A 115343-nucleotide genomic window follows, 5' to 3' on the forward strand; every position below is an offset into this window, starting at 1 on the left:
CTGGTCGAGCCCTCCGGCAAGGCTCCAGTTGCGGCCCGAGTTATGGGCGAGGAGGTTGTGGTGAAAGCTGCCGACCATGCCGCCGATGCTGGCGGCGTAGCCGTGGCGCGAACCGGCAGGATAGTTCTTGTGCCCGGCCTGGTTCAGCGCCTCCGAAATCAGCGTGCGCTGCAGCGTGATGTTGCGCGCGCCGCGCGAGCTGAACGCCTCGTCGATCGTCCAGCTGATCGAGGCATGGTCGATGATGCAGTGATCACTGGTCGCCATGCCCATCCCGTCGAGCGTCGTGCCGGACAGGTTGCCCGGCCGCACGCGGAGGTGCCGGAGCACAACGTCGTGCGTGCCCATCAGGCCGAAGTTGTACTTCCGGAGCGTGATGCCTTTCCCCGGCGCCGTCTGGCCGGCGATGGTGAGATACGGATTTCGGATGACCAGCCGACGCTGCAGCGTAATCAGCCCGGAAACGGCAAACACCACGGTCCGCGGTCCATCCGCCTCCACGGCTGCGCGCAGGCTCCCGGGACCCGAGTCGTTGAGGTTTGTCACCTCAATCACCCGACCGCCTCGCCCGCCCCGGGCAAAGCGGCCGTAGCCCTCCGCCCCCGGAAACGCCGGCCGCCGCAGCCGAAAGTGCCACACCTCGCCCGGCGTCACGCGCCCCTGTGCATCGATTTCGTCGACGCGCCAGAAGTAGTCCGAATGAACGTCCAGCCCGGCGATGCTGCACTGCGCCGCGGGCGCAACGCCGTGGCACTCCGGGGCGTCGGGCGTCGCCGCTGCGACCGCCACTTCGCTCGTCCCGAGGTAAACCCGATGCGTGATCGCACCCGGCGCCGGTGTCCACGTGAGCCTCACCGTTCCCTGCTCGGCCGCCACGTGCTCGTCGCCGCGTTCGGGCTGCGGTTTCGCCGCCCGCCGCCGGGGATCGGCACCGTCGAGTTCAAAGCCGCAAAGCACCAGGCTGGCGGACGCCTCGGCGCCGGTCGCCACGCGGTACTCGACGCGCACATCCTCGCCGGCAACGACCTCGAACTCCAGGTACGCCACCGCGGCGTCATCGTCGGAAGCGGCCCGCAGGCTCGGCTTCACCCCCCGCGTGTACTCGACACCGTTCAGCCACACATCGAACGCGCCAACCTGCACGTTGCTTTCGGGCGAGGCGGAGACGTTGTGAAAGGTGGCGAGCGAATGGCGTCCCGCGGGCAGACCACGCAGGCGCAGCTCCAGCACGGCGTCGGCGGCGGCGCGGTTCACGCGCACCGCATCAACCACCATGCGCGCGCCCTCGACTGCGCCGCCTTTCCACCACGTCGTCGCCATCACGCCATGCGAAACCCCGAGTTGCACCTCGACGCCGCCGAAACGTCGCGCCGCCGACTTGCCCGTCACGTCGCACCACGCCGCGTAGCCGGGGGCCAGGGCATCGGCCCGGCCGCCGACGGAGAGATCGACCTTGATCGGCGCCGCGAACGCGGGGCCGGCAAGCGAGAGCAGGACCAGAGCAAATACTCGTTTCATGAAATAGACCCGCAGCAGCGCGGGGTGCGCATGCGAGAAGGACGAAACGCCAGGGCGCAGGTTGCGCGTTGCGCACCGCGATGACGTTTCCGATACGGTCCACCGATTCTCGCCTCGCGCCCGACATGCGCCGGCTTCTAGCGTCCGCGGCAACCCTCGGTATGACCGCCCCGCTTCGCTCCTGCCTGCGCCTCGCGTCTCTTCTCGTCCTCGCCAGCGGACTCCTGCCCTCCTTCGCCGTCGCAAGCGAAACCGCGGCCGGGCGCGGCGCGCCAAACATTCCGGGCGAGCTCACTCCGTTGCCGCCCCGCCGCGAGGTGCTCCTGAACGACGGCTGGCTCACCCTCGCGGTCGAAACCGGCGCACCCGAGCCCGCGGGCCTGCACTCACTCTCGGCCGATCTCTCGGGCTGGAAACGCGTCGACGTCCCGCACAACTGGGATGGCTACGAGGGCTCGCGCCAATTGCGTCATGGCAATCGTCACGGCACCGCGTGGTACCGCCGCACGTTCAGCGTCGCTCCGCTCGCCGACGACGCACGCCAGTTTCTCTTCTTTGAGGGCGTTGGCTCCTACGCGACGGTCTGGGTCAATGGCCGGCTTGTGGGCCGTCATGCCGGCGGCCTCACCACGTTCACCCTCGACGTGACCGCTGCGGTGCACGCTGGCGCGGACAATCTCCTCGTCGTTCGCGCGGATCATCCGGCCGGGATTCGCGATCTGCCCTGGGTCTGCGGCGGCTGCGAACGCGCCAGCGGTTTCTCCGAGGGACCGCAGCCTTTCGGCATCAACCGTCCGGTGCATCTGGTTTCCACGGCATCAGTCCGCATCGAGCCGTTTGGCGTGCACGTCTGGAACGACGAACATGCCAACGCGGACGCGGCGCGCCTGCATGTCCGCACCGAGTTGCGCAACTACGGCGCCATCGCCCAGCGGGTGACGCTGACCACCCGCGTGCTTGCCCCCGCCCATGGCACCGCCGCGCCGGTGGTGCTTTCGACCACCCGGAGTGACGTCACCCTGGCTCCGGGCCAGACGCAGATCGTCGCCCACGAACCGCCGGTCATCGCCCGGCCGCACCTCTGGTCTCCCGCCGCACCGGCGCTCCACACGATCGAATCCGAGGTTTCGCCCGCCGCCGCGCCAGCAGCGCCCTCGGCGGCGCAACCATCGCTTGGCGCCGTCGGCGTGCTCGACCGCACCGCGACGTCCTTCGGCATCCGCACGATTCGCTGGACGGCTCCTGATTCCCCCGACGCGCGCTTTTATCTCAACGGCGAGCCGTTCTTCCTGAACGGCGTCTGCGACTACGAGCATAACCTCGGCGACAATCACGCGTTCACGCCGGCGCAGATCCACGCGCGCGTGCGCCAGATCCAGTCCGCCGGCTTCAACGCTTTCCGCGACGCCCACCATCCGCACAACCTGCGCTTTCAGACGTACTGGGACGCCGAGGGTCTGCCGTGGTGGACGCAGTTTGGCGCGCACGTGTGGTTCGACAACGAGGCGTTCCGCACGAACTTTAAGGCCCTCCTCCGCGAGTGGGTCCGCGAACGCCGCAACTCGCCGTCGCTCATTCTCTGGGGCCTGCAGAACGAGAGCCTGCTGCCGACCGCGTTTGCCGAGGAATGCAGCGCCCTCATTCGCGAGCTCGACCCGACCGCTTCGTCGCAACGCAAGATCACGACCTGCAACGGCGGCACCGGCACCGATTGGGACGTTCCGCAGAACTGGAGCGGCACCTACAGCGGTGATCCCGCCGCCTACGCCGACGACCTTCGACGCCAGCATCTGGTGGGTGAATACGGCGCGTGGCGCAGCCTCGGCCTGCATACCGAGGGTGGCTTCCAGGAGAAGGCGCCCTACAGCGAAGACCGCATGGCCGCGCTGCTCGAGCTCAAGCTCCGGCTCGCCGAGACGGTGCGGGGCGAGGTCGGCGGACACTTTCTCTGGCCGTTCACCTCCCACGCGAATCCCGGGCGCAACGCCGGTGAGTTCGGCGAGCAGATGTCGGACGGCATCCGGCCGCTCGATCGCATCGGCCCCGCCAACAACAAGGGTTTGTTCACGATCTGGGGCGAGCCCACCGACGCCTACTATCTCTACCGCAGCAACTACGTCTCCGCGGCGACCGATCCCATGGTCTATATCGTCTCGCATACCTGGCCCGACCGCTGGACGGCGCCGGGCCGCAAGAGCGGGATCATCGTCTACTCCAACTGTGAGGAGGTGGAGCTGTTCAACGACCTCGGCGACCGCTCGCTCGGCCGCCGCCAGCGCGGCGTGCGCGGCACCCATTTCCAGTGGGACGACGTCGACGTGGCCACGAACGTCCTCTATGCCGAGGGCCGCGTCGCCGGTCAGGTCGTGGCCCGCGATCTCATCACGCTGCACCACCTCCCGCCGGCCCCGCGTTTCGCCGCCACGGCGCGCACCGAATCTGAGGTGACGACCGCCCGGCCGGGCGTCGAATACCTCTGCCGCGTCAACTGCGGCGGGCCCGATTACGTCGACGCCCGCGGCCACCGCTGGCTGGCGGATCGCGAGTACGTGCCGGGGGTATCCTGGGGCTCCGTCTCCTGGGCCGCACGCTACCCCAGCCTGCCCCCGCGTTTCGGCAGCCAGCGCAAAATCTACGACCCGGTCACCGGCACGCGCGAGGACGCTTTGTTCCAGACGTTCCGATACGGACGCCAGGAACTGCGTTACGTGTTCCAGGTGCCTGACGGCGAATACGAACTCGAGCTCTACTTCATCGAGCCCTGGTACGGAACCGGCAGCGGCGCCGACCTTGGCGGCATGGTCACACCACCTGTGCTCGCGGCTGGAGGCGCGCCGCACTCCGCGCCGACGACCACGCCCATCGGCTGGCGCCGCTTTGACATCGCGGTGAACGGGGCGCCTGTGCTCCACGACCTCGACCTCTGGCGGGAAGCAGGCCGCGCGCACGCGGTGCGCAAGATCGTGCCGGCCCGGGCGCGCAACGGTCGCATCGAGCTCTCGTTCCCGCGCATTGATGTCGGCCAAGCCGTCATCTCCGCCCTCGCCCTGGGCGCACGCCGCGACGCCAACCCCGCGGCCACCGCGGTGGTCCCGAGCTTTCTCTCGTCTTCCACCCTTATCACGCAGCTGACCGTTGCGGACGACGCCCACGCCGACGCCTATGCGGTTCGACAGGCGCTCGATACCGGTGATCAGACGTACGGCGACGCACCGGGCGGGTTCAGCCAACTCCCCCCGGAGCTGCTCGAAGCCGACTGGATCCAGACCGCACAGGGCTCGGCAAAGGCCTCGGTCCAGTCGCTGCTGCGGTTTACGCCGACCGCCGACGTCACGCTGTACGTGGCCCATGCCGCCGAAGACCGTGCCCTGCCCGAGTGGCTGCGGGGCTGGGAACTCATCGCGACCACCGTGCAGACGACGGCGGTGCCTGGGGCGACGTTCCGGGTCTATCGCGCGGACGCCGACGGCGGAAAACCCGTTGCACTCGGTGCCAATCTCAAGACGCGCGAGGCTACGGCGCTCCCGATGTACAGCGTGTTCGTGACGCGCCGGAGTCCAACGGTTCCTGCTCAGTTCGTACGCGACGTGGCTCCAGCGACGGTGCAGAGCAGCAGTCAAACGCGCCCGGGGCGGAAGCTCTACACCGACGCGAACGTGCGGCTCGTCACGATGCCGGGCTCGCTCACGGACTGCGACCTCGTGAGCCTGCCCGCCGCGGGCCTGCCGTCAGTGGCGTTCACCGTGACTGATCACGTGGACGTCAATCTGGCACTCGACGCCCGGATCACCGCGCGCCCCGCGTGGCTCGAGGACTGGGCCGCCAGCGGACAGACGGTAACTACGTCCGATCCAACCGCGCCTGCCTTCAACATCCTGCGGCGCCGATTCGGGCCCGACCAGCGCGTGGAGCTCGGCGCCAACGGTCAGCTTCCTTCCGGCGGAGCCGCCGCCGGCTATTTCGTCATCGTGCGCGCGGTGCGTCCCTCTGTGCTCCTGGAGGCAGAGGCGGCGGCACTAACGGGCACGAGACCGGCAAACCTGCCGGGTGCAACGGGCCACGGTGCGGTCCTCCTGCCGCCGGGGCCCGAGAACAAGATCGAATGGACGGGAGCCGTCGGCGTGGGCGATCGCTACGGCCTCACGATCCGCTACACCACGCGTTCGGCCAGCCCCGCAACTCCCGCCAAGCTCGAAATCATCGGCGCCGACGGCGTGGTTTTGTTGACGGAGCCGCTCGTATTTCCCGCGATGACGCAGCCCGGCCGGTGGGCTTTCCTGCACCAGCGCACCAGCGCGAGCATCAACGCCGGCACGTACAAGTTCCGCCTCTCCCACGAGAGCCCAACCGACCTCGTCATCGACTCGCTGGAGATCGAGTAGAAAAGGGAGGAGGGAATGAGGGAGTGAGGGAGTAAGGGATTGAGTGGCACGGACTGCCGAGGTGGAACGCGCAGGCCGCGCTTTCCCGCGCCCAGCATGATGCGACGCGATCGCGCCCGGCTTGGACTGCGCCTGCCGGCGGGCTCACGCATGCGAGAACCGATCGATCCGTCCCCTCATTCCCTCACTCCCTTACTCCCTCATTCCCTCTTCTTGCCTGAGTGACGTCGGATTGTCAGTGTCAGCGCACCCCGTCGCATTCCACACGGCGGCAACTGACAGGAGTCCTCCTCCATGCACGACTTCCGGTTCGCGTTTCGCTCCCTGGCCAAATCCCCCGGCTACACGCTCGCCGTCGTCCTGACGCTCGCCCTCGGCATCGGCGCCGCGACCGCGATCTTCAGCGTCGCGGATCGAATCCTCTTCCGGCCGCCGCCTTATCCCTTCCACGAGCGGCTGGTCGTGCTTGGCCAGCACACCAAGCGGCTCGGTTTTTTGAACATGGCGTACCCCGTTGAGATTGCCGCTTATCGGCGGAGTGTCCCCGCCATCGAGGCGTACGCTTCCATGGCGCCATCGTTCGCCAACCTGGTCGTCGATGGTGTCCCGATCGGCGTCCGCCAAGGGAGCGTGTCGCTCGACTACTTCACGACGCTGGGCGCGATCCCGGCTCTGGGACGCAGCTTCCTGCCGGACGAAGATCAGCCGGGAAATGATGCGGTTGTGATTCTCAGCGATCACCTGTGGCGCGAGCGCTTCACTGCCGACCCAGCCGTACTGGGCAAATCCGTAATCGTGAACGGGACGTCGTGCCGCGTCATCGGAGTCACGCCGAAACGATTCGAACCGCCCGCGCTTTCGGGTGGCTCGGACATCTACCGGCCGCAGACGAATGTCTTCGATCCGGCACGGCCCATCCAAGGTTATGCCATCGTTATCGCCCGGCTGCGCGCTGGCGCCACTTGCGCGCAAGCCAACGCGGAGATTGCCGCTGCCGAACTCCCGATCGCGCCCAAGTGGGTGAGGTCATTCAAAGACCAGCGGCGCGAGGTAAAACCCTATCTTGAACGGGTCACTCGGATGAAAAAGACCGGCCCCTATTGGGCACTTTTGGCCGCCGTGGCATGCCTCTACGGAATCGCCTGTGTGAATGCCGTGAATCTCATGCTGGCTCGCCTGCAGAGCCGCCGCCGGGAACTCGTGGTCCGGCTCGCGCTCGGCGGCAGCCACTGGCAAATCGCCCGACTTTTGGTCGCCGAGAACCTGCTCCTCACCGCGCTGGCAAGTGCCACCGGCGTCGTACTCGCGCAGTGGCTTTTTCCCATTCTCATCCGCATCGTCGGCGACGGATCGTCGGGAATCGGACGCGCCTCCGTCGACTGGCGGGTGCTCGGCTTCATGGGCGTTCTGTCCGTCGGCACCGCGCTCCTTGTCTCCGTCCTTCCGACCCTGCGACTCCGCCAGACGAATGTGACGGAGGGGCTCAGCGAGGGGAGCCACACGTTCGGCGAGAACCGGCGACTCCGCGCCGTTCGGTCGCTCCTCGTCGTCGTTGAAGCAGCCCTCGCGGTCGTCCTCCTCGTCGGCGCCGGGCTGATGGCTCGCACCGTACAGCGACTCGACCGGCTAGATCGTGGTTTCGACCTCACGAACAAAGCCGCCGTCTGGCTGCAGATTCCACGGGACGCCTACAAGAGCGCGGACGCCCGTCGGGTATTCTACGAGCAACTGGAATCGAGGGTCCGGGCGGTCCCGGGTGTCTCGGCGATCACTGTTTCAACCACAGTGCCGCTCGCAGGCACGTCGTCGGGGTATGTCAAACGCCCGGACGGGACCGAGATCCGGGTGGGCGGAACGGCGACGACGCCGAGTTTCAACCGCATGCTGGGCATGTCTCTGGTCAAGGGCCGCTGGTTCGATGACGCCGTGGTCGGAGGTGCGCCGGTGGTGGTGCTCAACGAAACGTTGGCGCGTGCATACTTCGGCGACGAGGAGCCGCTTGGCAGAACCTTCGAGTGCCCCTGGGCCTCTGGCCCGAAATCCTGGCAAGTGGTCGGGATCGTCCGCGATCTTCATGTTCACGCCCGCGGCAAACCTGAACCCGAGTTCTGGCATCCCTACTGGCAGGACTCCGATGACACGGTGTGCACCCTCCTTATCCGCACCAGCGGTCGGCCCGATGCCGCTCTCGCCGATGGCATCCGGCGGGCCGTGTTTAGCATCAACCCGTTGATCGCAACGATGCCACTTCGGTTGCTGAGCGAGTCAGCCGACCAGCAGATCGCCTCTGAGCGCTACACCAAGACCGTCCTCCAGGTTCTCTCCACGATCGCGCTGGGGCTGGCGGTCGCGGGGTTGTTCGCGATCATGGCGTACGGCGTCTCCGAGCGGATGGGCGAGTTCGGCGTGCGGATGGCCCTGGGCGCGATGCCCCAGCAACTTTTCCGGCTCGTGCTCTCCCGCGGTCTCATCCTCGCCGCGCTTGGCGTCGTGATCGGCGGCGCCGCCGCGTGGGGGCTCACCCGCTTTCTCCAGAGTCTCCTCTACGAAACCAGCGCCACCGATCCGCTCGTCTATGGCGGCGTCGCCGCCCTCCTGCTCGTCGCCGCCGCCCTCGGCTGCTGGCTCCCCGCCCGCCGCGCCATGCGCGCCGACGTCGTCAAACTCCTCCGCCGCGAGTAGCCCCCAAAAACGCTCTCCCTCATTTTCCGTCTTCCACCCCCACTTTTACTCTCACCTTTACTTCGATCCGACGCACCCTCACGGCAGATCGCTCTCGATCTTGATCGGCCCGACATCCGCGAACGGCACGCGCGCGTACTGCGCCTGCCCACCCGCGTCGTGGTTCGGCCAGAGCCGCCGGATGGACGCGCCCCGTCAATGCGGCGCGCCAAGATGCAGGACGGCGAGCGGCAGTTCGCGGAAGAGCTCCGCGAACGGCAACGGGCCACCGGACGCAAACTCGGCACCGGTGAGCACATCGCGCCAAGCGGGGGTCGGCGCGCAGCCCGCGGCAGCCGGCGGCCGGAAGCCGGCATCCGGAATGGTGACGCACGTATCCTCCCACACCAGGCCGAGCGGCGGGCAACCCAGGCGCGAGCTGAACCGCGGCACCGCGACCAGGAGAGTCTGGCCGCCGCAGCGGCGGACGAAGCACACGAGGTTCTCGGCGAACCGCCCCTGCGGCTCGACGGCCTCGTAGCTTCCCTCCTGGAACAAGGCGGCGTGAGCCCGGCGGAAACGGAGCAGGTCGCGCGTCAGCCGCAGTTTGATCCCGCCCTCGCGCCAGTCGCGCAGGAGCTCGCGCCAGGGGCGCCTCGCCGCCATGGCGGCGGCCTGGGTCCGCGGTCCCCAGGCGATGAGCTGGCGGTTGTCCGGGTCGACCAGCGTGAGATTCCAGGTTTCACAGCCCTGGTAGAAATCCGGCACGCCGGGCGTCGTGAGTTTGAGGACGAGTTGGGCGAGCGAGTTGACGAGCCCGAGGTGGGCCAGGAGCAGGGCGCGCGGAGCGAAGCTGTCGAGAAAGTCGCCGCCCGTCGCGCGGTCGAGCAGGCCGTCAATGAAGTGATCGCAGGCGGTGAGCCAGCGCTCGTTGGGGTGGAGCCACTGGGTGTTGCGCTTCGCCTCGTTGGTCGCCTTGCGCAGGTGCTCCTTGAGGCGGGATCGGAAGGCCTCGTCGGGCGTGAACGGCGGCATGGGCCAGCAGCCGAGGAGGGTCTGGTAGATTCGGTACTCCTCGTTGGCATCGGGCGCCAGGCAGCCGCCGACGGAGGTCTTGTGGCGAACGTTCATGGCGTGCCACTCGTACACCCAGTCGCGCCACTCGTCGGCGAGTTCGGAGAGGACGTAGAGGCGGGCGCGGACGTCTTCGCCGAACTTTGTGTCATGCGTGGACGTCGTGAGGAGGGTGTGCGGCATGGTCTCGCGGCGGCGCGCGGCGTCGGCGTGAAAGGCGGCAACGGTGCCGCCGAAGGCATCGGGATCACCGCCCACCTCGTTCAGGGCGATGAACCGGTTGTACGCGTAGAAGACAGTGTCTTCGACGGCCTTGGCCATGATCGCGCCGGTGTACTGCTGCCAGGTGAGGACCCACCACCAGAGCGACTCGCGGTACTCCTGGGTGGCGGACGGCGGCGGATAGCGGCCGACCAGGACGTCGCGCACGAACTGGAACGGCTGCGGGTCCTGACGGGGGTTGCGGCGGATCGCCTCCTTGCAGGCGTGCTCGATCTCGCGCGCGTCCTCCGGGCGGCACTCGGCATTCATGCGGCGGTAGATGCGGTAGACGCCGAGCGCGGCCATGATCTCGCGCACGGCGACGCTGAGTTCGAACCGCGTGAGGTCGCGCCAGCGGCGGTCGCTGGCGACGAGGTTGGAGAGGCGTTGCGAAAGCTGGACGACGGCATTGGCGAACATCTCGTCCAAGACGAGGCGCTTGTTCTGGTAGACGACGTCGCGAAATGAGTCCTGCTCACCGGTGAAGTCGCGATAGAGCGCGTCGAGTTTCGCGCCGGCGGCGCGGGCCACGAAGAGGCCGCTGAGCTGGCGGATGAACTCGTAGCCGGTGGTGCCATGGGCGGGCCAGGAGCGGTCAATCTCCTCGCCGGGCTCGAGGATCTTTTCGACCACGACGTAGACGGGCCGCGTGGCGGTTTCCCGCTCCTTGAGCGCGAGACCCTGGAGGCGCTCGAGGTATTCGAGCGGGTTGCGGAGCCCGTCGATGTGGTCGATGCGGACCCCTGCCACGATGCCGTCGCGGATAAAGCCCCCGAGGATGCGGTGGGTTTCCCGAAAGACCTCGGAGTTTTCCATCCGGAGGCCGATGAGCGTATCGATCGCGAAGAAGCGGCGGTAGTTCACCTCGTGGGCGCCGGTTTTCCAGTGGGCGAGGCGGTAGTGTTGTTGCGCGAGGAGTTCGTCGAGCCGGTCGCGGTCATGCGGCCCGCCCTCGGGGCCGTTGACCACGGCGAGATGCGCGGCGATCGCCTGGCCCACGCCGGGATCGGCCTCGGCGGCGGCAGCGAGCTGGGCCTTGAGCTCGTTGCGGGGCCGGCGACCAATGGGCTCGTCAGCCCCGCGAGACAGCGGGAGCGAGCGGAAGGCCTCCGCGATGGCGCGCAGCCGGTCACGGGCCGACTCGGTGCACTCCGGCTGCTCGGACGCACCCGCCAGGAGCATGGCGTAGGTGGCAGGGCTGACGGGAAAGCGCAGGTCGGCGTAGCGAACGGAGAACGCGCCATCCTCGTACCCGATCGCCAGGCGGCCGGCCTCGAGAACGACGCCGTACTGGTCGTCGAGGACTGGGACGAGGACCTGGGTGCGGCCGGGCTGGAAGGGATCGTTCCAGTCGACATCAAAGAAGTCGGCATGCGGCGAGCTGCGGCCGCACTCGAGCACGTCCTGCCACCAGCGGTTTGACGAGCCGTGGATGCCCATGTGGTTGGGCACAAAATCGAGAACGAGCCCCATGCGCCTCGCCCGCGCCGCCTTTGCGAACGCGTCGAACGCCTGGCGTCCGCCCAGCTCCGCGTCGATCCGATGGTAGTCGTTGACATCGTAGCCGTGCGTGCTCCCCGGCGCCGACATGAAGATCGGCGAGAGATAGCAATGCGTGATGCCCAGGTCGTCGAAGTACGGCAGCAGTCCGCGCGCGGCATCGAACGGGAAGTCCTTGCGCAGCTGCAGTCGATACGTCGACAGCGGAACACCTTCGGCATCTGTGAACGGCATGGCGGGCCATTGTTGCCGCCGGGCTCGTGATGTTCCCTATCCCGCCCCGTCAGAAGCGCCCGCGCCGAACCTGAAAACTGACAAAGTGACGTTGCTGAACCCGTCCGAATGGGGTCGGCGTCACTTTGTCATTTTCGGCCGGATGCCGGTGCGGGCATCGGTCGCGGTGCAGGTTTTCCGGCTGGCACGTACGCGTACACGCTCGGACTGGGACCAAGGTGCGGCGGGGCCTACGGGCGCCGTGCGGCGGAGGCCGTTAACGCGGGCCGGCGGCGACGGGGGCTTCGCAAACCCGGCGGTAGAGGGCTTCGTACTGCGGGACGATCACCGCCGGGGCAAAGTGCGCATGCGCCCGTTGCTCCGCTGCGCGACCGAGCTCGCCGCGCTTCGTCGGGTTGCCCAGCAGGCCTTCGATGGCCCGCGCCACGGCGTCGGCATCGCCCGGCGGCACCAGCACGCCGCTCACACCATTCTCCACCACCTCTGGGATTCCGCCCACGGCGGTCGTCACGCTCGGACGGCCAAAGCACATCATCTCGAGCAGGCTCAGGCAGAAGCTCTCGCTCTCGGAGGTGAACACCCCGCAATCGGCAGCCTGCAGGTAGTCCTCGATCTCATTGACGCGCTGGCGAACGATCACGCGGTCCGAGATGCCGAGCCGTCGCACATGATCGACGAACGGCGTAAAGTCCCCACCCGCCAGGATCACCAGCTTGAACCCTTCGCGCGGGCGGACGCGTGCGACGGCGTCGAGAAGCAGGTCGATGCGTTTCACGGCCCGCAGGTTCGACAGATGCAGCAGCATCGCCTCGCTGCCCAGGCCCAATTCACGCCGCACCTCCGCCGCGGTCCGGCGCGGCCGGCGCGGCGCGAAGAAATTGTGGATGACGTCGATCGGCCCCTCGAACGCCAGCAGCCGGCGCGTCTCCTCCCGCAGCCAGTCTGAAACCACCGTCACGGCATCGGAGCACGCCAGTGCATGCCGGATCGCCGGCCCGTATCCCGGATCCCGACCGAGCAAGGTCGTGTCGGTCCCGTGCAATGTCGTCACCACCCGCGGCTGCAGTTCCGGCGGCAACATCGATCGCGCCAGCACCGCGGCCGTCGCGTGCGGCACCGCATAGTGCACGTGCAGGACATCGAGCCGGACAGTGCGGCTCACCTCTGCCATCTTCACCGAAAGCGGCAGCGTGTAGTCCGGATACTTGAAGAGCGTGTAGTCGTTGATCTCGACCGGGTGGAAATGCAGCCGGGGCCCGTCACCCGAAAACCGGAAGGGGCGCTCGTAGCTGATGAAGTGAACATCGTGCCCGCGGGCCGCGAGTTCCTCGCCGAGCGACGACGCCAGGATCCCGCTGCCCCCCACCGAGGGGTAACAGGTGATGCCGATGCGAAGGGGCCGCGCGGTGGTCATGAAGCGGATGACGTTCTAGAAGCGGCGCGCGGCACGCCCGAGCGGCTCCAGCGAGTCGAACACCAGTTCGTCGTTCGGCCAGAGCGGGATCGCATACGCGACACCGGCGAGCAGGCCGTTGAGCCGCGCGCGCGTCAATTGCAGCTCGGCGTAATCGCGCGTCTGCCGCTGCGTCGCGTGCGCCTCCATCGCGGCTTTCCAGACGGCCATGACTTTCGGTTGGGACACGTCGATGAGAACCCGCGCGCCGTCGCGAGGTTCCGCCCCCGGCGTCACGGCATAAAAGAGGAGCTGGTCGATGGCGTGAGCGGCGTGCGCCTGCAATTCCTTCACGCCGCCGTACCGCGCAAGTCTCGCCGCATCCCGCACCATCCGGCCAAGCTTGGCGTGATCGGGGTGCTGGTTCTCCACGGTCGTCGGCGCCAGCACGAGCTTCGGCTTGGTCCGTCGAATCACCTCCGCCAGCCGGAGCACCTGGGCGACGTTGATCTCGAAATGGGCGTCTCCGCCGAGCTGCATGAACTCGAGCGTGGCGCCCAGCAGCGTCGCCGCATGCCGCGCCTCCTCCACGCGCCGCGCGGCCAGCCCGTGCGTGGCCGATTCCCCCTGCGAGCAAACCACGAACCGCACGCTGCGGCCGGCCTGGGTTTCCCGGGCGATCACGCCGCCACAGCCGAACTCGATGTCATCGGGATGCGCACCGAACGCGAGGATCGTGGTAGTTTCTGGGGTGGAGGCAGGTTTCATGGCTGAACCGGGCGCGGCGAGATCATGGGGTCGCCTGGCACGTAGGCTTCGTCGGAGCGATCGATGGGGTCGCGCTGGCGAAACGTGATCTCAGGCGCGTCCTCCGGGCGCAAGTACGCTTGTTCGCCCGCACCCGCGATGTAGTGCGTGCAACGAATGACCGATTGCATCCAGCGGAGCCGCGTGTCGCGGGTCGGCGTCACCTGCTCCGGACCGTAGGCAATCGGCGGCACCGTCAGGTAGCAGTCCCCGCCCTCATGCAGCTTCAGTTCGCCCCCGATCCGGCGGGCGCGCACAACCTCACCGGCGTACGGCACATCGACAAAGCAGTCGTCGACCGCGCAGGCCGCGCGCCGCACGGCGGGATCGCTCGAACGGACGACGCGCACGCCCTCCAGCAGTCCCATAGCGCGGTACATTTCGAGGCAGAAATCCGCCACGTTTGTCGCCCGCACCGCGCGAAAGCGCTCCACCCACTCGGCCGGCACGTACGCCCCCAGTTGCCGCGCGGTGTTGGCCTGCCAGCCATCGGCGATGCGCTTGAGGTAGAGCGGCGACCACTTGCGCTGCACCTTGTTGACGAACCCGAAATTCAACTGGGCGGGTTCGCCGGTCTTGCGATGCCGCAGGATGGTCTGCGTCTCGCGCGGATCATGGTCGGCATCGTGGAAGAAGAACACGATCTCGCCCCCGATCTCCGCCTGCAGCCGACGCGCGGACACAAACTTGGCGTAGAGAAACCGCCGGGGAAAGAAGCCGCACGGTTGTTGTCCGAAGCAAATGACGGGGCCGGTGCTCAAGGGGGAAGAGGTATGAGGAAGACGCGAACGGCGGGCGAGCGTTGCGAGGATCAGGCCGTCACGGGGCCCGCGGCGCCCGGCCGCGCGCGCCAGAGCGCCTGCAGGATCACGCTTGCCAGGACGCACGCCGCGCAGCCGATCGGGTTCAGCCACAGGAAGCTGATCTTCAGGGTGAAGAACAGGACGATGACAAGAGCCTGCGCCGCGAGGGCGCCGGCAAACACCGCGGTGCCGCCGACCCGCTTGAGGAAGAATGCGACGAGGAAGATGCCGAGCACGGGGCCGTAGAAGATCGAGCCGAGGATATTCACCGCCTGAATCAGGTTCTCCACGACGTTCGCAAACAGCGCGAAGCCGATTGCGACGACACCCCACATTGCCGTGAGCCACCGGGCAACGGAGACGTTGTGCGCGTCGGACTGCCCCGGCCGCACCACGTGGGCATAGAAATCGACGGCGGTGGTCTCGCCCAGTGCGGCCAGTTCGGACGACAGCGACGACACCGCCGCCGCGAAAATCAGCGCGATCAGCAGTCCGATGAGGCCGTGCGGCATTTGCTGCAGGACAAAGGTGATGAAGACATAGTCGGCATCGTTCGTCTTCACGGAGGGATCCGCGGCGGCGAGCGTCGCCTTGGCCTGCTGCCGGATGCCCTCGGCGTGCGTCGCCGCCTCGCGCAACGCGCCCTGCGCCGCGGCCTCCGCGCCGGCGTCGCCGCTCTCGCGCGCCTGGAGCCACGCCGTCACCCGCGCCCGCTTCTCCGCGTGCGCCGCCTGGTAGTCGCCCTCGAGCGCGCGCAGCTTCGCGCCGGTCTCGCCGGTCGCGTGCGCGGCCCACGCAGCCTGGTTGAAGAACACCGGTGGCCGCTCGAACTGGTAAAACACGAACACCAGCGCGCCGAGCAGCAGGATGAAGAACTGCATCGGGATCTTGAACAGCGCGTTGAACATCAGCCCCAGCCGGCTTTCGCGCACCGAGGTGCCCGAGAGATACCGCGCGACCTGCGACTGGTCGGTGCCGAAGTACGACAGGAAGAGAAAGACGCCGCCGAGGATGCCCGACCACACGGTGTAGCGGGTGTTGGGGTTGAAGGAGAAATCGACCGCCTCGAGCTTGCCGAACGTGCCGGCCACCGAGAGTGCGTCGCCCAAGCCGAGGTCCGACGGCAGCCGGTAGAGCACCATCCCGAACGCCGCGACCATGCCGGCGAAGATCACCGCCATCTGCCACTTCTGCGTCTGGCTCACCGCCTCATTGCCGCCGCTGACGGTGTACACGACCACGAAGACGCCCGTCGCGATGATCGTCAGATCCTGCCGCCAGCCGAGGACCGTCGAGAGGATGATCGCCGGAGCGTAGATGGTGATGCCCGACGCCAAGCCCCGCTGGAGGAGGAACAGCGCCGCGCCCAGGAGCCGGGTTTTGCCGTCAAACCGGATGCCGAGGTACTCGTAGGCCGTGAACACCTTCAGCCGGCGGTAAATCGGCACGAACACCGCCGCGACGATCACCAGCGCAATCGGCATGCCGAAATAGTTCTGCACGAACGCGAGTCCGCTCTCATAGGCTTGGCCAGGCGTGGAGAGGAACGTGATCGCGCTCGTCTGCGTCGCCATGACGGACAGCCCGATCGTCCCCCAGCCGACCGCGCGGTCCGTGCGCAGAAAGTCCGACAGGTTGTGCCGGCCGCGAGCCCGCCACACACCGTACCCGGCGATTGCCAGCATCGAGCCGAGCAGAACGACGTAATCCAGAAGGTTCATGGCGCGAACGCGTGCGTGAACCACGCCAGCAGGCCGACCATCACGGCGAAACACGCCAGGACGAAGCCATACACGCCCCGCCACGTGCGCAGACGCGGCACGCCCGGGTCATCGGCCGGGGCGGCCGCAGCGGTTGGCGGAGGCGGAACGAGGCTCATGGCTTGGTCGATTGCCCCAGCGAGACGAGGTTCGCGAACAACCGGTACGCCCCGGGCACGCCCGCGGGCAACTGTCGAAAGAACGCCAGACCGGTGTAAACGTAGTGGCCGCGGCCATACGACGCGACCAGCAGCGCGCCCTGCAGCGGTTCCTCGCCCGGATCGTGCATCGCCAGGACCGGCACGAACGCGGCATCCCAGGTGTCCGGGAAATACACGCCACGCTCCTGGACCCACCCGGCAAAATCAGCCGCCGTGATCCGGTTCGGCGTCGTGAGCACCGGGTGTTCGGGCGCCAGGAAAGTGACCGCGGCGTCCTCGTTGGTCACGCGCCGTCCCGAGAGGTGGAGGCGGAAGGGCGCGATCGTCTCCTGCTTCAAGTTTCGTTCCCAGTTGTACTGCGCCACCACGGTGCCGCCGGCTTCGACGTAGGCGTTGAGCGCCGGAACCAGCGTCGCGACATCGGCACGCGTGTTGAACGCGCGGACGCCAACCACCACCGCGTCGAAGGCCCGCAGCGTCTCGGCCGTGATCGTCGCGCCATTCAGCAGCGTGACCTCGTATCCAAGCTGGCGCAGCGCGTCAGGGACGTCGTCCCCTGCCCCCATGACGTAGCCAACCGAGCGCCCGCGGGTCTCGACCGGCACGCTGACAAGCCGCAGCCGCGCGGCGGGCTGCAGGAGTTGCCGGGGAATATGCGGGTACTGGATGGTGATCGAATCGGTGCGGCATGGCCGGCCGCCGCATTCCGCCACCGCTCCGAGGGAGCCGGTGTCCGCGGTGGACGGCGCCGCCACCTCAAAAGTGAGCCGGACCCGGTCGCCTTCGCGCTCCAGCGCGAACGGCTGGGGCGCCGACACCGTCCACCCCTCGGAAGGTTCGAGCGCCACGTGACCCGCCGCCTTGGCGCGGCTGGCAACCAACTCCAGCACGACCCTGGTCTTCGCGCCGGGACGGACAACCGCCGGGCCGCCGACAAACGAGAGCGTGACCCGCGGTACGATCGCCACTGGCGAGAGCTTCGTCGGCGCAGGCGACTCGGGCGTCACGGCGCCGACCGGTTCGGCGTATTGCAGCCGGTCGCGCAGGGTCAGGACCTGGCCGTCCACCTGGACGGTGTAGGTCACCGGAAGATCAGGTGGATTCTCGGGCCGGCCGATCAGGCGCGGTTCGTCGACGCCGTACATGCCAACCGTCGCGGAGCTTCGCAGCCAGTACGGCTGCGTGAGCGGGGCATCCGCAGGCACGGCGTAGTTCAACTCGCGCGCCAAGCGGCCCGTCGCGCTGACCGGTTCATTGATCGGCGTGCGGCTGGTGCCCAGCGTCACGTCGAGCCAGCGAACCGGCAGCGTCGTTTCCACGCGGAGCGCGGCGTGCACCGGCACCGTTTCGCCGGCAAGCACGCTCGACCGCGACGAGAGACTGGTCACCTCCAGGCCCAGGCAGTGCTGGATCACCTCGTCCAGTTGGGCACGCTTGTCCGCGAGCAGAGGATGCGGCGGCAGATCCGCCACACGGCGCCGCAACTCCAGGAGCACGGGCACGCTGGCGCCAGGGTGGTCCGGCTGGAACGTTGCGATGGCCTGCTTCGCGAGTTCTCCTATCGGCGCTCCACCCGGGATTCGTGCCCAGGACGTATCGACGCCGTCCATCAGATCGGACGTCGCGGGTTCGCCATCCCACAGCACCAGGTTCTCAACCTCACTTCGCGCCGGGCGGCCCGGCGCCGCGGGGCGGTTGGTAAAATCGCCGAAGGCCTGGGTCTTGTGCATGGCGCGACTGCGCGCCGCGATGGAGCTGATGGCCTCGCCGGTGACCGGATCCTGTCCCGCGGCGTCGAGTTTCAGCGTCGGGCCCGCGGACTCGCCCCCCCGCAGGAACACGTTCCAGAAAATGCGTTTCGCCTGCCAGGGCGCGAGCCCCTGCGCCATCTGTTCGGGATACGCGGCGGGGTCGGCGGCCGCCTTGAAGGCCTCGCGGGCGAGAATGCCCGCCGCCGTATGCTGGCCGTGGCCCCCGCTCAGCGGCGGCACGGGGAAACGCGAAATGATCACGTCGGGCCGGAACTGCCGGATCACCCGGACCACATCGCCGAGCACCTCGCGCCGGTCCCAGAGGGAGAGCGTCTCCGCCGGCGTCTTGGAGAACCCGAAGTCGATCGCGCGCGTGAAGAACTGCCGACCGCCGTCGAGTTGGCGCGCGACCAGCAGCTCCTGCGTGCGGGCCACGCCCAGCTTCTCGTCGAGTTGCGGGCCCAGCAGGTTCTGGCCGCCATCGCCCCGCGTGATGGAAAGGTACGCCACATCGTATCCGCGCACCCGCGACAGAAAGGCGATCAACTGCGTGTTTTCGTCGTCGGGGTGCGCCGCGACATAGAGGACGCGCCCCAGGGAGGCGAACGCCCGCAGGTCATGCAGCGCCGCCGCGGCGGCCGGCTCGATCGCCGGTCGCGCGGCCTCGGCCGGAGCGGCGCGCAGCCCGCTCAGGCCGAGCAGAAGTCCGGCCAGGGCCGGGAGGAGCCCAGGGAGGCCGCGGCGCCGGAGCCACGCCCATCCCGGCAGCGTCGTCGTCCGCACGATTCCCGGCCCGGACCGCCGCCTCATTGGCCGAGACTCTGGAGGAGCTTCTGGTTGAGCTGGGTGTACTCGGCCTTGGCCGAACCTTCCGCGAGCTCGATGGACTTGTTGGCCGCGGCCGTCGCGCCGGCCTTATCGCCGAGTTTCGCGAGGATGCGGGCCTTGTGATAGTACATGTAGAACGCCTTCGGATTCTGCTCGATGGCGGCATCCATCCACGCGCTGGCCTTCTTCAGGTCGAGATCGTGATCGAGGTAGAAGGTGGCAGCGGAGAAGAGCAGGCGCGCGTCGGCTTTTTCCGTGCCGGACGTCGCGGCCTCGATCTGCGGCACGAGTTGCGCGACGAGGTTGGTCTCGAGTTTCACCGGCACGCGCACGTTCTGCCACGCGAGCACAAGCGTCGCGGAGTCGTCGCGAATATCGTTCACGTCGATGGTGAACGTCTCGATCGCCTCTCCGAGCTTCGTCGGCGCAACCTTGACGCGGGTAACGTCATTGGTGGCGTCGTAACGATACGCGCCCCACTGCCCGCTCACTTTGTTGAGAATGACGGTCCACTCCTTCTGGTCGGGAATGGAGAACAGGGCGTACGTGCCGGCGGCGACATCCACCCCGCCGAACTTGATCGGGGTGCTGAACGTGATCTTGGTCGCGGCGTTGGCGCCGGTGCGCCAGACCTCGCCGTACGGCACGAGACCGCCGAAGATTTCGCGGCCCTTCGCGCCCGGGCGGGAGTAGATGATCTCGATGTCGGTCACCCCCACGCGTTGCTTGAGCGTGGCGGTCGGGCTTGGTTGCGGGAAGGCGACTTTCGAAGCCTGCGCCTGCAACGCCGATGGGGACATCATGGCAAACGCCATGGCCGATACACACACCAGTGGGAGGAGTGGATTCTTCATGGGGGAAAGGCCCGCATGCTGAACGGGTTCTCGCCCTGAATACCAGCCCAGAAGCGTGGGATCAGATGTCGGCTGTCAGACGTCAGATGTCAGCCCGATCCCAGACGTCGAACGGCGCGGATGCAGAGAAAGGCCGATCAGATTTGACCGATCGGACTGACGTGACGGAACGGCGCGGTCTGGCCTCCGATCTCTGACGCCCGATCTCTGACATCTGATTTCTGACGTCCGACATCTGACATTTGAGGGCGCCGCGCGCGGCGCTCAGCGCCAGAAGGCGCCGCCGGCGATTTCGCGCAGCGCGAGTTGGCCATCGATCAACTCCATCGTGGTTCGCACGGCGGGATTCGTTTCGTCCATCTCGAGCTCAATGCGCCGGCGGATTTCGCAAAGCCGCTGGGTGGAAAGATGCTTCAGTCCCGTGCTGACCGAATCACGCATCGCCTCCGCTTGCCGCTCGAATGGCATGCACGCGAGCGCAGCAAGGATGTCCGACGTCAATTTGTCGTCCGCATCCATAACGTTTGGCCCCGGGCCAGTAGATAGCCGTGTCACCAGCCTCCGTCAATGCGCCAGGGGCTGGGGCGATGCCTCAAACTGGCCCAGGAGGCTCGGTCCCGGGCGACGTGGGGCGGATCACCATCGGGATTGCGGCCGCCGGCGTCGGGCGGCACGCTCCCCGGGCATGTCCCCGATCGAAAGTCACCTGAAGCAGGCGTTGGAGGCCGACTTACGCCAAGTCGGCGTGGCCGGTGCCCGGGTCAGCGTGCTCTCGGCGGACGTTGAGGCCTGGAGCTATCGCGTAGAAACGGAGGGCCGGAGCTTCGAAGTCGGCTTCAACCACCGCGACCTCCTCTGGGCGCGCGAGACGACCGCGGGCCGGCAGAAGCACTTGGTGTCGAACGATCATGCGCCGGTGCACGCGTCGACTGCGGCACGAGCGCGCGCCGTGGTGCTGGTCGCCCGCGCCGTTGCCGACGCTCAGTTTCCGCCGCGCGACCCGCCCGTGATTTAGCCGCGAGCTACGCCAACTGCCCGGCGGGACCGCAGACGCGGGTTTGCCGACCTGGCTGGAAGCCTGATGAACGCGTCCAAAGCCGTGGGCGAGCAACCGAACGCCGCGGTTTTCTGTGAGCCGCGCGACTTCGAGGCCGCGGAGTATCCGGACATTATTCCGACGGAATCCGGACATTATCCTGAGTATCTGGACATTATCCCGTTAGTGACTCGTCCGTAGTTAATTATAATTGCAGGCATCGATCCCTCCTGATCCTGGCCGCGTACTCCTGGCGCGCACGCGAGATCATTGGGCCAGCATTGAATCGGAGGCGGTGGACCGGAAAACAAACCAGCCCGATCCGGAGATCGGGCTGGCAGGCGCGACGCAACGGGAGGCGCCGCAGAACGGGCAGTCGAGCGTCAGCCCACGACGAGGCTTTCGCCGGTCATTTCGGCGGGCTTGGGCAGGCCCATGAGCGCGAGGATGGTAGGCGCGAGGTCAGCGAGCCGACCGCCCGAGCGCATCTTGGTCTTGCCGGCGGCGAACTCGGAGCCGACGACGAACACCTCGACGAGGTTGAGGGTGTGCGCGGTGTGGGGGCCGTTCACGGACGGATCCCACATCTGTTCGACGTTGCCGTGGTCGGCGCAGATCAGGGCCTTGCCGCCCATCTTGGCGAGGGCCTCGAGCAGTTCGCCCACGCCGCGGTCGGTGGTCTCGACGGCCTTGATGGCAGCCGGAAGCGAGCCGGTGTGGCCGACCATGTCGGGGTTGGCGAAGTTGACGACGATCAGTCCGAACTTGCCGGAGAGGATGGCCTCCTTGGCCAGGCGGGTGACCTCGGCGGCGGACATCTCGGGGGCGAGATCGTACGTGGCGACCTTGGGGCTCGCCGGGCACGCGCGCTCTTCGCCGGGGAATGGATCCTTGCGGTAATTATTAAAGAAGAACGTGACGTGCGGATTCTTCTCGGTCTCGGCGCAGCGGAACTGCGCGATCCCGGCGTTGCTGACGACCTGGCCGAGGATGTTCTTCAGCTTTTCGGGCTTCGGCAGGATGACGTTCACCGGGAGGCCCGACTCGTACTCCGTCATCGTGGCGTAGTAGAGGTCGAGTTTCGCACCGCGGTCGAAGTCCTTGAATCCATCGATGACGAACGCCTTCGTGATCTCGCGCGGGCGATCGCCACGGTAGTTGTAGAACACCACGGAGTCACCATTGCCGATCGTCGCGACGGGCTTGCCGTCCGCGCCGACGACCCAGGTCGGGACGATGAACTCGTCGCCCTTCTGGGAATCGTTGGCGGGCTTGTCGTAATACTGCTGCACGGCGGCGACGGCGCTCGGGGCGGTGGCGAGCGCCTGCTTGCCGGTGAGCAGCCAATAGGCCTTGCTGACGCGGTCCCAGCGGTTGTCGCGGTCCATCGCGAAGAAGCGTCCGCAGACGCTGGCGATGCGGCCGATGCCGATCTTCTGGCACTGCGCCTCGACCTGCTTCACATAGCCCAGACCGCTGCTCGGCGGCGTGTCGCGGCCGTCGGTGAACGCGTGGATGAAGACCTGGTTGGCGTTGAGGCCGTCGGCCTTTGCCTGGCGGAGGATGCCGTAGAGATGCTCGAGCATGCCATGCACGCCAGCGTCGCTGACAATGCCCATGAGGTGGAGGCGCGCACCAGGCTTGCTCTTCACGCGCGCGATGGCGGCCTGCCACACGCTGTTGGTCGCGAGACGGCCCTCGGAGAAGAGCTTGTTCAAGCGCACGAGTTCCTGGTCCACGATGCGGCCGGCGCCGATGTTCTCATGGCCGACCTCGGAGTTGCCCATGACGCCATCCGGCAAGCCGACGTCGAGGCCCGAGGCCTTGACCAGAGCAAACGGATACTGGGCGTGGAGCCGGTCGTCGCACGGCTTCTTGGCGAGGTGCACCGCGTTGGTCTGGTTCTGGGCGGGGTCGGGGTTCTTACCCCAACCATCGCGGATCACGAGGAGGACTGGCGGACGAGGAGTGCTCATGGAAAGAAAAGGGAATCACGTTGGACGGGAACGCGGCGTATCGAAAGGCAAATTTCCCCGGCCGGATCGCGGAGCGCCGGGAAGCCCCGGGAGCCTGGCTCCAGTGGTGGATTCTGCGGTCGGTTATGGCACAGTCCTTGCATCTCACCCGCACGAACGATGGCCCTCATCATTCGAGATCAGCTGGTTACTCCTCCCACCTGGTTCGCCTCGTTCCGGGACCTGACGCTCTACTGCCACGTCTTCCTGCATGCGGAGGTCCTGATCGAGTCGGAGGATCCGGATCCCTACTGGCGCTGGATGCGGCCGCGCGGGGGTATGGACTTCGTCGAGGATTTCGTGCGGCCGGGCGCCGAGGACGGCGTGCGCCTCGACGTGGAGCCACACTACCCACGCTCGGTCATCACCGACCGGATCGCACCGGAGAACGTGCACCGCCTTATTGCCCAGATCCGCGGTTGTGGCGCCGCGTGACGCGCCGATGTGGCGGGGCGACGCCCGGCGACGCGACGGCCAGCCGCGTCGCACGGAGTGGCGACACGCCACCGCAGGCGCCTCAGATATCTGGATGCGCGCGGACCGGGTTTGGTCCGCACGCCGCGCGAACCGTGCGCCCGGGGCAGCGTAACGACGCCGCCCCGCCGGGCGGACGCGTCACTTCAGGCTGGCGCAGAACTTGGCGAGGCGCTCGACGCCCTTGGTGATGACGGCGTCGCTGGTCGCGTAGCTGAGGCGGAGGTAGCCCTCGGCGCCGAAGGCGCTGCCCGGGACGGCGGCGACCTTCTGCTCCTCGAGGAGGCGCGAGCAAAAATCCATGTCCTTCAGCCCGAAGCTGGCGATCTTGGGGAAGAGATAGAACGCGCCCTGGGCCAGGAGGCAGGAGACGCCCGGGATCTTGTTCAACTCGGAGTGCAGCAGCTTCCGGCGCCGGTCGAACGCGGTGAGCATGATCTGCAGGGCGGCGGCAGTCTTCTCCTTTTGCGTGAGCGCTGCGAGGGCGCCGAACTGGGCGAAAGTGGTGACGTTGGACGTCATCTGGCTCTGCAGTTCACCGATCGCCTTGGCAATCGGCAGCGGGGCAACCGTGGTGCCGATGCGCCAGCCGGTCATCGCGTACGTCTTGGAGAACCCGGCGACGGTGATCGTGCGCGCCTCGACCTCCTTGCCGAGCGTGGCGACGCAGGTCGGCTTCAGGCCGTCGTAGATGAGATGCTCGTACATCTCGTCGGAGAGGATGTAGAGATTGTGCTTCAGCGCGACGGCCACGATGGCCTCGAGTTCCTGGCGCGAGTACACCGCGCCGGTGGGATTCGAGGGCGAGTTGAGAATCAGCAGGCGCGTCTTCGGCGTGATCGCGGCCTCAACCATCTCGGGCGTCAGGCGGAACCCGGTGCGGTCATCAGCAAGCACATACTTCGGCACCGCGCCGGCGAGCTTCACCATCTCGGGGTAGCTCACCCAGTAGGGCGCCGGCACGATCACCTCGTCGCCGGGCGAGCACGTCGCCAGCACGCCGAGGTAGCAGTTGAACTTTCCGCCCGGCGAAACGACGACCTGGCCCACAGTAGCCTTGAGGCCGTACTCGGCGGCGTAGCGCTCCACGATCGCCTGGCGCAGCGGCTCGATGCCCGGTGTCGGCGCGTACTTGGTTTTCCCTGACTTCAGCGCCGCGATGCACGCGTCCTTGATGTGGTCGGGGGTATCGAAGTCAGGTTCGCCGGCGGCGAACCCACACACATCCTCGCCGGCGGCCATCATCGCCTTGGCTTTGGCGTCGACGGCCAGGGTTGGGGACGGCGAGACGTTGCGAGCCCAGCTGGACAAGGGGGCGGGAGTTATGCTCATGGAGAAAACGGGCCGACGAAACGGGGCGCAGATGGCAAAAGCAAGCCCGGGGCACGACAGAGTGTGTCACGTGCATCCAGCTGCCGCGGGATCACGCGACACCCTTCTCCAACCGCGGCTGGACTTGGATAAACGCCAGCGCGGAAGGCCCAGGCCCACCGAGTGACGACACCGACCGGGACGTGCCTAGCGCTTGCGCTTGGGGCGGTCCGGCATGGCCTCGAGGGCCAGGCGGAGCAGCTCTCCGACGCTCGCATTCTTCTTCTTCGAAAAACGCTTCAAGGTCGCGCGCTGGTCGTTGGTGATCCGCACGGAAATCTGGCGGTGGGGATCGCGGTCCAGTTCGCAGGTATCGAAGTCGAAGCCGGCGATCGCGGTACGCACTACTTCGCTCGCGGTGGCGTATCCATGACCTTTCCGACAAGTCTCAATCCGAGCAATGAGTGACTCGGGCAGATCGAACGTGAGGGGGGCAGAAGCCTTGCGGGATGTTTTGGCCATACGTGCGTCGCAGGCAACGAGCTACGACGCAGCATTACTGCCACTTTCCTGCGGTGGGCGGCAACAAAATACTGCTTTTATTATTGGTGCGCAACGACTCGCGCGGTCACGCGTCTGACTCCACACCGGTGATACGTCCGCTAAACCTGCACCGGCAAACCGGCGGCTTGAGCTACGGTCCGGTACGCTTCGGCGGGGTCGGCGACCACGCGCCACGCGCGTCCGGCGATCGCCGGCGCAATCCCGCGCGCATGCCGGATCAGGATTGTATCCACTCCGCACCCACTGCCGCCCAGCACGTCGACATCGGCATCGCCGACAAATAGCGTCTCCGCCGGTTGAATACTAAGTCGGCGCATGATTTCCCTCAGCCCAGCGGGATCCGGCTTGTGCGTCGCGAGGTCGTCGCCGCACACGACGGTGGCAAAATGCGGCTGCAGGCCGAGCGTCGGCAGCAGCAACTCGGTCGAGAGGCGGTCGCGACCGGTCCACACCGCCGTCTTGATCCCCGCCGCGGCCAGTTGCGCCAGCAGCGTCGTCGCCCCGGGGAACACCTCGAGGAGATGGTTGTTCGCCTGATGATACGCGTCCATGCGCGCCAGCGCCTCGGGCGCGTGCCGCGGGTCGGCCAGCAGCTCCGGCAGGAACCGCTCCGGGGGGCCGCCAAGCCGCGCGAAGATGTCCATCGTCGGCGCGCCGCCAAAGGGCGCCAGCGCGTGCGCGATCGAAGCTAGCACCAGCGGCAGGCTGTTCACGATCGTGCCGTCGAAATCGAACACGACGGCCCGCAAGGGGACCGGCCGTTTCATGGGGCCACCCGCACAAGCCGGTCCGTCGGCGGCTGCACCGCCTCCGTCAGGCTGGCCGGCTCGAAAACGAGCGGCGCAAATTCCAACCGCAGCGCGACCGCGGTGACGACGAAGCGCGTCTTGTCCCGTGTGACCTCGTTGCGGATATCGAACGAGCGCGGGATCCACTGCTCCCCCACCTTCTTCAGGTCCACGAGCGACACCGTCTTCACGACACGCTTGGCGTCGGTGAACTCGGTCTGCATCGGGGCGCTGTATTGCGCGTCGAAATACGCGCGCACCCGTTGCAGCCCGGAGTGCGCCCGCGCGAAGGTCGCCGGCGGGGTGAACAAAAACGTGTAGGCCGGGCGCCCGCGCATGCGGACCACGCTCTCCACCGCAAACTCGGGCCAGTAAAGGTACGGCATCTGCAGGTCGAACGCGCTCACCTCCACGCCGGGGATCAACGGGTCGAGGAGCGCCGCGCCCTGGACCACCTCCGGCCGGCCGAGCCGGACCCGCCAGACTGCAGCCTGTTCGCCATTCTGCAGGAGAAATCGCTGCACCACGCCCTGGGCGTCGGTGAGCTCGATCCTGGTCACCGCTCCCTGCCCGTTGAAGCCACCCCAGAGACGCCCTTGATAAACCCTCTCGTCGCCCTGCCGCGGAAGGGCGCGCAGTTCGAACTCCACGTAGCCGAGCCACCCCGAGCGCCGAAACTGCTCAAGGATGCGGCCAGCTTCCGCCGCCGTCGGCTTGCCGACTTGGGCCAGCGGAGCCTGCGTGCCCGCCGTCGGCGGGCCGGCGAACACCGCGCCGGCCGTCGCCAACGCCACAATAAAAAACGCCCGCCGAAGCCGGGCGGGCGTAAAGGTAAACATGGACGTCCCCAGCATGCGGCTACTTGGTCGCCGGAGCCGGCGCGGGCGCCGTGCTGGTCGTCGCGGTCGGGGCCGGCGCAGCGGTCGCGGGAGCGGGCGTCGTGGCCGGAGCCGGCATTGCCGGAGCCTCAACCGTCGGCAACGCGTTGTCGGCGGCCGCATTGGCATGCGAGCGCTCCCAGATGCGGCCGAGATACAGCACGAACGCCAGGACGAAAAATACGATGGCCGCGTAGATGGTCGACTTGCTCAGCACGTTGTTCGTCTCCGCGCCGAAGGCCGCTTCGGCAGCACCGCCGCCCAGCGCCGCACCCATGCCACCGTCCTTCGATTTCTGGGCGAGAACGACCAGGACGAGGAACAGCGAGACGAGGATGAGAATAAAGGTGAGGATTCCGAGGACGATGCTGGCCATAGAAAGGGGACAAAAGGAGCAGGGCCGCGCGGGGGTTGTCAACCCAGCTGTGAGCCGGCCCAAATCGTTGTCCCGTCGTGCCTGGCCGCCGGCCGGCCGCCGCTCCCCCTCTCGACAGGCCCCGGCCCCCGCCTCCGGCAACGGTCAGACACCCGCTTTGACGCCCCGCGCCCCGCCGCTACCGTTTCCACCACCACCCGTCTCGCTTGCCATGTCGCGCTGCTTCCCCACCCGCTCCGCACTCGCCGTTCTCGCTCTCCTCTGCGGCTCCGCCGCCCCGACGTTCGCCCAGTCGCCCCGGACCAATAAGCCCATCCTGCACGGTCGCCACTGGGTGGCGGTCACCGGCAAGCCGCTCGCGGCCTCCGCCGGCGCGCTCACCTTTGCCAAAGGCGGCAACGCGATCGATGCCGCCTGCGCCATGCTCGCCGCCACGTGCACCATGTGGGACACCCTCGGCTGGGGCGGCGAAACCCAGGCTCTTATCTACCATCCGAAGACCGGTCGCGTGATCGGCGTCAACGCGCTCGGCGTCGCCCCAACCGGCGCCACCGTCGAGTTCTACCGCCAGAAGGGCATGGATTTTCCGCCCGAGTACGGCCCGCTCGCCGCGGTCACCCCCGGCACGCCCGGCGGGCTCATGGTCATGCTCGCCGAGTTCGGCACGCTGTCGCTGGCCGAGGTCCTTGCGCCCGCGATCGAGATGGCGGACGGCTATCCCATCGAGGCGCAGGCGGCTGACACCATGGAACGTTTCCGCACGCAGATCTCCGCCTGGCCGGACTCGCGCCGTGTCTTCCTGCCGCATCTCGACCCCAAGGACGCCAGCCGGCGCGCCGCCCCACAACCCGGCGATATTTTCCGGCAACCGGAGCTCGCCGCCACCCTGCGCCGCCTCGTCGAGGCCGAACGCGCCGCTCTCGCCGCCGGTCGCGACCGCAAGTCCGCCATCATGGCCGCCTATGATCGCTTTTACCGCGGTGACATCGCCCAGGAGCTCGTCGCCAGCGTCCGGACGCAGGGCGGTTTGTTCACCTTGCGTGACCTCGACACCTGGCGCGTGCAGCTCGAGGAACCCGTTTCGACGACGTACAAGGGCGTCGAGGTCTACAAACTCACCACCTGGACCCAGGGTCCCGCGATGCTCCAGGCGCTCAATCTGCTCGAGCCTTTCGATCTCCGCGCGATGGGCTACAACAGCGCGCGCTACATCCATACCGTCTACCAGGCGATGAACCTGGCGTTCGCCGATCGCGATTTCTACTACGGCGATCCCGCTTTCCCGCCGGCCGAGCCCATCCGCGGCCTGCTGTCGAAGGACTACGCGAAAGCGCGTCTCCCGCTCCTCAACCTCGAGCGCAATGATCCCCGCGCCCGCCCGGGAGACCCTTATCCTTTCCAAGGCGAAACCAACCCCTACTCCGCGCTGCTGGAAAAGTGGACGCCCACTCCCGCCCGCTCCGCCCAACGCCCCGCGGGTTTTCAGGTCTCCGCTCTCACCCCTGACGAGGTCTTTCGCATCGGCACCACGTCCATCCAGGCCGCCGACGCCAGCGGCTGGGTGATCTCTGTCACCCCGAGCGGCGGCTGGATTCCCGCCGTCATCGCCGGGCGCACCGGCATCGGACTCTCGCAACGCATGCAGAGCTTCGTCTTCGAGCCGGCCATGAATCCCTTCAACGTCCTCGAACCGGGCAAGCGCCCGCGCGTCACGCTCACGCCTTCCCTCGCACTCAAGCAGGGCAAACCGTTCCTCGCCTTCTCCGTCCAGGGCGGCGATTCGCAGGACCAGAACCTGCTCCAGTTCTTCCTCAACGTCGTCGAGTTCGACATGGACGTCCAGCAGGCCGCCGAGGCCGCCAACTTCGCCAGCTACCAGATGCAGTCCTCCTTCGGCGACCATCGCTCCGAGCCGGGACGCCTCGAGGTGCGGCAGGACGTTCCGGAGTGGGTGCGCACGCAGCTCACCCGCATGGGCTACAAGGTGGAAACCCTCCCGCGCGTCTACGCCCCCACCACGGCGATCCGGATCGATTCCGCGCGCGGGACATTCCAGGGCGCCGCCTCCGACACCGGCGAGGATTACGGCATCGCCTGGTGACGCATCGGCGCCGCGTGGGCGTGATCGACGCCGCGCTTGGGTCGCATCCCGGGACCCTGGCTCGGAGAATTGCCGATGCCAAACCAAGAAAATTGCGTCGCGAATTGTCCTTCCGACCAGTCCTCGTTCGTTGACGCTCGAACCCACCCATACCCATGCCCACCCAACCCTACATGATCATCTTCCGCGACGCGTCGCCCGAGACGTATCGCGCGATGTCGGCTGACCAGCGACAGCAACTCCTGGAACAGTGGAATGCCTGGTACGACGGCCTCGCCGCCCAGGGAAAGGTCGAACACGGCCATCCCCTCGCCCCCACGGGCCGGGTGGTTTCGGGCCCACGCGGCGAACGCGTCACCGACGGCCCTTTCCCGGAATCGACCGAAGGCATCGGCGGCTACTTTCTCCTCCAGGTCAGCGGCCTCGATGAGGCCACCGCGATTGCCCAGCGCTGCCCGAGCCTGCCCCACGGCATGTCGGTCGAGGTGCGCCCCGTCGCCGATGCGTGCGCGACGCTCGGCGTCCGCGGCCGCCCGCGGGCCGTGCCCGAGCCGGTGAACGCCTGAAGTCCTGTCCGCGCGCCCCGTGCCGATTCGGCGGCAAGCTCCGCCGAACCGGTGCGCGCGTCGCCTTCGCTCCCCGGTGAATCCAACGCCCCCGTCTTCCGCCACCCCGGCCGGCCCGCCGGCCGCCGACGCCGCCTCGGCCGCGCGCGCGTCCGCCGTCGTCGAACATTTCTTCCGCCACGAGTCGGGCCGACTCCACGGGGCCCTGATGCGGCACTTTGGGCCCGCCAACTTTGCCCTCGTCGAGGACGTCGCCCAAGCCGCCCTGTTGCAGGCAATGCGGGTGTGGTCGATCGGAGGCCTGCCGCCCAATCCTTCGGCCTGGATCACGCGCGTGGCCATCAACCTCGCGCGCGACGCACTCCGCCACCAGCGCATGTCGAGCGGCAAGGAGGGGGCGCTCATCAGTTATCTCGAGCAATTGCAGCCCGACTCGCGCTTCGTCGGCGAGTCCGACCAACAGCTTCGTGAGGACGCGCTCCGGCTGATGTTCGTGTGCTGTCATCCGGCGCTGGCCTCCGACGCCCAGGTGATCCTCGCGTTGAAGACGCTGTGCGGCTTCAGCACGGGCGAGATCGCGCGGGCGTTCCTCAGCACCGAGGCGGCGATCGAGAAGCAGCTCACGCGCACCAAGCAACGGATCCGCGAGGCCCAGATCCGTTTCGAGATTCCCGAGTCGCGCGAGCTCGGCCCGCGCCTCGATGGCGTGCTCGCCACACTCTACCTGCTGTTCAACGAGGGCTACAAGGCCTCGAGTGGCGACCGGCTGCTCCGCGAGGAGCTCTGCGACGAGGCCGTGCGCCTGACCTCCATCCTCGTCGAGCATCCCGCGGGCCGCACGCCGCGCAGCCACGCCCTGCTTGCCCTCATGCTGCTGACGGCCGCGCGATTCCCCTCGCGCACGGCAGACGACGGCATGCTGCTCCGGTTGCACGACCAGGATCGGGGCAAATGGGACCAGGCGCTCATCTCGCGCGGCTTGGTCGAATTGCTCGCCGCCGCCCAAGGCGACGAGGTGTCCGAATACCATCTGCAAGCCGGCATCGCCGCGTGCCACTGCACCGCGCCGGACTACGCGTCCACCGACTGGCGGCGCATCCTGAGTCACTACGACGCCCTGAATCGGCTGAAGCCCTCGCCGGTCGTCGCGCTCAACCGCGCCGTCGCCCTCGCCAATGTCGAAGGCGCCCAGGCCGGCCTCGATGCGATCGCCGCCATCCCGCGCCGCGAGCTGCTGGAATCCCACTATCTCTACCACACCGTGGTCGGCGAACTGGAGGGACGCCTGCTCCACCACGCTGCCGCCGCCGACAGCTACCGACGAGCCCTGCAACTCGCAACCGTCGGCCCCGAGCAGGTTTATCTCAGCCGTCTCCTCGACCGCGCCGGTCTCTGACCCTGTTTGTGGTACTTGGGAGGGAGAATTGGCGTTTACGTCCGCCGTTTCCCCCGCCGATATCAGGGTCACGGATTCCAGCCCCGACATCACTGTTACCCGTCACGCTCCTGCCGGCCGTTCCCGCAGGCGAGGTTGGGTTGTCTTCGTTCTCCTCGCGCTGGTCTGGCTCCTTCCGTCGGCTCACGCCCAGGTGGAGGCGCCGCTCGACGCCTTCGTGCGGCTGGGCGAGGACGATCGGCTGGCCAACGCCGACGTCCGCACGATCGCGCAGGACCGCGACGGCTTCATGTGGTTCGGCACGCGGCTCAGCGGGCTGGTGCGCTATGACGGTTACGAACTGAAGGTCTTCGAGCACGACATCGCCAATCCGCGCAGCCTGAATCATCAGGTCATCTGGGCCCTCCTGGTCGACCGCGCCGGCGACCTCTGGGTTGGCACCGCGGGCGGTCTGGCCCGGTATGATCGCAAGACCGATTCCTTCATCCGCTTTCGGAACGAACCTTCGCGGCCCGACAGCCTGTCGAACGACGCCGTCATCTCGCTCTTCGAGGACGCCGCCGGCCGGCTCTGGGTTGGCACGCGTGGCGGGCTTTGCCGGATGGACGACCGCGAACGCGGTGTGTTCACCGTGTTTCGGCGGCCGGAGGTGCTCAAGGGCAGCACCACCAAGGACACTTTCCGGTCGATCACCGAGGATCCCACCACCGGCCTGCTCTGGCTCGGCGCCAGCGACGGCCTCGCGGCCTTCGATCCCCGCACCGGCGCCTTTGCCTCCTACCTGCACGACCCGCAGGACCCCGCGAGCATCGCCAACAACGCGGTGAACAAGGTCATTCGCGCGCCCGACGGCGTGTTCTGGGCGTTCACCGAGGACGGGACCAGCGCCTTCCGGCCCACCTTTGCCGCGATCGCGGCCCACTCCACGCAGACGCCCCGGATTGAGTTCCGGCGTTTCCGCCAGACGGCCAGCGCCGCCTTGCCGGGGATAAACAGCGTGCGCGACGGCCTGATCGACCGCCGGGGCCGGCTGTGGCTCGCGACCCGCGGCGGCCTGCAGCTGCTCGATCGCGACACCGGCAAGTTCACCCTGTACCAGCACCGGCCGAGCGACATCACCAGCCTGAGCGACAACCTCACGCACACCGTCTTCGAGGACCGCACCGGCAACCTGTGGGTGGGCACCTTTGCCGGTGGGGTATGCCGGCTGCGCCATGAGTCCAAACCCTTCCTCGTGCACCGCCACCTGCCCGACGACCCGCGCTCGCTCAGCGACAACGCCGTCGCCGGGCTCGCCTTCGACCAGCAGGGGCGCCTTTGGGCTGCGACCGCCAACGGACTGAACCGGCTCGACCCCGAGGGCTGGACGCGCTTCCTGCACGAGCCCGGCAACCGCGAGTCACTGCCCACCAACAACCTCGCCGCCCTGGCCGTCGCGCCCGATGGCGACATCTGGTTGGGCTCGTTCTACTCGGGCCCGATTCGCTTCGATGGCCGGCGCTTCCAGGAAATGCCCATCGGGGCCCGCAATGTGCCGGTCGACTCGGGCGAGTACCCCTTTACCAACGTTAACGTGAACTCGATCCTGCCCGACGCCCACGGCGGCATCTGGCTGGCGGCGCGGGCGAACGGACTCGACTACTACCGCGACGGCATTTTCCGGCACTACCGGCCCGACGGCCGCGACCGCGCGAACACGCCGACGATGAACGTGCTGCTCGGTGCGTTCGGCGAGAACGGCGAACTGTGGTACGCGACCGAGGCTGATGGCCTCGTGCGGCTCGAGACGTTCTCCGGCCGGTTCACTGTCTTCCGCCTGCCTCGCGATCCACGTACCGGCACCGGCGACCAGACGCTGCAATGCATCGCCCGCGATGACGACGGCATCATCTGGCTCGGCGCCACCGACGGTCTCATCAAGTTCGACCCGCGCCACCGTCGTTTCCTGCGCCGCTACACCATCGACGACGGCCTGCCGAGCAATGCCATCATGTCGATCGTGCCCGACTACCACGGGCATCTCTGGCTCGGCACCGCGAACGGCCTGGCCAACTTCGCGCCGCGCACCGGCCGGGTGCGCAGCTACCACAAGCCCGACGGCCTCCCGAGCAACGTGTTCGCGGCGCGCGCCGGCGCCGTCGGCCGCGACGGCCGCGTCTATCTCGGGACGCGCGCTGGCATCGTCTCCTTCCAGCCGGCACAGTTGCGCGACAACCCGACGCCACCCGCGGTCGCGATCACCGACGTGCGCTGGCTCGGCAACGACTACTCCAGCAACCCGCGCCAGGGCGTGCAGTGGCCCGCCGGCGACACGCTGTGGGTCGCCCCCGAGCAGCTCGGGTTCAGCATCAAGTTCACCGCGCTCGATTTCGCCGCCCCTGAGGCCAATCAGTTCCGCTACCGCCTCGATGGCTGGGACTCAGAGTGGACCCCCAGCAGCGCCCACGAACGCATCGCGACCTTCACCGCCCTGCCGCCCGGCCGCTACACGCTGCGCGTGCAGGCCAGCAACCCCGACGGCGTCTGGAACGAAAAGGGCGCCGCGCTCACGATCGTGATCGCGCCCCATTTCTGGGAGCAGCCGTGGTTCCATGCGATCGTGCTCGTCGCCGTCTCCGCCCTGGTCGGCTTCACCCTGAGCTGGCGCATGCGCTCGGTCCGCCGCCGCAACGCCATGCTCGAGGAACTCGTCGCCCAGCGCACCGCCGAGCTGCAGCGCGAGGTGACCATCCGCCGCCACGCCGAGGCCGCCGTCCGCCAGTCCCGCGACAACCTCGAGCGCCGCGTGCAGGAGCGCACCGCCGAACTTGCGACCGCCAACGCCACCCTCGAGGCCGAGATCGCCGGACGCCGGAAGGTCGAAGCCCAGTTGCGCCAGTCCCAGAAGATGGAAACCGTCGGCCAGCTCGCCGGCGGCATCGCCCACGATTTCAACAATCTCCTGACGGTCATCCTCGGCCAGGGCGAACTGCTCCAGCTCGACCGCCTCTCGCCCGAGGAACGCGATGCCTCGCTGCGCGACATCATGAACGCCGCCCGCCGCGGCTCGAAGCTCACGCGGCAACTGCTGGTCTTCAGCCGGCGCGAGCCCGTCCGTCTCTCGGCCCTCGATCTCAATGCCGTCGTCGCCGCCAGCAGCTCCATGCTCCAGCGTGTCCTCGGCGATGACATCGTCTTTGCCAGCCACCCGTCGCCCGACCCGCTGCCCGTCCTCGGCGACGCGGGCATGATCGAACAGCTCCTCCTCAACCTCGCGTTGAACGCCCGCGACGCCATGCCCCGCGGCGGCAGCCTCACCATCAGCACCACCGCGGTCACCCTCGAGCCCGGCCAGACCCACCGCAGCGCATTCGCCGCGCCGGGCCGCTATGGGCGAATCAGCGTCACCGACACCGGCAGCGGGATCCCGCCCGAGGTCCTGCCGCACGTCTTCGAACCGTTTTTCACCACCAAGCCCAAGAGCAGCGGCACCGGCCTGGGATTGTCCATCGCCCAGAGTGTCCTGCTGCAGCACCACGGCTGGATCGACGTCGATACCGCCATCGGTCAGGGCACCACGTTCCACGCGTGGATTCCGCTCCAGACCCAGTCCGACGCCCCCATCGCGCCTTCGTTCGCCGTCGACGACGACGCCGCCCGTGGCGCCACCGTCCTGCTGGTCGAAGACGAGCCGGAAGTGCGGGAGCTCGCCCGCCGCGTTCTCAGCGACGCGGGATGGAACGTGGTGCTCGCGGGTTCCGGCGGCGAAGCCCTTTCCCAATGGGCGCGATACCGGGGAATCATTACGCTCCTGCTCACCGACATCGTGATGCCCGGCGAGCCGAACGGCCATCAACTCGCCCGCCGGTTGGTGGAGGCGAAGCCGTCGCTTCGCGTTATCACCATGAGCGGCTACAATTCAGCTCTGTCGGGTGAGGTCGCTCCCGGCTCGCTGCACCTGCAAAAACCTTTCACCGTCGCCGATCTCCTCGCGATCGTGGCGCAAGCGACCCACGCGCAGTCGACTCAGTCCTAGGCCCCCCGCGGCGCTCGCTGCTCCGCGCGCCCGACCCAGCCCCGCGTCAGTCCACCTGGACCGCCCGGCCGCCTTCGCGTTTGTCGTAGCTGCGGAAGGCGAACATCGTCTCGCTGTCGACAATTCCCTCCGTGCGCAGGAGCTGGTCCGTCACCAGGGTCTCAATCTTGTCGACGCTGTCGCATTTGATCATCACCAGCAGGTCGTACCTTCCGGAGATCGAATACACCTCGGTCACATCCGGAATATCCAGCAGCTTCTCGGCCGTGCCGGTGACTTTGCGGTGATCGACTTTGAGCAGGATGATCGCGGTAGGCATGCCGCGTAGCTACCGGGGAAATCAGCCGCCCGCCAGTCGAAAGCCGCCCCGTCCGCGCCAGCCCCACGTCCCTCCCGCCATGTCCCATTTGCGGGATGGATGTCTCCCAAATTCGACCTGGCCGCAACGACTCCCGAAAACAGCTAATGTCATTAGCCTTTGATCTTCAGGTCCTTTTAACGCGTTAGGGCGCTTGGCCCGGCAGCTGCTATTTCCACGGTGTTCCACACGCCCATACGCCGCGCTCCTGGCGGCGCATCTTCCATCCGTCCCCGTCTCCTTCTTCAGCCGGCGCCACCGCGCCGGCTGCCGTGTCGAACATGCCCAATCTCCGCCTCGCCCTCCGGTCGCTCGCCAAAGCGCCCGGGTTCACGCTGACCGCCGTGCTGATGCTGGCGCTCGGTATCGGGTTCAGCACGTCCTCGTTCAGCGTCGCCAATGCCTTTCTCCTCCGGAACGTCCCCTATCCGGAAAGCGATCGTCTCGTCCGGATCTTCCGCACCACCGAGCAATCCGCCACCCAGGGGCACTCCCCCGCCAACCTCCTCGATCTTCGTCGCACGCTGACGTCCTACACCGGCATCGGCATCTACAGTGGCCAGAGCTACGCCCTCGGCGAACCCGGCCAGCCGGCCGAGCATATCTCCGGCGTCAGCGCCACCGCCGACTTCTTCACGATCCTCGGTGTTCAACCTCGGCTCGGCCGCGGTTTCGCCCCCGGTGACGACGCCCCAGGCAAGCCCCTCATCGCCATCGTTACGCACCGGCTATGGGTCCGCCACTTTGGTTCCGACCCCGCGGTCGTCGGCCGCCAGATCCGCCTCGACAGCGCCCCTGCCACCATCGTCGGCGTCCTCCCGCCCGAGTTCGACGCCCCGCTCGTCTGGGGGCCCGTCGACGTCATCGTTCCCCGCACGCTCGAACCCACGTTCGCCACGGAGCGCAGCAATCCCTGGATGCACTCGATCGCCCGCCTCAAGCCGGGCGTCACCCTCCGCCAGGCCCAGGCCGAGCTCGATACCTTCGCCGCGCGCCTCGCCCGCGAATACCCGAAGGAAAACGGCCGCGACGGCCTGCGCGTCGTCGCGCTCTACACCTCCAACATGGATGGCGTCAGCCGGAACCTCATGTGGCTCATGACGGCGCTCTCGCTCACGATGCTGATCATCGCGTGCGCCAATCTCGCGAGTCTCCAGGTCGCCCGCGCCCTCTCCCGCGCCCGCGAGTTTGCCGTCCGCGCCGCGCTCGGCGCCTCGCATCGGCAATTGATGCTGCCCCTCGCCGCCGAAAGCGTCGTGCTCGCCAGCATCGGCGGCGCCCTCGGGCTGCTCGTCGCCCTCTGGACCAACGACATCGTGGGCGCAAACCTCTCGATCAACCGCGAGCCCGGCTTCGCCATCCCGCTCGATGAACGCGTCCTGGTGTTCGCCGCCGTGGCCTCCGTCATCAGCGGCCTCGCCTTTGGTCTCGCCCCGGCCTGGCTCGCGGGCCGCGCCCCCGCGGGGGAGATCCTGAAGGACGGCTCCCGCGGCAACACCGGCACCGCCTCGCACCACCGCCTCAAGCGCGCGCTCATCGTCGTCGAACTCGCCCTCGCGCTGGCGCTGGTGGGGGTTGCCGCCTCGTTCGGCCTCGGCGCGCAGAAATTCTTCCGTCGTCCACTTGGCTGGAACATCGATGGCGTCCTCTCCGGCCAGATCGTCCTGCCCTACAACCGCTACGCCGATGATCACCAGTGCCGGGCCTTCACGCGCAGCCTGCTCGAACGGCTCGCCGCCACGCCCGGCGTCGAACGGGCCGCGCTCGGCAATGGCGCCCCATTGTATGAACTCGGCCGACTGCAGCGCGTCGTCGCCGAGGGCCGGCCCGCCGTCGAGCAGGGACGCGAACCCACCGCCGCCACGCTCTCCGTCACGCCCGACTGGTTCCACACGCTGGGGATTCCATTCCAGCGCGGCGCCGCGTTCTCGGCTTCCCTGCAGCCCGAGGATCCGCGTGTCGCCGTCATCAATGAATCGACCGCGCGGCAGCTCTGGCCCAACGAGGACCCCATCGGCCGGCGGCTCCGGTTCGCCGACCGTGACCAATGGATCACCGTCATAGGCGTCGTCGCCGACATCCGGCTCGCCGTCCGGCCGGAGTCCCCGGAAACCCGGCTCAACCTCTTCCTGCCCTACGTCCAGACCCCGAGCCATTTCCTCACCGTCGTCGCCCGCACCAGCGTCCCACCCGAAACCCTGGCCCCCACGCTGCGTCGCCTCGTCGCCGAGCTCGATGCCGACCTTCCCGTCGAGAACGCACACTCCCTGCGCACCGAGGCCGACCTCAGCCTCACCAACGTCAACCTCATCGTCGCAAACCTGGCCACGTCCGCCGTCATGGGCCTGGTCATCGCCGCCATCGGCCTCTTCGGCGTCATCTCCCAGCTCACCGTCCAGCGCACCCGCGACATCGGCGTGCGCATGGCCCTGGGCGCGCAGGCCGGCGACATTGCGCGGATGATCCTGGGCGAGGGTGCGCGTCTGCTGCTGGTGGGCGTGGTGGTCGGTGCTCCCCTCCTGCTCGCCCTCAACGAACTGCTCCGGCGCGTCACGTCCGAGATCGCGCTGCCCGGCGCCTGGGTCCTCGTCGGCAACGTCATCGTGCTCTCCGCCACGATGCTGCTCGCCTGCTGGCTCCCCGCTCGCCGCGCCATGCACATCAACCCCGTCGAGGCGCTCCGCGCCGACTGATTTTCACCACCATGTCCTCCCTCGCCCGTCTGTTCCCTTGTTTCCTGCTCGTGGCCGCCAACGCGGTGCTGCGTTTCTCCACCAGCACCGCGCGCGTCGAGGAAGAAGATCCGGCTCCCCGCGCCCGCTCCACGTGGACGCTCGGCGTCGGCGCCGCCTCGGTCCTGCACCGCGCGCCAAGTACGTCGCTTCAACTCACTCCCGGCGTCGAGATCGTCTCCGATCGGCGGACCGCCGAGACCGCCGACGAACCCACCCATCCCTGACGCACCCGCTGCCGCCGCACCCGCTCCGCCAACTTTTCGCCCGCCCCATGACCCAGGACATCCGGTACGCCCTCCGCCAGCTCGCCAAGACCCCGGGATTCACGTTCCTCGCCGTCCTCACGCTGGCGCTCGGCATCGGCGCCAACACCGCCATCTTCAGCGTCGTCAACGCCCTGCTCATCCGGCCCCTGCCCTACCCGGAGGCCGACCGGCTGGTGCAGGTCGCCGAGGTCACCAACACCGGCATCAACACCGGCTCCGACGGTGGCGTGTTTTCCGACTGGGAGCGGCAGACCACCCAGCTCGAGTCCATCGCCGCACTGCACACCGTCGACCGCAATCTGACCAGCGGCGGAGAACCCGTCCGCATCAGCGGCGCCGACGTTTCGTTTCGCTACCTCCATGTCCTGCGGGTGAAGCCGCTGCTCGGCCGCGATTTCACCGCCGCCGATGACGCGCCCGGCGGCAACCGCCACGTCGTCATCCTCAGTCACGAGTTGTGGCAGTCCCGCTTCCTGGGCGACCCGGGGATCATCGGACGCCAGGTGCAGCTCGACTCCTCCAGCTACACCGTGATCGGCGTCCTTCCGCCTCTCGCGCTGCTCAACCCCGGCATCTCGTTTCTCACTCCGGCCACCATCCGCGCCGACGCCTACAAGCTCGTCCGCAACTACAACTATGTCTGTGTCGTGATCGGCCGGCTCGAAGCGGGCGCCACGATGGAGCAGGCCACGGCCGAACTCGTCGCCGCGCGCCAGGCCATCAATCACGAATACCCCTCCTTCCGGCAGAACTGGAGCATCCGCGTGCGCTCCCTGCAGGAGGCCCTCTTCGGCAACACGCGGCCCTTCGTCCTCACGCTGCTCGCCGCGGTGGGCGCCGTTCTCCTGGTCGCCTGCGCCAACGTGGCCAACCTTCTCCTCGTCCGCGCCTCCGGCCGCGGCGGCGAGATCGCGATTCGCGTCGCGCTCGGCGCGTCGCGCGGCGCCATCATCCGGCAGTTCCTGACCGAGAGCATGCTGCTCGCCATTGGCGGTGGCATCGTCGGCCTCCTGCTCGGCGCGTGGATGGTGCGGCCCATCGTCACGTTCACCGGCCTCGCCACCACCATTCCAGGGCTGGAAGTCTCGATTGATCCCCGCGTGCTGGCTTTCACGGTGGCGGCCACCCTGTGCACCGGACTGCTCTTCGGCCTGATCCCGGCGCTGAGCGCCACGCGCGTTGACGTGAACAGCTCGCTCAAGGAGGGCGCGCGTGGTTCGACATCCGGCTCCCGCCGTCGGCTGCAATCGATCCTGGTCGTCGCCGAAACCGCGCTCACCGTCGTGCTGCTGGTCTGCGCCGGGCTGCTCCTCCGCAGTTTCCTGCGCGCCTTCAACGCCTCCGCCGGCTTCAACCGCGAACAGGCGCTCGTGTTCAGCATCACCCAGCCCGGCACCAAGGCCCCCACCGTCGATCATCGGCTGCGCTTTGTGCGCGACGTCGTCGAACGCATCCGCGCGCTGCCGGGTGTCGCCTACGTCGGCGTGGGTTCGTCGACGCCGATGAACGGCCGGATTGGCTTCGGCGACTTCGTCAGCCGCGAGGACCAGCCGCTCACGCGCAACGACCTCAACGCCGGCTTCGACTCCGCCTACGCCGACTTCTTCCCCGCCCTCGGCGTGCCGCTCCTGCGCGGCCGCTTCTTCACCGAAGCCGACAATGGCGAGAAGGCGCCGCTGGTCATGATCATCAACGAGGTTCTCGCCCGGCGCCTGTTCCCGGACCGCGACCCGCTCAGCCAATTGTTGAACTTCAAGAATCAAACCTGGCAGATCGTCGGCGTGGTCGGAAGCGTCCGCCAGTTCCAGCTCGATATCGACCCGACCCCGCATGTCTACCTGCCGGAGCGCCACTTCCCGTGGCACACGATGATCATCGTGCGCACGCACGTGCCGCCGCTCACCCTCGCCGGCGACCTGCGTCGGGCCGTGCAGTCCGTCGACCCCGAGCAGCCCATCGCCAACCTCTCCACCCTCGAAGTCGCCGTCGAAAACTCCCTGCAGGCCCGGCGCGTGATGCTGACCCTCGTCAGCCTCTTCGCGGGGCTGGCGCTCCTCCTCGCCGCCATCGGCATCTACGGCGTGATCTCGTACACCGTCGCCCAGCGCACCCGCGAAATCGGCATCCGCATCGCGCTCGGCGCCGGCCTGCGGCGGGTGGTTCGGCTCGTCGTTGGCGACGGGTTTCGCCTCGTCCTCGCCGGACTCGCGCTCGGTGCGATCGCCAGCTACGGCGCCGCCCGCCTGCTCGGCACCCAGCTCTATTCCACCTCGACGCTCGATCCCCTCGTGCTGCTGCTCGTGACGGTGCTGCTGGCCGGCGTCGCGCTCCTTGCCTGTCTCGTGCCCGCCCGCCGCGCCACGAACGTCAACCCCGTCGAGGCGCTCCGCGCCGAATAGCGCGTCCTCTTTTCATGTTCTCCGATCTCAAGTTCGCCCTGCGCCAGCTCACGAAGGCGCCCGGATTCACGCTGCTCGCCGTGCTCACGCTCGCCCTCGGGATCGGGCTCAGCACGACAATCTTCAACGGCGTCAACCCGCTGCTCTTCCGCGCCCTGCCGTTCCGCGATCCGGACACGCTCGTGTACCTGAATGAGTCCAGCCCGAAACAGGGGTTCGAGCACATGAGTGTTGCCTATGCCGATTACGCCCATTGGCGGCGCGAGAACCGCGTGTTTGCCGATGTCGGCGTGTGGCGTCCGATCAACGTGACCCTCGGCGGCGACCTGCCGGAGCGCATCGAGGGCTGCCACGTCTCCGCCACGCTCCTCTCCATGCTCGGGATCAACCCCGTGCTCGGCCGCGGCTTCGCCGTCGCCGAGGACGCGCCCGGCGCCGCCCCGGTCGTCCTGCTGAGCCATGGTTTGTGGCAACGCCGGTTCGGCTCCGACCCCGCGATCATCGGCCAGTCCCTCCCGCTCAACGGCACCCAGCACACCGTCATCGGCGTCCTGCCGCCACGCGTGCGGTTCCCCAACGACTCCGAGCTCTGGATCCCGCTCGTCGTCGCCCAACCCGAGACCACCCACGGCCACTTCAACTATCGCGCCGCCGCGCGCCTGCGCCCCGGTGTCTCCCGCGCCCAGGCACGCGCGGACCTCGACGCAATTCACGCCCGCATCGCCGCGGAGTCGCCGGCGTCCAACCTGCACATCACGCCCATCGTCCGGCCAATCGAGGATGGTTTCCTCGACCCCGAACTGCGCACGATGGGCTGGACGATGCTCGGCGCCGTCGCGTTCGTCCTCGCCGTCGCCTGCGCCAATGTTGCAAGCCTCTTCGTCACCCGCGCGCTCGCCCGTCAGAAGGAGTTCGCCGTGCGCGCCGCGCTCGGCGCCGGCCGCTGGCGCACCGTCCGGCAGTTGCTCATCGAGAGCCTCACGCTCGGCCTCGTCGCCGGCGTCCTGGGCCTGTTCCTCTCGGTCTGGGGACTCGAGGTGGTCATCCGCCTCGTGCCGATCGAGATTCCGTACTGGATCGACTTTTCCCTCGATGGACGCGTCTTCGCGTTTGCCGCCGTCATTTCCCTCCTCACCAGCGTGCTCTTCGGCCTCGCGCCGGCATGGCAGGCCATCCGCGTCGACGTGCTCGGCGCTCTCAATGAATCCGCCCGCGGCAGCACCGGCAGCCGCGAGCGTCACCGGCTGCGCAGCGCCTTCGTCGTCGGCGAGGTCGCCCTCGCCACGCTGCTGCTTTGCGGCACCGGCCTGATGCTGCGTTCCCTGTTCAACCTCCAACGCGCCGACCCTGGATTCGATCCGGCGCGGGTCACCGTCTTCTACCTTGGCCTCGGATCGGTGGGTGATTCCACGGCCATGCGCCGGGCGGCGCTCATCGACAACCTCGTCACCGACCTCAGCCGGCTGCCAGGCGTCAGCTCCGCCGCCGCCTGCACCGCGCTGCCACTCAGCGGCCGGTTCAACGGCCAGCGTTTCGCCGTCGAGGGCCGGCCCCCGGCGCCCGACGGCATGGATCCGGTCGGCAACCTCCGGGCGGTCACGCCCGGCTACTTTGCCGCGCTGCATGTTCCGCTGCAGCGGGGACGTGACTTTATCGCCGCGGACGACGCCGGCAGCCAGAAGGTCGTCATCATCGATGCGGCTTTCGCTCGGCGGTATTTCCCCGACCAGGACCCGATTGGCCAGAGGCTCCGCTGGGATCCGGCCGATCCCGCCAGCTCGCGGGTGATCGTTGGCATCGCCGCCGACGTGAAACACTCCGCCCTCGACCAGGACAGCCGCCCCGGCTTCTACGTCCCCTATGCGCAGGATCCACAGCGCAGCGTCGGCATTGTCATGCGCACCGCCCTCGACGCGCCCGTCGGCTTGCTCGACAGCGCCCGCGGCGTGCTGCGCCGGCTCGAACCCGACCTCCCGCTCTACGGCGCCATGACCATGACCGAGCAGATTGCGGAGACCTACTGGATCCGCCGCTTTCTCGGCCGTCTCCTGGTCGGATTCGCCGCGCTGGCACTCGCCCTGGCCGCCGTCGGCATCGCCAGCGTCGTCGGCTACGCCGTCACCCAGCGCACCCACGAGATCGGCGTCCGCATGGCGCTCGGCGCCACCAGCCACAACATCCTTCGCCTGGTCCTCCAACAGGGGCTGCGATTGGTCGCCCTGGGGCTGGCGCTCGGACTCGTCGCCAGCGTGGCACTGACGCGCCTGCTGCAGGCCCAATTGTTCGCGATCGGTTGGCTGGACCCGCTCGCGATCGGCGGCAGCACGATCGTATTCCTGCTCGTCGCCCTCATCGCCTGCTGGCTGCCCGCACGCCGCGCCACCCGCATCAACCCCGTCGAGGCGCTCCGCACCGAATGATTCCACGATGAACCTGACGAATTTCCGCTTCACCCTGCGTCAGCTCGCCCGCTCGCCGGTCTTCACCGCGATGGTGGTGGCGTCCACCGCGCTCGGCGTCGGCGCCACGACCACGGTTTTCTGCTGGATGCAGGCAATCCTCTTCCATCCGGTGCCCGGGGCCGATCGCGAGGAGCAGCTTGCCGTGCTCACAACGCTCAACCGCGATGCGATGTGGGACTGCGTTTCGCTCCCCGACCTGCAGGACAGCCGCGAACTCCGCGGCGTCTTCGCCGACGTCATCGGCTCCCAGGTCACGCCGGCCTGCCTCCGCATCGACGATCGGCTCGAGTGGATCTACGGCCAGGTCACCACGGCCAACTTCTTCACCGCCCTCGGCGTCCAACCACTGCTGGGCCGGACCTTCCGTACCGGCGAGGATGTTGGCGCCGGGCAGCACCCGGTGATGGTGGTCAGCGAAACGTTCTGGCGCTCCCGCCTCGGCGCTGACCCGGCGATTGTCGGTAAGCAAGTCGAGCTGAACCAGCACGCCTTCACCGTCATCGGCGTCACGCCCGCCGCGTTCCCGGTAACGATGAGCGGCCTGCGCTGCGATTTCTGGGCGCCCATCGCGATGCACCAGGAAGTCGCCGGCTTCGGCACGATCACCCCCAACCGCCACGATCGCTGGCTGCACACGCAGGTCCGGCTGCAGCCCGGCGTCAGCCGCGCCACCGCGCAGGCCGCGGTGGACGTGTTGTCCGCGCGGCTCGCGCAGACGCACCCCGACAGCAATCGCGACATCCGCCTGCGGGTCCTGCCGTTTTCCGAATCTCCCTACGGCGCGCAACCGCTCCTCGGTCCCGTCCTGCGCCTGCTGCTCGCGGTGAGTTTCGGCGTGCTGCTCATCGTCGCGGCCAACACCTCCAATCTCCTGCTGGTCCGGGCCACCGCGCGGCAGAAGGAGATCGCCGTGCGGCTCGCCATCGGCGCCGGCCGCCGCAACCTCGCCGCCCTGCTCTTCACCGAGAGCCTGGTGCTGGCCCTGGCGGGCGGCGTGCTCGGCATCGTGCTCGCCAACTTCGGCCTGGGCGCCCTCGAGGCCTGGTTCCCCCAGACATACCTGCCGATCGGATTCGCGATCGCCATGGATCCGATGACGCTTGCCTTCGCCTTGCTCGTCGCCGTCGCCACGGGCTTCGTTTTCGGCCTCGCCCCGTTGTGGCACGCCCACCGCACCGACGTAAATGCGACCCTCAAGCAGGGCGGCCGGTCCAGCGGTGCCGGAGCCTCGCCCCGGCTGCGGCGCGTCTTCGTCGTCTCCCAGGTTGCGCTCTCCGTGGTGCTGCTCGCGGGAGCCGGCCTGTGCGTGAAGAGCGTCCGCCAGATCCGGCAGGCGAACTTCGGCTGCGACCCGCAGGGGATCCTGCTGGCCGGCTTGCGTATCGGGATGAATGGATACGACGAGGCTTCCGGCAAGGGCTTCTATCGCGAGTTGCAGCAGCGGATGGCGCAATTGCCCGGCGTCGAGTCCGCCGCGCTCGCCAGCTGGTATCCGCTGGGTTTCGAGGGCACCGGCAGCCACGGTGTCTCTGTCGCCGGCCACCTGCCGCAACCCGGGGAGAGCGATAGCGTGATGTGGGCGGCGATCTCGCCCGGGTACTTTCCGACCCTCCGCATTCCACTCGTGGCCGGCCGCGACTTCACCGCGGCGGACGACGAGCACGGGCCGCGCGTCGCGATCATCAACGAGGCGATGGCCCGGCGCTACTGGCCCGGGCAGCCGCCCGTCGGCCGCGTCTTCAAGGACAACGGCCGCGAGGTGCGCGTCGTCGGTGTGGCGGCGGATGGCAAGTACCGGTCGCTCAACGAACCGCCGCGCTGCTTCTTCTACCGGCCGTACCTGCAGGGCATTCCCGACCTGAATCTCGCCGTCGCCGTCCGCACGCACGGCGACCCCGCCGCCCTGGCCAACAGCGTCCGCCGCGAGATCCGCGCCCTCGATGCCGGCGTCGATACGTGGGCCCTCATTCCCATGGTCGAATACGTCAAGGCCGCGTCCTCCGCCGCCGGTCTCGCCGCCCGGCTCCTCACCGTGCTCGGGGTGGTCGCCCTCGTCCTCGCCGCGTTGGGCATCTACGGCGTCATGGCGTACGTCGTCAGTCTCCGCACCCACGAATACGGCGTCCGCACGGCCTTGGGCGCGGCGCCCGCCGACCTCCGCCGGCTCGTGCTTCGCGAGGGTCTCCTGCTCGCCGGGATCGGCATCGCCCTCGGCCTGGTCCTCGCGCTGCCCGCCACCCGCTTCCTCGCGAGCCTCCTCTACGGGGTGCGTTCGTTCGATGCTGCGATTCTGTCGCTTGTCTCCGTTGCGTTGGCCGCGGCCGCCCTCCTCGCTTCCTGGATTCCCGCGCAACGCGCGACCCGGGTCGAACCGCTCGAAGCGCTGCGCGCCGAGTAAGCTAAAGCCGGCTCAAACTCCCAGGCCGCCCCCCCAGCACCGAGTCCACCGCTGTCCCGCGATTATCGCCGCGCCTTCAATGTCACCCCGCGCCATCGATTTCATCCTCTGTCCCGTGACCGACCTTCGCCGGGCCGCGGACTTCTACCGCGACGTTCTCGGGCTCAAGCCGGGCGTCTATAGCGAGGCCCATCAATGGGCGGAGTTCGAGTGTGGCAACGTCACTCTGTCCTTGAAGGGCAACTCGCCCCCCGGCGCGACCGATGCCGACCTCCGCCTGGCCTTCAGCGTCGCCGACATCTCGGTCGCGTACACGGAACTGCGGGCGCGCGGTCTGACACCTGCCGCCCCTCAGGACCACGGGGTCTGCCAGCACCTCGAGATTCGTGATCCCGACGGTCACGTCGTGATTCTCCATCACCGGGCCGATGGCACGGCGGGCTGACCAGCATTCCCGCGCCCCTCTCATCATCTGCAGCATCCCGAACCTGATTCTTTTCGGCATCCTACCTCATGAACTCTCGTCGTTCCTTCCTCCAGTCCGCCGCGCTGCTTGGCGCCGGCGTCCTTGTCGCCCACTCCGCTCGCGCCCAAGGCGCAGCCGCCTCGGCCGCCGGCTCCTCCGCCGCTCCCGATTTCTGGACCGTCGTGCGCTCCCGCCGCTCCGTCCGCCGCTTCAAGGCCGGCGCCCCGGTTCCGGAGGAGGATGTTCGGCGCATCCTCGAGGCCACCCAGCTCTCCGCCACCTCGGGCAACCAGCAGCCGTGGAAGTTCCTCGTCGTCCGCGATCCCGCCAAGATCGCCGACCTCAAGGCGGCGTGCCTCAAGGCGGCCCTCGAGCAGTTTGACCAGCACCCGTCCGCCAAGAAGGACGACCGCGCCGCCTACGAGCAGCGCGCCCGCGACACCTACGACGGCTATCTCTCCGCCCCGGTGTATATCGTCCTGCTCACCGACAACGAATCCCGGTATCCGACCTACAATCACTTCGATGGTCCGCTGGCCGCCTCGACGCTCATGCTCGCCGCCCGTGCGCTCGGCTATGGCACGGTCTTCCTGACCGACTCCATCCCCGACAGCATCACGAAGTCCGTCTTCAAGATTCCCGATCGCTACACCCGCGTCTGCATCACACCGATCGGCGTCCCGGAGGAATGGCCGAAGGGCCCGAAGAAGAAGCCGCTCGATGACATGATCGTGCGGGAATCGTTCTAGCCCCCGCCCGCGCGTCGCGCCGGCGCGATTCGGCGCCCTGCCGCATTTTTAGCAGGCTTGGCACTCCGGCCTGGGCCCCTTTTGCTGCGTCGGTCGTCGCCGATCGGCCCCCTTCGTTTTCCCTCCGGACCATGCCCAGACCAACTGTCAGTCTCCCCCCAGCTCCCATCCTTCCGCTTTCGTCCCCCGCCTCGCGAGCAACGAAGCCCCGCCTCGCCCAGCCAGCGACCCGCTGGCTCGCCGCGGTTTTCGTCCTCGCCGTTGGTCTGGTCAGCGTCCGCTTGTCCGCCGGCGAATCACCCGCGCTCACGCCCGAACAGCAGGAGACGCTGCGCAGCGTGGTGCTCCTGAACCCGGAACAGACCGCCGCGCCGCTCTATCGGATGACGTACGTCGGCGACTACGGCTTCGACGCGTACCTCAAGGTCGGCTCGCCCACCGAGCCTGCCCTCGAGGCCTACCTCCGCGATCGCCTCCCGCTGCCGAAGCAGCCCGCGAAAGCAACGACCGCGCGCGGACACGACGAGTGCAGCGCCTTCCTCGCCCGCAACGAGCAGGGGCACTTTCTCTACGCGCGCAACCTGGACCTCCCGGACTGTCACCCCGCGGTCCTGCTATGGACGAGACCACCGCAAGGCTACGCCTCGCTGTCGATGGTCGACTTGAACGGCCTCGGCTACGCGCTCGACGAAAAGCATCGGGATCTGCCCGCCGACCTGACCGGCCGCATCCCGCTGCTCTCCGCGCCCTTCGTGCCCCGCGACGGCGTGAACGAGCACGGCCTCGCCGTCGCGACGCTCAACGTGCCGCAGGCCGAGGCCAAACCCGATCCCGCCAAGGTCACAATCTGCCGCTGGCAGGTGAACCGCCTCCTGCTCGACCACGCACGCGACGTGCCCGAGGCCATCCGTCTCCTCGCCAGCTACAACGTCCACGCCGGCGACTCCGGCGTGCACTTCTTCGTTGCCGACGCCCAGGGAAACTCGGCCGTCATCGAGTACCCGGCGGGCGGCGCGATGACCGTCACGCGCAACACCGCCCCGTGGCAGGCGGTGACGAACTTCTACCTTTGCGGCGAGACGCAGGCCGGCACCGGCAAGGAACGGTACGCCTGCGCCACCCGCGTCCTCGGCGCCGCCCAGGGCGTTCTCGCGGCGCGAAACGCGATGATCCTCCTGCGGGATGTTTCCCAGGCGTCCACAGTCTGGTCGGTCGTGTACGATCTCTCGGACGGTGCGGCGCTCGTCTCGATGGGCCGCCGTTTCGAGGTGCCGCTGCAGGTGAGCCTGAAAACGCCCGGCGTCGCCATGCCGCTCGCCGTGCGCTGAGTTCGCCGCCCCCGGGAATGGGGAGGCGGATCGGCGGCGTCGCAACGGAGTGACGGCCGCTGCGTCTTGTCTTTCTCCATGCCCCAACGCCTCTCCCCTGTCTGCTGGATCGCCGTCGCGATCCTGGCCGCGTTCATGTGCGTCACCCATCTGGGCGTGATGCTGAGCCTGATGGTCGCGCGCGGCGGCCTCGCGCTGGCCGCGCCGCTCGGCCTGGTGCTGGCGCTCCTCCTGGGCGATGTCCTCGCCCGGCGCGCGGGTCTGACCGGGCGGGCCCGCGTGGCGCCGGCGGTCCTCGCGTTGCTGGCGCTCGCCGGCGCGCTCGGCATTTCCGCCTGGTTCTTCGATCTCTCCTGGGACGGCCAGTGGTACCACCAATGGGCCGTGTACTCGATGGCGCAGGACTGGAACCCGCTCGCCGAGCCGATGCGGGAGTTTCCCAAGCACGTCCACCTCTGGGTGCGGCACTACGCCAAGGGCACGTGGTACGTTGCCACCGCGATCTTCCAGACGACCGGGATGGTCGAACTCGGCAAGTGTCCCGCCGTGTTCGTCGTTCCCGCCATGGCGCTCGCGGTGTTCGCCGCCGGCCTCGACTGGGGCTTCCGCCGCCTCCCCGCCGGCATCGTCGCCGCCCTGGTGGCCTGCAACCCCGTCGTCTTCTGCGAGCTCACGACGTACCTCGTCGACAGCATCATGTACGGGTTCCTCGTCGTGGTCGCCGCCGCCGTGTTCAGCACGTGGCGGCAGCCGCGCGCCGAGGTTCTCGTGACCGCCGCGCTCGCCACGATCGTGTGCGTGAACGCCAAGTTCACCGGTCTCGTGTTTCTCGGCTTCGTCTTTGCCGCCGGCTGGATCTGGTGTGCGTGGCACCGGCGCGCCTGGCTGTGGCGCTACACCGGGGGCGTCGCCGCCGTCCTGGTGCTCGCAATCGTCGGCTTCGGCTACAATCCGTACGTCACCAACGCCATGCACCGCGGCCAGCCGTTCTATCCCGTCCTCGGCTCCCGGGCGTTTCCCAGCCTCACGACGCAGGGCAAGGAGGGCATCGAGTTGTACGAGACGCCGAAGAATCTCCTCGGCCACAACCGGCTCTACCGGCTGGCCTACGCCACGTTTGGCCGCCCCGGAAACGCGCCCTATCGACACGAGCCAAACGCGGCGCTGATGTGGCCGTTCACCGCCCGGCCGGCCGACCTGTTCTACTACAACTATCACGAGGTGCGGATCGCCGGCTTCGGGCCCTTCTTCAGCGGCGCTCTCCTGCTCGCGTTCGGCCTCGGCCTGTGGCTGCTCCTGCCCCGCTCCGCGCCTTCGGTCCGTGGTCCCGCGCTGCTCACCGCCCTCGCCGTCGCGGGCTCGCTCGTGATCAGCGAGCACCTCTGGTGGCCGCGCTACGGCCCGCAGCTCTGGCTGCTGGCACTCGTGCCCGTGCCGTTCATTCTCCACGCGGCGTCCTCCCGCTGGATGCGCGGCCTCGCGTGGACGCTCGTCGCGCTGCTCCTGGTCAACACCGCGATCGTCGGCGCCGTCCATCTCACGTGGGAAGCCCGGCATTCCGCCGCCCTTCGCCGGCAACTCATCGAACTCCGTGCCCAACACCGCCCGATCGAGATCAGCATCCCCTATTTCGAGGTCGGCGTGGAGGAACGGCTCAAGACCTGGGGCATCTCCTACCAGAAACGCGGCCGCAAGGAACTGCGCGACGCCGAGGACCTCATCAGCGTCGTCGAGGGCTACCCCGGCGCCGTCAAGTACCGCGTCCTGCCGTAGCCGCCCCCGCCGCCCACGGCCCCACGGTACGACACTTCGCCGCCTCTTAGGCCGCGCTCGGGCCGCCGCATTGGCTGAGCCATTCTCACCCTCACTTTCACTCTCACTTTCAACTTCCGTTGCCGCGCGCCGCCACAGAGCGCCGCGCGGCAACGGAGCGTCCCAACCGCGGAACCGCGCATCCCACGAGCGGACACCCAGCGCACGGCCACGCCAAGTACCCCCATTGGCTAGTCGTTGTCCTCCAACCGCCTCGTTACCGTTGCGCCCTTCTGGAATGGGGAGTGCTACCACCGGGACGAATCGCGGTCTGCACCGGATTCTCACCCCCATTCTCACATGTTTCAGGATCTCCGACTCGCCTTTCGCCAGCTCGCCAAGTCGCCCGGATTCGCCGTGGTCGCGATTCTCACCCTGGCGCTCGGGATCGGCACCAACACCGCGATCTTCTCGCTCGTCCAGGCCGTCGTGTTGCGCCCCCTGCCATGCCCGGCGCCGGCGCAACTCGTCACCCTCGGCGAGTGGTCGGAGGAGGTGCCCGAGATGTCGATCGCGTATCCGAACTTCATCGACTGGCGCCAGCGCCAGTCCTGTTTCACCGCCCTCGGCATCGGGCGCCGCCAGGATTTCGCGTGGGTCCGGCCCGCGGGCGCCGAACGTGTCTCCGGCTCCCAGGCCACGCACGACCTCTTTGCCGCGCTTGCCGTGCCGCCTCTCCGCGGCCGGCTCTTCCGCCCCGACGATGATCGCCCCGGCGCCGCCCGCACTGCCCTCCTGGGCGAGCGGTTCTGGCGCGCCCAATTCGCCGGCCGCGACTCCGTCATCGGCGAACCGCTCCAGCTCAACGGCAGCACCTACACGATCGTCGGCGTGTTGCCGGCCGACATCGACGTGCTCCTCGGTGCGGCGGATGTCGTCGTGCCGCTCGGCTTGTCCGCCGACGACTTTGCCAGCCGCTGGGTGCACGCCGGCATGTACAGTGTCGCCCGGCTCAAGCCCGGCGTCTCCATCGAGCGCGCCCGTTCGGAGATGCAGGCGATCGCGGCCGACCTTGCCCGCGAGTTTCCCGTCACCAACGCCCGCCAATCTGTCACCGTCACGCCGCTGGCCGAGACGCTGTTCGCCGGCAAGGACCACGCGCTCTACGTCCTGCTCGGCGCCGCCGGCTTCGTCCTCCTCATCGGTTGTGCCAACGTCGCCAATCTCCAACTCGCCCGCGCCCAGGCGCGCGAGCGCGAGTTCGCCATTCGCGCCGCCGTCGGGGCCAGCCGCCTGCGCCTCCTCCGCCAACTCCTCATCGAGAGCCTCGCGCTCGGACTCCTCGCGTGCCTCTTCGGGGTGCTGTTTGCCGCCTGGGGGCTCGACGGTCTGCGCGCCATCATTGCCACGAACCTGCCCCGCGCCGCCGAGGTGTCCCTCGACGCCCGCGTGCTCGCGTTTGCGACGGGCATCGGCCTCCTCAGCAGCGTCCTGTTTGGCCTCGCGCCTGCGCTGCACACCGCGAAGACCGATCTCCGGTCGGCCTTCGTCACGTCCGCCGGCACCGCCGGGACGCGCTCCGGCCGGCGCTGGCGCACCGCGCTGGTGGTGGGCGAGTTCGCCCTCACGTGTCTCCTGGTCACCGGGGCGAGCCTCATGCTCCGGACCTTCGCCAAGCTGCACCACGCCAATCTCGGCTACTCCGTCGATCATGTCGTCACCTTCGACGTCGATCTCTCCAGCCCGGCCTTCCAGTCCGACGAGCGACGCCGCACGTTGATCGCGCAGGCCACCGAACGCCTGCAGACGATTCCGGCGGTTTCCGCCGCCGGCGCCATCAACCCGCTCCCGCTCCGCGGCGCCAATCAGACATCCTACCTCGTCGAGGGCGCCACCCGCCCGACCAGCGGGATGGGCCCGACGGCGGAGCATGCCCAGGTCAACCCGGAGTTCTTCCCGGCGCTCGGACTGACGCTCGTCGCCGGCCGGGGATTCAATCACGAGGACTCCGTCACCGCGCCGCGCGTGGTGATCATCGACACGCTCTTCGCCGAGAAGAACTTCCCCGGGCAGAACCCGCTCGGGAAGCGGATCGCCTTCGGCCCGGATGAGACCCGCGATTCCGATTGGTGCCGGGTCGTCGGCGTCGTGTCGCACATCCGGAATCTCGGCGTCCGCGCCCCCACGCGCGAGCAGAGCTACGTGCCCTACACGCAGTCGGTCCCGACCAGTCTGTCGTTTGCCCTGCGCACCAACCGCGACGCCGCCACGCTCGCGGCCGACATCCGCGCGGTCATGCACGGCCTCGCGCCCGACCTGCCGGTGTTCAATGTGCGCACGATGGCCGACCGGTTCGCCGCCACCCTCGCGACGGAACGGCTCAGCGTAGTCCTCCTCGGGCTGTTCGGCGCGCTGGCGCTCGTCCTGGCCGCCGTCGGTCTGTACGGCGTGATCAATTACATCGTGGGCCAGCGTACCCGCGAGATCGGCGTCCGCATCGCGCTCGGCGCCACGCCCGGCGCCATTCTCAACCTGCTGCTGCGGTATGGACTCGGGCTGGCCGGCGGCGGGTTGCTTATCGGGCTCGTCACGGCGCTCGCCCTCACCCAGTTCCTCCGGAGCCTGCTCTACGAGGTCTCGCCGTTTGATCCCTTGAGCTTCGCCGCCGTTGCGCTCATGCTCGCCCTCCTCGGCCTGGCGGCCTGCTGGATCCCCGCCCGCCGCGCCGCCCAGGTGAACCCCGTCGACGCCCTCCGCGCCGACTAGAAATAAATCGTGCCACGATTTCTTCCCTGTCACCTTTTCCGGCCAGTCCGCCACGTATGGGCATGACCATACCCACCTCCGCCGCGATTAGCCCCTTTTCCGACCAGGAACTTGTCACCCGCACCCTCGCGGGGGACCGCGAGGCTTACCGTCGGATCGTCGAGCGCTATCAGGCTCTCGTCTGCTCCGTCGCCTACAGCTCCACGGGGGACCTCGCGCACAGCGAGGATGTCGCCCAGGAGACGTTCGTCGCCGCGTGGCGGCAGCTGCGTCAACTTCGCGAACCCGGCAGCCTGCGCAGTTGGTTGTGCGGCATCGCGCGGAATCTCGTCGCGAATCGCCGGCGCCAACTCGCCACGGAGCCTTCACACGCGGGATCGCCGCTGCCGGTCGATGCCGCCGGCCCCGAACCACTCCCGTCCGAGGCCGCCGTGCGCCGCGAGCAGGAGGCGATCCTGTGGCAGGCTCTCGCCCAGATTCCGGAGCTCTACCGCGAGCCGTTGATCCTCTTCTACCGCGAGCACCAGTCGGTGGAGCGCGTCGCCGTCGACCTTGGGCTCACGGAGGACGTCGTCCGCCAACGACTCTCCCGGGGGCGCAAGCTGCTCCACCAGGAGGTCGCCCGATTCGTCGAGGGCACGCTCACCCGCACCGCGCCCGGGGCCAGTTTCACGCTGGGCGTCATGGGCGCGCTGCCGCTGCTCACCGTCCCGGGCGGCGCAACGGCCGCCGCCTGGGGAGCCGCATCTCCAGGCTGCACGGCCGGACTCGCGGCCAAGCTGCTGGCGTTCGCGCAACTGGCAATCGGGCCGGTCATCGGCCTGGTCGCCGCCTGGCTGGGCATCCGCGCGTCGCTCCGCGCCACGCGCACCCCGGAAGAACTGGCCTTCGTTCGCCGCTACCTCCGCCGACTGCTGCTTTGCCTGCTCGCCTTCTGCGTCGCCGCCATCGGCATTACCACGATCGCAGCCAAGGCGGGAATGGCCAGCCCACGGCAGGTCGTATGGCTGTGGGTGACACTCGGCGTCGTTTACCTCCTCGGGATCGTCACTCTCGCGCTGCACGCCAAGTCCACCTTGCGCCGCTTGCGGCGAATCGGGCGCGCCGAACACCCCGAGGCTTTTCGCGACGCGCCGGCCGATCCGGCGTGCTGGAACTATCGGAGCCGGGCCAGCCTCTTCGGCCTGCCCCTTGTCCACGTGCGCTTCGGTGGCGAGGAAGAAGCGCGCAGCCGCCCGGTGGTCGGATGGATTGCCGGCGGCGAATACGCGATCGGTATCATTGCCGCGTTCGGCGGCGTGACCCTCGGCGCGTTCAGCGCCGGCGGCATATCCGCCGGCGTCATCGCCATTGGCGGCGTCAGCCTGGGACTGCTGTCGCTGGGCGGCCTCGCGATCGGCGCGATCGCCATTGGCGGCCTCGCGATCGGGATCGTGGCGACGGGCGGCGTCGCCCTTGCCGGCACGGCCGCCCTCGGCGGCTACGCGCTTTCGCGGGAGTTCGCCGTGGCCGCCCAAGGCTCTGCGCCGCACCTCAATGACGCGCTCGCGCAGGCCTACTTCGCTGCGCGGCCCTGGCTGGACCTGCGCACCGCCACCGGCAAGGCCGTCCTCAGCCTCGCATGGTTGCCCGCGTTGTTCGTGATCTGGCAACACTGGCCGCGCCGAGCGGCGCCAAGGACCCGATCCGCCGGGGCGGAATAGCCGCCCCCGTTCGACGGCCGCACCAATGCTCGAAGGGCAAACGCTCGCGGCGGGGTTTACTCTTGCACGCTGCCACAGGGCGGCCGCCGCGCACCCACCCCACGAGATGCGCGCCAAGCCCGGCGTCGCGGCGCGCTTTCCGACCTCAACTCCCAAGACGCCCCATGACTCGCTCCGAGTTCCTTCAACGCACCGCCCAACTCGCCTGCGGCTCCTGCGCCGCGGTCATCCTGGCCAGGACCGCCACCGCCGCCGAGACCGCTCCCACGTCCGCGCCCAAGCCCACGCCGCTCGACGAAGCCTTGAAGAAGGCCCAGTACGAAAACCAGTTCGTCAACAACTGGCTCACCGACCTCTTCGCCGCGATCGACACCGAGCTCGATCCCGCCGCCCAGATGAAGCTCATCGAGGCCTGCGGCCGCGGCTGCTACGAACGCCACGCGTTCAAGCAGGAGATCGCCGCCGCCGGCAAGGGCGACGTCGACCGGCTCGTCGCGGCTTACGCGAAGAACTTCGGCATCCACCGCGAGGGAAACTTCGTCCACATCACCTACGGCGGCGGTAAATGCTACTGCCCCGCCGCCCGCAACCGCCCGACCCGCCCCAACGACCTGCAGTGTGAGTGCACCCGCGCCACGCACCAAGCCCTCTGGCAGGCCGCCATGGGACGCCCCTACAAGATCGAGCTCCTTGAAACCGTCCGCCGCGGCGGCCAGAAATGCCATCTCCGCGTCACGCTCGTCTGACGACGATCGTGCCGCGGAAGTGAAAGTGGCCTCCGGAGTGAAAGTGGCCTGCGGAGTGACAGTGAAAGTGAGAGTGAAAGTGCCCGGATCTTTCTCTTACTCTTACTCGTCCTCTTCCTCTTGCTCTCACACCATCGATCGCTCGAACCAGCGGCCCCCTCACTCGATACTTCACTCACGCCGCCTCACTTTCCGCCGCCTCCTCACCAATCCGCCTCCGATCCACTTTCACTTTCACTCTCCCCATGCCCCGGCTCTCGCTCGCCTTCGCGTTCTTCGCTGTCCTCGTCGCGCCGCTGTTCGGCGCGACCTCCGAACCGGTGCCGGGGCTCGTCACCCCATGGGAGATCTCCGCACCCGTGCGGCTCAACCCGATCGAGCCGGAGCGCTGCCCAAGCGCCAAGGCCCTTGGCTCCGCCGACTGGAAGCCCGCGGCCCCGGATACCCTCGGCGTGATCGACATCGCTGCGCTCCACCCCAATCCACCCGCTGGCGCGACGCGGATCTACGCGCGCACGACGTTGCCAGCGACCGAGGCCGGCCCGCGTGCCTTCACCTTCGGTTATCGCGGCGACCTCGCCGTGTACCTCAACCGGCAATTGGTGTTTCACGGCCACAGCCACGCCCCAACGGGCGCCCCTTGGACCGCCGACACCACGATCTCCCTGCCGCTCTCCGCCGGCTCGAACGACCTGCTGGTCGTCGCGACCCGCGGCGCCGACGGCTGGGCCTTCAGCGTCCGCGACCGCGATGCAGTCTTCCTGCACGCCGGCGTCACGCGCGCCTGGGAGTTGCCTGACCTCGGTGGCCTCGAATCGGTCGCCTTCGACGCGAAACGCAACGTCCTCTTTGCCTCCAACTATGCCGGCAATGCGCTCGCCCGGCTCAACCTCGACGGTCGCGACGTCAATCTCACCTGGATGTCGGGCTTTCGCCGCCCCACCGGCGTCAAGGTCGCCCAGGACCGGCTCTACGTCATCGACCGCTCCGGGCTTTCCGTGATCGATCCAGAGTCCGCGCAGGTCCTCTCCCGCACCCCCATCGAGGGCGCCGGTTTCGCCAACGACCTGGTCGTCCACCCAAGCGGTGTCGTCTACGTCACCGACTCCGCCCGCGGCACGCTTTACCGGCTTGAATCCGGCAAGGCTGAGCTGTGGCTCGCCGATCCGCGCCTTGCCCAGTGCAACGGCCTCGCCCTCGATGGCGAACGCCTCCTCGTAGGCGTGAGCAGCAGCGGCACGATCCAACGCGTCGACCTCGCCACGCGGCAGATTGCGACCGTCGCCACGATCGGGCCGGGCGTGATCATGGACGGCCTCGTCGGCGACGGACGCGAGGGTTGGTTGTTCTCCGACTATTTCGGCCGCGTGTACCGCGCCAACGCAAAGGGCGAGACGACTCTGCTCATCGACGGTCGGGGCCCCCAGCGCTTCTGCGCCGACTTCGAATTCATTCCTTCCCTCAGCTTGCTCGTCATCCCATCCCTCCACGAACAGCGCCTCACCGCCTACCGGCTCGCTCCTCCCGCCCTCGGCGCCACTCGATAAGACACTGTGTCGCCGGAAGCCGCCCCAAGCGATTATGCGCAAGCCACTAGGCTTCTGAGGTTTAAACCACCCACCCCATTGATCGCGCAATTCGGGCGCCGCTTGCGCGCCGGAATTGCGCGATTTCTGTAACTTTCCTGCCCCGCACCGGGTTTTGTTCACGTCCACGGCATTTGCCGTGGCCAATTCTCCACTCATGAACCTGCGCTACCTTCCGTTCTTCACCGTGCTGTTCTTTGGCGCGGCCCATCTCGAGGCCGATGCTTACCCGTACAAACAGTCGATCAACGAGACGCACCCGTTCCAGGCCGACGGCACCCTGTCGCTGCACAACGTGAACGGCGAAGTCACCGTCCGTACCTGGGATCGGAATGAGATCCAGATCACCGGCGAGCGGAGCGCAAAGACCGAGGAGGAACTCGCCCTGATCGAGCTCAAGATCGATCCCCGCCCGGAGCGCGTCGCCATCGACGTGAAGCTGCCGAAGCGCAAGAAGGGCTGGTTTGGCGGCGGCGAGATCCGCGCCAACGTTGAGTTCACCATCACCGTTCCCGTCGGCGCCCGGCTCGACGCCGTCTCCACCGTCAACGGCACCGTCAACATCCAGGGCGTTCGCGGCCGCGTTCACGCCAGCACCGTCAACGGTGCCGTAAAGGCAGTCGACATCGCCGGCGACGTCTCGCTCTCCACCGTCAACGGCGGCATCAACGCCCAACTCGCCGCCCTCCAGGCCGACGGCGAGGTCGAAGCCGAATGCGTCAATGGCGGCGTCACCCTCAAGCTCCCCGCCAACGCCAGTGCGAAGATCGACGCCTCGGTCGTGAACGGCGGCATCGACTGCGACTTCCCCGTCCAGGTGAATGGCAAGATCGGAGGCCGGCGCCTCAACGGCGTCATCGGCGACGGCGCCACGAAGGTCAAAGCGCGCACCGTCAACGGCGGCGTGCGCATCGAGCGTTCCTGAGCGCGACGCCAAGGCTCCCTGCTAACCCCGATTAGCTTCTTTCAAACCGGCGCCGCGGCGTCGGTTTTTTTGCGCCGCGCCGCGGGAGCCCGGCCTCCGGCGGCGTTAAGGCTGGTGGTCATGAGCCACTCTGCCCCCCGTCGCGACTTTCTCCTGCAGCCGTTTTCGTGAAACGAAAACGGTCCGGTATAAGAGACACAAGCCGAGCCGGCCAAAATATGCGGTGCCTTTTCCCTGTGATGTTCGGACGTCCGCCCTAAATTGGCGGTCTCCAATCTGGTTGCGCGGCGACGGTTTCCCGGCCCGCGCCTCCCCTGGAGGTACATCCACCGCATGAACGTCCTGCTCCTTTATCCCGAATTTCCAGCCACCTTCTGGAGCTTCAAGCACGCGCTTAAGTTTATCCGCAAGAAGGCCTCCCTGCCCCCCCTGGGTCTCCTGACCGTCGCCGCCATGCTGCCCCGCTCCTGGCGCCCGCGTCTCGTCGACCTCAACGTCCGGACCCTCCGTGATCGCGACCTGGCTTGGGCTGACGTCGTCTTCATCAGCGCCATGATCGCGCAGCGTGAATCGGTCCAGGAGCTGATCGCCCGCTGCCGCGCCGCCGGCAAACGCATCGTCGCCGGTGGTCCCCTCTTCACTAGCGCCCACGCCGACTACCCCGACGTCGACCACTTCGTCCTCAACGAGGCCGAGATCACGCTCCCCGGCTTTCTGGCCGATTTCGAGGCCGGCACCGCCCAGCGCCTTTACAGCACCACGCGCTTCGCCGACGTGCGGCAGTCCCCCGTGCCGCGTTGGGAACTGGCCGACGTCAACCGCTACGGCTCCATGGCGCTTCAGTTCTCGCGCGGCTGCCCGTTCGACTGCGAGTTCTGCGACGTCACCGCAAAGTTCGGACACGCGCCGCGGACGAAATCATCCACCCAGGTCATCGCCGAGCTGGATGCCCTCCGCTCGGCCGGCTGGCGCGGCCCGGTCTTCTTCGTCGATGACAACCTCATCGGCAACAAGCGCGCCCTCCGGGAAGACCTCCTGCCCGCGCTCATCAAGTGGCAGAGCCGTCACCCCCGCAGTGCCGGATTCCCTCTCTACACCGAAGCCTCCATCAACCTCGCCGACGACCCCGTGCTCATGCAGCAGATGGCGGACGCCGGCTTCGACACGGTGTTCATCGGGATTGAAACCCCGGACTCGGCCGCGCTCGCCGAGTGCAACAAGCGGCAGAACCAGGGGCGCGACCTCATCGAGGACGTGAAGCGCATCCAGCGCGCCGGTCTTCAGGTCCAGGGCGGCTTCATCGTCGGCTTCGACAACGACGCGCCGAGCATCTTCCACCGCCAGGTCGAGTTCATCCAGAGGAGCGGCATCGTCACCGCCATGGTCGGCCTCCTGAACGCCCTGCCCGACACCAAGCTCTACGCCCGCCTCCAACGCGAGGGGCGCCTCCTCGGCAAGACCTCCGGCAACAACGTCGACGGCACGATCAATTTCCTGCCGAAGATGCCCATGGACAAACTCGTCGAGGGGTACCGTGACATCCTGCGCCGGGTCTATTCACCCAAGCCCTACTACACGCGCGTGCGGACCTTCCTGCGCGAATACAAACGGCCGCGCATCGCCGCCCCGCTGAGCTGGCGTCACGGCTGGGCGCTCATGCTCGCCAGCCTCCGGCTCGGCGTCATTGGCCGCGAGCGCTGGCAATACTGGCGCCTGATGCTCTGGACGCTCACGCACCGGCCCGCGTTTCTGCAGCTCGCGGTCACCCTGGCCATCTACGGCCACCATTTCCGGAAGTGCTGCGACGCCATGCGTGCGTAGGCGTCGGCCCGAACCTCGTTTCGCGTCAGCTTCGCCGTCGCGCCTCTGGGCGCGGCGGCTTTTTTCGGCCCCGATCCAGCCTGCGGGGTTGTCAATGAGGTGCCTGCGTGCATCTTTGGGCCAGCGTCATCGACCTGCCCCACGCCGTTAGTCTGGTCGCCCCGACGAGCACTGACGCGCGCGGTTTACCCCACCCTTGCCTGCGATTCCCCCCTTCGCCTGACCCACCGCCAGAACCGTGTTTTCTGGACACGATTCCCCGATGCGAACGGCGTCTGTTCTCAGCCTGTTCCGCGGATGCCCATTCCTTCTCACTTCCGCCTCGGTGCGATGGCCCCGCTGCGTTTCGCTCTCGGATGCGCCCGGCCGCCGAATCTCTTCCCCGCCCAAAGGAGACCCCAAAATGAATAATCGACCCGCTGTGTCACAGTGCACCCCCACTGTCGCGGCGCACATTTGCGCCGGACCCCAAACCGCCGTGCAGGCCCCGCCTGTATTCAGTATCCGGATCGCGGCCCACGGCCGCGATATCACCCTCCCCGCCCACCCCGTTGATCCCGGAGAGGAGGCTGACGTATGAAAACCATCGATCTGGCCACCGAGGCCATGCCCGCGATCGCGTTCTCCGATCCCCAGAACGCCCCGACGAACGAAGCCATCGTTGAGATGGTCGGCGCCGAAGCCCACGCGGCCATTGCCGCCGTGAACCACTGGCTCGAAACCTCCCACCAGCACGTCACGCACGAGTGGAGATTCTCGCAGACGTCTGGCTGGTATGACATCGCCCTCATCAAGGAGCGCCGGATCTTCTATTTCATCCCGAAACCCGGCGGGTTCCTGCTGAACATCGTGCTCAGCGACCGCGCCATCGCCGCACTGCCCCATTGGCTCGACGATAAGCACATCACGCGCCTGGTGCGCGCGGCCAAACGGTACGCCGAAGGCACGGTGTTCTCCTTTGCCGCCCAAACCTTGGTCCCGGAGGTCGCCATCGCCCTCCTGAAGGCCAAAATCAGCCACTAGGCGCGTCGCCTTCCGCGCCCGCTGCGGCCGGACACGAAGCCTCATTTCCTCGCGCGCCCCCGGGTCCGTCCGGTTCCGGCGCGCCCGTGTCCGCGCCGCCGCCCAACCACGGTGCCTCCGCCCAGTGCGGCGGCACCGTCCCGGCCCGTCTCCCCAGGGCTCACCCGGGCACATTCTGCGGGCTCGTCGCCGCGCCCGGCAGTTCCAGCCAGAAGACGCTGCCCGCGACCCCATCGGAAATCACGCCGACCTGCCCCTCCATCTTCGTCACGGCCCGCCGCACCAGCGCCAACCCCATGCCCGCGCGGTCTCCGGTGCGGACCAGTTGCTCGAAGGGGTGAAAGATCCGCTCCTGAAAACGCGGCGCCACGCCGACGCCTTCATCCCGCAGCAGGTACCGCACGCTCGCCGGATGCTCGTGGCAGGAAATCGTGATGCGCGGTGCCTCGCCGTTGCGCGCAAACCGGCACGCGTTGGCCAGCAGCTCCCGAAAGACCTCCGCCAGGCCCGCCGGATCGGCGCGCGCTGGCGCCAGCGGGCCCTCGATCGTGATCGTCGCCTCGCTCCACTGTCGTCGGGTCTCCGCGGCCACGGCTTGAACCAGGGCGTCGACTTGCACCGGCCCGAGCTGGAACGGCCGGCGCGACAACTCTCCGTAACGCAGCATGGCCTGGGTAAGTGCGTCGATCCGACGGCACGCCCGGCCCGCGCGCTCCACATAGTCCCGCGCCATCGGCGACAGCTCCTCCGCATGCTCGTCCTGCAGCATGGCAAGGAATTCCCGGAGGTTGATGAGCGGCCCGCGCACGTCATGCGCGAGCGCCTGGGAAAACTCTTCGACCTCCTCCACGGTCTCGCTCAGCCGGCGCGTTCGACTCTTCACCAGCCACTCCAGCCGGGCTTCGGCACCATTCACCGTCAGGGCGTACGCCCACGTCACTCCGCCCAGTACCAGCATCACGCAGACGGCCAGCAGCGCCAATGCCGCCTCCGAGGTGTACCAGCCGGATCGCAACCCCGTCGCCACCGCGAGCGCGAGCACCAGCGGCGCGCCGAAGACCAGCGGCAGGAAGATGCGCGTCCGTCCGCTGCTCGAAATGTAGAACACCCGTACGAGGCTCGACTGCGGAAAGACCCCCAGCACGCCGAAACTGAGCAGCGCGGTGATCAATGCCGTCAGCGGGGAGATCCCACGGTGGCCATCGACGGAATAGAGCTCCCGCGCTCCAAACACGAAGGCCATGATGACGAACGTCGCTTCCGTGAGCCCCGCGAGCGCGACCACGTGCCCGATCCGAGTCGACGGCCCGCGACGCACCGCCACCAGCGCCAGCGCCGTCCCGAGCAGCGTTATGCCCAACGCCGCGTGAGGCGACACCGGTCCCACCCTGGCCAGCCAGGGCCGCACCCACTCATCCGCCGCGGTGCCCGCCAACGCCAGCGCGATCAGGATGCTCGCCCCGCCCAGCGCCACGCCCAGCGCGAGCACGAGGCTCAGGCCACGCCGGCGCGCCGTGGTCAGCAGCAACGCCCCCGTCGCCCCGCCCAGCAGGCCGATGGAGGTCGGCACCGGTTTCGGTGCGCCGCTCAACCACGGCTCGAGCGAAAGCACCTCCTGCGAAACCAGGGCCGCGACCACACCCAACGCGACCGCGGCGACGCCGGTGGCAATGACCAGATGCTGTGGTTTCATGCACGGAAACGTCGCGCCCCTCCTGGAATGACCAGACGACGGGCGATGTGAATCGGCGGAACCAAGGCGGATTGACGCTAGCAATGTTCGCCCGGATCGCCACCCGCCGCGCACGAATGTTCCCGCGCGACGCCGCTCGGCGGCGACTTCGCGCGGTTTTCAACCGAAACCGTAGCGCGGGCGCGCCTCGCTACCCGAGCTGCGCGTCCATCGAAATCTCCGCCTTCAGCAGCCGCGAGATGGGACAGCCGGCCTTGGCGCCAATCGCGATTTCCATGAAGCGCGAGACGGTGATCTCGGGTACCTTCGCCTTGGTATCGAGGTGCACGCGGCTGACCGTCCAGCCGTTTTGCGGATGGTTCTCCAGGGTGACGGTCGCGTGGGTGTCGATCGCCTCGGGAGTGAAACCCGCCTTTTGCAGTTCTGCGCACAGGGCCATGCTGAAGCAGCCGGCATGCGCGGCGCCGATCAGCTCCTCCGGATTTGTCCCGATGCCGTGCTCAAAACGCGTCCCGAAAGAGTACTGGGTTTCCTTCAGGACACCGCTATCGGTCGTGAGGCTGCCGTGGCCGGTTTTGAGGTCGCCGCGCCAGGAGGCGGAGGCTTTGCGTTTGATGGCGTGGAAGGAAGGAACGTGCGTTGGCATGGGTAATCGCCCGCACCGTAGCGACATTCCCGATTCGCGCAAATGCCGCGGCCAGGAGGGCGCCGGTGCGGGCCGACACCGCCGGCACGCCGGGCCCACGGACCCAAAAAAAGGCGGGCCGTTTTCGGCCCGCCTCGAAAGGGTGCAGATGCGTTGGCCTTACAGGCCGACGGCGCGGCCGAACATCACGGCCTCGTCGTTGATCAGCGCGCGATCAGTCTTCGCGAGCTTGATCATCTCGGCGCCCGCGAGGAGCACCGGGCCGTAGCCGTGCGGCGCCACCGGGCTGACCGGCCGCGAGCAGTAGAAGGCCGGGTCGAAACCCATGCCGGTGCCGACGCACACGTTCTCGACCTGTCCCTGGGCGTTGACCTGGGTCGAGACCGCATGCCAGGCGAGCACGGCCATCGGACCGTAGGCCAGGGGCTCGAGCCAGCCGCGGTTGATCGCGTGGGCGATGCAGTACGCGTAGATCGCGGTCGCCGAGGTCTCGAGGTACGAATCGTTGCGGTCGAGCAGCTGGTGCCAGCGGCCGTCCTTGTTCTGCAGGCGGGCCAGGCCGCGCGCGTGGGCGCGGAACAGCTCCAGCACGTCGGATCGGCCGGGATAGTTCTCCGGGAGGACGTCGAGCAGCTCGGACATCGCGAGCAGCGCCCAGCCGTTGGCCCGGCCCCAGCGGAACGCCGGGTGGTCGTTCATGCCCTGGATCCAGCCGTGCATCCAAAGCCCGAGCTCCCGATTGAACATCCGGGAGGCGAACTGGGTGATCTGCCGCACGCCTTCGTCGAGGTACTTCTTGTCGCCCGTCAGCCTGGCCATCTGGGACAGGCATGGGACGCTCATGTAGAGGTCGTCGAGCCAGACCGAATCCGGCAGCGGCCGGCTGCGCGAGAACGTGCCGTCCGCCAGGCGCTGCTGCTTGGTCATGATCCAGCCCACGTAGTTCTCAATGAGCGGCTCGATGGGGGCCTTCAGGCCGGCGCGCTGCGCCTTGATCATCGCGGCGCACATCGAACCCGAGTCGTCGAGCGTGCGCGGGTTGAGGACGGAGCGGAAGAGGTTGATGCCACCCCCGCGACCGGCCACCGGCCCGAGGTTTTCCTGGCCGGCCGCCTTGGCCAGCGCCCGGAAATACGGGGCCATTTCGGCGATGAAGCCGAGCCGCTCGTTCGTGTACTGGCGGAAGCGCTTGTCGCCGGTCGCCTCGGCGGCGAGCAGCATGCCCGAGTAGGTCACGCCCCACTCGTAGCCAATCACGTTGAACTCACCGCGTTCGAGGTTGGCCTTCGGGTTAACCCGCTTGAAATTCGTGATCTCCTCGCCGGTGTCCCGGTTCACCACCCGCATCGGCGTATTCGCCGCCAGATAGTCCCGCACGCGTACGAGCAGGGCGGTGATCTCATCGACTTGGGGCACCCCGTACGGAACGGAGTACACCGCCCGCGGGCGGGCGGCGCTGAACGCCGGGTTGATGATCCCGGGGCCGGAGACCGGGACCCGGGGGGCGGAGACGGACCGGGCGCGCGCAGACGCGCCAGCCGGCTTCACTTTTTTCTTCGTAGGCATGGACGGTTAAAGGGAAGTCTCGATGTACTTTACAGGCCTGACCGGTGCACGTCCGGCGCTTGCCGGATTGTCCGGCGCAACCTGCCCCGCGGTCCGCAGGGTGCCGCGCTCCGCCCACCGGCGGATCCGCACGACGCCCCCCTGCGGCTCTCCGGGAGCGATGTCATGGAGACATGACGGGGATGGGCGGAAGGCATCAGGAAGGGTGGTTTGCCGTGAGGATTATTCCGCGTCGGTTCGCGCCCAACCTGAAACATGGCGCCTGTTGGCGGACAGTCCGGCGATTTGCGGTCCCAGGGGAGCTTCACTCATTGCCTTCGCTCCCGGCTACGCCCGGTCCTAATTCCCGCGTCACCTGCAACTTCCCCCTTCCCCTCGGCCCAGCTTCACCCTTAATCCGGAACTCCCACCCATGTCCGCGAAGACCACTGTTCCCTCCGCGTCGTCCACCGTGCCCGGATCCTCCCCGGCCAGCCCCGCCTCCCTCCGGCCCGTCCGGAAACTGATGGCCGCCAACCGCAGCGAGATCGCCGTCCGCGTCTTTCGCGCCGGCACCGAGCTGAACCTCCGCACCGTCGCCATCTACGCCCAGGAAGACCGGCTCTGCATCCACCGGTACAAGGCCGACGAAGCGTACCAGGTCGGCCAGGGCAAGGGCCCCGTCGCTGCCTACCTCGACATTCCCAGCATCATCGGCGTCGCGCGCGAACATGGCGTCGACGCCATCCACCCGGGCTACGGCTTCCTCTCCGAGAACGCCGACTTTGCCCGCGCCTGCGAGGAGGCCGGCCTCGTGTTCGTCGGCCCGCGTTCCGAACTGCTCGACCTCATGGGCGACAAAACCGCTGCTCGCGCCCTCGCCCAGCGCATCGGCGTGCCCACGCTGCCGGGCACCGACGAACCCGTTTCCGACCGCGACGAGGCCCTGCGCATCGCCAAGTCCATCGGCTTCCCCCTCATCATCAAGGCCGCCTTCGGCGGCGGCGGCCGCGGCATGCGCGTCGTGCCCAAGGCCGCCGACCTGGCCGCCCTCCTCGACGAGGCCCAGGCCGAGGCCGGCCGCGCCTTCGGCAATCCCGCCGTCTTCCTCGAGAAGTACATCCCCCGCGCCAAGCACATCGAGGTCCAGATCCTCGGCGACAAACACGGCAACGTCCTCCACCTCCACGAGCGCGACTGCTCCGTCCAGCGCCGCCACCAGAAGGTCATCGAGGTCGCCCCGTCCTTCGGTCTCCCGCCCGAGGTCGTGCGCCAGCTCTGCGAGGCCGCCGCCCGCCTCGCCCGCGAGATCCGCTACGACAACGCCGGCACCGTCGAATTCCTCTACGACCTCGACCGCCACGAGTGGTTCTTCATCGAGATGAACCCGCGTATCCAAGTGGAGCACACGGTCACCGAGGAGATCACCGGCATCGACCTCGTCCGCGCCCAGATTCTCGTCGCCCAGGGCCACTCCCTCCACGGGCCCGAGATCGGACTGCCCGCCCAGGCCGACATCCCGCGCCACGGCTTTGCCATCCAGTGCCGCATCACCACCGAGGACCCGGAGAACCGCTTCATTCCCGACTACGGCCGCATCCTCGCCTACCGCTCGCCCGGCGGCTTCGGGCTCCGCCTCGACGGCGGCATGGGCTACGCCGGCGCCGTCATCACCCCGTTCTACGATTCGCTCCTGGTCAAAAGCATCACCAGCGCGCCGTCCTACGAGCTCGCCATCAAGCGCGCGCTCCGTGTCCTGAGCGAATTCCGTATCCGCGGCGTCAAGACGAACATCCCGTTCCTCGAGAACGTTCTCGCCCACCCCGCCTTCCGCAGCGGCCAGGCCACCACGACGCTCATCGACACCACGCCCGAGCTGTTCGCCTTCCGCCCGCGTCGCGACCGCGCCACCAAGCTGCTCGCCTTCATCGGCGACGTCGTCGTGAACGGCAACCCGCACGCCAAGGGCTACCGTCCCGACAAGCCGTTTCTCTACCCGCCCGTCCTCGACTACGACCGCACCGCCACCCCGCCCGCCGGCACCCGCCAGCGGCTGCTCGAGCTCGGCCCGCGCAAGTTCGCCGAATGGACCGCCCGCCAGCGCGCCCTGCTCGTCACCGACACCACCTGGCGCGACGCCCACCAGTCCCTCATGGCCACCCGCGTGCGCTCGTACGACATGCTCGCCGCGGCCGACGCCATCGCCCACCGCGTGCCCCAGCTCTTTTCCCTCGAGATGTGGGGCGGCGCCACGTTCGACACCGCCATGCGGTTCCTCAACGAGGACCCGTGGGAACGCCTCCGCCAGCTCCGCGCCCGCGTCCCCAACATCTGCTTCCAGATGCTGTTCCGCGGCGCCAACGCCGTCGGCTACACCAACTACCCCGACCACGTTGTCGCCGGCTTCGTCCGCCACGCCGCCGCCAGCGGCATGGACATCTTCCGCGTCTTCGACTCGCTCAACTACCTGCCGAATCTCCGCGTCGCCATGGAGGCGATCAACGAGACACACGCCGTGTGCGAGGCCGCCGTGTGCTACACCGGCGACATCCTCGACGACCGTCGGGACAAGTACTCGCTCAAGTACTACGTCCGCCTCGCCCGCGAACTCGAGCGGATGGGTGCCCACTTCCTCGCCATCAAGGACATGGCCGGCCTCTGCCGCCCCTACGCCGCCTATAAGCTCGTCAAGGCGCTCAAGGAGGAGGTCGGCCTCCCCATCCACTTCCACACGCACGACACCAGCGGCATCGCCGCCGCCAGCGTCCTGCGCGCCAGCGACGCCGGCGTCGATGTCGTCGATCTCGCCATCGCCTCGATGAGCGGCAGCACGTCACAGCCCAACCTCAACTCGATCGTCGCCGCCCTCCAGCACACCCCGCGCGACACCGGCCTCGACCTGGGCACGCTCAACCAGGCCTCCGACTATTGGGAGGCCGTCCGCGAGTTCTACCGGCCATTCGACACGGCGCCGAAAAGCGGCTCCGCCGAGGTCTACCTGCACGAGATGCCCGGCGGCCAGTACACCAACCTCAAGGAGCAGGCCAACGCCATGGGCGTCGCCCACCGCTGGCCCGAAATCGCCCGCACCTACGCCGAGGTCAACCAGCTGTTCGGCGACATCGTGAAGGTCACGCCGTCCTCCAAGGTCGTCGGCGACATGGCGCTCTTCCTCTTCACCCGCGGCATCAAACCCGCCGACGTCGTCAACCTCGAGCCCGGCGCCATGCCGTTCCCCGAAAGCGTCATCGACATGATGATGGGCGGCCTCGGCTGGCCCGCGGGCGGCTGGCCCGAGCCCGTCTGGCGCGTCATCCTCGGCGACGCCCGGCTCAAGGAGGCCCAGGCCCGCTACTCCGCCGCCACCCGCGCGAAGGCCGACCGCGCCGCCAAGCGCTCCCGCGCCGCGAGTCCCGCCGTGGAACTGGAACGGCTGCGGACCGAGCTAAGTGAGAAGCTCAAGCGGCCCGCGACCGACGACGACCTCTACTCGCACCTGATGTACCCGCAGGTCTTCGCGGACTTCCTCAAGCACCGCCAGGCCTTCGACAACGTCTCTGTCCTGCCCACGCCCGTGTTCTTCTACGGACTGAAGGAAGGCCAGGAGATTGCCGTCAGCATCGAGGAGGGCAAGGTCCTCATGATCCGGCTCGTCTCGATCGGCGCGCCCGACCAGGACGGCCGCCGCACCCTCAGCTACGAGCTCAACGGCATGGGCCGCGAAACGTTCGTCGTCGACCGCAGCGTCGCGCCGAAGACCAAGGCCCGCGCCAAGGCCGATCTCTCCGATTCCACCCAGGTCGCCGCCCCCATCCCCGGCCTCATCGCCCAGCTCCAGATCTCCGTCGGCTCCAAGGTCACGAAGGGCGACAAGCTTCTCATGATGGAAGCGATGAAGATGCAGAACACGGTCTACGCCCCCTGCTCCGGCGTCGTCTCCGAACTCTTCGTCGCTCTCGGCGACACCGTCGAAAGCAAGGACCTCTTGGCCCGCATCCGCCCAGCATGAAAAAAGGGAATGAGGGAGTGAGGGAGTGAGGGAATAAGGGGGCGGCACGCCCCCCCAACTCTTTCTCTTTCTCTTTCTCGTTCTCCCCATCCGTCTCACCGCCGACGTCCGGCCATCTATTCCAGCGATTAAGGGATCGAGGGCATCTAGGCTAGCGAGCCCCCGTCGTTCTCGTTCTCCCCATCGGTCTCACCGGCCTCCGGCCTTCCGTCATTCCAAACTCTGCATTCTCCATTCTGCATTCTCCATTCTCCATTAGCCGGCGCGTCACGCGCCGGCGTCAGAACGGCACGTTCATCGGATCAGCCCCTGTCCGCTGGTCGCGATCCAGTGCGTCGATCGCCGCCATCTCCTCCTCGCTGAGCACGAAGTCGAAGATGGCGGCATTCTCCGCCATCCGCTCCTGATGCTGCGTCTTCGGGATCGTCACGATTCCGCCCTGCACGTCCCAGCGCAGGATCACCTGCGCGATCGTCTTGCGGTGCCGCGCGGCAATCGCGGTCAGCGTCGGATCCTGCAGCACGGCCCCTCCGACCATGAGCGGACTCCACGCCTCCAGCTGGATCCCCTTTCCCCGACAATATTCGAGGAGCGGCCGGCTCTGCAGGTACGGGTGAAACTCGATCTGGTTCACGGCTGGTACGACCTCCGCCTCCGCCAGCAATTCCTCCAGGTGCGGCACCATGTGATTGCTCACGCCGATCGCCTTCACGCGGCCGGTCAGGAGCAGTTTCTCCACCGCCTTCCACGTCGCCACCACCTTGCCGCGAATCGGCCAGTGCACGAGATAAAGGTCCACGTAATCGAGCCCGAGCGCCCGCAGACTGGCCTCGAACGCCTCCGCCACCCGGCCCGTGCGGATATCGTCGTTCCACACCTTCGTGGTGACGAACAATTCCTCGCGCGGCACCCCGCTGGCCCGCACCGCCCGGCCTACTCCCCGCTCATTCCCGTAGATTGTCGCCGTGTCGATGCTGCGATACCCCAGGTCGATCGCGCTGCGCACCACGCGCTCCGTCGCCGCGTCGCCGCTGATCTGCCACACGCCGAGCCCGAGCCACGGAATCCCGCCGCCATGCGCGAGCGGCACCGTCGCCCGCAGGCCAAAGTTGGGTGACTTGAAGGTGGCCGTAAGTCTCCGCTGGGAAGATGGCATGCAGAAAGCCCGTTACGCCGGACCTCCCAATTCGCAAGGCGCGGAAACACTCAGCGCGGAGCACCCGCCGACGGGAAATCGAGCCTTGGCGGCCGCAAACCGGCCAAACAGGCCGCTCCGCCGCGATTTTGCCGATCGGGAATGAATACCGGAAATCCGGTAGTTTTTTTACGCGCCGTCAGGTCCGCCGGCTGTCTCACTCCAGCTGTCACTGGCAAATCTGAAGCTTGCCGGTGGCGAGTTAGGCATAGGGTATCCCAGCCGGACCACACAGGGGTGTGTGGTCCGGCTTATCTGTGAGGAAGGGAGTGAGGGAATGAGGGAATGAGGGAGTGAGTGGCGCCGGCTCCTCCTCCTCTCGTGGGATCGGTCGTTCTCGTTCTCTTTCTCTTTCTCGTTCTCTCAATGACCCGGCTCAAGGGCTCGCGGAATTGCCCCGCGCCCCAGTCCCCCAAAAAATCGTTCTCGTTCTCGTACTCGTTCTGGCCCCTCCGCGCCCTCCGTCCGCATCTTTCTCTTACTCTTCCTCTTTCTCTTCCTCTCGACGGCTCACTGGATCGAAGGTTTGGACCCGCCGCCATAACCCGGCGCCCCCCGCGTCTTCGCCCGGCCCCGCGCCTCGCACAAACAGAGCAGGAGCAAGAGTAAGAGTAAGAGTAAGAACGCGGAGAAGACATCCCCCCTCCCTCCGCTCGGCCCGCCCGCCCCGCCAGCCCACACCCAATGCCTACTCCGCCCCGTTCGCCGCAAGTGGCACCGTCCCAACAGTCCGACAACCGCACCGCCGTTGCCTGACCGTTAAATCTTGGCGCCAACTGTGCCGATACCTGTCTTTCCCGGCGCGCGGCCACTGCCGTGCACCCCAATATGCTACCACCCCCGTCGCACCCTCCCCCGGTGAGGAACAACCGCATTATTGTCATCGACGACAATCCTGCGATCCACGCGGACGTGCGTAAGATCCTCTGTCCCAAGCAAACCGAGGTCTCGTCGACCGTCGATGCGCTCGAGGCCGAGCTTCTCGGGATCAAGCCTCCTCCCGTCCCCACCGCCAGCTTCGTCATCGACGGCGCCCAACAGGGACGCGAGGGGCTCGAGATGGTCCTCTCCGCCCAGCGTCTCGGCCTCCCCTACGCCATGGCCTTCGTCGACGTGCGCATGCCCCCAGGGTGGGACGGCGTCGAAACCACCACCGAGCTTTGGAAGGTCGCACCCGATCTGCAGGTCGTCATCTGCACCGCGTATTCGGACTATTCATGGGACGAACTCCTCGCCCGTCTCGGCGGCTCCGACCGGCTCCTCATCCTGAAAAAGCCTTTCGATACCGTCGAGGTGCTGCAGCTCGCCAACGCCCTCACGGCCAAGTGGAACCTCCAGCAACAGGCCCGTGCCCACGCCGACGAACTCGAAGCCAACGTCCAGCGCCGCACCCACGAACTCCAGGTCGCCAACGCCGCCCTCCAGGAGGAAATCGCCCAGCGCCGGTTGATCGAACTCGACCTCAAGCGGGCGAAGGAAACCGCCGAGAGCGCCGACCGCGCGAAAAGCGCCTTTCTCGCCAACATGAGCCATGAGGTCCGCACGCCCATGAACGGCGTCATCGGCATGGCCAACCTCCTCCTCTCCACCCCGCTGACCGCCGAGCAGCGCGACCTCGCCCAAACCCTCTGCCAGAGCAGCGAGGCGCTCCTCACCATCATCAACGACATCCTCGACTTCTCCAAGATCGAGGCCGGCCGTCTCACCCTCGAGAGCGTCGACTTCGACCTCGCCGAACACCTCGAGCTCGCCCTCGACCTCAACGCCGACGCCGCCTCCCGCAAGGGCGTCGAACTCGTGATGGATATCCATCCCGACGTCCCCGCCCGCGTTCGCGGCGACCCGATCCGGCTCCGCCAGATCGTCCTCAATCTCATCGGCAACGCCGTGAAGTTCACCTCCGAGGGCGAGGTCGTCACCGAGGTCACCGTCGCGTCCCAACACGAGGACCACTCCATCCTTCGCTTCGCCATCTCCGACACCGGCATCGGCATCGCCCGCGACGTCCAGCGCCAGCTCTTCGACCCGTTCGTCCAGGCCGACACCTCCACGACGCGCCGCTTTGGCGGCACCGGCCTCGGGCTCGCGATCTGCAAGCGCCTCGCCGAGCTCATGCACGGCGAAATCGCATTCACCAGCCAACCCGGCCACGGCTCGACCTTCTGGTTCACCGCCCGGCTCGACGCCGCCGTCGATCCCTGTGCCGCCGTGCCCGTCACCCCGTCTCTCCTCGAGCACCATCACGCTCTCATCGTCGACGACAACGCCACCAACCTGAAGCTGCTCGACCACCTCTGCATCCGTTGGGGACTCCGCCACACCTGCGTCAACCATGCCCACGCCGCGCTCGCCGCCCTGCGCGACGCCGCGGGCCGCGGCCACCCGTTCGACCTCGTCATCCTCGACCACCACATGCCGGACGTCGACGGGCTCCAGTTGGCCGGGATGATTCGCGCCGACTCCGCGTTCCCGCCACCGGTGCTCGTCATGCTGACCTCCCGCGGCGAGCGCCTCCCGCCCGAGGAAATGCAGGCCAGCGGCCTCGCCGCCTGTGAGCTCAAGCCGCTCCATGCCGACCGGCTCCGCAGCACCCTCGCCCGCCTCCTCGCGCTCTCCCGCTCCACCCCCGCCGCACCCGCCCCCCCCGCCCTGGTCGCGCGCCCGCTCGTCGCCCCCAACGAACAGGCCATCATCCTCGTCGCCGAGGACAACCCCGTTAACCAGAAGGTCACCCTCCTCCAGCTCCGCAGCCTCGGCCACGCCGCCGACCTCGTCACCAACGGCCGCGAGGCCGTCGAGGCGGTTCGCCGCAAGCCCTACCGCGTCGTGCTGATGGATGCCCAGATGCCCGTCATGGATGGCATGGAAGCCACCCGGCTTATCCGCCGCGCCCAGGCCGCGCACGAGCCCGGCGTCCCGGCCGTCATCCACATCGTGGCCATGACCGCCAACGCCATGTCGGGCGACCGCGAGTCCTGCCTCGAGGCCGGGATGGACGACTATCTCGCCAAGCCCGTGAAGCCCGAGGCGCTCCGCGCGATCCTCAACCGTTACCTCGCCGCGCCGTCCGCGTCCGGCGAACCATCCGTCTCCCGCGCATGAGCCCGCTGTCGCCCCCCGCCGCCGCCCGCCCCGACCGCGCCGCCGCCGCTCCGCTCCTGCACGCGCTCCTCGCGACCATCCCGGAGCTCGTCTATTTCAAGGACCGCGACTCCCGCTTCATCGCCGTCAGCGCTTCGCTCGTCCGCGCCTTCGGCTGCGCGTCCGCCGCCGAGGTCATCGGCCGCACCGACGCCGACTTCTACGCCGCAGCCCACGCCCAGGCCGCGCGCGCCGACGAAGAGGCCATCCTCCGCACCGGCTGCCCGCTCCGCCGCAAGATCGAGCAGGAACACTGGCCCACCGGCCGCGTCACCTGGGCCCTCACCAGCAAGTATCCGCTCCACAACCACGCCGGCGAGATTGTCGGCACCTTTGGCCTCAGCCGCGACATCACCCGCAAGCGCGAGATGGAGCAGGAGCTCGAGCAAACCCAGCGCGACCTGGTCGAGGCCTCCCGCGTCGCCGGCATGGCCGAGGTCGCCACCGGCGTGCTCCACAACGTCGGCAACGTCCTCAGCAGCCTCAACGTCTCCGCCTCCGTCATCACCTCGGGGCTCCGTCATTCGAAGGCCGACAGCCTCACCCGCCTCGCCGCCCTCCTGCGCGAACACCGCGCCGACCTCGGCGCGTTTCTCAGCCAGGACGCCAAGGGCCGCCGCATCCCCGAGTATCTCGCCTCCGTCGCCCGGCACTCCCTCGAGGAGCGCGATCGGCTCCTCCGCGAGATCGCGTCCCTCCAGAAGAACATCGACCACATCAAGGAGATCGTCGCGATGCAGCAGGCCTACGCCACGATGATCGGCGTCGTCGAACCGCTCGAGCCCGCCGGCCTCGTCGAGGACGCCCTGCGCATGAACGCCGACCCCCTCGCGCGCCACGAGATCGCCGTCCGGCGCGACTTCGCCGCCGTCCCCGCCGTCTCCGCCGAAAAGGGCAAGGTCGTCCAGATTCTCGTGAACCTCGTCCGCAACGCCCAGCTCGCCTGCGACGAGGCGCGCACCACCGGCAAGGAGATCACCGTGCGCCTGCGCGCCGCCGGCGGCCGCGTGCAGCTCAGCGTCATCGACAACGGCGTGGGCATCCCCGCCGCCAACCTCACGCGCATCTTCCAGCACGGCTTCACCACCCGCGCCCGCGGCCACGGCTTCGGCCTGCACTCCTCCGCCAACGCCGCCCGCGAAATGAAGGGCACCCTCACCGTCCACAGCGACGGTCCCGGCACCGGCGCCACCTTCACCCTCGACCTTCCGGTCGCCCTCTCCCGATGAGCACCACGCCCGACCCCATCGCCCCGCTCGATGACGCCACGGCCGAGATGTGCCTGGGCGAGCTCCTCCGCTCCCTCAACAGCCTCGTCTACTTCAAGGACCACCAGAGCCGCTTCATCGCCGTCAGTAGCTCCAAGGCGGCCCGCCACCAGCTCCTGCCCGCCGACCTCGTCGGCAAATCCGATCGCGACCTCTTCGCCGACATCCACGCCGACGAGACCCTCGCCGACGAGGAGCGCATCATGCGCACCGGCGAGCCATTGATCGCCAAGCTCGAGAAGGTCGAGTGGCGCGACGGCCGCGAGACCTGGTCTGAGACGTCCAAGCTCCCGCTGCGCGACGCCGCGGGCGCCATCATCGGCACGTACGGGCTCACCCACGACGTCACCGAGCGCGAGCGGGTCGGCCAGGAGCTCGAGCAGGCGCATCGTGCCCTCCTCGAGACGTCCCGCCTCGCCGGCATGGCCGAGGTCGCCACCGGCGTCCTCCATAACGTCGGCAATGTCCTCACCAGCCTCAACGTCTCCGCCAACGTCCTCTCCGGCGGCCTGCGCCAGACCAAGACCGAGAACCTCGCCCGCGTCGCCGCCCTCCTCGCCGCGCACGAGGCCGACCTCGCGACCTTCGTCACGGACGACCCGAAGGGCCGCCTGATTCCCGAGTACATTGAGACGTTGTCCCGCCACCTGGTCGAGGAGCGCGACCGCCTCCTCGCCGAGGTCGGGGGACTCCAGCAGAACATCGATCACATCAAGGAAATCATCACCATGCAGCAGGCGTACGCCACCACCGCCGGCGTGGTCGAGCCCCTCGCCCCCGCGACCCTCGTCGAGGACGCCCTGCGCATGAACACCGGCGCCCTGCTGCGGCACGCCGTCACCGTCGTCCGCGAGTTCCAGCCCGTCCCCCTCGTCCGCGCCGAGCGCGGCAAGGTCCTTCAGATCCTCGTCAACCTCATCCGCAACGCGAAGTACGCCGTCGATGACGCGGGTCGGGCCGACAAGATCATCCGCATCCGCATCGAGTCCGACGCCTCCGGTTACGTGCGACTGATCGTTGCCGACAACGGCATCGGCATCACGCCCGAGAACATCACCCACATCTTCCAGCACGGGTTCACCACCCGCGCCATCGGCGGCGGCCATGGTTTCGGCCTGCACTCCGCCCGCCGCGCCGCCACCGAGCTCAAGGGCAGGCTCACCGCCGAGAGCGACGGCCCCGGCCAGGGTGCCCGCTTCACGCTCGAGCTCCCGGTCGCCGAGTCCGCCATCACCGGCACGCCGGCCGTGCCCGCTTCCGCCGGCAGCTGACCCGCGCCCTGTTCTGCCGAAACAAAGCCCGACCGCGCACGTCGTACCCGGCACCACGCCGCCGCTTGGCCCAGGCAGTGCTGCTACGCAGTACCACGCCGGCCAGGCCGTTGCGGAACAATCCTGACTCGCAATACGACCAAAGATCGTGACGCTTGCGCCGTTGTAGGTTCATCAATGCTCCGTTTCCGCTGCAGCTTCTTCTTCACTTTCCTCCTTCTCGCTTGTGCCGCAATCGCCCAACCGACGGAAACGGAAGTACTTCCACTCGACGAGTTGAAGCCGGGCCAGCGCGGTGAGGTTTGGACCGTCTTCCGCGGCACCACGCCTGAGCCTTTCACCGTCGAGGTCACCGGAGTCCTCCGCAATGCTCTCGGCCCGGGTAAGTCGTTGATTCTCTGCCAGCTCACCGACCCGCGCGTCCAGTCCATGGGCGCCGTCGCCGGCATGAGCGGCAGCCCGCTCTACATCGAGGGCAAGTTCGCCGGCGCCCTCAGCTACCAGCTGCAGAAGTTCGAGACCGTACGCTATGCCGGCTTCACGCCCGCCGCCGATCTCATCGAGGTCAAGGACCGCGCCACCCGCGATCACGCAAATTTTGCAGCCAATACGGCCCCACGGCCTTCCGGCAACGTCCTCGCGATCGCCACCCCCGCCGCCGACTCGCCTTACCAACCGCTGCAGCCGGTCTTCACGCTCGGCGGCCTGAGCCCCGCCGTCGCCGACCTGTTCGCCCCGCGCTTCGCCGCCATGGGCCTCAGCGCCATCGCCCTCGGCGGCAGCACGCAAAGTGGCAGCGCCGAGCCCGCCGGGGCCAAGCTCCAGTCCGGCGGCGACGCCGCGCCCGTCACTCCTCTCGTCCCCGGCGCCGCCGTGTCCGTCGCGCTCGCCACCGGCGACATCACGCTCGCCGGCACCGGCACCGTCTCTCGCATCGACGGCAACCGCATCACCGCCTTCGGCCATCCGATGCTCTCCCTCGGCGATGTCGCCCTGCCCATGTGCGCCGCCGACGTCGTCACCATCCTGCCGTCGAGCATGCACTCGGTGAAGCTCGCCAACACCGGCGCGGTCATCGGCACCATCACCCAGGATCGGCTCTCCGCCATCTCCGGCACGCTCGGCGCAGGACCGCAGATGATTGCCGTCGAGGTCACCGTCAAACCCGCCAGCGGTGCCGTCCGCACGCTCCACTTCTCCGTCGCGCGCCAGCAGCAGCTCACCCCCGTCCTCGTTGCCTCCGGCGTCAGCCAGGCCATCCTCGGCTCCAACGACGCCGGCCTCGCCAACGGCTTCAAGCTCACCAGCGACGTCCAGTTTCCGGCTGCGCAGAACCTCGCCTTCGCCACGCTCTATTCCGGCCCCCAGGGCTTCGCCCAGGGCCTAAGCGAATTCGTCCAGGGCCTCGCCGCCAACCTCCAGAATCCGTACGCCAAGACGTTCCCCGACAAGGTCGCCTTCTACGTCGAGGCCCTCGAGACCAACCCCGCCGTCACGCTCGACGTCTTCCAACTCTCCCGCTCCACCGCCCGCGGCGGCGAAACCATCCAGGCCACCGTCGCCTGGCGCGACTGGCAGGGCGAAGCCCATCGCGAGACGGTCGACATCCCCGTCGATCCCGCCTGGGCCGGCAAGAACCTCGAGGTCGTCCTCGCCCACGGCCGCGCCCTCGACGAGCTCACCGGCCGCCCGCGCATGATCAACGCCGGCGAACTGCGCAGCTTCGAGGCCTACCTCGCCGCCATGCGCGACGATCGCCCGACCGACGGCGCCTGCCTCGCGGTCGTGGAGCGCGCCTCCCTTTTCACCGACCAGACCGTCGCCACGCCCGATACACCCGGCTCCATCGAGCGCATCGCCCGCGCCGCCGACGAGTCCCGCTTCCGCACGCGCTCCGCCCTGCTCCCGCTCTGGGAAAAGCACCTGCTCGACGGCAAGCTCTTCAATCCCGTCGTCCGCCGCGCCCTCGTCGTCGTCGACTGACGCCCACAGGCCCATCTGGCCCGACCCTGTGTTCCGCGTCCCGCGTGTAACGCCGTGTCCTCATCCGAAATGTGACGCCCATCTCCGGAAATGGGGTCGTCACCGCGTCACAAATTTCCCCCTCTCCGCGCTTCCGCTCGCCCCTCCTTTCGCCATACTCTCCCACCCCGCCGCACTCTCCGCCCCCACTCCGTCTCCGCCCCCACTCCGTCTCCGCCCCACTCCGTTTCCGCCCCACTTTCACTCTCACTTTCACTTTCACTCCGCAGGTCACTTTCACTCCGAAGGCCTTTCACTTCTCGTGCCTCGCCGTCTCCTCCCTCTCCTTGCCGCCCTCTGCTGCGTCGTCAGCACCTTCGCGGATCCGCTCTCGAAGAAGATCGACATCGACTTCTTCCGTGATGTCCCCAGCCGCAGCCTCAAGGGCCTCGCGACCCGCTCCGACGGCCGGCTCGTCGGCGGTCCCAAGCTCACCGACCTCACCGCCGCCGGCCTGCCCGAGCTGCTCTGGTGCCTCGAGCCCGCCGCCGCCCCCGACCGCTTCCTCGTCGGCACCGGCCCCGATGGCCGCATCTTCGAGCTGACCCTCAAGCTCGCCGATGGCAGCACCGCCGTCCGCGAACTCGCCAAGCTCGAGGACCCGCAGGTCTTCGCCCTCAAGCGTCTGCCCGACGGCAGCGTTCTCGCCGGCACGTCCCCGCGCGGCGGCCTGTACTTGTTGCGCGAGGGCAAGACCGTCGCCCGCGTGCGGCTGCCTGCCGATTCCATCTTCGACCTGCTCGCCCTCGATGCCCAGACAGTCCTCGTCGCCACCGGCAACCCCGGCCGCATCTACCGCCTCGACCTCCGCACGTTCGCCGACTCCGGCACCGCCGCCGAAAAACCCGCCGACTCCTCACAACTCGCCGCCCGCGGCCTCACGCTCTTCGGCGAGATTCGTGACCGCAACGTCCGCCGCCTCGCCGCGCTCGCCGACGGCCGCTTCGTCGCCGGCTCCTCGCCGAAAGGTAATCTCTACACGTTCCCCGCCGCCGGCGGCGCGCCCGTGATCCTCCAGGAAAACCGCGAGGCCGAGGTCACCGACCTTCTCCCTCAGCCCAACGGCGACCTCTACGCCACCATCGTCTTCTCCGGCACCTCCGGCGACGCGCGCATCACGCCCGGCGCCGTCCGTGCCGTGCCGGCCACGGGCGAGGCCATCACCATCCCGATCGCGCCGCTCACGCCCGCCGCCCAAATCGAAAAGTTCGGCGGCCGCAGCACCCTCGTGTTCTTCCCGGCCAAGGGCTATCCCGAGACGCTCAGCTCGCGCAGTGGCGTCGCGTTCTACCGGCTCGCCCGCTACGGCAACACGCTCCTCCTCGCCGGCGGCGACACCGGCGACATCGCCGGCTACGATCTCGACAGCCGCTTCGGCCTCACTTTCCCGGGCAGCATCTCCGCCCAGCTCAACGGCCTCGCCGCCATCGGCCCCGGTCGCTTCCTCCTCCTGCGCAACAACGCTCCCGGCCTCGCCGTCCTCGACTTCCAGGCCGCCGGCCCGCGCGAGGCCGAGACCAAGCGCATCGACCTCGGCACCGCCGCCCAACTCGGCGCGCTGCGTTTCAACCGGGTGCGCGCCATCGACGAGTCCGCCCTCAAGCTCGAGCTCCGCGTGAGCAATGGCTCCGACGAGGTCGAGGGCTGGGGACCGTGGACTTCCCTCGCGCTCTCCTCCGACGGCGGCTGGCGCGCCGCCGCCCTCCGCGGCCGCAACGCCCGCATTCGCCTCCAGTTGCCTGCCGCGCCCGCTCCCGCCGCCAACGCTCCCGCTGGCCGCGATCCCGTCGAGCTCGATCGCGCCTCCCTCTTCGTCCTTCCGCAAAACCGGCGTCCCCAGTTGCAGGAGTTCCACGTTCTCTCCCCCGGCTACGGCCTCATCGTGGCCAACGAGCCCACACCGAGCGTCTCCACCACGCTCAACCAGCTCACGCAGACCGCCCCGCGCGACGACGACACCAAGCCGCGCAACAGCTTCCTCAACAGCCAGGTCGTCCCGCAGCCCGGTGCTCAGGTCGTGTTCTGGAACGTGACCGATCCCGACACCGACAACTTCACCTGCACGTTCTCCCTCCGCCGCGACGGCGAAACCACCTGGACCGACATCGTCACGAACACGCGCGACAGCTACGCGCAGTTCGACGTCTCGCACCTGCCCGATGGCCTCTATTTCACGCGCCTCGTCGTCACGGAAACCGCGCCGCGCCCCACCGCCGAGCGCCTCACGCACACGTTCGAAACCGACGACCTCGTCGTCGATCACACCCCGCCCGAAATGCTCGAAGCCACCGCGCGCCGGAACGGCGACACGATCATCATCACCGTCCATGGACGCGACGCCCTGTCACTCCTCGACGGTATCCAGGCCAACTTCAGCAACGGCGTACAGGAGACGGTGCAGCATCCGATCGACGGCGTGCGGGACGGCCGCGAAGAAACCTTCACGTACGAAGTCCCCGTAGCGCGCGTCTCCAACGCAACCTCCGTCGAAGTCACCCTCTTCGACTCCCTCGGCAACACGACCTCCCGCCGCCTCACCTGGACTCCCTAAAGCTCTTTCTCTTGCTCCTACTCTTCCTCTTTCTCTCGAGGGATTGAGGGATTGAGGGATTGAGGGATTGAGGGATTGAGGCACCGGCAATCGTTCTCGTTCTCTCAAGCGGATCGAGGATCGACGGATCGCTCGTCGTAGTCATACGCCGTTGCCTTCGCCTCTTCGACACCTCCGACGACCTCGACGCTCTCACGCCAGCCGTTGGCAGCCCATCACGTCGTTGCGCCGAATCGTAGTGGTGACTACCGCGACATCGCATTGGTTACGGCAACGACTGACGTCACCTCATTTTTCGCCGTCGCGCGCACGCCAGTCGCCGCGGAGCGTCACGAGCACCCCTCCGAGCGATCACCACAAACAATGGGATGCATCGGCAACCGCTCGCACGGAAAAAGAAGCTTCGGGTATCATCGAGCTGGCACTGAATAGCCTGAAGGCCTTTGCGAAGCTACAAGAGCAAGCGGCGATCGCACGGTAACCCAACGCCGGGTAACGACCGGAACTCCAAGAGTCGCAAGGCGGTTGGGATGGCTTGCCATGGAGGCGCAAACGTTTGATGCTTTTGCCTCCAGCAATGCAAGAGAGGTATTGGAGACTTCTGATTCAGCTGAAGGCCGACGCGGTATATACGGGATGCTACGTCGAACGCTCAGAGGCGTGGGACAATGGCATCGCGATGTTCAGTGCGCTGGTTTCGAGCGGAAGCATTTCCGCGTGGGCTGTTTGGAAAAAATTCGACTGGCTGTGGGCACTACTTGTTGCGGCGTCCCAAGTATTGAACGTCGTAAAGCAGTACCTCCCGTTCAAGAAACGAATCCTCCCGGTTCGTGCGATTGCCTACGCGTACGAGGAGATTTTCCTCAAGGCAGAGTCTAGATGGTTCGACGTGGCACAAGGCAACCTGACGGAAGCTGAGATCAATGAGATGATCAGTGATCTCAAAGTGGACCAATTGCGGGCGTGGAAGAAGGGAGTCGGCAATCTCACGGTTCCCATTAGCAGCGGGGTCCGGAAGAAGTCGGACCTACTCACCGCCGAGTATTTTCGTCAGACCTATAGCATGTCAGTCACCATTCGACCATGAAACAAAACACCTCCATCAAGGCTGCAAAGATCATCACCGAGGTTGTGCGGCCCAGACCCACGGAAGTCCCACTGCGTGAAACAAAGGGAAGCTCCACGCCTCCAACAAAGGTTGATGTACAGATGCCACCGGTTCAGCCACCGAAGAAGAGTAGCTGAGCCAGACCCGGGTTCGTCGCGTTCAGGTGATCGGTTCGAACGAAAGGGGTCTTCCCTGGTTCGACCGAAGGCGATCAAAAGGAGTCATCCCTTACCGTTTGCCTTTTGCCAACGCTGACGTTCTCCGCGGCATAGCGCGAGCGGCGTGCAACGAGGCTGATCGCGCCGGCTTTCACAGGCGGCGAATTCTTGCTCCATGCAAATCGTTCTGCCGCGCCGAGCCTGCCTCCTCAACTCTGTTTCCAGGGTACCGCCTTCGAGAGAACTGCCGTCGCACGCGACTCCATGACGATGGCGGCGTTTCCCGCCGTTCATTCTCGCCGTGACCGGATCATCGTCCGCACGCGAACGTCTCGCGGAAACAGCGTGAATCCTGTGTCGATCGCGTAGCGGCGATCCTCAGAAATCCACGCGGCTCGCTTCAGATTCCCTCACAATTTCCGCGCAGAGTATCCGGACATTATGAAAAAGTATCCGGACATTATGGCGGAGTATCTGGACATTATCCCGCAACCCATTGCCACCACGCTCGTAATAATTGCAGCCCTCGAGGACTAAGCTAAAGGGGACGGACACGTTCGCCACATGAAACTGCGCAGGGATCGTCCGTCGTCCATCGATTTCGGGGATTGGCCGACATTAAAGGGCTTCAGCCTCAGCCGAGATCTCTCGGCGCGCTCGTCGGTGTTCTCATCGGCGCCGCGGGTCCGACATTGCTTTCATGCCGAACACCGAAGGGCAGCTCCGCCCCGTGCGCGGCTCCCTGCCGCGTTCGCCCACAAGTTCGGTCAGCTCAGCAAGGCTCCGCGAAGCGGTCGCAAGCCGGCGATTTCACCCCAGCCGGGGTCCGGCAGGTCATGACGTTTCACTCGATGGGTCAGGCTGTGCTTCGTCCGGTACGCGGCGACGTGCTCGTCGACGAACTCCCGCCCACCCAGGACAACCCCCTCGCTGAAATACCGGATCCGGCAGCGGAGCACGTCGGGCAGGCTCAGTTTCCCGCCGGCCTCGACCGCGGCCCGCACCTGCTTGACGGGGAGCGATGCCCTCCCCTCGCGCGCCGCGCCGCCGCTCGTGAACAGCAGCAGCCGATAGCTGCACTGCGCCTGCTCCCAGTTTCCCCCCACCACCGCCTGCAGGCCTTGGCGCGCGGGGACATGGCCACTCACCGCCTCAGCGTACCCGCAGAACCGGTAGTCCTTCGGATCCTTCGAGATTCCGGCGCGGACGCAGTTGAGATCGATGTACGCCGCCACCGTCTGGACGACCCGCTCCTTACCCTCGAGCAACTGGCTCTTGAACCGATCCGCCCACACGGGTCCAAACCGCCGATGTCGGGCGTTGTACCAGATCGAGAAACGCTCCTTCAGCAGCTTCATGTACTGAGATACGTCGTACATCAACGCCCGCTGCCGCTTGCGCCACGCCTCGGCGGCGGGGGTGTTCGCCGCCAGCCCGGCCCGGATCACCTCCAGCCGCGCAACTTGGTGCTTGGTCGGTTTCGGATAAAGCACCGCGTAGCGCCGGAGCAGTTCCGCGTCCGAGAGCTCCGGTCGCTGCGGCACCTGCACCAGCAAATGAAAGTGATTCGACATGATGGCGTAGGTGAGGATCTCAACCCCGGCGAAGTCTGCCACCTGCCACATCTGCCGCCGCAGGATCTCCTTGGCGGTCGTGCCAAACATCCACTCCCCGTTCACCGTCCGGCTGATCAAGTGGTACACGCCCGGCTCCAGCTCCGAGTTCACTTTGATCCGTGCGCGCCGCATGCGCTACCGACAATTGTTTTTTACCTTTTAGTCAATCCATTTGCGTGTCTGTCCCCCTTGGCTCTCCCGGGTTCGTCGCGTTCAGGTGATCGGTTCGAACGAAAGGGGTCTTCCCTGGTTCGACCGAAGGCGATCAAAAGGAGTCATCCCTTACCGTTTGCCTTTTGCCAACGCTGACGTTCTCCGCGGCATAGCGCGAGCGGCGTGCAACGAGGCTGATCGCGCCGGCTTTCACAGGCGGCGAATTCTTGCTCCATGCAAATCGTTCTGCCGCGCCGAGCCTGCCTCCTCAACTCTGTTTCCAGGGCACCGCCTTCGAGAGAACTGCCGTCGCACGCGACCCCGCGACAATGGCGGCGTTTCCCGCCGTTCATTCTCGCCGTGAACGCGTCATCGTCCGCACGCGAGCTCTCGCGGAAGCAGCGTGAATCCTGTGTCGGTCGCGTAGCAGCGATCCTCAGAAATGCGCGCGGCTCGCTTCAGATTCCCTCACGATTTCCGCGCAGAGTATCCGGACATTATGAAAAAGTATCCGGACATTATGGCGGAGTATCTGGACATTATCCCGCAACCCATTGCCACCACGCCTGTAATAATTGCAGCCCTCGTACCCTCGGTGTCGACGCCGGATGGCGTGTGAAGAACCGAGAATGCACTCGTTCAGGTACCAGCGCCGGCTCACGCCATCCATTCCCGCGCGCAAACTCCGCGCCCCAAAGGGGCGCGCCCCCTACAGAGTCAGGGCGCAATCTCATGCATTTCCCCGCCAGAGACCGCGCCCCACCCCGCCCAACTCCCGCGCCCAACTGGGGCGCAACTCGCGACACTAGACACACTCCTCTCGGCAATGGTCGTCTCAATCCCCGCGCCCACGAGGGGCGCGACCAAGGGCGTTGGCCAATTCTTCGAAGCCTATCTGTTTCAATCCGCGCGCCCACGAGGGGCGCGACGTGGACTGACGCCGACACCGATTGGTGGGAGTGGGTTTCAATCCGCGCGCCCACGAGGGGCGCGACATCTCGCCTCCGGTGTTAACGGCTTTGATATCGCGTTTCAATCCGCGCGCCCACGAGGGGCGCGACGCGGTCTCGTGGCGCCGTGACAAGATCGTGACCAAGTTTCAATCCGCGCGCCCACGAGGGGCGCGACCCGGAGGAATGCCTCGGTCTCCGCGGAGTCACGGTTTCAATCCGCGCGCCCACGAGGGGCGCGACCCGACGAGCGGCTTGGATCGTTGCTTGCGCCGACCGTTTCAATCCGCGCGCCCACGAGGGGCGCGACCCAGGTGCCAGTTACCGTCGCTCAACGTGCTCGACAGTTTCAATCCGCGCGCCCACGAGGGGCGCGACCACCACGTCTGGGAAAGTGCGGCGCAAGTCGCCGTGTTTCAATCCGCGCGCCCACGAGGGGCGCGACTAGCCGCAGTACAAACATTGTAGAAATTGAGAGGTTTCAATCCGCGCGCCCACGAGGGGCGCGACGCAATGCGCTTGTTATTTTCGACAGTCTTTGCGGTTTCAATCCGCGCGCCCACGAGGGGCGCGACCCGCCGAATCCCCCTCAACGCGGGGATGCCAGTGTTTCAATTCGCGCGCCCACGAGGGGCGCGACCTCGGGGTTCTGATCGTTCCCGCATGGCTTCGCGTGTTTCAATCCGCGCGCCCACGAGGGGCGCGACCCCACTGCTGCCTCCTTGCGCGAGCGCAGGGCGTTGTTTCAATCCGCGCGCCCACGAGGGGCGCGACGGCGAGTACATCGAGACGCAGCACGCGACCGACGGTTTCAATCCGCGCGCCCACGAGGGGCGCGACGGCGGGGATCTCAAGTCACACGGGGGGCGGGTGTCAAAGAACGAGATTCGCGAAGCGGCGTGCACGTGTCGGCTAACACGGGCGGCAGCGTGCGCCGGACCCGCGCTCCGCCCTGTCTGCCAACGCCCTCGAGAATTCGCGGACCCGCTCCGCGCTTGCCGTTCGGTTCCGGTCCGCGCGCCGCACGGTCGCCTGATCCAAAGCCCCTCCTCCCCCCGAGAATTTAAAGACGCCTCACTCCCCCATTCCGCACGAGCGCGCAGGTGCCCATTCTAAATTCTGCATTCTACATTCTACATTAGCGTGATGCGGCCGCGCCGCGGCCGCATCACGCTCGCGGGTGCGCTTTCGCGTAAATCTCCTTCAGCCGCGCCACGCTCACGTGCGTGTACACCTGCGTCGTCGCCAGCTGCGAGTGTCCCAGCAGCTCCTGCACGAGCCGCAGGTCCGCGCCCGCGTTGAGCAGGTGCGTCGCGTAACTGTGCCGCAGCTTGTGCGGCGTCAGGTCCAGCGGCAGCCCCGCCAGCGCCAGGTACCGCTTCAACATCTGCTGCACCGCCGACACGCTCATCCGCGTGCCGTTCGGATTCACCAGCACCGGACTCGCCGGTCCGCTTTGCGGCGCGAACTCGCGCTTGAACTTCTCCAAGACCGCGATCGCCACGCGGCCCAGCGGACACAACCGCTCCTTGCGACCCTTGCCCAGCACGCGCGCCACGCCCGTATCCAGTTCGATCGCGCCATGGTTCAGCGCCACGAGTTCGCTCACGCGCAACCCGCCGCCGTAAAGCAACTCCATCGCCAGCCGGTCCCGCCACGCGGTGTGCGCGTCGATCCCTTCGTTCGCCAGCAGCCGCTGCGGCCCGGCCAGCAGCAGCTTCATCTGCTCCTCGGTTAAGAATTTCGGCAGCCGCTTCTCCAGCTTCGGCAACGGCACGCCAAGAAACGGATTCCGCGTCAGCCGCCCGCGCCGCATCCAGAATTTGAAGAAGGTCCTCAGCCCCGACACGTGATTGTGCAGCGTCCGCCGGTCGAACCGCCGCTGCGCCTCGATCACGAAGTCACGCATCTCCCGCACCCCGAGCGCCTCGAACCCGCCCGCCCACAGGCCGGAGCCTTCCAGCCAGCGGTAGAAATCCTCAAACGCCTGCCGGTAGTTGCGCACCGTGTACGCTGAACAGCGGCGCTCCTGCGCCAGATGATCGGCAAACGGCTGCCACCACTCCGCCACCACCGCCGGCGGCACCGGAGCCAGCGCCGGATGTCCCGCCGCCGCCCCGCCCCCACCGGAACTCTCGGGCGCGCCCATCGCGGTCGCCCTCGCTCAGCTCCGCGCCGCGCCGCCGTCGCCCGGCGCCACGCGCGCCTCGACGTCGGCCATCACCTTCGTCGCGTGCAACCGCAGCGCGCCTTCGGGATCCAGCCCCTTCGCCCGCGCCGCCGCCGTAAGCTCAAACAGCATCCGCCCGAGCGTCGCGTCATCGAGCTGCGCGCCGAGCGCCTTCACCTGCGCCGTGTCGACGACGCCCTCCGCCGGCAGCGCCTTTTTCTCGATCTGCTTCCAGACGGCTTCGGCAAACATCAGCGCCGGCAACCGCGGCGGCAGGTTCTTGAAGATGCCCTTGGACACCGGGCCATTCTTCTTCTCGGTGGCCTTGATCTCCTCCCACTTGGCAATGACCTGCTCGGAGGTCTCCAGCTTGCCGGTCCCGAACACGTGCGGGTGCCGCCGGATGAGCTTCTCGTTGATCTCCCGCGCCACGTCGTCGAAGTCGAACGCCCCGCGCTCGCTCGCGATCTGCGCGTGAAACACGACCTGGATCAGCACGTCCCCCAGCTCCTCGCGCATGTGCGGGTAATCCTGCCGGTCGATCGTCTCGATCAACTCGCTCACCTCGTCGATGAGGCAGCGCACCAGCGTGGCATGCGTCTGCTCCTGGTCCCACGGACACCCATCTGGCGCCCGCAACCGGGCCATGGTCTGTTTCAGATCGTCGATCGCACTCATGGAAGTCGAAGACGCTGCCGCCTCCCGCCCCCCAGCACACGAAAATTCTGGCAACACCAGGGCCACCGAGCAGAACGCCAAACGGGACACTGAGGGCACAGAGGGCAGATGAGGGCACCGAGCGACACGACGGGTAGTCCAGCCGAGGGTTTGGAATCCGGGTCTTTCGCTTCCTCTTTCTCTTACTCTTCCTCTTTCTCTTACTCTCGATCGCGTGGCCGATGGCGCCGCATCGGCAGCACCGCGGAGCAACGTGACGGACTGGGGGGAGAGAAAGAGGAAGAGTAAGAGTAAGAGAAAGACTTTGGCCCAAGCAGGCGGGAAAGCTTCCCGCCTTGAACTCCCCAGCGCCCGTCGCTTCCGTGGGCGCCCGAATGGCTGACAAACTCACCGAGATTATGGCCTGGAAACGGCAGGAGATTGCCGCGCGACTGCGCGACGTCCCCCTTGCCGAGCTCGCCCGCGCCCACGCGTCCCTCCCGGTGCCGCCGTCCTTCGCCCAGGCCCTGCGCCGGGCCGACGGCCAGCTTGCCGTCATCTCCGAGATCAAGCGCAAGTCTCCCTCTGCCGGCGATATCCAGGCCGGCGCCTCCGCCGTCGAGCAGGCCAAACGCTACCAGGCCGCCCAGGCCGACGCGCTTTCCGTCCTCACCGACACCAAGTTCTTCGGCGGCACGCTCGACGACCTCCGCTCGGTCACCACGCACTTCGCCACCCACCCGCCCGCGCGCCCCTGCCTGCGCAAGGACTTCATGGTTCACCCGCTCCAGGTCCTCGAAGCCCGCGAGGCCGGCGCCAGCGCCATCCTCATCATCGTGCGCGCGCTCACCGACGCCGACATCAAGCTTCTCTTCGCCGCCGCGCAGGCCGCCGGACTCGATGCGCTCTTCGAGATTCACAACGAGGCCGAGCTCGACCGCGCCGTCGCTCACGGCGCCCACATCATCGGCGTCAACAACCGCGACCTCGCCATCTTCAAGACCGATCTCGGCCTCAGCGAGCGGCTCATCCCCCGCTTCCCGCGCGACGTCATCGCCGTGAGCGAGAGCGGCATCTTCACCGCGGCCGACGCCGCCCGCGCCCGCGCCGCCGGCGCCCACGCCGTCCTCGTCGGCGAGGCTCTCATGCGCGCCCCCGATCCCGCCGCCCTCATCGCCTCCTTCCGCGCCTGAGCTCCCCGAATCGCTCCGCCAACTTCGCCTCCGCCGCCGCCCGGCTCCGTCTCGGCTTCCTCTCCGCAACCTGCAACTTTCCAACTTTCAACCTTCAACTTGCCTTCCGGCCGGGCCCCGCGCCCGGCGCCTCCCGTGCCTCTCTCCCCCAGCGCCACCCGCGACCTCCTCGCCCAGCTTGGCCACCAGCCCAAGCGTTTCCTCGGCCAGAACTTTCTCGTCGACGGCAACATCGTGCGCAAATCCCTCGAGCTCGCCGCCATCCAGCCGGGCAACGTCGTCGTCGAGGTCGGGCCGGGCTTGGGCACGCTGACCGCCGCACTCCTCGAGGCCGGCGTCGAACTCTGGGCCGTCGAGAAGGACCGCACGCTCCACGCCCACCTCACCGAAACGCTCCAACCGCGCTTCCCCCAGACGTTTCACCTGCTCGAGGCCGATGCCGTCGACCAGCCGCTCGCCGGCCTGCCTGCCGAACGTGCCGTCGCCGGCTTCAAGGTCGTCGCCAACCTGCCCTACGCGATCGCCACGCCGTGGCTCGACGCCGTCCTCGCCGGCCCGCTCCCCGAGCGCATGGTCCTCATGCTGCAACTCGAGGCCGCCCAGCGCTACACCGCCGTCCCCGGCACCAAGTCCTTCGGCGCCATCTCCATCTTCCTCCAGGCCGCGTACGACACCGCGCCCGGACACAAGGTCGGCGCCGGCTGCTTCTTCCCGAAACCCGACGTCGAGTCCCATCTGCTCAACCTCGTCCGCAAGCCCGAGCCGTTCGTCTTCCGCCCCGAGGTCAAGACCCTCATCCGCTCCTGTTTCCAGCAGCGCCGCAAGCAACTCGGCGCCCTGCTCCGCGCCCGGCTCACCGGCGTCGATCCCCAGCTTTGGCGGGAACTCCTGGCGCAGGCCGGCCTCACAGAGCAGACGCGCCCCGAGGCCGTGCCGGTTTCCTGGTGGATCAGCCTCTCCCGCGCCCTGCCACCGTTGGCTTGAAAGCCCGGCCGCCGCCGGTAGTCATCTGAACCTTTCGACATGTCCCGACTCCTGCTCGCCTTTGCCCTGCTGCTCAGCCCTCTCCTCGGTCGCGCCCAGGAGGCACCGTCCCTCAACGGCCACATCGACGGCCGTTTCTACGTGTCTCCGACCGGCGCCTTCAAGGTCACCATCCCGGTGCTCCCGGAACTCGGGGGAAATATCTCCGACACCGGCAACGTCGTGACCTTCCAGGACGCCTTCAACGTGCACGTCAGCATCGCGGTCTTCCCGCAGGACGCCACGCAGCGCTGGGAGATGTCCACCCGCGGCACCAAGGACTACCTCGCCTACTTCTTCGCCAACTTCGTCCTCGGCGACTTCCGCCAGTCCTTCCCCGGCGTCGAGGCCGAGAGCGCCAAGTTCCTGCCCGGCACGATGGACGGCGCGCTGCTCGCCTACCTGCTCATTCCCGGCGGCTCCATGTTCATGAACCGCGTGCCCGCCCTCGGGCCCACCGAACGCGTCCCGGTCGCCAAGCGCGGCAACCTGGTGTTCGTGAAGAACGGCGACATCTTCGTGATCAGCACCGAACTCGCCGAGCGCGTCATCGAGGGTAAAACCTACAAGAAGACCACCGCCGAGGAGGACCAGATCCTGCGTCAGCGCCTCGAAGACGTCGTGAGCAAGATGCAGTTCTTGAAGCCGGCCCCCGCGCCCAAGGCGCCCACCTCGACCACCCCGGCCCCGGCCGCCGCTGCGCCCGCGCCGGCCCCGACGCCGTCCACCGCCAGCCCCGCCCCGGCGAAATGATCCAACCCGCCAGCCTGGTGCGACCCCTCACGGGCGCCCTGTTGCTGGCAGGCGTGCTCCTTCTCAGCGGCTGCGTTTACCTGCGGCTGCTCGAGCTCAAGCACCAGATCGCGGCCTTTGACCGCCACTTCGGCGTCCAGACCGACGACGGGATTCGCATCATCTGCCGCGATCCCGTGCTGCTGACCGACGACGTGCGCTGGATCGGGCTCGCGCCCGAAAAGGCCGAGAAGCGCGGCACCGCCGAGCGCTGGCAGGTGCGCTGGGTGAAGCAATTGCCGCCGGAGGTGCGCGAGGCCGGCACGTTCGACATCGTCCTCGAGCTGTTCTTCGCGGACGACAAACTCGCCCGCGTGGCCATCCCGGAGCGCTACTTCGCCGTGATGCCGAAGCAGCTCCTCATCGATCTCCTGCGCAGTCTCGGCCGCGCGCGCGTCGACCGCGAGGGCCGCGCCATCGAGGCGCAACTCGCGACCACGCGTCCCGACCTGCCGGGAATCCAGACGCTGCTCGGCCAGCCGACCTCGCGGACCGTCGAGGGCGCGGAAACCATCCTGCGTTACCGCTACGTCCCCGTCTCCGACCGCCGTCTGGCCCGCGCCGCCGTCTTCGACATGACGCTCCACTTCGCCACCGCGACCGGCACAATGCTCCGCTGGGAGGGCCGCACCCCCGTCGGCCGGATCGGGTTCAATTTCGAGAAGGGAATGAGGGATTGAGCAGTTTTCGCTCGCGCGAAAACTGAACTGCTCAGGCCGTCAGCATCGCCCGTCCAATCGGCCCGAACGCCGGCGCTCGAGTCGGCAGGGAGTTGTCGGTGAAAGCGATATCGACCGTGACAGAGGACGCTGGCCGCATGCGCGAACACCGGCGCAACCGACCACTGAGCCAGCGGGCCCGACGCTAAGGGTGTATTTCTCCCGCCTCGCCCCATTCAGTTTTCGCGAACGCGAAAACTGCCCACTTTCACTCTCACTTTCACTTTCACTTTTGCTTTCACCTCCCGATTTTCACCGCGGTCTCGCCGTTCGAGAGCCGGAAGGCGCGGTACATGCCGACGGTGTTGAAGGGCATCGCGATGTTGCCGGCGCGATCGAGGCAGATCACGCCGCCGTCGCCGCCGAGTTGCCCGACCTTCGCGATCGTCGCCGCTGCCGCCTCCGCCAACGGCGTGCCTCGGTACTCCATCTGCGCGGCAATGTCGCGCGCCACGCCCAGCCGGATGAAATACTCGCCCCAGCCGGTCGCGCTGATGGCGCACGTTGCGTTGCTGGCATAGGTGCCGGCGCCGATGATCGGCGAGTCGCCCACGCGGCCAAATTTCTTGTTGGTCATGCCGCCGGTCGACGTCCCCGCCGCGAGATTTCCCGCGCGGTCGAGCGCGACGCAGCCCACGGTGCCGTGCTTTTCGTCGGTCGGACGCAGGATCGCCGCAGACGCCTTCGCCGGCGTGGTCTCGCGCTTGCGGACTTTCTCCAACTGCTGCCGGCGCAGCTCGGTGTGGAAGTACTCGTTGGGCACCAGCTCGAAGCCCTGCTGCTTGGCGAACGCCTCCGCGCCGGCCCCGGTCAGCATCACGTGCTCAGATTTCTCCATCACCGCCCGCGCGAGCAGGATCGGGTTGCGCACGTGCTGCACGCCGGCGATCGCACCCGCCGCCAGGTTGCGGCCGTCCATGATCGACGCATCCAGCTCGCAGATACCGTCTGCGTTGAACACCGCGCCCTTGCCGGCGTTGAACAGCGGCGAGTCCTCCAGGATCGTGATCACCGCGATCACCGCCTCGACCGATGACCCGCCGCCCTCGAGCACCGCGTAACCGGCGTCCAAAGCCTCCTGCAGCTTCGCCCGGTACTGCGCCTCCTGGCCGGGCGGCAGCGTCTCCGGCCGGATGACGCCGGCGCCGCCATGGAGCACCAGACCGTACACGGGAGCGGACGCAGGCACGGCGGCGGTGAGGGCCGCGGCGGACAGGACACCAAGCAGGAGGTATTTGAACATGGGGAGAGAAGCGTTGCGCGGCCTCAGGCCGTAAGCCGACGGCCGACAATCACGAGATCGCGTTCGATGCCGTCGAGCACCGCGACGCGCGGCAGGTGGCCCCAGGGCGTGAAACCGTGAGCGGCGAAGAGTTTCATGCTGGGTTCGTTGTGCGCCCAGATGAACCCGAGCAGCGTGCGTACCTCGCACGCCGGCGCGTGCGCGATGATGCGTTCGAGGAGCCCCTGCCCGAGCCCGCGCCGCCGGTGCGACTCCGCGACGTACAGGCTGACCTCGGCGGTGGGGAAGTAGGCCGGCCGACCGTAGAAGGAGTTCAAGCTGAGCCACGCGCAGACCTGGCCATGTTCCAGCGCGACCCACAGCGGCCGCTTCGCCGGGTTGTGCGCCCGAAACCAAGGCAGCCGGCTCTCGACCGTCACCGGCTCAGTATCCGCCGTGACCATCCGTCCCGGGATGGTCTGGTTATAGATCTCGACGATCGCCGGCAGATCCGCCTCGACCGCATCGCGAACCGTGAAGTCAGTGAGTCCCATGTCAGTGGGCACCAGCTAAGCCACCCTCCTCCCACAGTGTCGCCCCAAAAATCTTACTCTTCCTCTTACTCTTCCTCTTTCTCTCATGAGGGTTCGCGGGATTGAGGGATTGAGGGATTGAGGGATTGAGGGATTGAGGCCCCGCCCATCGTTCTCGTTCTCGCGAGCGATTGAGATCACACCACCCAGTGGCTCCCTTCCCCTCTCAATCCGCGTTTTGGCTCGCTGCAATCCTGGCAACCGCTACCTCAGTTCCGCTTCGCCATCCGCATATGAAAACCGCCATACGGCTCATTTTGACGCTCATCATCCAGCCATGATCTCTGGCTGTGCGTAAGCGTAGCTTCGGGTGCCTCGTAGGCAGCGGAGGGTTTGGGCGGTAAGCTGTGGGGATGGTAACGAATACGCTTACGGCGATGGAGGTGGTGGACACGGGAGAGAAACGCGATGGCCGCGGGCGGCGGATCACGCCGCCGGGCCGGCGCGATGAGTTGGTGGCAGCATGGCGGCAGAGCGGGATGACGCTGACGGCGTTCGCGCGGCGTGAGGGCGTCAACTACACGACGTTTTGCTCGTGGGTGCAGCAGCGAGAGCGAGAAGCTGGCGCGGCGCCGGGGGACAAGGTTCGGTTCGCTGAAGTCCAGGTGTCCGCGGCGGCCTCGTCCGAGGCGGTCGTGGAGGTGCGACTAGCAGACGGTACGGTGGTCCGCGGGGCGCGCGCGGGGGAGGTAGTTGCGGTGGTGCGAGCGTTGCGGGGCTGACGCGATGCTCGCCTTTCCGCACTCGATTCGGATCTACGTCGCGTTGGCGCCGGTGGACATGCGCAAGCAGTACGACGGCTTGTGGACCCCCGCCCAGGAGCAACTGCAGGAAGACCCGAAGCAAGGCGCGGTGTTTTGCTTCACGAACCGGGAGCGTACCCGGCTGAAACTGCTGTACTGGGATGGCACGGGCGTGTGGGTGCTCGCGAAGCGACTGGAACAAGGGCGGTTCTCCTGGCCGGAGCCGAGCGAGGCCAAGCCCAAGCTGTCGCTGACGCCCGAAGCCCTGGCGTTGCTGATTGGCGGAGTGGAGCTCAGGCGCGGCTCGCTCAAAGCTTGGTACGAACGCTAAGCCGCTGACCGTTAGGCATGTATCGTGCTATACGATACACGCGTGCCGCCCACCGAACAGATCGTCGCCGAGTACCCGCTGATGCAGCAGGAGATCGCGGCGCTGCGCGCTCAGGTTGCTTGGCTCAAGCAGCAGCTGTTTGGCGGGGGCAAGAGCGAGACGCTGGACCGCGCGCAGTTGCGGTTGCAACTAGCGGAGCTGGAAAGCACGGCCGCCGAGGCGAAGCCAGCGCAGACGATCACGTATGAGCGTCCGAGCGGTCCGGGGTCGAAGCGCAAGCTGCCGGCCGAATCCTTCGCGCACTTGCCGGTGAAGGAGACGGTGGAAATCGTGCCAGAGCCGGTGAAACACAATCCGGAGCTGTACGAGAAGATCGGCGAGGAGCGCACCTTCGAGGTCGACATCGTTCCGCCGCAGCTCTTCAAGCGCGAGATCGTGCGGCCGAAGTACCGGCACCGTTTGGATCGCATGCGGGCACCGCTGCTCGCCCCTGCGCCGGGGCGGATTGCCCCTGGTGGCTTTGCTTCCGCCGGCCTGGTCGCCTGGGCCTTGACCGCGAAATACTGCGATCATCTGCCGCTCTATCGTCAGGAGAAGATGCTGACCCGCTGGGGAGCGCCGATCTCGCGGCAGAACCTCTGCGACTGGACGGGCATGGCGACGGCGCTGCTCGAGCGCGTGGTCAAGCTGATGAAGCAGGAACTCCTGCAGGGTGGGTACGTCCAGGTCGACGAAACGCCGATCCGATGTAACGACCCCGACGTGCGGGACGGGAAGACGACGACAGGGTACCTTTGGGGACTGTCGTGCCCAGACGCGGACGTCGTGTTCGAGTGGCGATTATCCCGTCGTCACGAGGAGGCGTCCCGCCTGCTGGGAGATACATTTAAGGGTCTGCTGCAATCCGACGGATACGAAGCAGTGCGACGTGAAGTCGCTCAAGTAGATGTTCAATATGTGTGATCCACCATAAAATCGAACCTGCGGTTCCACCCGCAGTCGCCTATCGGCACCGGCGAGACTGGCAACGGTCTGGTCGGAAGCTGCCGAGATAAACGCGCTTCCACGAATGTGGTGCAGGTCGCCGCGAGGCGTCGTGCAGGACTGCAAGCGTCAATGCGGTTCAAAGCGCTGGTCCGATGACACGCTTAATATAAGTGAACTGCTCGCAAGCATCGTTAAGCCGAAGGAGCCAAATACGCTGTCAGGCTCCAACCAAAAGGTAACGCAGCCGGTCGACCCCGTTGCTTTCAGTGGGTCGCGTGGACAATAGGGCTGCCGGTGTAATGGCAGGGGCTAAATCATCGAGAAGGCTACTTGATCGAAACACGTTAAACCCGACGTTCCGCTTCGTGAGAAGCAAGGTTCACCGCAAGGCGGGCTGATGGAACGGCGGGCAGAGGATGCTGGAGGAAGCAAACCGCCGCGCTGTAACGGCGCGGATAGAGGGACTCCCTCGCCGCGAAAGCGGGCCGACTTCCAGCGGGTCATCAATCACGAGTAACTTTGCAAACCATCGAACGGGGGAATCGCAAATGAGCGAAGGGCAACCTTCGTGTGCACCTCCGAACCAGGCTTGGGAGAAGATCCCTTGGGACGAATGCGCCCGCCGGGTCAGACGGTTGCAGGAGCGAATCGTGAAGGCCACACGGGCTGGGCGCTGGGGCAAGGTGAAAGCCTTGCAGTGGATGCTCACCCACTCGTTCAGCGGTAAAGCCTTAGCCGTGAACCGAGTGACAGAGAATAAGGGCAGGCATACCGCGGGGGTTGACGGGGCAATCTGGCAATCTCCCGGCGCCAAATACAAAGCGATAGGTCAACTACGTCGAAACGGATATCGACCGCAGGCGCTGCGGCGCGTGCATATCCCGAAGGCCAATGGAAAACTAAGACCGCTGGGAATCCCGACGATGAAGGACCGTGCGATGCAGGCGTTGCACCTGCTCGCCCTGGCACCCGTCGCGGAGACAATCGGCGATCCCAACTCCTACGGCTTCCGGGTCGCGCGTTCCACGGCTGACGCGATCGAGGAATGTTTCGTTTTGCTAGGGCGTTCCGACGCTGCGGAATGGATACTGGAAGGAGACATCAAGGGATGCTTCGACCACATCAGCCATGAGTGGCTGCTCGCTCATGTGCCCACCGACACCATGGTGCTCAGAAAATGGCTGCAGGCCGGCTATGTCGAAAATCGATCGTGGTTCGTGACGGAAGCGGGGACGCCGCAAGGCGGCATCATCTCGCCGACGCTCGCGAACATGGCGCTCGACGGGCTGGAAGAACTGTTGTTGCGCACGTTCCCGCGCAAGTGGGAACAGCGTTCGACGGTGCTGCGGCATCCCAAGGTCCATCTGGTGCGTTATGCGGACGATTTTATCGTCACCGGCGCTTCTCGCGAAGTGTTGGAAAACGAAGTTCGTCCACTGATCGAAGGCTTCCTGCGCGAACGTGGTCTCGTCCTCTCTGCGGAGAAAACAAAGATCACGCACGTGCGCGAGGGCTTCGACTTCCTCGGGCAAAACCTGCGGAAGTTTGGGGGCAAGCTGATCATCCGGCCTTCGAAAAAGAACACGGAGGCGTTCTTGGAAAAGGTCCGCTCAATCCTGAAAGCGAACAGGTCCGCCGCGCAGGCGAATGTGATCTGGCAGCTCAACCCGGTGATCCGTGGTTGGGTGAATTATCATCGCCATGTCACGGCATCGAAGGCGTTTGAACGGGTTGATTGGGCCATCTGGGAAAGTCTGTGGTTTTGGGCCAAACGGCGGCATCGGAAACAATCCCTGCGCTGGCTCTCACGGCGCTACTGGCATGCGTTCGGTTCGCGCGACTGGACCTTCGCCGCACTGCTCGAAGGGGACGGCGGATGGTTGCGGTTGCACTACGCCACCGACACCAAAATCCGACGCCACCTGAAGATCAAAGCGAAGGCCAACCCGTTCGACCCAGAGTGGAATCGCTACTTTGAGGAGCGCGCGCTCCTCAAGCGACTCGGCAAGAAGACAAGGAAGTCAGGAGAATCTGTCGTGGATACCGGCCCCGATCTTCCGGGGCTTGTGATGGCTTGAGCCGGATGATGGGAAACTATCCAGTCCGGTTCTGAGGGGAGGACGCGCCAGCAATGGCGCGCCCTTACCCGACTACCCAGCGTACGTGCGCACGCACGCCGGCGTGGTCTGGCTTGGTTGCTGGGCGCATGCGCGCCGCCGGTTTTTTGACGCGATGTCGGAGCGGCCGAAGACGGTGGAGCGTGTGCTGCGCCTGATCGGGCAGCTCTACGCCTTGGAGAAGCAGTGGGATAGCAACGAAGTTGGCGACAAACGTGCCGCCCTTCGCGAGACGCACTTTGCGCGGCCGCTCGCGCGACTGCGGCAGCTCGTCACGGCATTGCAAGCGCGCGTTCTGCCCAAGTCGGGACTGGGTGAGGCCTGTGCCTACCTTCTCGGTCACTGGGAACCGCTTACTGCGCACCTGCGCTACAGCCGCACCCGGCTCGATACGAACTCGATCGAAAACGCCATCCGGCCGAGCAAGCTCGGCGCGAAGAACTGGCTCTTCATTGGCCACCCCGATGCCGGCGACCGCGCGGCGGTCATCTACTCACTCGTTGTCAGTTGCGAGCGCCGGGGAATCGATCCGCACGCCTATCTCAGCGACGTCCTCCAGCGGCTTCCGGCCATGACCACGGGCGACGACTTGCTCCCGCTCCTGCCTTCACGCTGGAAGCGCGCCTGATCGTAGGTCTCGTACGTACGAGACTCCCAATCGCACGCCAGCCGTAGCTCTCGTACTTACGAGGCACCCAAAGCTACGCTTACCCTTGTTCCACGGCACCGCGGACCTGTTTACCATTGGACTCTGGGAAGCCGTTGGAACCCCGATCGAAGGTGCGTTTGATGGGAATACGATCTCCGTCCGGGTCGACTTCGATAAGGACGAACGCGTCAGGGAATCGAAGACCCTGTCGATTGAATCCCCCAAGGCCCCGGCTCGCACCGCCGTCGAAGCCACAAGCAGCCATTGAACCTAAGCTCGCGGAGAAACTGGATCAGCACTTCGCGCCAGACCGGACGCGGGCCCGCTGTCTGAGCGCGAAAGCCTCACCCTCCCAGAAACCGAGCGCGCCAACACCCAGTCCCTCCGTACGGGGTCAGAACGCCTGCTCCGGAGACGGCGCGTAGGCACCAACCCCAACTCCGTACTTTAGTCGCGCCGTGTTTTCGTCGATATGCCGCAACTGCGGCGGACCTCACCGAAGAACCAGAAGGACTATCAAGAAACCAGTAACAACCGTGTGCTCACCGGAAATGCTTTCGAACTGCCGCGGCAATCCCCTGGTATTCTCCCCAGTCACGTTCGCTTGGTCTAAGCGTCGGACTTGTCAGCGAACCACCGAAAGAGTTCTTCTTTTCCCCCCACGTTGTATACCTTGGGTCGCTTACGGCATTTCTGACGACCTGAACCAACCCGCCACTATTCGGGATGGGGGTAACCTCTATAGTCTGATGAGTGATTCCAAACCCTAGAAACCGATCGTCCAGCTCGGTGCCTAGGAAGTCGTCGAGAAGACGCGATCGTTCCTTACCTAACCGATTATCCAACTCGGAATAATACATGTCACGTAATTTTCGGCCAGCCTCCGGATAAGGAGGTATACTTAGGACCAACTTTGTCCCATCGAAAGACACTTCTTGGACAAGATCCTTCTCGTAGGCAGCGCGTATTAACTGATAGGTACAAAACGTATCTGCGACGATCCGCATCTCTTCATGACTGAAGCCAAGCTGGGGACGTGACTCTATAGCACCTTGAATATACAACTCCAGCCACCGTGTTGCAGTCCATTCCGACGTCCCCGCAGTTGGCTTGGGCGCGATCTTCACTGACTCCGCGATTCGTTCCACTTCATCCGCGACTCGTCGGTCCCTCGTCTTCTTTTCTGAATCCAAATTCTGCCGTGGCTGGACTAAAGCTAGCTGCTCCCCCGATTTGCGAATGCTCAATGACTGCCGGCTATGCACGAGCCAGCCGGCAATCATTAGTACCACGACAATAATACCACCAAACTTAATGCCCCGTCGCATCAGAGGGCCCTCTGTCGGTTTGTTCAACTTGCTGATTCAAGAGCGTCGCTGCTGCTGGAGCGCCGCCGCCCGATGTCCCATCACTAAACTCCACTGTCCCAGTGACATATGCTCCTTGCATAGGGCTAGCAGCTAAGAGCGATCCGGAACTCGTGAAATTGATGTTTGCGGTTACGTTCGGCTGCAATGTTATTGAATTTCCTCCCGTCGTAAACGTCACCGAGCCCGTGCTTGTCACGGTGGAAATTGAAACATACCCGCCCACTGAGCCTGGGAACGCATTACTGTTGAAGCTCCCGTTCAATGTCAACGTTTTCGGTGCATCCGTCTGATTGGCAAATATAAGCGTCCCAGTCTGCGAAACGGGCTGGGGCCTACCGGCCTTCCATCCAACCGGTATTGATGGACGGGCGACGGTGAGTCCTGGTTGTTGAGGGGTTTGCGCGAAACCGAAGTACGGTATGACAACGAAAACGAAACAGATCAACAACCTCAGCATATAGGGAGGGGTAGGTGTTTCCAATTACCCTCGAGAGCATTTTCGCACGAGATTGCGCGGCTATGCAGAAGAGGGGCGCACGACACATACTACACCGAGTAGAAGCGGCAGTTCGTGTGTGTGCAGTTAATTTGCCTGAAAGAATTCGTTTTTCAAGTCATTTGTTCTATATTGCACGCTTCTGCGCTCACAAACCTTCCCTTGTCACCGTTGGGCATGGGCACACCGCCGCCTCGAACTGAGCACGATCAGCGCAAGGGATGACTTGCACCGAATTCTCAGCCTGTCGCTTGGCGTCAGCCGCCTCCTCCGTCGGAAACAGCATCGGAAGAGGTTCACTACGCTGTTTGAACCCTCCTTTACCTCCGTTGCCTCCTGCAAAATCGATCGCGGTCGGTCGAACCGAACCATGGAGTCCAAGGCATCTTCACAGGAGATAACGGAAGGCAACGGAGAGTCGGCGAGCAGGGCGTGAAGGCACCCATTGCCCAGCCGGTAGGTCGAGAGAAAGAGAAAGAGTACGAGCAAGAGAAAGATTTGGGCCGGAAGCGCCGGCCTCCGTGCTCCTCCTCCGACCTCCTTGCCCTCCGTGTCCTGCTCGTCCTGCCCGGTTTTCTCCGGGCCCTCCGTGTCTCCGTGGTTCAATTACCCGAGCAGCGGTGTTTTCAGATGCCGCAACCGCGGCCGAGGACCTCCCACCGGCCAGCCGATCGAGAGTAAGAGAAAGAGTACGAGTAAGAGAAAGATTTGGGCCGAGGCGCCGACTCTCCGTGACCCTCCTTCCAACCTCCCTGCCCTCGGTGTCCTGCTCGTCCTGGCCGGTCTTCTCCGGGCCCTCCGTGTCTCCGTGGTTCCTACCACCGGTCTATCCCGAAGCGTCAGCGCGTCAGTCGCGCGAGATCTTCGCGCTGTTTCACCAGGATCTCGCGCATCACCGCCACCTGATTCGGGGTCAGGAACGCGGAGGCCCGGCTGAAGAGCGCGTCGTATTCCGAATCGGTCGGACCAACGTACGCCGCGCCCTCGCGCCGGATCCCAAGGTTTGAAGAAGAGATGAGCCTCACCAATTCGCGCGACTGCGCGCCTGACAACGGTTCGCCAATGGCAAACGCAGGCGCCGCGATATCGGCCACCAGGATACGCTGCCGCTTCGTTCCGTCATAGCCCTCCAATTGCCCGACTGCGTCTGGTCCCAACAGAGCGCGCAGCGCCGCATCGCGCGTCTCGAGACTCCGTGCATCCGAGGCCTTGATTTCGGCGGCTGCCATTGCCGTCTGGTCAGCGCTCGCGGCTGCACGGGCGTCAAGGGCCGCCTCCTTCCACTTCGCCATGATCTCGATGACCCCCTGCACCTGCTCCTCGGTCGCGCCGCGTTGCCGCAGGAAATCCCAGTACTCCTGGCGCACCCCGGCGCGATAGGCACGCAGGTAGCTGGCGGTGAACGCCGGATCGGTGGCGCCCCGCGCCAACGCTTGCGCGTCCGTCAAAATTTTCGGCGGCTGCAGACGCGGCCCACCCGCTGACCCCATTGTCTGAGGCCCGGCCGACGCTGCCGCACGCGCCGCAGCCGCCGGCAGGGTACTCGTCTCCAGCGTCGACTTGGTCCGAACGGCCGGGGGCGAGCGCAGAGCGGACGTCGGTCCGGACGGCGGCGCTAGGCAGGAGGCCAGGGCGGACCATTCGCGCCACGCAAATCCGAGCCCCAGCAGCAGGATGACGACCGAAGCGGCGGTGAAAAGAGTGCGTGTTTTCACAAACCAGGAAGCGCTCGGCGATAGGAGAAGCCGGAGATCGCCTCGAACCGGAGCATGAATTGCCGCTGGGTCGCCAGGGCGCGCACCGCCTCCAGCTGCTGACTCGACAGGAACAAGGCCGCCTTCTCAAGCACCGCGTCCCAGTCTGTAGCCGACAACTCGAGCACGGGCGCGGCGCGGTCTGCCGGAGTCCGACTCTCGCAAATCACGGCCGTGAGGCGCCTGGATTGTTCCGGGGTCAGAGGGGCTTCTTGGCTATATAGGGCGGCGCCGAGGTCATTCATGACTCGGTCAACTTCCTCCAAAGCGAGATTCTGCTGAAATCCCGCCAACTCGCCGCCGTCGAGCACCGGGCGCATCGCATCCGTAAGTTGCCCGGTGAGCTTACGACGATGTTCATGCCTTCCGTCGCCTCTGAACTCCATGTCCAGACTGCGAACCGTCGCGGCGTGGCTCTGCAATATCGCCTCCACCCGGGTACGCTTCTCCGGGTCCAGGTTTGAACGCTCGAGCCAACCGTAGAATCGGAGCCGCGTGTAGGCCTGGTTCCACTCCTTGACTGGCGGCATGTGCGCCAGGTCAGGAGGCGGCAACGTTGCCGGCGCCGCCGTCGCCGGTCGTGCGAACAGCTCAGCCGAATAGTCCCGCCCCGCCGCGGCACTCGGGGCAGGCGGCGACTGCGGTGCAAGGCACTCGCCAACGTCACGCCGGACATTGCGGAAATATATCCCCGCGCAGAATCCAGCTATGCCGATGACAAGCATCGCGAGGTTAACGATGAGCCGGATCATGGTTCCGCTATAGCGTTAGCTGCGCCTGAGCGTCGGGGCAAACGGAGCATTCATGGCTTTCTGCGCTCCCGACACTCTCTGCCGGAAGACGCAAGGCAAGGGATGACTTGTACCGAATTTTCAGCCTGTCGCTTGGCGTAAGGCCCCCCCCTCCGCGCGGAGACAGCATCGGGAGAGGTCACTACGCTGTGTGAACCCTCCCTTACCTCTGTTGCCTCCTGTAAGATCGAGCGCTGTCGATCGATCCGAGCCACGGAATCCAAGGCATTTTCACAGGAGATAAGGGAGGTAACGGAGAGCCTGCGTCCGCGCGTTGAGGCACCCATTGGCCGGTCGGCTAATCGAGAGAAAGAGGAAGAGTACGAGTAAGAGAAAGATCGCCGGACGCGGGGTCTCCGCGCCCCTCCCTCCGACCTCGGTGGCCTCTGTGTCCTGCCTGATTTCGGTTGCGTCGTCTCGGTCCCGCAGGGTCGGGCGGCCAGCGCCCGACCCGCCACGGACGCCTACAAGCTGAAGGACGTCGTCAGCACGAAGAGGCGCGGGTCGATGATTCGATACGAGTGGATCCGACCGTCGGGCAGCGCGCCGATCGGCTGCAGCCGACCGCCTTCAAAGGCGTTGCGCACGTTCAACTGCACGCGCATCGAGACCCGGTTCCGGAAGAGCTTGGTGGCGTAGCTCGCGCCGAAATCGAAATACGTGTGCCCCGAGTCGAAGATCGCCCGGTTCGGATCAAACGAGTTCGGGTCGTCCGCCATCGCGTAATAGCCGATCGAGCCCTTGTCCTCCCAGCGCACGGCCGCCGTCACCGCCGTGCGCTTCAGGTACCGGTTGTCCGAGAGCGCCGCGAGCTGCAGCGTCCCGAGGGCGTTCACGCGCCACTGCCGGACCTGCGACTTCGTCTTCCCCTCGTTCGCCCGCGCCAGCTTGTACGGCGCCAGCACCGACCCGATCAGGAAGTCGCTCGCCGTGCCGCCGCTGCCGTAACGCGTCGTGAACCACGGCGTGTTGCTGCGGGGATCAATGATGCTCTGCCACACCGCCATGCGCGAATCGATGTACCGCTGAATCGCCGGCGAGAGGTTCAGGTCGATCGTCTGCTGCTGCGTCACCGTCATCTTCGCCCGCAGGTTGGGCGTGGGGTTGTAGTTGAGCTCGATCTCCTTGCCCTTCGACACGACGTCCGAGGTGTCGCTGATCCGGTACGCGTTCATCCGCGCCAGCTGCCCCACCGGGAAGCCCATCTGCCGCGCCACCTCCGCCTCCACCTGGTCGTTCGTCCAGGTCGGATTCGCCTGCGTCACCCACTCGCGCGCATTGCGGTACAGGTTGAACCGGTCGCTGCCGCCGGTGGTGTTGCTGAAGTCGATGCGCGCGGCGCGTGACGCAATCGTGCCGCTCTCCCCGGCCCGCGACTCCTCCTGCGTGCTCTCGTACTGGTTGTACCGCAGCACGAGCCGGTTGTCGCCGAGCAAGCTGATCGCAAAGCCGTAGTCTTTGCCTTTGCCGTGCGGGTCCGGCAGCAGCTCGCCCACGAGGTTCTGGGCGACGATCTCCGGCAGGAAGCTGTCCGAGCGGTTGTAATGCAGCGTCAGCGAACGCGCCGCGTCGGCCAGGAATCCGCCGACCCCGCCGCGCGCGGCCCGCGCATCGACCCACTTGAAGTTCCGGAGCGGCTTCACCACCACGCCGTAGGTCTTCGTCCGGCCGTCGCGCCGCAGCCAATCCTCCAGCCACGTGCGGTTCGCCACGAGATCCGCGGTGATGCCGTCGGGCGCAACCGGAGTCCCGGTCGAGAGCCGGTTCAGGTTGGAGTCCCGGCGCACGCCGGCGGTCGTCACGATGCGGTCGTCGAGGAGGTGGTTCTGCATCACCGCGCCGGTCGTCTTGATGATGTTGCGCGAGCGCTGCGTGCCGGCGCCGGGCGCGTAGTAGGCCTCGCCGATCGTCGCCGGCTCGCTCACCCACTGCTGCGTGACCGCGTTGTACCAGTTCAGCGCATACGTGCCGGCGGAGGACTGCCAGGCCGGCGGCGCGTAGTCGACGTTGTCGCCCTGCCGGTCGCCCAGGTAATAGCGGTAGTACCCGCGCGCCGCGGTGGTGCCGTTCGCGCGATTGGCGCCGGCGGGGAGCCAGGCGTGGTTGGAGATGACGGCGTCGCGGAACCGGTAGCTGGCCGACTGCGTGTTCTTGTACTCGCCGTACGCGGAGAACGCGTGGTCGCCCAGCCACCGCACCCAGTTCTTCTCCCGGGTCAGGTTCAGCTGATACGCGAGCTGGCCTTTGAAGCTGTCGCGCAGGAACGGGTCGCGCCGCAGCGTGGGCTCGGTGGCGTTGATGTACGGGCGCAGGAAGAACGGGTTCGCCCGGCCGTCGAGCAGCTTCTCGTTCACGTCGATGTACACGAGCATGGGGCTCTCCGAGCTCTGCCCGACGAACTGCCGGCTGTAACGATCGGCCTCCTCGCGCAACCAGCCGCCTTGGAATGCGAGCACATGCCGCGGCGTCCGCACGAAGAACTGCTCGAGCTCCACGTTGAACGTGCGCACGCGGTCCCGGCTCCAGTTGGGCGCGGCAATGTTCACGTCCTGCCAGTCGTAGAGCGAACGGTCGTTCAGGCTCAGGATCGTCTGCGCCAGCGGCCCGACGCGCGGCTCCGGCGCGCTCTCGACGAAGCGCTGGTTGCCCTGCTGCCGGTCGGGCGTCGGCGCGCCGGTGGTTGGATCGGTCGAACTCAGCCGCCCCACCATCCACAGCGGGATGCTGCCATCCGGCTCCACAAACATGCTCGGGCGGGCGTAAAGCGCCGTGCCGCCGGACTCGAGGCCCGGCCCGAGCGCAGCGGTCTCGGTACCCTGGTTGGCATTGTAGGGCACCACCGTCTTCACGCCGTTGCGGGTCACCGTCCAGGTCGAGGGATCCCAGGTGGGCCGGCCGTTCTGCTGCCAGTAGGTGACGCCGTCACGCGGCAGCACGGCGTTGGGCCGGCGCGCCAGGTTTTCGTAGTACTCCACCCAGCCGCGGATCGTGGTCTCCTTGTAGGGCTGCCACGTGATCATGCCGTTGTACCGCTCCGACTGCGCGTACGAGGGCTTGCGCTGGAAGTGGTCGTTCTGGAACACGGCGCTCGCCCGCACCGCCAGGGCGTCGCGCTTGACCACGCGGTTGAGGTCGATCGAGGCGCGCGCGCCACCGTAGCTGTCGCCGCGCAACTCGACGGTGGAGCTGTCGCGACGCAGGTTGGCCCGGGCCGGCAGGACGTTCACCGTCCCCGACGCGTTGCCGAGACCGAAGATCGACGAGTTCGGCCCGCGCGTGATTTCCAGCGCGTCGATGTTGATTGGGTCGATTGGCACGCGGCCGCTGAGCCCGAAGTTGCCGCGTGCCTGGTTGGCCGAGGTGATGCCGCGGATCCGGTTCGCGTTGTTCGGGTTGCCCGCGACGTTGTCGATCACGTTGCCGTTCCGATCGATCGTGTAGTCGGTGTAGTTGCCCGTGCCCTCGGTGTTCGCCTCGTAGAGGAAGATGTCGTTCACATCCAGCAGCGCGAGGTCCTGCATCTGCTGCTTCGTCACGACCGAGATCGAGGCGCCCAGGTCCTCGAGCTTCGAGTTGAGCCGCGTGCCCGACATCGTGTTGGACGCGAAGTAGCCCCGGTCGCCGCTGCCGGAGACTTCGAACGGCGACAGTTGGATGACATTGTCGCTCTCGGAGCTGGCGCTCGCCGCGCGCGTCGGCGCGGTCGGCGGCGCGGAGGGTTCCGCGGCGCGCATCGCGGCGGCTTCGTCGGGATCGAGCACGCCATCTCCGTTGCGGTCGAAGCGCGCCAGCGTGGCGGGATCGACAGGCGCCGGCGCGGTTTGCGCCGGCAGTAAGGACGCGACCAACACGGCCAGGCTCGCAGCAAGCGTGGCGTGGAGGCGCGACCACGCCATCAGGGTGGACTGACGTTTCATGGGTATGTGGGTTCGCCAGTGGCCAGCCGACATCAAGGCGACGTCGACGCGGTCACAGGCAGGGTTGGGGTGAGAACAGGAGCCGCCGGGGGAAAATCGGCGCTCTCAGAAACGGGGGAACGCGCAGCAGAAAGGCGGCGCCGACCGTTGTCGCCAATTCCAAACATCACTTGACAGTTCGGCTGTCCTCCGACCGCCGCCCGATGCGGGCCTTCTCGGCGCCCTCGTGCCTCCGTGGTTCATATCACACGAGATACTGGATCCAGGTTCTTCGACCTGGACTGAAGCCACCTATTGGCCAACCGATCGAGAGTAAGAGAAAGAGTACGAGTAAGAGAAGGATTTGGGCCGAGACGCCGGCTCTCCGTGCCCCTCCTCCGGCCTCCGTGCCCTCTGTGTCCCGCCCGTCCCGCCCGTTTCACCCGGTCTTCTCCGTGCCCTCCGTGTCTCCGTGGTTCAATTACCCAAGCCGTGTCTCCGTGGTTCATGCCATGGCAGCGAGATCCCTCCTGTGGCTGCCTCGTCGCGGCTTGTGACTTGTGGCACCCGATCTGCGCGCCCAAGCTCGTGCCCTTTCACCCCAGCGCCTCGCCCGCGACTGCCACCTCTGAACCGTCACCCCGCCCTATGCGACCGAGCCCTCTCCGCCCCGTTTTCGCTCTCACCCTCGCCCTCTCGTCACTCGCTCTCCTCCGCGCCGCCCCGCCCGCCGCTGAGTCGCGGTACGTCTGGCTCGACCAACCCGCCAAGCAGCTTTTCGAGGCCACTCCGCTCGGCAACGGCCGCCTCGGCGCCTCGCTCTACGGCGGCATCGTCGAGGAGCGCATTCTCCTGAACGAGCAGGGCATGTGGTCCGGCTCTCCCCAGGACGCGGATCGCAAGGACGCCGCCGCCGCCCTGCCCGAGATTCGTCGGCTCCTGCTCGAGGGCCGCAACGCCGAGGCCGAGGCGCTCGTCAACGCCAACTTCACCTGCGCCGGCAAGGGCTCCGGCCACGGCGGCGGCGCCAACGTGCCGTTCGGCTGCTACCAGACGCTCGGCGATCTCAAGCTCACCTTCCTCGGCGCCGACGCCCCCGTCTCCGACTACCGTCGCGAACTCGACCTCGCCGAAGCCACCGGGCGCCTCACCTACACGCAGAACGGCGTGCGCTTCACCCGCGAGGTCTTCGTCAGCAAGCCCGCCGAGGCGATCGTCCTGCGCCTCACCGCCAGCGCGTCTGGTCGCCTCTCCTTCGACGCCCGGCTCTCCCGCCCCGAACGTTTCGGAATCGAGGCGGTCGACTCCGACGGGCTCCGCATGACCGGCCAGCTCAATGATGGCCGCGGCGACAATTCCGGCGTCCGCTACGCCGCCCAACTGCGCATCGTGTCGCGCGGCGGCAAGGTCGCCGTCGTCGATAAGGTCATCCAGGTGCGCGACGCCGACGAGGTCCTCGTGTTCGTCACCGCCGCCACCGACATCCGCACGTTCGCCGGACGTCGCGTCGAGGACGCCCGCGCCACCGCCGCCGCCGACCTGCGCGCCGCTTCCGCCCTGTCGTTCGCCGAGCTGCACCGCGCCCACGTCGCCGATTACCAGGCTCTCTTCGATCGCGTGTCGCTGCGCCTCGGCGCCGCCGATGCCGCCGCCGCGAGCCGCACCACCCCCGAGCGGTTGAGCCATTTCTACGCCGGCAACGCCGACCCCGCGCTCGCGACACTCTACTTCAACTTCGGCCGCTACCTCCTCATCTCGTCCTCCCGCCCCGGCGGCCTGCCCGCCAACCTGCAGGGGATCTGGGCCGAGGGCATCCAGACCCCGTGGAACTGCGACTGGCACGCCAACATCAACGTTCAGATGAACTACTGGCCAGCCGAGGTCTGTAATCTCTCCGAACTCGCCGACCCGCTCTTCGCGCTCATCGCGTCGCTCCAGGAGCCCGGCGCCCGCACCGCCAAGGCCTACTACAATGCGCGCGGCTGGGTCTCCTTCCTCCTCGCCAATCCCTGGGGCTTTACCTCGCCCGGCGAGTCCGCGAGTTGGGGTTCCACCGTCTCCTGCTCCGCCTGGCTCTGCCAGCACCTCTGGGACCATTACCTCTTCACCGGAGACCGCACGTTTCTCGCCTGGGCGTATCCCATCCTGAAGGGCTCCGCCTTGTTCTACCTCGACATGCTCATCGCCGAGCCAAAGCAGGGCTGGCTCGTCACCGCACCGTCCAACTCGCCCGAAAACGCGTTCCTGCTTCCCGACGGCAAACCCGCCCACGTCTGCCTCGGGCCCACCGCCGACATGCAGCTCCTGCGCTATCTGTTCGGCGCCTGCGCCGAGGCCGCCCAGATCCTCGGCGTCGATCCGGAGTTCCGCGCCGAACTGCTCGCCAAGAGCGCCAAGCTCGCGCCCACCCGCATCGGTTCCGACGGCCGCGTGATGGAGTGGCTCGAGGAGTACAGGGAGGCCGACCCGCACCACCGCCATGTTGCCCACCTCTGGGGACTCTATCCGGGCCACGAGATCACGCCGCGCACCACGCCCGACCTCGCCGCCGCCGCACGCAAGACGCTCGACGCCCGCGGCGACGCGAGCACCGGCTGGAGTCTCGCCTACAAACTCGCGCTCAGGTCGCGGCTTGGTGACGGCGAACGCGCCCACAAGATCCTGCGCGAGCATCTCAAGCCCGCGTCCGCGGAGACCTTGAAGCGCGAATGGAGCGGCGGCACGTACGCCAATCTCTTCGACGCCCACCCGCCGTTCCAGATCGACGGCAACTTCGGCGGCACGGCGGCGATCGCCGAACTGCTCGTCCAGAGCAACCCCGGCGAAATCACCCTCCTCCCCGCGCTCCCCTCCGCCTGGGCCGAGGGCGAGGTCCGCGGACTCCGCGCCCGGGGCGGCTTCGAGGTCGCACTTGCCTGGTCCGCCGGTCGCCTCACGTCGGCGACGATCCGCAGCGTCGGCGGTCAACGCGTCACCGTCCGTTACGGCGGCGCCGAGCGCACACTCTCGCTGACGCCAGGTGAAGCCGCCTCGGTTTCGTTCCGCTAGCAGCCGCACCTCCAGGGAAATATCCCTGGGCCCAAACGGGCGCAGCCAGTCTGCCTGGCAGCCTGTCGGACGACGTCCGACAGGCTCCTACAGGAAGAAGTAGCTCTCGCCACCACGGAGATAGCCCTCCGACGGCGGTCGCAGCGCGAAGCGCCAGACCGTCGCATAATCGCTCCACGGGCCTTCGATCTCGCGGTCGCAAATCACCTCGACGCGTGCCGGAGGCTGGATGGGCCGGCGCCGCAGGTGGTGCAGAAACGCCTCATGACCGTCGGCCGTCGCAAAGTAGACACAGCGCCGCTCAAACAGATTTGCCGGCGGCCGCGACTCGCCCGCGACCTGCCCCAGCCACCACGACCGCATCACCCATTCGTGCCGGGCGAGCTCGATGACCGACCTTTCGCAGGCCGCCGAAAAGGACTCCCCCGCCGCATGGCCGTACACGTATCCACCCCACTGGGTGCGGGCGAAGGTGACGACCGTCACGCCCCCGAAGGGGCCGTCGATCGCGACCGCCGAGACTCCAGGCCAGTCCGTGTCGAACAGCCGGCCGGCCACGCGTCCGTCCCACCATGAGATCAGGGAAAAGCGCTCGATCGCCTCAAACACCGCCCGGCGGCGTGCCTGCCCCCCAAACAGACCGGGATACGCGGACATCCCGGTCGATGTAGGATCCACGTCGAAGCCGAACTCCGCCGCGCGTTCCGAGCGGACAAGGGCCGAGAACGCCCAGCGCTCCAGACATTCCGACACCGCCATGTGCCGCGCGACCGATGTCATGAGATGCACCCCCGTGCCATCCGCCGTGCTGCTGAAGATCGATGTCGGCAGACGATGCGCGAGCCCCGGCTTCAGTGCCGCGTTCGCCAGCGTCATCGTCCGGCCGCGCACCGGCAGCTCGCCCATTTCAATGCGGGCCACCGGTCCGCCATACTCTGCCTGGATGTTCCGATACCGGAACGCGGCGAGGCTCAGCATAACGACAGTCCCACTAGGCCAGATCGCAGGAGATCACCGTATCGACGTTGCAGTCCGGCGCGATGCCGTGCAGCGCGGACGTTCCTTGGGGCAGATTGGTTGGGTCCAGCCGCTCCGCTGCCCGGACGAAGCCGCAGGTGAGAAGCAGGGCCGAAACCAGCCCGAGTATGAAACGCGTGTGGGTTTTCATGGCGCTCCCAGCATGTCACCGCACCCCGGCCCCAACCATCCGGCATACTACCGGAATTCCGGTAGTCCCCCCTCGGCAATGATGTTTAGGGCCCCATCGTGAATGCGCCTAGGTTTGCCGCAATTAGGTCCTATTCAGAAGGTTCCACCCCACTGCCTTTTCCCCGTCCGCTCCCGTCGGTTTTCCGGCTCGTTCCCGGGTGCCTAAAGGATTGGCGAATCAGGGAAAATCCGCGATGATTTCGCCCCTTGCGCGCACTCCAGACACTCGGCGTCGCCGTCATCGGCATCTGCACGCTGCTCCAGCCCCCCCTGGCTGGAAGTGAGGCCGCAGTTTCGCGCGCGGGCTACCCGCTCCTCTCCATTCACTCCAACGAGGAAGTCGGCTCGGGGGTGACCGCAAATGCCGCAGTGCAGGACCCAACCGGGGTCATTCACTTCGCCGCGGACGGCATCTTCAGTTTCGATGGCGAGCGCTGGCAGAAGACCACCGCGCCCGGGCTGCAGCGGATCTTTGGCATCGATCTCGCACCCGACGGACGTCTCTGGGCCGCCCAGGACGGCGAGGTGGGCTGGTTCGAACGCCAGCCCGACGGCGGCTGGTCCTACCGGCCGCTCCCCGCACTCGCGGGATTCGACCCCGCGCCCGAAGGCCCGGTCTTCCAGGTACTGGCCGAGAAGCAGGGGGCCGTCTTCCTGACGATGGACACGGTCTACCGGTGGGACGGCGCCAAGCTGCACGCCTGGCGCATGGCGGGCAGCCGCCGGCTTTACGCGTTTCGCGTTGGCGACGAGATCTACGTGCACGATCGCAACGCGGGCCTGCTGCGGCTTGGCGCGAACGGGCCCGAACTCGTCGTGGCGCAGGCTGCCATCGGCGATCCGGCGACCGCCGTCCATTGGCTCGAGCCGCTGCCGGGCGGCGGCTGGTTGTTCGCGACCGGCAGGGGCCTCGTCCGCTACCAAGCCGGCCGCTCCGAACCGTTCGCCCCCGAGGTATCGCGCCGTCTCAGCGAACTTGCGCTCACCTGCGGCACGCGCCTGCCGGACGGGCGCGTCGCCTTCGGCACGCTTTGGGGCGGCATCGTTTTCATGGCGGCCGACGGATCGCTCGACCGCACACTGAGCGAGGCCGACGGCCTGCCCTCGGTCTACATCAAGTCCCTCTTCGTCGACCACGAGGGCAACCTGTGGGTGACCTCCACCTCCCAGGTGCTGCGCCTCAGCCTCGACCCCGCCACGCGCATCTTCGACGAACGCGCGCGGTTGGCGCCCCAGATCCCGTATCGGATCATCCGCGCCATGGGTCGCATCATGCTGGCGAACGCAGGCGGGGTCTACGCGCTCGCGCCCGACGAGCGGCAGTTCGAGCGCATGCCGTCCCTGAGCAGCGCCGTCCACGACATCGTGGCCCGGGGCGACGACCTGCTGGTGTGCGGTTACCGCGGAGCTTGGCGGATCTCACCGTCCGGGGCGTCCACGCCCGTGCTCACTTCCCGCAACGATGCCGCCACCGCCATCGCCTCCCGCGCGCGCCCCGGCGAACTGCTCGTGCTCGAGTATCCGAAATCCCAGGTGGTCGCGGTGCGGCCCGACGGCTCCTCGTATCCGGTCGTCACCGACATTCCCGGCTTCGTGACGTGGATCGCAGAGGACAACCAGGGCCGGCTGTGGCTCGCCAACGAGCGCGGGCACGTGCTGCTCGCCCCGTTCGCGACCGCCCACCCCGTCCGCGCCCAGCCGCTTCCCGCCAGCTTCCAGTTGCCCAACCCGGGCACCCGCACCGGGATTCGCACCACCGCCCACGGCGACGTCATCGTCTTCGGCGAACGGGGGGGCTGGTTCAAGCCGGCCGATGCCGACGTCTTCCTCCCGATCCAGCGGCATCCCGCCCGCCCGGTCCTCGGCGCGTCGGACTTCTCCCTCGGCGATTCCGGCTGGCTGATCTACGCGCCCTCCGAGTCGCAAGCCGCCGCCGTGGCCCAGATCGTGATCGATCGCGGCATCGCGCGCTGGGTGCCGTACGAGGTTCCCGGGCTGAGCACGATTGGCGTCCCGCGCTGCATCTTTACCGAGACTGACGCCGACGGCGCCACGGTGCTGTGGATCGCCGGCACCCGCGCCGTGCTGCGCCATCGCGTCGCGGCCACCCCGGTCGTCGTGCCCCCGGCCGCGCCGCTGCTGCGGGCGTTTGCCCGGCCGCTCGACAGCGAGGCGCTCACGCCGGTGTTTGGCCGGCTGCCCTACACCACGCGGGCGGTCGACTTCGAGTTTGCCGCGCCCGAGTTCGCGCGCCGCAACTCCCTCCGGCTGCAGACCCGCATCGACGGCGTGGACGCCGACTGGGTGCCCGCCGCGCCCGACTCGCGTCGCGAGCTCACCGCCCTGCGCGATGGCCGCTATACCTTCCGCGTGCGCGCCGTCGCGGAGACCGGCGCCGCCAGCGAGCCGACCACGTTGTCCTTCGAGGTCGCGCCGCCATGGTGGCGCTCGGCTCCCGTCGTGGTCCTCGCCCTCGCCGCGCTCTTTCCCGCGATCTACCTCGTGTTCCGCCTCCGCGTGAAGGCGCTCCAGCGCCGCAACGAACTGCTCGAGCAGAAGGTGCGCGAACGCACCGAGGAACTCGCCGAGGCCAGCGCGGCCAAGACGATGTTCGTGGCCAACATGAGCCACGACATTCGCAACCCGCTCAACGGCATCGTCGGCCTCGCGCTGGCGCTGGAGGACACGCGGCTCGATTCCCAGCAACGCGACCTGGTCGCCACGCTCCGCGAGTGCACGACGTACCTCTCGTCGCTCGTCGACGACGTGCTCGACTTTGCCAGCATCGAGGCGGGCCGGATCGAGCTGCGCCCGGGGCCCTATTCCCCGGCGGAGCTCCTGAACTCCGTCGTCGCCGCCCTCAAGGCGCAGGCGGCCGAGCGCGACGTCACCATCGCGATCGAGACCGATCCGGAACTGCCGCCCGTCCTCCGCGGCGACGCCGGTCGCATCCAGCAGATCCTCGTCAACTACCTGTCCAACGCGATCAAGTACGCGGGCGGCGACATCCGCCTCGGCGCGATGCTTGCCGCGAACGCGCCCGGCGAGGTCGAGTTCCACGTCAGCGACGAGGGCCCGGGCATCAGTGCCGCCGAGCAGGCCACGCTGTTCACCAAGTTCACCCGCCTGCCTTCGCGCCGCGAACAGGCGCCGGGCACCGGCCTGGGTCTCGCCGCCTGCCGGCTGCTCGCCGACGCCATGGGCGGACTCGTCGGCGTCGAGAGCGAACCGGGACGCGGCGCCTGTTTCTTCCTGCGGCTACCGCTGATCATCGCCCACGAGGCGCCCGTCGCCGCGACGCCCGCCGCGCTCCCGCGGGCCACCGTCCTCCTCGTCGAGGACACCGACTACAACGCCCTGGCCGCCACCGCCGTCCTCGCCCGCCTCGGGCTCACCTGCGACCGCGCGCGCGACGGCGCGGAGGCGATCCGCCTCTTCGGCGAAAAGCGCCACAACATCGTGCTCCTCGATCGCAACCTGCCGGACCTCGACGGCACCGAGGTTGCCCAGCGCCTCCGCGAACTGGAGAACGACGGCACGCGTTCCGTCCTGCTCGCCGTCACCGCCTACTGTACGCGCGAGGATCGTGCTCGCTGCCTCAAGGCCGGGATGGACGCCTTCATCGGCAAGCCGCTGACGCCGGAAAAGCTGCGGCGCGTGCTCATCGACGCCGGCCGGCGCCTGCTGCTCGCACCGACGATGGACGCGACCGCCGGCGCGCCCGATCACGACCTCAACACGACCCTCCTCGAGTACCTTGCCGAGGGGAAGGAAGGCGGCCTCTCCACGCAGGTGGAGCGGTTTCTCGCCGCCCTGGAAAACGTCGAGGCGGAGATCAACGAGGCTCACGCCCAGGCCGATCTGCCGGCGCTGGCCACCGCGGCGCATCGTCTCCTCGGCCAGGCCCGGATGATCGGAGCCACGCGACTAGTCGACGCCGCGACCGAGCTCGAGAACGCGGCGCGCCGCGCTGACGAAGCCCGCCTCACCGCCGTCCTGGCCCAGATTCCGGCCGAGGTCGGCCTGCTCAAGGGAGCATTGCGCCGTCGCCCTGGGGCGCAACGAGTGTGAAGCCGTGTTCGCGCGCGTAGCGCACGAGCTCGGTCGTGTTCTCGAGACCGAGTTTCCGGACGATGTTCAACCGGTGGGTCGCGACCGTCTGCTCGGAGATATCCAGCCGCCGGGCGATTTCGACGTCGCGCAACGACTGCCCAACGAGCGTGAGGATCGTGCACTCGCGATTGCCCAACACCTTGTCGAACGCGTTCGGATCGCGGTGTCGCAGGTCGCGCAACCGCCGGAACGGGGCCGAGAAGCTGGGCTTCCCCGCCGCCACCGCCTCGATCGCCTGCTTCAACGCCGCCACGCTGTTCGTGTTTTTGTCGACGAACCCGCGCACCGCCGCCCGTTCCACACGGAACACCGTGTAGTCGTCGCAGTGCGACGAGAGCACCAGCACGCCGATCTCGGGGATGACCTGGCGGATCCGCTCGATGACCTGGAACCCGTCGAGCCGCGGCAGGTGCAGATCCAGCAGGACCAGCTCAGGTTGGGTGCGCGTGATCACCTCGACCGCCTGCAGCCCATCCTCGGCCTCGCCGACGACCTCATGTCGGAGGTCCTCCGCGCAGACTTTGCGCAGCACCTCCCGGAACATCAGATGGTCCTCAACGATAACGATCCGCACCGCGTCAGGATTGCGGCGACCCGCCGTTCGCGCAAGCCACCGGTGCCGCCGCCTCGCAGCCTGCTGCTACGTGCTGCTACGGTCGCAGGATTTCGGAACCCATAAAAATACATAAGCCGCTGACCTTTAAAATGTTCAGCGGCTTTGAAATTGGCGCCCCCACGGGGAATCGAACCCCGCTTTGAAGATTGAGAATCTCCTGTCCTAACCGATAGACGATGAGGGCGAAAACAGACGGGCAAGGCTCATGGTTTCGCGGCGGTCGTCAAGTGGTTTTCCAGGGGATTTTTGCGCCGGTTCGCCCGGCCTCCCTGCCTATTCCACTGCATTCAGGCGGGTAGCATGCCTCTTGAACCTGCCGCGTCCGCCAAGTTTCCGCGTGATCGCTCCAAGTGCGTACAGTACCAGCACCAGCCACGCTCAGAAGTGGTACGAAACGCCGGCTTGATGCTGCTCCGGAACGGTGGCCCGTCCGGGCAATCAGGCACGGGTTGCGTGCGGGCCCGATGCTCCGGACCCGCACGGCTGCGTCCCGTCTACCGGCCGGCCGCGCTTGCCGCCGCTTCGGTTTCAGCGGCGG

Annotated in this window: 75 protein-coding genes, 1 tRNA gene and 1 CRISPR repeat array (2 of these 77 only partly in view); of the genes, 42 read left to right on the forward strand and 34 right to left on the reverse strand. The window is 67.3% G+C overall.

Annotated features, from left to right (window positions below; translation table 11 throughout):
- Positions 1 to 1518: the 5' portion of a thrombospondin type 3 repeat-containing protein gene (locus DB354_RS11605; RefSeq protein WP_107835788.1), read on the reverse strand. 999 nt of this gene lie to the left of the window's left edge; only the first 1518 of its 2517 coding nucleotides appear in the window; its start codon is at positions 1516 to 1518; its stop codon lies off the left edge, out of view.
- A gap of 161 nt (positions 1519 to 1679) precedes the next feature.
- Here DB354_RS11605 and DB354_RS11610 point away from each other — a divergent pair, with 161 nt between their 5' ends.
- Positions 1680 to 5900 carry a malectin domain-containing carbohydrate-binding protein gene (locus DB354_RS11610; RefSeq protein ID WP_158277494.1) on the forward strand — a complete coding sequence of 1407 codons (4221 nt, stop codon included), beginning with the start codon at positions 1680 to 1682 and terminating at the stop codon, positions 5898 to 5900.
- A gap of 294 nt (positions 5901 to 6194) precedes the next feature.
- Positions 6195 to 8582: an ADOP family duplicated permease gene (locus tag DB354_RS11615; protein WP_107835790.1), complete on the forward strand. Its 2388-nt coding sequence runs from the start codon at positions 6195 to 6197 to the stop codon at positions 8580 to 8582.
- Between the two features lie 195 nt (positions 8583 to 8777).
- Here the strand turns inward: DB354_RS11615 and treY are convergent, their stop codons facing one another.
- The 9 genes from treY to DB354_RS11655 all read right to left on the reverse strand — a co-directional run bounded on the left by treY (position 8778) and on the right by DB354_RS11655 (position 20506).
- Positions 8778 to 11630, reverse strand: coding sequence for a malto-oligosyltrehalose synthase (gene treY / locus DB354_RS11620; RefSeq protein ID WP_107835791.1), 2853 nt, complete (start codon positions 11628 to 11630; stop codon positions 8778 to 8780).
- Positions 11631 to 11886: 256 nt separating this feature from the next.
- A complete protein-coding gene (bshA, locus tag DB354_RS11625) occupies positions 11887 to 13044 on the reverse strand; it encodes an N-acetyl-alpha-D-glucosaminyl L-malate synthase BshA (RefSeq protein ID WP_107835792.1) in 1158 nt (385 codons plus the stop codon).
- Between the two features lie 15 nt (positions 13045 to 13059).
- Positions 13060 to 13791, reverse strand: a complete 732-nt coding sequence (locus DB354_RS11630; RefSeq protein ID WP_107835793.1) for a PIG-L family deacetylase — start codon at positions 13789 to 13791, stop codon at positions 13060 to 13062.
- Positions 13788 to 14591 carry a hypothetical protein gene (locus DB354_RS11635; RefSeq protein ID WP_199226840.1) on the reverse strand — a complete coding sequence of 268 codons (804 nt, stop codon included), beginning with the start codon at positions 14589 to 14591 and terminating at the stop codon, positions 13788 to 13790. The genes DB354_RS11630 and DB354_RS11635 overlap by 4 nt, the downstream gene beginning before the upstream one ends.
- 50 nt (positions 14592 to 14641) lie before the next feature.
- Positions 14642 to 16354: a sodium:solute symporter gene (locus DB354_RS11640; RefSeq protein ID WP_107835794.1), complete on the reverse strand. Its 1713-nt coding sequence runs from the start codon at positions 16352 to 16354 to the stop codon at positions 14642 to 14644.
- A complete protein-coding gene (locus DB354_RS22320) occupies positions 16351 to 16512 on the reverse strand; it encodes a hypothetical protein (protein ID WP_158277495.1) in 162 nt (53 codons plus the stop codon). The genes DB354_RS11640 and DB354_RS22320 overlap by 4 nt, the downstream gene beginning before the upstream one ends.
- Positions 16509 to 19115, reverse strand: coding sequence for a PIG-L family deacetylase (locus DB354_RS11645; protein WP_107835795.1), 2607 nt, complete (start codon positions 19113 to 19115; stop codon positions 16509 to 16511). The genes DB354_RS22320 and DB354_RS11645 overlap by 4 nt, the downstream gene beginning before the upstream one ends.
- On the reverse strand, positions 19112 to 19987 hold the full coding sequence (locus tag DB354_RS11650) for a DUF2911 domain-containing protein (protein WP_107835796.1): 876 nt from the start codon (positions 19985 to 19987) through the stop codon (positions 19112 to 19114). The genes DB354_RS11645 and DB354_RS11650 overlap by 4 nt, the downstream gene beginning before the upstream one ends.
- 264 nt (positions 19988 to 20251) lie before the next feature.
- Complete coding sequence (locus DB354_RS11655) at positions 20252 to 20506, reverse strand: hypothetical protein (protein ID WP_107835797.1); 255 nt, start codon at positions 20504 to 20506, stop codon at positions 20252 to 20254.
- A gap of 166 nt (positions 20507 to 20672) precedes the next feature.
- Between DB354_RS11655 and DB354_RS11660 the strand changes: the two genes are divergently transcribed.
- On the forward strand, positions 20673 to 21002 hold the full coding sequence (locus tag DB354_RS11660) for a hypothetical protein (protein ID WP_107835798.1): 330 nt from the start codon (positions 20673 to 20675) through the stop codon (positions 21000 to 21002).
- 404 nt (positions 21003 to 21406) lie between these two features.
- Here the strand turns inward: DB354_RS11660 and gpmI are convergent, their stop codons facing one another.
- Positions 21407 to 22999, reverse strand: a complete 1593-nt coding sequence (gene gpmI / locus DB354_RS11665) for a 2,3-bisphosphoglycerate-independent phosphoglycerate mutase (RefSeq protein ID WP_107835799.1) — start codon at positions 22997 to 22999, stop codon at positions 21407 to 21409.
- A 159-nt stretch (positions 23000 to 23158) separates the two neighbouring features.
- Between gpmI and DB354_RS11670 the strand changes: the two genes are divergently transcribed.
- Positions 23159 to 23473 (forward strand): hypothetical protein, encoded by a 315-nt coding sequence (locus DB354_RS11670; RefSeq protein WP_107835800.1) that lies wholly within the window; start codon positions 23159 to 23161, stop codon positions 23471 to 23473.
- A gap of 180 nt (positions 23474 to 23653) precedes the next feature.
- On the opposite strand, the gene DB354_RS11675 is transcribed toward DB354_RS11670, so the two are convergent.
- The 5 genes from DB354_RS11675 to secG form a co-directional block, all read right to left on the reverse strand.
- Positions 23654 to 24844: a pyridoxal phosphate-dependent aminotransferase gene (locus tag DB354_RS11675; protein ID WP_107835801.1), complete on the reverse strand. Its 1191-nt coding sequence runs from the start codon at positions 24842 to 24844 to the stop codon at positions 23654 to 23656.
- Between the two features lie 186 nt (positions 24845 to 25030).
- Complete coding sequence (locus DB354_RS11680; protein ID WP_107835802.1) at positions 25031 to 25228, reverse strand: hypothetical protein; 198 nt, start codon at positions 25226 to 25228, stop codon at positions 25031 to 25033.
- A gap of 257 nt (positions 25229 to 25485) precedes the next feature.
- Positions 25486 to 26154 carry an HAD family hydrolase gene (locus DB354_RS11685; RefSeq protein WP_107835803.1) on the reverse strand — a complete coding sequence of 223 codons (669 nt, stop codon included), beginning with the start codon at positions 26152 to 26154 and terminating at the stop codon, positions 25486 to 25488.
- The gene (locus DB354_RS11690) at positions 26151 to 27014 is read right to left on the reverse strand and encodes an outer membrane lipoprotein-sorting protein (protein ID WP_158277496.1); all 864 of its coding nucleotides are present in this window, start codon (positions 27012 to 27014) and stop codon (positions 26151 to 26153) included. The genes DB354_RS11685 and DB354_RS11690 overlap by 4 nt, the downstream gene beginning before the upstream one ends.
- Before the next feature lie 19 nt (positions 27015 to 27033).
- The gene (secG, locus tag DB354_RS11695) at positions 27034 to 27429 is read right to left on the reverse strand and encodes a preprotein translocase subunit SecG (RefSeq protein ID WP_107835805.1); all 396 of its coding nucleotides are present in this window, start codon (positions 27427 to 27429) and stop codon (positions 27034 to 27036) included.
- Positions 27430 to 27640: 211 nt separating this feature from the next.
- On the opposite strand from secG, the gene DB354_RS11700 reads away from it, so the two are divergent.
- The 4 genes from DB354_RS11700 (at position 27641) to DB354_RS11715 (ending at position 35507) form a co-directional block, all read left to right on the forward strand.
- Positions 27641 to 29530 carry a gamma-glutamyltransferase gene (locus tag DB354_RS11700; protein ID WP_107835806.1) on the forward strand — a complete coding sequence of 630 codons (1890 nt, stop codon included), beginning with the start codon at positions 27641 to 27643 and terminating at the stop codon, positions 29528 to 29530.
- Positions 29531 to 29685: 155 nt separating this feature from the next.
- Positions 29686 to 30096, forward strand: coding sequence for a YciI family protein (locus DB354_RS11705; RefSeq protein ID WP_107835807.1), 411 nt, complete (start codon positions 29686 to 29688; stop codon positions 30094 to 30096).
- Between the two features lie 76 nt (positions 30097 to 30172).
- The gene (locus DB354_RS11710; protein ID WP_233256622.1) at positions 30173 to 31492 is read left to right on the forward strand and encodes a sigma-70 family RNA polymerase sigma factor; all 1320 of its coding nucleotides are present in this window, start codon (positions 30173 to 30175) and stop codon (positions 31490 to 31492) included.
- A gap of 193 nt (positions 31493 to 31685) precedes the next feature.
- The gene (locus DB354_RS11715) at positions 31686 to 35507 is read left to right on the forward strand and encodes a hybrid sensor histidine kinase/response regulator (RefSeq protein ID WP_158277497.1); all 3822 of its coding nucleotides are present in this window, start codon (positions 31686 to 31688) and stop codon (positions 35505 to 35507) included.
- A 46-nt stretch (positions 35508 to 35553) separates the two neighbouring features.
- On the opposite strand, the gene DB354_RS11720 is transcribed toward DB354_RS11715, so the two are convergent.
- On the reverse strand, positions 35554 to 35826 hold the full coding sequence (locus DB354_RS11720; protein WP_107835809.1) for an Lrp/AsnC ligand binding domain-containing protein: 273 nt from the start codon (positions 35824 to 35826) through the stop codon (positions 35554 to 35556).
- A gap of 320 nt (positions 35827 to 36146) precedes the next feature.
- Between DB354_RS11720 and DB354_RS11725 the strand changes: the two genes are divergently transcribed.
- From DB354_RS11725 to DB354_RS11800, 16 genes are all read left to right on the forward strand, one after another.
- Entirely contained in the window at positions 36147 to 38558 is a 2412-nt protein-coding gene (locus tag DB354_RS11725) for an ABC transporter permease (protein WP_107835810.1), read from the forward strand.
- An 11-nt stretch (positions 38559 to 38569) separates the two neighbouring features.
- Positions 38570 to 38824 (forward strand): hypothetical protein, encoded by a 255-nt coding sequence (locus tag DB354_RS11730; protein WP_107835811.1) that lies wholly within the window; start codon positions 38570 to 38572, stop codon positions 38822 to 38824.
- 47 nt (positions 38825 to 38871) lie between these two features.
- Positions 38872 to 41265: an ABC transporter permease gene (locus DB354_RS11735; RefSeq protein WP_107835812.1), complete on the forward strand. Its 2394-nt coding sequence runs from the start codon at positions 38872 to 38874 to the stop codon at positions 41263 to 41265.
- A gap of 14 nt (positions 41266 to 41279) precedes the next feature.
- Positions 41280 to 43685 carry an ABC transporter permease gene (locus DB354_RS11740; RefSeq protein WP_107835813.1) on the forward strand — a complete coding sequence of 802 codons (2406 nt, stop codon included), beginning with the start codon at positions 41280 to 41282 and terminating at the stop codon, positions 43683 to 43685.
- Positions 43686 to 43692: 7 nt separating this feature from the next.
- On the forward strand, positions 43693 to 46125 hold the full coding sequence (locus DB354_RS11745) for an ABC transporter permease (RefSeq protein WP_233256623.1): 2433 nt from the start codon (positions 43693 to 43695) through the stop codon (positions 46123 to 46125).
- Positions 46126 to 46204: 79 nt separating this feature from the next.
- The gene (locus tag DB354_RS22325) at positions 46205 to 46570 is read left to right on the forward strand and encodes a VOC family protein (RefSeq protein WP_107835814.1); all 366 of its coding nucleotides are present in this window, start codon (positions 46205 to 46207) and stop codon (positions 46568 to 46570) included.
- Positions 46571 to 46638: 68 nt separating this feature from the next.
- Positions 46639 to 47340, forward strand: coding sequence for a nitroreductase family protein (locus DB354_RS11755; protein WP_107835815.1), 702 nt, complete (start codon positions 46639 to 46641; stop codon positions 47338 to 47340).
- Between the two features lie 131 nt (positions 47341 to 47471).
- Complete coding sequence (locus DB354_RS11760) at positions 47472 to 48668, forward strand: carcinine hydrolase/isopenicillin-N N-acyltransferase family protein (RefSeq protein WP_107835816.1); 1197 nt, start codon at positions 47472 to 47474, stop codon at positions 48666 to 48668.
- Between the two features lie 78 nt (positions 48669 to 48746).
- Positions 48747 to 50441 (forward strand): hypothetical protein, encoded by a 1695-nt coding sequence (locus DB354_RS11765; RefSeq protein ID WP_107835817.1) that lies wholly within the window; start codon positions 48747 to 48749, stop codon positions 50439 to 50441.
- A 339-nt stretch (positions 50442 to 50780) separates the two neighbouring features.
- Complete coding sequence (locus DB354_RS11770; protein ID WP_107835818.1) at positions 50781 to 53186, forward strand: ABC transporter permease; 2406 nt, start codon at positions 50781 to 50783, stop codon at positions 53184 to 53186.
- Positions 53187 to 53248: 62 nt separating this feature from the next.
- Positions 53249 to 54889 (forward strand): sigma-70 family RNA polymerase sigma factor, encoded by a 1641-nt coding sequence (locus DB354_RS11775; RefSeq protein ID WP_158277498.1) that lies wholly within the window; start codon positions 53249 to 53251, stop codon positions 54887 to 54889.
- 164 nt (positions 54890 to 55053) lie between these two features.
- Positions 55054 to 55635 (forward strand): hypothetical protein, encoded by a 582-nt coding sequence (locus DB354_RS11780; RefSeq protein ID WP_107835820.1) that lies wholly within the window; start codon positions 55054 to 55056, stop codon positions 55633 to 55635.
- Between the two features lie 245 nt (positions 55636 to 55880).
- Positions 55881 to 57182: an SMP-30/gluconolactonase/LRE family protein gene (locus tag DB354_RS11785; protein ID WP_107835821.1), complete on the forward strand. Its 1302-nt coding sequence runs from the start codon at positions 55881 to 55883 to the stop codon at positions 57180 to 57182.
- Positions 57183 to 57378: 196 nt separating this feature from the next.
- The gene (locus DB354_RS11790) at positions 57379 to 58146 is read left to right on the forward strand and encodes a DUF4097 family beta strand repeat-containing protein (protein ID WP_146180205.1); all 768 of its coding nucleotides are present in this window, start codon (positions 57379 to 57381) and stop codon (positions 58144 to 58146) included.
- A gap of 333 nt (positions 58147 to 58479) precedes the next feature.
- Entirely contained in the window at positions 58480 to 59967 is a 1488-nt protein-coding gene (locus DB354_RS11795; protein ID WP_107835823.1) for a B12-binding domain-containing radical SAM protein, read from the forward strand.
- Between the two features lie 576 nt (positions 59968 to 60543).
- Complete coding sequence (locus DB354_RS11800; protein ID WP_107835824.1) at positions 60544 to 60990, forward strand: DUF3788 family protein; 447 nt, start codon at positions 60544 to 60546, stop codon at positions 60988 to 60990.
- Positions 60991 to 61150: 160 nt separating this feature from the next.
- Here DB354_RS11800 and DB354_RS11805 read toward each other — a convergent pair whose 3' ends face one another.
- From DB354_RS11805 to DB354_RS11815, 3 genes are all read right to left on the reverse strand, one after another.
- Complete coding sequence (locus DB354_RS11805) at positions 61151 to 62683, reverse strand: HAMP domain-containing sensor histidine kinase (protein WP_107835825.1); 1533 nt, start codon at positions 62681 to 62683, stop codon at positions 61151 to 61153.
- Positions 62684 to 62873: 190 nt separating this feature from the next.
- Positions 62874 to 63299 (reverse strand): OsmC family protein, encoded by a 426-nt coding sequence (locus DB354_RS11810; protein ID WP_107836057.1) that lies wholly within the window; start codon positions 63297 to 63299, stop codon positions 62874 to 62876.
- 189 nt (positions 63300 to 63488) lie between these two features.
- Entirely contained in the window at positions 63489 to 64895 is a 1407-nt protein-coding gene (locus DB354_RS11815; protein ID WP_146180207.1) for a glycoside hydrolase family 88 protein, read from the reverse strand.
- A gap of 412 nt (positions 64896 to 65307) precedes the next feature.
- On the opposite strand from DB354_RS11815, the gene DB354_RS11825 reads away from it, so the two are divergent.
- A complete protein-coding gene (locus tag DB354_RS11825) occupies positions 65308 to 68883 on the forward strand; it encodes a pyruvate carboxylase (protein WP_233256624.1) in 3576 nt (1191 codons plus the stop codon).
- Positions 68884 to 69163: 280 nt separating this feature from the next.
- On the opposite strand, the gene DB354_RS11830 is transcribed toward DB354_RS11825, so the two are convergent.
- On the reverse strand, positions 69164 to 70039 hold the full coding sequence (locus DB354_RS11830) for an aldo/keto reductase (RefSeq protein WP_107835826.1): 876 nt from the start codon (positions 70037 to 70039) through the stop codon (positions 69164 to 69166).
- 897 nt (positions 70040 to 70936) lie between these two features.
- Here DB354_RS11830 and DB354_RS11835 point away from each other — a divergent pair.
- The 6 genes from DB354_RS11835 to DB354_RS11860 all read left to right on the forward strand — a co-directional run bounded on the left by DB354_RS11835 (position 70937) and on the right by DB354_RS11860 (position 81418).
- Positions 70937 to 73180, forward strand: a complete 2244-nt coding sequence (locus DB354_RS11835) for a response regulator (protein WP_158277499.1) — start codon at positions 70937 to 70939, stop codon at positions 73178 to 73180.
- Positions 73177 to 74448, forward strand: a complete 1272-nt coding sequence (locus DB354_RS11840) for a PAS domain-containing sensor histidine kinase (protein WP_107835828.1) — start codon at positions 73177 to 73179, stop codon at positions 74446 to 74448. Before DB354_RS11835 ends, DB354_RS11840 begins: the two co-directional genes overlap by 4 nt.
- Entirely contained in the window at positions 74445 to 75758 is a 1314-nt protein-coding gene (locus tag DB354_RS11845; RefSeq protein WP_107835829.1) for a PAS domain-containing sensor histidine kinase, read from the forward strand. Before DB354_RS11840 ends, DB354_RS11845 begins: the two co-directional genes overlap by 4 nt.
- Before the next feature lie 177 nt (positions 75759 to 75935).
- The gene (locus DB354_RS11850) at positions 75936 to 77741 is read left to right on the forward strand and encodes a SpoIVB peptidase S55 domain-containing protein (protein ID WP_107835830.1); all 1806 of its coding nucleotides are present in this window, start codon (positions 75936 to 75938) and stop codon (positions 77739 to 77741) included.
- Between the two features lie 301 nt (positions 77742 to 78042).
- Entirely contained in the window at positions 78043 to 80331 is a 2289-nt protein-coding gene (locus DB354_RS11855) for a hypothetical protein (protein ID WP_107835831.1), read from the forward strand.
- Positions 80332 to 80908: 577 nt separating this feature from the next.
- Positions 80909 to 81418, forward strand: coding sequence for a hypothetical protein (locus DB354_RS11860; protein WP_107835832.1), 510 nt, complete (start codon positions 80909 to 80911; stop codon positions 81416 to 81418).
- 946 nt (positions 81419 to 82364) lie between these two features.
- Here the strand turns inward: DB354_RS11860 and DB354_RS11865 are convergent.
- From DB354_RS11865 to DB354_RS11875, 3 genes are all read right to left on the reverse strand, one after another.
- Positions 82365 to 83345, reverse strand: coding sequence for a transposase (locus tag DB354_RS11865; RefSeq protein WP_107835833.1), 981 nt, complete (start codon positions 83343 to 83345; stop codon positions 82365 to 82367).
- Positions 83346 to 84041: 696 nt separating this feature from the next.
- Positions 84042 to 85156: a CRISPR direct-repeat array (repeat unit 32 nt; unit sequence GTTTCAATCCGCGCGCCCACGAGGGGCGCGAC).
- A gap of 328 nt (positions 85157 to 85484) precedes the next feature.
- Positions 85485 to 86465, reverse strand: a complete 981-nt coding sequence (locus tag DB354_RS11870; protein WP_107835834.1) for a tyrosine recombinase XerC — start codon at positions 86463 to 86465, stop codon at positions 85485 to 85487.
- A gap of 15 nt (positions 86466 to 86480) precedes the next feature.
- A complete protein-coding gene (locus DB354_RS11875; protein WP_107835835.1) occupies positions 86481 to 87164 on the reverse strand; it encodes a MazG family protein in 684 nt (227 codons plus the stop codon).
- Positions 87165 to 87538: 374 nt separating this feature from the next.
- Here DB354_RS11875 and trpC point away from each other — a divergent pair, with 374 nt between their 5' ends.
- The 4 genes from trpC (at position 87539) to DB354_RS11895 (ending at position 90831) form a co-directional block, all read left to right on the forward strand.
- Positions 87539 to 88336 (forward strand): indole-3-glycerol phosphate synthase TrpC, encoded by a 798-nt coding sequence (trpC, locus tag DB354_RS11880; RefSeq protein ID WP_107835836.1) that lies wholly within the window; start codon positions 87539 to 87541, stop codon positions 88334 to 88336.
- A 135-nt stretch (positions 88337 to 88471) separates the two neighbouring features.
- Positions 88472 to 89320 (forward strand): 16S rRNA (adenine(1518)-N(6)/adenine(1519)-N(6))-dimethyltransferase RsmA, encoded by an 849-nt coding sequence (gene rsmA, locus DB354_RS11885; protein ID WP_107835837.1) that lies wholly within the window; start codon positions 88472 to 88474, stop codon positions 89318 to 89320.
- Between the two features lie 39 nt (positions 89321 to 89359).
- A complete protein-coding gene (locus tag DB354_RS22525; RefSeq protein ID WP_199226841.1) occupies positions 89360 to 90112 on the forward strand; it encodes a hypothetical protein in 753 nt (250 codons plus the stop codon).
- The gene (locus DB354_RS11895) at positions 90109 to 90831 is read left to right on the forward strand and encodes a hypothetical protein (RefSeq protein WP_107835838.1); all 723 of its coding nucleotides are present in this window, start codon (positions 90109 to 90111) and stop codon (positions 90829 to 90831) included. Before DB354_RS22525 ends, DB354_RS11895 begins: the two co-directional genes overlap by 4 nt.
- Before the next feature lie 277 nt (positions 90832 to 91108).
- Here DB354_RS11895 and DB354_RS11900 read toward each other — a convergent pair whose 3' ends face one another.
- Both DB354_RS11900 and DB354_RS11905 read right to left on the reverse strand, forming a co-directional pair.
- Positions 91109 to 92113 carry an isoaspartyl peptidase/L-asparaginase gene (locus tag DB354_RS11900; protein ID WP_107835839.1) on the reverse strand — a complete coding sequence of 335 codons (1005 nt, stop codon included), beginning with the start codon at positions 92111 to 92113 and terminating at the stop codon, positions 91109 to 91111.
- Between the two features lie 23 nt (positions 92114 to 92136).
- Positions 92137 to 92646, reverse strand: coding sequence for a GNAT family N-acetyltransferase (locus tag DB354_RS11905; protein ID WP_107835840.1), 510 nt, complete (start codon positions 92644 to 92646; stop codon positions 92137 to 92139).
- Between the two features lie 392 nt (positions 92647 to 93038).
- On the opposite strand from DB354_RS11905, the gene DB354_RS11910 reads away from it, so the two are divergent.
- The 5 genes from DB354_RS11910 to DB354_RS11930 all read left to right on the forward strand — a co-directional run bounded on the left by DB354_RS11910 (position 93039) and on the right by DB354_RS11930 (position 97491).
- Positions 93039 to 93407, forward strand: a complete 369-nt coding sequence (locus DB354_RS11910) for a hypothetical protein (protein WP_107835841.1) — start codon at positions 93039 to 93041, stop codon at positions 93405 to 93407.
- Positions 93408 to 93411: 4 nt separating this feature from the next.
- Entirely contained in the window at positions 93412 to 93759 is a 348-nt protein-coding gene (tnpB, locus tag DB354_RS11915; protein WP_107835842.1) for an IS66 family insertion sequence element accessory protein TnpB, read from the forward strand.
- 42 nt (positions 93760 to 93801) lie between these two features.
- The gene (locus DB354_RS11920) at positions 93802 to 94722 is read left to right on the forward strand and encodes a transposase (protein ID WP_107835843.1); all 921 of its coding nucleotides are present in this window, start codon (positions 93802 to 93804) and stop codon (positions 94720 to 94722) included.
- Between the two features lie 572 nt (positions 94723 to 95294).
- A complete protein-coding gene (gene ltrA, locus DB354_RS11925; RefSeq protein ID WP_107835844.1) occupies positions 95295 to 96824 on the forward strand; it encodes a group II intron reverse transcriptase/maturase in 1530 nt (509 codons plus the stop codon).
- Positions 96825 to 96909: 85 nt separating this feature from the next.
- Positions 96910 to 97491, forward strand: coding sequence for a transposase (locus DB354_RS11930; protein ID WP_107835845.1), 582 nt, complete (start codon positions 96910 to 96912; stop codon positions 97489 to 97491).
- A gap of 2726 nt (positions 97492 to 100217) precedes the next feature.
- Here the strand turns inward: DB354_RS11930 and DB354_RS11940 are convergent.
- From DB354_RS11940 to DB354_RS11950, 3 genes are all read right to left on the reverse strand, one after another.
- Positions 100218 to 101093: a hypothetical protein gene (locus DB354_RS11940; protein WP_146180209.1), complete on the reverse strand. Its 876-nt coding sequence runs from the start codon at positions 101091 to 101093 to the stop codon at positions 100218 to 100220.
- Entirely contained in the window at positions 101090 to 101884 is a 795-nt protein-coding gene (locus DB354_RS11945) for a hypothetical protein (RefSeq protein WP_107835848.1), read from the reverse strand. The genes DB354_RS11940 and DB354_RS11945 overlap by 4 nt, the downstream gene beginning before the upstream one ends.
- A gap of 503 nt (positions 101885 to 102387) precedes the next feature.
- Positions 102388 to 105840, reverse strand: a complete 3453-nt coding sequence (locus DB354_RS11950; protein ID WP_146180210.1) for a TonB-dependent receptor plug domain-containing protein — start codon at positions 105838 to 105840, stop codon at positions 102388 to 102390.
- 627 nt (positions 105841 to 106467) lie between these two features.
- On the opposite strand from DB354_RS11950, the gene DB354_RS11955 reads away from it, so the two are divergent.
- Positions 106468 to 108867, forward strand: a complete 2400-nt coding sequence (locus tag DB354_RS11955; protein WP_107835850.1) for a glycoside hydrolase family 95 protein — start codon at positions 106468 to 106470, stop codon at positions 108865 to 108867.
- 87 nt (positions 108868 to 108954) lie between these two features.
- On the opposite strand, the gene DB354_RS11960 is transcribed toward DB354_RS11955, so the two are convergent.
- Both DB354_RS11960 and DB354_RS22330 read right to left on the reverse strand, forming a co-directional pair.
- Complete coding sequence (locus DB354_RS11960) at positions 108955 to 109845, reverse strand: hypothetical protein (RefSeq protein ID WP_107835851.1); 891 nt, start codon at positions 109843 to 109845, stop codon at positions 108955 to 108957.
- A gap of 13 nt (positions 109846 to 109858) precedes the next feature.
- Positions 109859 to 110035: a hypothetical protein gene (locus DB354_RS22330; RefSeq protein ID WP_158277500.1), complete on the reverse strand. Its 177-nt coding sequence runs from the start codon at positions 110033 to 110035 to the stop codon at positions 109859 to 109861.
- A gap of 248 nt (positions 110036 to 110283) precedes the next feature.
- Between DB354_RS22330 and DB354_RS11965 the strand changes: the two genes are divergently transcribed.
- Positions 110284 to 114147 carry a hybrid sensor histidine kinase/response regulator gene (locus DB354_RS11965; protein ID WP_107835852.1) on the forward strand — a complete coding sequence of 1288 codons (3864 nt, stop codon included), beginning with the start codon at positions 110284 to 110286 and terminating at the stop codon, positions 114145 to 114147.
- Here the strand turns inward: DB354_RS11965 and DB354_RS11970 are convergent.
- From DB354_RS11970 to DB354_RS21990, 3 genes are all read right to left on the reverse strand, one after another.
- Positions 114104 to 114763, reverse strand: coding sequence for a response regulator transcription factor (locus tag DB354_RS11970; RefSeq protein ID WP_233256625.1), 660 nt, complete (start codon positions 114761 to 114763; stop codon positions 114104 to 114106). The genes DB354_RS11965 and DB354_RS11970 overlap by 44 nt on opposite strands.
- Before the next feature lie 151 nt (positions 114764 to 114914).
- Positions 114915 to 114989, reverse strand: a tRNA-Glu gene (locus tag DB354_RS11975).
- 310 nt (positions 114990 to 115299) lie between these two features.
- A protein-coding gene (locus tag DB354_RS21990) for a hypothetical protein (protein ID WP_146180211.1) crosses the window boundary here: on the reverse strand, positions 115300 to 115343 show its 3' portion. It continues 175 nt past the right edge of the window; only the last 44 of its 219 coding nucleotides appear in the window; its start codon lies beyond the right edge, outside the window — the gene reads right to left on this strand; it ends in the stop codon at positions 115300 to 115302.

Origin of the sequence: Opitutus sp. ER46, from assembly GCF_003054705.1 — a bacterium.
In the GTDB taxonomy this organism is placed as follows: Bacteria; Verrucomicrobiota; Verrucomicrobiia; order Opitutales; family Opitutaceae; genus ER46.

Excerpts from the sequence above, each read along its gene's own strand:
- DB354_RS11610 (WP_158277494.1), top strand. The coding sequence starts at position 1,680 with ATGACCGCCCCGCTTCGCTCCTGCCTGCGCCTCGCGTCTCTTCTCGTC.
- DB354_RS11615 (WP_107835790.1), top strand. The coding sequence starts at position 6,195 with ATGCACGACTTCCGGTTCGCGTTTCGCTCCCTGGCCAAATCCCCCGGC.
- treY (WP_107835791.1), bottom strand. The coding sequence starts at position 11,630 with ATGCCGTTCACAGATGCCGAAGGTGTTCCGCTGTCGACGTATCGACTG.
- bshA (WP_107835792.1), bottom strand. The coding sequence starts at position 13,044 with ATGACCACCGCGCGGCCCCTTCGCATCGGCATCACCTGTTACCCCTCG.
- DB354_RS11630 (WP_107835793.1), bottom strand. The coding sequence starts at position 13,791 with ATGAAACCTGCCTCCACCCCAGAAACTACCACGATCCTCGCGTTCGGT.
- DB354_RS11640 (WP_107835794.1), bottom strand. The coding sequence starts at position 16,354 with ATGAACCTTCTGGATTACGTCGTTCTGCTCGGCTCGATGCTGGCAATC.
- DB354_RS22320 (WP_158277495.1), bottom strand. The coding sequence starts at position 16,512 with ATGAGCCTCGTTCCGCCTCCGCCAACCGCTGCGGCCGCCCCGGCCGAT.
- DB354_RS11645 (WP_107835795.1), bottom strand. The coding sequence starts at position 19,115 with ATGAGGCGGCGGTCCGGGCCGGGAATCGTGCGGACGACGACGCTGCCG.
- DB354_RS11650 (WP_107835796.1), bottom strand. The coding sequence starts at position 19,987 with ATGAAGAATCCACTCCTCCCACTGGTGTGTGTATCGGCCATGGCGTTT.
- DB354_RS11655 (WP_107835797.1), bottom strand. The coding sequence starts at position 20,506 with ATGGATGCGGACGACAAATTGACGTCGGACATCCTTGCTGCGCTCGCG.
- DB354_RS11660 (WP_107835798.1), top strand. The coding sequence starts at position 20,673 with ATGTCCCCGATCGAAAGTCACCTGAAGCAGGCGTTGGAGGCCGACTTA.
- gpmI (WP_107835799.1), bottom strand. The coding sequence starts at position 22,999 with ATGAGCACTCCTCGTCCGCCAGTCCTCCTCGTGATCCGCGATGGTTGG.
- DB354_RS11670 (WP_107835800.1), top strand. The coding sequence starts at position 23,159 with ATGGCCCTCATCATTCGAGATCAGCTGGTTACTCCTCCCACCTGGTTC.
- DB354_RS11675 (WP_107835801.1), bottom strand. The coding sequence starts at position 24,844 with ATGAGCATAACTCCCGCCCCCTTGTCCAGCTGGGCTCGCAACGTCTCG.
- DB354_RS11685 (WP_107835803.1), bottom strand. The coding sequence starts at position 26,154 with ATGAAACGGCCGGTCCCCTTGCGGGCCGTCGTGTTCGATTTCGACGGC.
- DB354_RS11690 (WP_158277496.1), bottom strand. The coding sequence starts at position 27,014 with ATGTTTACCTTTACGCCCGCCCGGCTTCGGCGGGCGTTTTTTATTGTG.
- secG (WP_107835805.1), bottom strand. The coding sequence starts at position 27,429 with ATGGCCAGCATCGTCCTCGGAATCCTCACCTTTATTCTCATCCTCGTC.
- DB354_RS11700 (WP_107835806.1), top strand. The coding sequence starts at position 27,641 with ATGTCGCGCTGCTTCCCCACCCGCTCCGCACTCGCCGTTCTCGCTCTC.
- DB354_RS11705 (WP_107835807.1), top strand. The coding sequence starts at position 29,686 with ATGCCCACCCAACCCTACATGATCATCTTCCGCGACGCGTCGCCCGAG.
- DB354_RS11720 (WP_107835809.1), bottom strand. The coding sequence starts at position 35,826 with ATGCCTACCGCGATCATCCTGCTCAAAGTCGATCACCGCAAAGTCACC.
- DB354_RS11725 (WP_107835810.1), top strand. The coding sequence starts at position 36,147 with ATGCCCAATCTCCGCCTCGCCCTCCGGTCGCTCGCCAAAGCGCCCGGG.
- DB354_RS11730 (WP_107835811.1), top strand. The coding sequence starts at position 38,570 with ATGTCCTCCCTCGCCCGTCTGTTCCCTTGTTTCCTGCTCGTGGCCGCC.
- DB354_RS11735 (WP_107835812.1), top strand. The coding sequence starts at position 38,872 with ATGACCCAGGACATCCGGTACGCCCTCCGCCAGCTCGCCAAGACCCCG.
- DB354_RS11740 (WP_107835813.1), top strand. The coding sequence starts at position 41,280 with ATGTTCTCCGATCTCAAGTTCGCCCTGCGCCAGCTCACGAAGGCGCCC.
- DB354_RS11745 (WP_233256623.1), top strand. The coding sequence starts at position 43,693 with ATGAACCTGACGAATTTCCGCTTCACCCTGCGTCAGCTCGCCCGCTCG.
- DB354_RS22325 (WP_107835814.1), top strand. The coding sequence starts at position 46,205 with ATGTCACCCCGCGCCATCGATTTCATCCTCTGTCCCGTGACCGACCTT.
- DB354_RS11755 (WP_107835815.1), top strand. The coding sequence starts at position 46,639 with ATGAACTCTCGTCGTTCCTTCCTCCAGTCCGCCGCGCTGCTTGGCGCC.
- DB354_RS11760 (WP_107835816.1), top strand. The coding sequence starts at position 47,472 with ATGCCCAGACCAACTGTCAGTCTCCCCCCAGCTCCCATCCTTCCGCTT.
- DB354_RS11765 (WP_107835817.1), top strand. The coding sequence starts at position 48,747 with ATGCCCCAACGCCTCTCCCCTGTCTGCTGGATCGCCGTCGCGATCCTG.
- DB354_RS11770 (WP_107835818.1), top strand. The coding sequence starts at position 50,781 with ATGTTTCAGGATCTCCGACTCGCCTTTCGCCAGCTCGCCAAGTCGCCC.
- DB354_RS11775 (WP_158277498.1), top strand. The coding sequence starts at position 53,249 with ATGACCATACCCACCTCCGCCGCGATTAGCCCCTTTTCCGACCAGGAA.
- DB354_RS11780 (WP_107835820.1), top strand. The coding sequence starts at position 55,054 with ATGACTCGCTCCGAGTTCCTTCAACGCACCGCCCAACTCGCCTGCGGC.
- DB354_RS11785 (WP_107835821.1), top strand. The coding sequence starts at position 55,881 with ATGCCCCGGCTCTCGCTCGCCTTCGCGTTCTTCGCTGTCCTCGTCGCG.
- DB354_RS11790 (WP_146180205.1), top strand. The coding sequence starts at position 57,379 with ATGAACCTGCGCTACCTTCCGTTCTTCACCGTGCTGTTCTTTGGCGCG.
- DB354_RS11795 (WP_107835823.1), top strand. The coding sequence starts at position 58,480 with ATGAACGTCCTGCTCCTTTATCCCGAATTTCCAGCCACCTTCTGGAGC.
- DB354_RS11800 (WP_107835824.1), top strand. The coding sequence starts at position 60,544 with ATGAAAACCATCGATCTGGCCACCGAGGCCATGCCCGCGATCGCGTTC.
- DB354_RS11805 (WP_107835825.1), bottom strand. The coding sequence starts at position 62,683 with ATGAAACCACAGCATCTGGTCATTGCCACCGGCGTCGCCGCGGTCGCG.
- DB354_RS11815 (WP_146180207.1), bottom strand. The coding sequence starts at position 64,895 with ATGCCTACGAAGAAAAAAGTGAAGCCGGCTGGCGCGTCTGCGCGCGCC.
- DB354_RS11825 (WP_233256624.1), top strand. The coding sequence starts at position 65,308 with ATGTCCGCGAAGACCACTGTTCCCTCCGCGTCGTCCACCGTGCCCGGA.
- DB354_RS11830 (WP_107835826.1), bottom strand. The coding sequence starts at position 70,039 with ATGCCATCTTCCCAGCGGAGACTTACGGCCACCTTCAAGTCACCCAAC.
- DB354_RS11840 (WP_107835828.1), top strand. The coding sequence starts at position 73,177 with ATGAGCCCGCTGTCGCCCCCCGCCGCCGCCCGCCCCGACCGCGCCGCC.
- DB354_RS11845 (WP_107835829.1), top strand. The coding sequence starts at position 74,445 with ATGAGCACCACGCCCGACCCCATCGCCCCGCTCGATGACGCCACGGCC.
- DB354_RS11850 (WP_107835830.1), top strand. The coding sequence starts at position 75,936 with ATGCTCCGTTTCCGCTGCAGCTTCTTCTTCACTTTCCTCCTTCTCGCT.
- DB354_RS11860 (WP_107835832.1), top strand. The coding sequence starts at position 80,909 with ATGCAAGAGAGGTATTGGAGACTTCTGATTCAGCTGAAGGCCGACGCG.
- DB354_RS11865 (WP_107835833.1), bottom strand. The coding sequence starts at position 83,345 with ATGCGGCGCGCACGGATCAAAGTGAACTCGGAGCTGGAGCCGGGCGTG.
- DB354_RS11870 (WP_107835834.1), bottom strand. The coding sequence starts at position 86,465 with ATGGGCGCGCCCGAGAGTTCCGGTGGGGGCGGGGCGGCGGCGGGACAT.
- DB354_RS11875 (WP_107835835.1), bottom strand. The coding sequence starts at position 87,164 with ATGAGTGCGATCGACGATCTGAAACAGACCATGGCCCGGTTGCGGGCG.
- trpC (WP_107835836.1), top strand. The coding sequence starts at position 87,539 with ATGGCTGACAAACTCACCGAGATTATGGCCTGGAAACGGCAGGAGATT.
- DB354_RS22525 (WP_199226841.1), top strand. The coding sequence starts at position 89,360 with ATGTCCCGACTCCTGCTCGCCTTTGCCCTGCTGCTCAGCCCTCTCCTC.
- DB354_RS11895 (WP_107835838.1), top strand. The coding sequence starts at position 90,109 with ATGATCCAACCCGCCAGCCTGGTGCGACCCCTCACGGGCGCCCTGTTG.
- DB354_RS11900 (WP_107835839.1), bottom strand. The coding sequence starts at position 92,113 with ATGTTCAAATACCTCCTGCTTGGTGTCCTGTCCGCCGCGGCCCTCACC.
- DB354_RS11905 (WP_107835840.1), bottom strand. The coding sequence starts at position 92,646 with ATGGGACTCACTGACTTCACGGTTCGCGATGCGGTCGAGGCGGATCTG.
- DB354_RS11910 (WP_107835841.1), top strand. The coding sequence starts at position 93,039 with ATGGTAACGAATACGCTTACGGCGATGGAGGTGGTGGACACGGGAGAG.
- tnpB (WP_107835842.1), top strand. The coding sequence starts at position 93,412 with ATGCTCGCCTTTCCGCACTCGATTCGGATCTACGTCGCGTTGGCGCCG.
- ltrA (WP_107835844.1), top strand. The coding sequence starts at position 95,295 with ATGAGCGAAGGGCAACCTTCGTGTGCACCTCCGAACCAGGCTTGGGAG.
- DB354_RS11945 (WP_107835848.1), bottom strand. The coding sequence starts at position 101,884 with ATGATCCGGCTCATCGTTAACCTCGCGATGCTTGTCATCGGCATAGCT.
- DB354_RS11950 (WP_146180210.1), bottom strand. The coding sequence starts at position 105,840 with ATGAAACGTCAGTCCACCCTGATGGCGTGGTCGCGCCTCCACGCCACG.
- DB354_RS11955 (WP_107835850.1), top strand. The coding sequence starts at position 106,468 with ATGCGACCGAGCCCTCTCCGCCCCGTTTTCGCTCTCACCCTCGCCCTC.
- DB354_RS11960 (WP_107835851.1), bottom strand. The coding sequence starts at position 109,845 with ATGCTGAGCCTCGCCGCGTTCCGGTATCGGAACATCCAGGCAGAGTAT.
- DB354_RS22330 (WP_158277500.1), bottom strand. The coding sequence starts at position 110,035 with ATGAAAACCCACACGCGTTTCATACTCGGGCTGGTTTCGGCCCTGCTT.